At 73.5% G+C, this 112,756-nt stretch carries 104 protein-coding genes, 1 pseudogene and 1 CRISPR repeat array (1 of these 106 cut by a window edge); of the genes and pseudogenes, 42 read left to right on the plus strand and 63 right to left on the minus strand.

Annotated elements, in window-relative coordinates:
• The first annotated feature begins 58 nt into the window (after positions 1-58).
• The 4 genes from OM98_RS14700 to OM98_RS03770 all read left to right on the plus strand — a co-directional run bounded on the left by OM98_RS14700 (position 59) and on the right by OM98_RS03770 (position 4,216).
• Positions 59-379: a hypothetical protein gene (locus OM98_RS14700; protein ID WP_139017563.1), complete on the plus strand. Its 321-nt coding sequence runs from the start codon at positions 59-61 to the stop codon at positions 377-379.
• A 74-nt stretch (positions 380-453) separates the two neighbouring features.
• A complete protein-coding gene (locus tag OM98_RS03760; protein WP_010533243.1) occupies positions 454-1,446 on the plus strand; it encodes a LacI family DNA-binding transcriptional regulator in 993 nt (330 codons plus the stop codon).
• A 77-nt stretch (positions 1,447-1,523) separates the two neighbouring features.
• Complete coding sequence (gene uxaC, locus OM98_RS03765; RefSeq protein WP_010533244.1) at positions 1,524-2,951, plus strand: glucuronate isomerase; 1,428 nt, start codon at positions 1,524-1,526, stop codon at positions 2,949-2,951.
• The gene (locus OM98_RS03770; RefSeq protein ID WP_010533245.1) at positions 2,948-4,216 is read left to right on the plus strand and encodes a mannitol dehydrogenase family protein; all 1,269 of its coding nucleotides are present in this window, start codon (positions 2,948-2,950) and stop codon (positions 4,214-4,216) included. Before uxaC ends, OM98_RS03770 begins: the two co-directional genes overlap by 4 nt.
• 199 nt (positions 4,217-4,415) lie before the next feature.
• On the opposite strand, the gene OM98_RS03775 is transcribed toward OM98_RS03770, so the two are convergent.
• The 10 genes from OM98_RS03775 to OM98_RS03820 form a co-directional block, all read right to left on the minus strand.
• Positions 4,416-7,334 carry an FAD-binding and (Fe-S)-binding domain-containing protein gene (locus tag OM98_RS03775; RefSeq protein WP_033194957.1) on the minus strand — a complete coding sequence of 973 codons (2,919 nt, stop codon included), beginning with the start codon at positions 7,332-7,334 and terminating at the stop codon, positions 4,416-4,418.
• Positions 7,331-8,296 carry an N-acetylglucosamine kinase gene (locus OM98_RS03780; RefSeq protein WP_010533247.1) on the minus strand — a complete coding sequence of 322 codons (966 nt, stop codon included), beginning with the start codon at positions 8,294-8,296 and terminating at the stop codon, positions 7,331-7,333. The genes OM98_RS03775 and OM98_RS03780 overlap by 4 nt, the downstream gene beginning before the upstream one ends.
• On the minus strand, positions 8,293-9,204 hold the full coding sequence (locus OM98_RS03785; protein ID WP_010533248.1) for an N-acetylmuramic acid 6-phosphate etherase: 912 nt from the start codon (positions 9,202-9,204) through the stop codon (positions 8,293-8,295). The genes OM98_RS03780 and OM98_RS03785 overlap by 4 nt, the downstream gene beginning before the upstream one ends.
• Positions 9,205-9,206: 2 nt before the next feature.
• Positions 9,207-10,712, minus strand: coding sequence for a sodium:solute symporter (locus OM98_RS03790; RefSeq protein ID WP_010533249.1), 1,506 nt, complete (start codon positions 10,710-10,712; stop codon positions 9,207-9,209).
• A 1-nt stretch (position 10,713) separates the two neighbouring features.
• Positions 10,714-11,910, minus strand: coding sequence for an anhydro-N-acetylmuramic acid kinase (locus tag OM98_RS03795; RefSeq protein WP_010533250.1), 1,197 nt, complete (start codon positions 11,908-11,910; stop codon positions 10,714-10,716).
• The gene (locus OM98_RS03800; protein WP_010533251.1) at positions 11,907-12,629 is read right to left on the minus strand and encodes a GntR family transcriptional regulator; all 723 of its coding nucleotides are present in this window, start codon (positions 12,627-12,629) and stop codon (positions 11,907-11,909) included. Before OM98_RS03800 ends, OM98_RS03795 begins: the two co-directional genes overlap by 4 nt.
• 204 nt (positions 12,630-12,833) lie before the next feature.
• A complete protein-coding gene (locus OM98_RS03805; protein WP_010533252.1) occupies positions 12,834-14,321 on the minus strand; it encodes a gluconokinase in 1,488 nt (495 codons plus the stop codon).
• A 339-nt stretch (positions 14,322-14,660) separates the two neighbouring features.
• On the minus strand, positions 14,661-15,896 hold the full coding sequence (locus OM98_RS03810; RefSeq protein WP_010533253.1) for a Dyp-type peroxidase: 1,236 nt from the start codon (positions 15,894-15,896) through the stop codon (positions 14,661-14,663).
• A complete protein-coding gene (locus OM98_RS03815; RefSeq protein ID WP_010533254.1) occupies positions 15,893-16,570 on the minus strand; it encodes a copper chaperone PCu(A)C in 678 nt (225 codons plus the stop codon). The genes OM98_RS03810 and OM98_RS03815 overlap by 4 nt, the downstream gene beginning before the upstream one ends.
• A 283-nt stretch (positions 16,571-16,853) precedes the next feature.
• A complete protein-coding gene (locus tag OM98_RS03820; RefSeq protein WP_010533255.1) occupies positions 16,854-17,513 on the minus strand; it encodes a hypothetical protein in 660 nt (219 codons plus the stop codon).
• A 52-nt stretch (positions 17,514-17,565) separates the two neighbouring features.
• Here OM98_RS03820 and OM98_RS03825 point away from each other — a divergent pair, with 52 nt between their 5' ends.
• On the plus strand, positions 17,566-17,886 hold the full coding sequence (locus OM98_RS03825) for a DUF1905 domain-containing protein (RefSeq protein ID WP_050812636.1): 321 nt from the start codon (positions 17,566-17,568) through the stop codon (positions 17,884-17,886).
• Between the two features lie 60 nt (positions 17,887-17,946).
• Complete coding sequence (locus tag OM98_RS03830) at positions 17,947-18,855, plus strand: TolB family protein (protein WP_010533257.1); 909 nt, start codon at positions 17,947-17,949, stop codon at positions 18,853-18,855.
• 69 nt (positions 18,856-18,924) lie between these two features.
• Here OM98_RS03830 and OM98_RS03835 read toward each other — a convergent pair whose 3' ends face one another.
• The 3 genes from OM98_RS03835 to OM98_RS14450 form a co-directional block, all read right to left on the minus strand.
• Positions 18,925-19,479, minus strand: a complete 555-nt coding sequence (locus tag OM98_RS03835) for an SRPBCC family protein (RefSeq protein WP_010533258.1) — start codon at positions 19,477-19,479, stop codon at positions 18,925-18,927.
• Between the two features lie 277 nt (positions 19,480-19,756).
• Positions 19,757-20,086, minus strand: coding sequence for a LysR family transcriptional regulator (locus tag OM98_RS14705; RefSeq protein ID WP_010533259.1), 330 nt, complete (start codon positions 20,084-20,086; stop codon positions 19,757-19,759).
• Positions 20,087-20,972: 886 nt separating this feature from the next.
• On the minus strand, positions 20,973-21,230 hold the full coding sequence (locus OM98_RS14450; RefSeq protein WP_010533261.1) for a VOC family protein: 258 nt from the start codon (positions 21,228-21,230) through the stop codon (positions 20,973-20,975).
• Between the two features lie 176 nt (positions 21,231-21,406).
• On the opposite strand from OM98_RS14450, the gene OM98_RS03855 reads away from it, so the two are divergent.
• Entirely contained in the window at positions 21,407-21,898 is a 492-nt protein-coding gene (locus tag OM98_RS03855; RefSeq protein WP_010533262.1) for a MarR family winged helix-turn-helix transcriptional regulator, read from the plus strand.
• Between the two features lie 24 nt (positions 21,899-21,922).
• Here the strand turns inward: OM98_RS03855 and OM98_RS03860 are convergent, their stop codons facing one another.
• From OM98_RS03860 to OM98_RS03895, 8 genes are all read right to left on the minus strand, one after another.
• Positions 21,923-25,423, minus strand: coding sequence for a S41 family peptidase (locus OM98_RS03860; RefSeq protein WP_010533263.1), 3,501 nt, complete (start codon positions 25,421-25,423; stop codon positions 21,923-21,925).
• Positions 25,424-25,512: 89 nt separating this feature from the next.
• Positions 25,513-26,121, minus strand: coding sequence for a hypothetical protein (locus OM98_RS03865; RefSeq protein WP_139017564.1), 609 nt, complete (start codon positions 26,119-26,121; stop codon positions 25,513-25,515).
• Positions 26,122-26,270: 149 nt separating this feature from the next.
• Positions 26,271-27,086, minus strand: coding sequence for a hypothetical protein (locus OM98_RS03870; protein ID WP_010533265.1), 816 nt, complete (start codon positions 27,084-27,086; stop codon positions 26,271-26,273).
• Positions 27,087-27,334: 248 nt separating this feature from the next.
• Positions 27,335-28,405 carry an LLM class flavin-dependent oxidoreductase gene (locus tag OM98_RS03875; RefSeq protein ID WP_010533266.1) on the minus strand — a complete coding sequence of 357 codons (1,071 nt, stop codon included), beginning with the start codon at positions 28,403-28,405 and terminating at the stop codon, positions 27,335-27,337.
• Positions 28,406-28,517: 112 nt separating this feature from the next.
• A complete protein-coding gene (locus OM98_RS03880; RefSeq protein WP_010533267.1) occupies positions 28,518-28,958 on the minus strand; it encodes a VOC family protein in 441 nt (146 codons plus the stop codon).
• A gap of 261 nt (positions 28,959-29,219) precedes the next feature.
• On the minus strand, positions 29,220-30,071 hold the full coding sequence (locus OM98_RS03885; RefSeq protein ID WP_010533268.1) for a type IV toxin-antitoxin system AbiEi family antitoxin domain-containing protein: 852 nt from the start codon (positions 30,069-30,071) through the stop codon (positions 29,220-29,222).
• A gap of 356 nt (positions 30,072-30,427) precedes the next feature.
• Entirely contained in the window at positions 30,428-30,949 is a 522-nt protein-coding gene (locus OM98_RS03890; protein WP_010533269.1) for a ferritin, read from the minus strand.
• A gap of 154 nt (positions 30,950-31,103) precedes the next feature.
• Positions 31,104-31,526, minus strand: a complete 423-nt coding sequence (locus OM98_RS03895) for a DUF1801 domain-containing protein (protein ID WP_010533270.1) — start codon at positions 31,524-31,526, stop codon at positions 31,104-31,106.
• Between the two features lie 47 nt (positions 31,527-31,573).
• Here OM98_RS03895 and OM98_RS03900 point away from each other — a divergent pair, with 47 nt between their 5' ends.
• From OM98_RS03900 to OM98_RS03920, 5 genes are all read left to right on the plus strand, one after another.
• Positions 31,574-32,338 (plus strand): glycerophosphodiester phosphodiesterase, encoded by a 765-nt coding sequence (locus OM98_RS03900; protein ID WP_033194959.1) that lies wholly within the window; start codon positions 31,574-31,576, stop codon positions 32,336-32,338.
• A 119-nt stretch (positions 32,339-32,457) separates the two neighbouring features.
• On the plus strand, positions 32,458-33,174 hold the full coding sequence (locus OM98_RS03905; protein WP_010533272.1) for a glycerophosphodiester phosphodiesterase: 717 nt from the start codon (positions 32,458-32,460) through the stop codon (positions 33,172-33,174).
• A 175-nt stretch (positions 33,175-33,349) separates the two neighbouring features.
• Complete coding sequence (locus tag OM98_RS03910) at positions 33,350-33,742, plus strand: hypothetical protein (protein WP_010533273.1); 393 nt, start codon at positions 33,350-33,352, stop codon at positions 33,740-33,742.
• Positions 33,743-33,752: 10 nt separating this feature from the next.
• Entirely contained in the window at positions 33,753-33,962 is a 210-nt protein-coding gene (locus tag OM98_RS03915; protein WP_010533274.1) for a helix-turn-helix transcriptional regulator, read from the plus strand.
• Positions 33,963-34,017: 55 nt separating this feature from the next.
• Positions 34,018-34,677, plus strand: a complete 660-nt coding sequence (locus tag OM98_RS03920; RefSeq protein WP_010533275.1) for a TetR/AcrR family transcriptional regulator — start codon at positions 34,018-34,020, stop codon at positions 34,675-34,677.
• Positions 34,678-34,741: 64 nt separating this feature from the next.
• Here the strand turns inward: OM98_RS03920 and OM98_RS16405 are convergent, their stop codons facing one another.
• From OM98_RS16405 to OM98_RS03930, 3 genes are all read right to left on the minus strand, one after another.
• On the minus strand, positions 34,742-35,005 hold the full coding sequence (locus OM98_RS16405; protein WP_342626421.1) for a hypothetical protein: 264 nt from the start codon (positions 35,003-35,005) through the stop codon (positions 34,742-34,744).
• Positions 34,957-36,015, minus strand: a complete 1,059-nt coding sequence (locus OM98_RS14455) for an MFS transporter (RefSeq protein ID WP_342626422.1) — start codon at positions 36,013-36,015, stop codon at positions 34,957-34,959. Before OM98_RS14455 ends, OM98_RS16405 begins: the two co-directional genes overlap by 49 nt.
• A gap of 93 nt (positions 36,016-36,108) precedes the next feature.
• Complete coding sequence (locus tag OM98_RS03930; protein WP_010533276.1) at positions 36,109-36,336, minus strand: hypothetical protein; 228 nt, start codon at positions 36,334-36,336, stop codon at positions 36,109-36,111.
• Positions 36,337-36,631: 295 nt separating this feature from the next.
• Here OM98_RS03930 and gdhA point away from each other — a divergent pair, with 295 nt between their 5' ends.
• Positions 36,632-37,975, plus strand: coding sequence for an NADP-specific glutamate dehydrogenase (gene gdhA, locus OM98_RS03935; RefSeq protein WP_010533277.1), 1,344 nt, complete (start codon positions 36,632-36,634; stop codon positions 37,973-37,975).
• Positions 37,976-37,988: 13 nt separating this feature from the next.
• Here the strand turns inward: gdhA and OM98_RS03940 are convergent, their stop codons facing one another.
• Positions 37,989-38,465, minus strand: a complete 477-nt coding sequence (locus tag OM98_RS03940) for a hypothetical protein (protein WP_139017566.1) — start codon at positions 38,463-38,465, stop codon at positions 37,989-37,991.
• Positions 38,466-38,579: 114 nt separating this feature from the next.
• Here OM98_RS03940 and OM98_RS03945 point away from each other — a divergent pair, with 114 nt between their 5' ends.
• Positions 38,580-39,842 (plus strand): hypothetical protein, encoded by a 1,263-nt coding sequence (locus OM98_RS03945; RefSeq protein WP_010533279.1) that lies wholly within the window; start codon positions 38,580-38,582, stop codon positions 39,840-39,842.
• A gap of 49 nt (positions 39,843-39,891) precedes the next feature.
• On the opposite strand, the gene OM98_RS03950 is transcribed toward OM98_RS03945, so the two are convergent.
• A complete protein-coding gene (locus OM98_RS03950; RefSeq protein WP_029362677.1) occupies positions 39,892-40,422 on the minus strand; it encodes a DUF421 domain-containing protein in 531 nt (176 codons plus the stop codon).
• A 96-nt stretch (positions 40,423-40,518) separates the two neighbouring features.
• Here OM98_RS03950 and OM98_RS03955 point away from each other — a divergent pair, with 96 nt between their 5' ends.
• Positions 40,519-41,127 carry a YdcF family protein gene (locus tag OM98_RS03955; protein ID WP_010533281.1) on the plus strand — a complete coding sequence of 203 codons (609 nt, stop codon included), beginning with the start codon at positions 40,519-40,521 and terminating at the stop codon, positions 41,125-41,127.
• Positions 41,128-41,152: 25 nt separating this feature from the next.
• Here OM98_RS03955 and OM98_RS03960 read toward each other — a convergent pair whose 3' ends face one another.
• Both OM98_RS03960 and OM98_RS03965 read right to left on the minus strand, forming a co-directional pair.
• Positions 41,153-41,734 carry an HIT family protein gene (locus tag OM98_RS03960; protein WP_050812611.1) on the minus strand — a complete coding sequence of 194 codons (582 nt, stop codon included), beginning with the start codon at positions 41,732-41,734 and terminating at the stop codon, positions 41,153-41,155.
• A complete protein-coding gene (locus OM98_RS03965) occupies positions 41,731-42,090 on the minus strand; it encodes a nuclear transport factor 2-like protein (RefSeq protein WP_010533283.1) in 360 nt (119 codons plus the stop codon). The genes OM98_RS03960 and OM98_RS03965 overlap by 4 nt, the downstream gene beginning before the upstream one ends.
• A 72-nt stretch (positions 42,091-42,162) precedes the next feature.
• Here OM98_RS03965 and OM98_RS03970 point away from each other — a divergent pair, with 72 nt between their 5' ends.
• On the plus strand, positions 42,163-42,765 hold the full coding sequence (locus OM98_RS03970) for a TetR/AcrR family transcriptional regulator (RefSeq protein ID WP_010533284.1): 603 nt from the start codon (positions 42,163-42,165) through the stop codon (positions 42,763-42,765).
• Between the two features lie 582 nt (positions 42,766-43,347).
• Here OM98_RS03970 and OM98_RS03980 read toward each other — a convergent pair.
• The gene (locus OM98_RS03980) at positions 43,348-43,788 is read right to left on the minus strand and encodes a pyrimidine dimer DNA glycosylase/endonuclease V (protein ID WP_010533287.1); all 441 of its coding nucleotides are present in this window, start codon (positions 43,786-43,788) and stop codon (positions 43,348-43,350) included.
• Between the two features lie 63 nt (positions 43,789-43,851).
• On the opposite strand from OM98_RS03980, the gene OM98_RS03985 reads away from it, so the two are divergent.
• On the plus strand, positions 43,852-45,150 hold the full coding sequence (locus tag OM98_RS03985) for a CoA transferase (RefSeq protein WP_010533288.1): 1,299 nt from the start codon (positions 43,852-43,854) through the stop codon (positions 45,148-45,150).
• Between the two features lie 3 nt (positions 45,151-45,153).
• Here the strand turns inward: OM98_RS03985 and OM98_RS03990 are convergent, their stop codons facing one another.
• The 6 genes from OM98_RS03990 to OM98_RS04015 form a co-directional block, all read right to left on the minus strand.
• Complete coding sequence (locus tag OM98_RS03990; protein WP_010533289.1) at positions 45,154-45,942, minus strand: fructosamine kinase family protein; 789 nt, start codon at positions 45,940-45,942, stop codon at positions 45,154-45,156.
• Positions 45,943-46,059: 117 nt separating this feature from the next.
• A complete protein-coding gene (locus OM98_RS03995) occupies positions 46,060-47,298 on the minus strand; it encodes a phosphotransferase family protein (protein WP_010533290.1) in 1,239 nt (412 codons plus the stop codon).
• 55 nt (positions 47,299-47,353) lie between these two features.
• Positions 47,354-48,139: an SDR family oxidoreductase gene (locus OM98_RS04000; protein WP_010533291.1), complete on the minus strand. Its 786-nt coding sequence runs from the start codon at positions 48,137-48,139 to the stop codon at positions 47,354-47,356.
• Positions 48,140-48,208: 69 nt separating this feature from the next.
• A complete protein-coding gene (locus OM98_RS14715; protein WP_029362678.1) occupies positions 48,209-48,952 on the minus strand; it encodes a DUF5979 domain-containing protein in 744 nt (247 codons plus the stop codon).
• A gap of 310 nt (positions 48,953-49,262) precedes the next feature.
• Positions 49,263-49,850, minus strand: coding sequence for a cysteine hydrolase family protein (locus OM98_RS04010; protein WP_010533292.1), 588 nt, complete (start codon positions 49,848-49,850; stop codon positions 49,263-49,265).
• Entirely contained in the window at positions 49,847-51,376 is a 1,530-nt protein-coding gene (locus OM98_RS04015) for a purine-cytosine permease family protein (RefSeq protein ID WP_010533293.1), read from the minus strand. The genes OM98_RS04010 and OM98_RS04015 overlap by 4 nt, the downstream gene beginning before the upstream one ends.
• 246 nt (positions 51,377-51,622) lie before the next feature.
• On the opposite strand from OM98_RS04015, the gene OM98_RS04020 reads away from it, so the two are divergent.
• The 8 genes from OM98_RS04020 (at position 51,623) to OM98_RS04055 (ending at position 59,178) form a co-directional block, all read left to right on the plus strand.
• A complete protein-coding gene (locus OM98_RS04020; protein ID WP_010533294.1) occupies positions 51,623-52,327 on the plus strand; it encodes a fasciclin domain-containing protein in 705 nt (234 codons plus the stop codon).
• An 89-nt stretch (positions 52,328-52,416) separates the two neighbouring features.
• Positions 52,417-53,055 carry an ECF RNA polymerase sigma factor SigK gene (gene sigK, locus OM98_RS04025; RefSeq protein WP_010533295.1) on the plus strand — a complete coding sequence of 213 codons (639 nt, stop codon included), beginning with the start codon at positions 52,417-52,419 and terminating at the stop codon, positions 53,053-53,055.
• On the plus strand, positions 53,052-53,894 hold the full coding sequence (locus tag OM98_RS04030) for an anti-sigma factor (RefSeq protein WP_010533296.1): 843 nt from the start codon (positions 53,052-53,054) through the stop codon (positions 53,892-53,894). The genes sigK and OM98_RS04030 overlap by 4 nt, the downstream gene beginning before the upstream one ends.
• Entirely contained in the window at positions 53,891-55,456 is a 1,566-nt protein-coding gene (locus tag OM98_RS04035) for a molybdopterin-dependent oxidoreductase (protein ID WP_010533297.1), read from the plus strand. Before OM98_RS04030 ends, OM98_RS04035 begins: the two co-directional genes overlap by 4 nt.
• Positions 55,457-55,604: 148 nt before the next feature.
• A complete protein-coding gene (locus OM98_RS04040) occupies positions 55,605-56,396 on the plus strand; it encodes a CHRD domain-containing protein (RefSeq protein ID WP_010533298.1) in 792 nt (263 codons plus the stop codon).
• Positions 56,397-56,426: 30 nt separating this feature from the next.
• Positions 56,427-57,158: a class F sortase gene (locus tag OM98_RS04045; RefSeq protein ID WP_010533299.1), complete on the plus strand. Its 732-nt coding sequence runs from the start codon at positions 56,427-56,429 to the stop codon at positions 57,156-57,158.
• A 116-nt stretch (positions 57,159-57,274) separates the two neighbouring features.
• A complete protein-coding gene (locus OM98_RS04050; RefSeq protein WP_010533300.1) occupies positions 57,275-58,357 on the plus strand; it encodes an FUSC family protein in 1,083 nt (360 codons plus the stop codon).
• Between the two features lie 20 nt (positions 58,358-58,377).
• The gene (locus tag OM98_RS04055; protein WP_010533301.1) at positions 58,378-59,178 is read left to right on the plus strand and encodes a class I SAM-dependent methyltransferase; all 801 of its coding nucleotides are present in this window, start codon (positions 58,378-58,380) and stop codon (positions 59,176-59,178) included.
• 800 nt (positions 59,179-59,978) lie between these two features.
• Here OM98_RS04055 and OM98_RS04065 read toward each other — a convergent pair.
• A complete protein-coding gene (locus OM98_RS04065) occupies positions 59,979-60,356 on the minus strand; it encodes an ATP-binding cassette domain-containing protein (RefSeq protein ID WP_425358394.1) in 378 nt (125 codons plus the stop codon).
• Positions 60,242-60,580: an ATP-binding cassette domain-containing protein gene (locus tag OM98_RS16465; RefSeq protein ID WP_425358393.1), complete on the minus strand. Its 339-nt coding sequence runs from the start codon at positions 60,578-60,580 to the stop codon at positions 60,242-60,244. The genes OM98_RS04065 and OM98_RS16465 overlap by 115 nt, the downstream gene beginning before the upstream one ends.
• Positions 60,581-60,723: 143 nt before the next feature.
• On the opposite strand from OM98_RS16465, the gene OM98_RS04070 reads away from it, so the two are divergent.
• On the plus strand, positions 60,724-61,143 hold the full coding sequence (locus OM98_RS04070) for a hypothetical protein (protein WP_010533304.1): 420 nt from the start codon (positions 60,724-60,726) through the stop codon (positions 61,141-61,143).
• A gap of 61 nt (positions 61,144-61,204) precedes the next feature.
• On the opposite strand, the gene OM98_RS04075 is transcribed toward OM98_RS04070, so the two are convergent.
• Together OM98_RS04075 and OM98_RS04080 are read right to left on the minus strand one after the other, a co-directional pair.
• A complete protein-coding gene (locus OM98_RS04075) occupies positions 61,205-62,479 on the minus strand; it encodes an RNA polymerase sigma factor (protein WP_010533305.1) in 1,275 nt (424 codons plus the stop codon).
• Between the two features lie 24 nt (positions 62,480-62,503).
• Positions 62,504-62,854, minus strand: coding sequence for a YciI family protein (locus tag OM98_RS04080; protein ID WP_010533306.1), 351 nt, complete (start codon positions 62,852-62,854; stop codon positions 62,504-62,506).
• A 249-nt stretch (positions 62,855-63,103) separates the two neighbouring features.
• Here OM98_RS04080 and OM98_RS04085 point away from each other — a divergent pair, with 249 nt between their 5' ends.
• From OM98_RS04085 to OM98_RS04100, 4 genes are read left to right on the plus strand one after another with little or no spacing between them, the layout of a single operon-like run.
• The gene (locus tag OM98_RS04085) at positions 63,104-64,120 is read left to right on the plus strand and encodes a siderophore ABC transporter substrate-binding protein (protein ID WP_010533307.1); all 1,017 of its coding nucleotides are present in this window, start codon (positions 63,104-63,106) and stop codon (positions 64,118-64,120) included.
• A 10-nt stretch (positions 64,121-64,130) separates the two neighbouring features.
• Positions 64,131-65,132, plus strand: a complete 1,002-nt coding sequence (locus OM98_RS04090) for an ABC transporter permease (protein ID WP_010533308.1) — start codon at positions 64,131-64,133, stop codon at positions 65,130-65,132.
• 5 nt (positions 65,133-65,137) lie between these two features.
• Positions 65,138-66,223: an iron chelate uptake ABC transporter family permease subunit gene (locus tag OM98_RS04095; protein ID WP_010533309.1), complete on the plus strand. Its 1,086-nt coding sequence runs from the start codon at positions 65,138-65,140 to the stop codon at positions 66,221-66,223.
• The gene (locus OM98_RS04100; protein WP_010533310.1) at positions 66,220-66,975 is read left to right on the plus strand and encodes an iron ABC transporter ATP-binding protein; all 756 of its coding nucleotides are present in this window, start codon (positions 66,220-66,222) and stop codon (positions 66,973-66,975) included. Before OM98_RS04095 ends, OM98_RS04100 begins: the two co-directional genes overlap by 4 nt.
• A gap of 139 nt (positions 66,976-67,114) precedes the next feature.
• On the opposite strand, the gene OM98_RS04105 is transcribed toward OM98_RS04100, so the two are convergent.
• The gene (locus OM98_RS04105; protein ID WP_010533311.1) at positions 67,115-67,954 is read right to left on the minus strand and encodes an aldo/keto reductase; all 840 of its coding nucleotides are present in this window, start codon (positions 67,952-67,954) and stop codon (positions 67,115-67,117) included.
• 121 nt (positions 67,955-68,075) lie between these two features.
• Between OM98_RS04105 and OM98_RS04110 the strand changes: the two genes are divergently transcribed.
• From OM98_RS04110 to OM98_RS04160, 11 genes are all read left to right on the plus strand, one after another.
• On the plus strand, positions 68,076-69,638 hold the full coding sequence (locus tag OM98_RS04110) for an LssY C-terminal domain-containing protein (RefSeq protein WP_033194809.1): 1,563 nt from the start codon (positions 68,076-68,078) through the stop codon (positions 69,636-69,638).
• 42 nt (positions 69,639-69,680) lie between these two features.
• Positions 69,681-71,132 (plus strand): APC family permease, encoded by a 1,452-nt coding sequence (locus tag OM98_RS04115; RefSeq protein WP_010533313.1) that lies wholly within the window; start codon positions 69,681-69,683, stop codon positions 71,130-71,132.
• Between the two features lie 66 nt (positions 71,133-71,198).
• Positions 71,199-71,612, plus strand: coding sequence for a universal stress protein (locus tag OM98_RS04120; protein WP_010533314.1), 414 nt, complete (start codon positions 71,199-71,201; stop codon positions 71,610-71,612).
• 210 nt (positions 71,613-71,822) lie between these two features.
• Complete coding sequence (locus tag OM98_RS04125) at positions 71,823-74,417, plus strand: alkaline phosphatase PhoX (protein WP_010533315.1); 2,595 nt, start codon at positions 71,823-71,825, stop codon at positions 74,415-74,417.
• Positions 74,418-74,668: 251 nt separating this feature from the next.
• Positions 74,669-77,710, plus strand: a complete 3,042-nt coding sequence (locus OM98_RS04130; protein WP_010533316.1) for a DUF4040 family protein — start codon at positions 74,669-74,671, stop codon at positions 77,708-77,710.
• A complete protein-coding gene (locus OM98_RS04135; RefSeq protein WP_010533317.1) occupies positions 77,707-78,036 on the plus strand; it encodes a sodium:proton antiporter in 330 nt (109 codons plus the stop codon). The genes OM98_RS04130 and OM98_RS04135 overlap by 4 nt, the downstream gene beginning before the upstream one ends.
• On the plus strand, positions 78,036-79,580 hold the full coding sequence (locus OM98_RS04140; RefSeq protein WP_010533318.1) for a proton-conducting transporter transmembrane domain-containing protein: 1,545 nt from the start codon (positions 78,036-78,038) through the stop codon (positions 79,578-79,580). Before OM98_RS04135 ends, OM98_RS04140 begins: the two co-directional genes overlap by 1 nt.
• Complete coding sequence (locus OM98_RS15015; protein WP_010533319.1) at positions 79,577-80,098, plus strand: Na+/H+ antiporter subunit E; 522 nt, start codon at positions 79,577-79,579, stop codon at positions 80,096-80,098. Before OM98_RS04140 ends, OM98_RS15015 begins: the two co-directional genes overlap by 4 nt.
• Positions 80,095-80,355, plus strand: coding sequence for a monovalent cation/H+ antiporter complex subunit F (locus OM98_RS04150; RefSeq protein WP_010533320.1), 261 nt, complete (start codon positions 80,095-80,097; stop codon positions 80,353-80,355). The genes OM98_RS15015 and OM98_RS04150 overlap by 4 nt, the downstream gene beginning before the upstream one ends.
• Positions 80,352-80,741 carry a cation:proton antiporter gene (locus tag OM98_RS04155; protein ID WP_010533321.1) on the plus strand — a complete coding sequence of 130 codons (390 nt, stop codon included), beginning with the start codon at positions 80,352-80,354 and terminating at the stop codon, positions 80,739-80,741. Before OM98_RS04150 ends, OM98_RS04155 begins: the two co-directional genes overlap by 4 nt.
• Before the next feature lie 488 nt (positions 80,742-81,229).
• Positions 81,230-82,129, plus strand: coding sequence for a PhzF family phenazine biosynthesis protein (locus OM98_RS04160; protein ID WP_010533322.1), 900 nt, complete (start codon positions 81,230-81,232; stop codon positions 82,127-82,129).
• Between the two features lie 16 nt (positions 82,130-82,145).
• On the opposite strand, the gene OM98_RS04165 is transcribed toward OM98_RS04160, so the two are convergent.
• On the minus strand, positions 82,146-83,087 hold the full coding sequence (locus OM98_RS04165; RefSeq protein ID WP_010533323.1) for an alpha/beta fold hydrolase: 942 nt from the start codon (positions 83,085-83,087) through the stop codon (positions 82,146-82,148).
• 200 nt (positions 83,088-83,287) lie between these two features.
• On the opposite strand from OM98_RS04165, the gene OM98_RS04170 reads away from it, so the two are divergent.
• Positions 83,288-83,764 (plus strand): DoxX family protein, encoded by a 477-nt coding sequence (locus OM98_RS04170; protein ID WP_010533324.1) that lies wholly within the window; start codon positions 83,288-83,290, stop codon positions 83,762-83,764.
• A 105-nt stretch (positions 83,765-83,869) separates the two neighbouring features.
• Here the strand turns inward: OM98_RS04170 and OM98_RS04175 are convergent, their stop codons facing one another.
• The 22 genes and pseudogenes from OM98_RS04175 to OM98_RS04275 form a co-directional block, all read right to left on the minus strand.
• The gene (locus OM98_RS04175; protein ID WP_010533325.1) at positions 83,870-85,639 is read right to left on the minus strand and encodes an ATP-binding protein; all 1,770 of its coding nucleotides are present in this window, start codon (positions 85,637-85,639) and stop codon (positions 83,870-83,872) included.
• Positions 85,640-86,156: 517 nt separating this feature from the next.
• Positions 86,157-89,486: a CRISPR direct-repeat array (repeat unit 27 nt; unit sequence GGCTCATCCCCGCTGCGCGGGGAGCAC).
• A 100-nt stretch (positions 89,487-89,586) separates the two neighbouring features.
• The gene (gene cas2e, locus OM98_RS04180) at positions 89,587-89,931 is read right to left on the minus strand and encodes a type I-E CRISPR-associated endoribonuclease Cas2e (RefSeq protein ID WP_010533328.1); all 345 of its coding nucleotides are present in this window, start codon (positions 89,929-89,931) and stop codon (positions 89,587-89,589) included.
• Positions 89,928-90,869, minus strand: coding sequence for a type I-E CRISPR-associated endonuclease Cas1e (gene cas1e, locus OM98_RS04185; RefSeq protein WP_029362680.1), 942 nt, complete (start codon positions 90,867-90,869; stop codon positions 89,928-89,930). The genes cas2e and cas1e overlap by 4 nt, the downstream gene beginning before the upstream one ends.
• A gap of 1 nt (position 90,870) precedes the next feature.
• A complete protein-coding gene (gene cas6e, locus OM98_RS04190; RefSeq protein ID WP_010533330.1) occupies positions 90,871-91,569 on the minus strand; it encodes a type I-E CRISPR-associated protein Cas6/Cse3/CasE in 699 nt (232 codons plus the stop codon).
• On the minus strand, positions 91,566-92,282 hold the full coding sequence (cas5e, locus tag OM98_RS04195; RefSeq protein WP_010533331.1) for a type I-E CRISPR-associated protein Cas5/CasD: 717 nt from the start codon (positions 92,280-92,282) through the stop codon (positions 91,566-91,568). Before cas5e ends, cas6e begins: the two co-directional genes overlap by 4 nt.
• A complete protein-coding gene (gene cas7e, locus OM98_RS04200; RefSeq protein WP_010533332.1) occupies positions 92,279-93,436 on the minus strand; it encodes a type I-E CRISPR-associated protein Cas7/Cse4/CasC in 1,158 nt (385 codons plus the stop codon). Before cas7e ends, cas5e begins: the two co-directional genes overlap by 4 nt.
• Positions 93,437-93,489: 53 nt before the next feature.
• The gene (gene casB / locus OM98_RS04205) at positions 93,490-94,245 is read right to left on the minus strand and encodes a type I-E CRISPR-associated protein Cse2/CasB (protein ID WP_010533333.1); all 756 of its coding nucleotides are present in this window, start codon (positions 94,243-94,245) and stop codon (positions 93,490-93,492) included.
• Positions 94,246-94,249: 4 nt separating this feature from the next.
• Entirely contained in the window at positions 94,250-95,980 is a 1,731-nt protein-coding gene (gene casA, locus OM98_RS04210; protein WP_010533334.1) for a type I-E CRISPR-associated protein Cse1/CasA, read from the minus strand.
• A 128-nt stretch (positions 95,981-96,108) separates the two neighbouring features.
• Complete coding sequence (locus OM98_RS04215; protein WP_010533335.1) at positions 96,109-98,961, minus strand: CRISPR-associated helicase/endonuclease Cas3; 2,853 nt, start codon at positions 98,959-98,961, stop codon at positions 96,109-96,111.
• A 78-nt stretch (positions 98,962-99,039) separates the two neighbouring features.
• Positions 99,040-99,621, minus strand: coding sequence for a hypothetical protein (locus OM98_RS04220; protein ID WP_010533336.1), 582 nt, complete (start codon positions 99,619-99,621; stop codon positions 99,040-99,042).
• 203 nt (positions 99,622-99,824) lie between these two features.
• Positions 99,825-100,799, minus strand: a complete 975-nt coding sequence (locus OM98_RS04225; protein WP_010533337.1) for a hypothetical protein — start codon at positions 100,797-100,799, stop codon at positions 99,825-99,827.
• 7 nt (positions 100,800-100,806) lie between these two features.
• The gene (locus OM98_RS04230) at positions 100,807-102,024 is read right to left on the minus strand and encodes a sensor histidine kinase (protein ID WP_010533338.1); all 1,218 of its coding nucleotides are present in this window, start codon (positions 102,022-102,024) and stop codon (positions 100,807-100,809) included.
• A complete protein-coding gene (locus OM98_RS04235) occupies positions 102,021-102,662 on the minus strand; it encodes a LuxR C-terminal-related transcriptional regulator (RefSeq protein WP_010533339.1) in 642 nt (213 codons plus the stop codon). Before OM98_RS04235 ends, OM98_RS04230 begins: the two co-directional genes overlap by 4 nt.
• A 291-nt stretch (positions 102,663-102,953) precedes the next feature.
• Complete coding sequence (locus OM98_RS04240; protein WP_010533340.1) at positions 102,954-103,544, minus strand: helix-turn-helix domain-containing protein; 591 nt, start codon at positions 103,542-103,544, stop codon at positions 102,954-102,956.
• Positions 103,545-103,781: 237 nt separating this feature from the next.
• Positions 103,782-107,636: a WD40 repeat domain-containing protein gene (locus OM98_RS15780; RefSeq protein WP_010533341.1), complete on the minus strand. Its 3,855-nt coding sequence runs from the start codon at positions 107,634-107,636 to the stop codon at positions 103,782-103,784.
• A 182-nt stretch (positions 107,637-107,818) separates the two neighbouring features.
• Positions 107,819-108,319 carry a glutathione peroxidase gene (locus OM98_RS15785; protein ID WP_010533342.1) on the minus strand — a complete coding sequence of 167 codons (501 nt, stop codon included), beginning with the start codon at positions 108,317-108,319 and terminating at the stop codon, positions 107,819-107,821.
• Between the two features lie 31 nt (positions 108,320-108,350).
• On the minus strand, positions 108,351-108,587 hold the full coding sequence (locus tag OM98_RS16115) for a hypothetical protein (RefSeq protein ID WP_010533343.1): 237 nt from the start codon (positions 108,585-108,587) through the stop codon (positions 108,351-108,353).
• A 56-nt stretch (positions 108,588-108,643) separates the two neighbouring features.
• A pseudogene (locus OM98_RS16120) lies at positions 108,644-108,907 on the minus strand (SDR family NAD(P)-dependent oxidoreductase); the annotation flags it as partial.
• Between the two features lie 57 nt (positions 108,908-108,964).
• On the minus strand, positions 108,965-110,605 hold the full coding sequence (locus tag OM98_RS04260) for a cation:proton antiporter (RefSeq protein ID WP_010533344.1): 1,641 nt from the start codon (positions 110,603-110,605) through the stop codon (positions 108,965-108,967).
• A gap of 144 nt (positions 110,606-110,749) precedes the next feature.
• Entirely contained in the window at positions 110,750-111,241 is a 492-nt protein-coding gene (locus OM98_RS04265; protein ID WP_010533345.1) for a lamin tail domain-containing protein, read from the minus strand.
• A gap of 153 nt (positions 111,242-111,394) precedes the next feature.
• On the minus strand, positions 111,395-111,580 hold the full coding sequence (locus OM98_RS04270) for a hypothetical protein (protein WP_010533346.1): 186 nt from the start codon (positions 111,578-111,580) through the stop codon (positions 111,395-111,397).
• Between the two features lie 26 nt (positions 111,581-111,606).
• Positions 111,607-112,756, minus strand: the 3' portion of a protein-coding gene (locus OM98_RS04275) for an ABC transporter ATP-binding protein (protein WP_010533347.1). The gene runs 668 nt beyond the window's last position; only the last 1,150 of its 1,818 coding nucleotides appear in the window; its start codon lies off the right edge, out of view; the stop codon is at positions 111,607-111,609.

Below are 112,756 nucleotides of genomic sequence, written 5' to 3' on the forward strand. Positions count from 1 at the left end.
CCCGAGCACGGCCAGGCATCCCCGCGCGCGGGCCCGCGTGCGCGGCAGCCTCGACACCGTGCGCGGCGACCCGGCCGCGCGGGTGGCCGTGCTCGCCGTCCTCACCGCCCAGGCGATGATGGTCACGGTGATGACCATGACCCCCGTGCATCTGGACCACCACGGCGAGGGCATCACGATCATCGGCCTCGTCGTCCTCGTCGCCTCCCTCGCCGTCGGGGCGCTCGGCCAGGGCTCGACCGGTCTGGTGATGCTCGCCCTGCTCCTGCTGGGCGGACCGGTGATGGCGCTGCTCGGCTTCGCCGGGCTGAACCTGCTGGCGCTGTCGCTGATGATCCCGCTGGCCCTCCTCACCGTTCGCACCCGCCTGCCGCGCTGAGCTGGTCCGTCACCGCCCCGCGATACCCTGAGCGGGGCGCCGCGGCAGGCGCCCCGAGAGCGAGGAGGCTGCAGGTGGACCAGGAGCGGGTGACGATCTACGACGTCGCGAAGGCCGCCGGGGTGGCCCCCTCCACCGTCTCCCGCGCCTTCTCCCGGCCCGGCCGCGTCAGCGCCGCCACCCACGCCGCCGTGATGGCCGCCGCCAAGGACCTCGGCTACCGCACCGAGGCCCCCGCCTCCCAGGAGCGCGTCGAACGGCACGGCCGCCTCGGCATCGAGGTCCCCGACCTCACCAACCCCTATTTCGCCGAGCTGGTCTCCGGGATGCAGGAGGCCGCCCAGGAGCACGGCTACCTGCTGCTCCTGCTGGACAGCGTCGAGGACGAGGAGCAGGAGCGGTCCAGCCTCGAGAGCGCCCTCAACGTGGTCGACGGGCTCGTCCTCTCCGGCAGCCGCATCGCCGACTCCACCCTCAACCACCTGGCCAAACGCATCCCCCTGATGGTGCTGAACCGCCGCGTGGCCGGCCTGGACTCCGTGACCCCCGACTACGAGCACGGCATGACGCAGGCGATGAGCCACCTCGTCGACTCCGGCGTCCGCAGCCTCACCTACGTCGCCGGGCCCGTGAACTCCTGGTCCGACGGGGAGCGCTGGCGCGCCGCCCGCGCGCTCGCCCGCACCCACGGCCTGTCCATCACCCGGCACGGCCCCTTCGCCCCCACCGCCGTCGGCGGCGAGCAGGCCTACGCCCAGATCGGCCAGCTCCCCGACGCCGTGATCTGCTACAACGACCTCATCGCGCTCGGCTTCATGGTCTCCGCCCTGCGCGACGGGGTCTCCGTGCCCGGTCGGCTGGCCGTCGTCGGCCACGACGACATCCCCCTGTCCCGCTTCGTCGGCAGCGGCCTGACCACCCTGGTCACCCCCAAGCGCGCACAGGGTCACGCCGCCGTCGACCGCCTGGTGCGGCGCATCGAGGCCCCCTCCTCGCACCGCACCCCCGTCGAGGGCGCCCTGCCGGTGCGGCTGGTGCCGCGCGGCTCCACCATCGCCCGTCCCTGACCCCCGCGCCGCCCCGGGACGTCGGCAACCCCTGACAACCGCCTGCCGCGCCGGATCGTCGCACCCATGATGAGGGCATGAGCAATGAGGCCTATGTCCCGCGCCCGGACCGTCTGCTGCCCGCCGAGCCGGCGACGCGCGAGATCGCCCGCACCCTGTACGAGCGCATGCGGGACCAGCCGATCGTCTCCCCCCACGGTCACGTCGATCCGCGGCTGCTGCTGGACGACGAGCCCTTCCGCGACCCCACCTCGCTGTTCATCACCCCAGACCACTACGTGAACCGGCTCATGGTGGCCCGCGGCGTGGACCTCGCCGACCTCGGCGTCGGCCGGGGCCCGCTGGGCGAGGCCGACTCCCGGAAGGCCTGGCGGCTGCTCGCCGAGCACTGGCACGCCTACGCCGGCACCCCCTCGCGCTACTGGATGGAGCACGAGTTCCACGAGGTCTTCGGGCTGGACACGGTGCTCTCCCCGGCCACCGCCGACGCGATGTACGACCAGATCGCCGCGAAGCTCGCCGAGCCCGCCTTCCGGCCCCGCGCCCTGTTCGAGCAGTTCCGCATCCAGGTGCTGGCCACCACCGACGACCCCGTCGACGACCTCGTCGCCCACGACGCCCTGGCCGCTGACCCCGACGTCACCGGCCGCGTGATCCCCACCTTCCGGCCCGACAAGTACCTCGAGGCCGGCCGCGAGGACTTCCGTGAGCTCACCGAGGCGCTCGGCGCCGCCGCCGGCGTGGACACCGGCGACTACTCCGGCTTCACCGAGGCCATGCGCGCCCGCCGCCTGTACTTCCGCGAGCACGGCGCCGTCTCCACCGACCACGCCCACCGCGACGTCGGCACCCGGCGCCTCAGCGAGGCCGAGGCGAGCCGCCTGTACGCCGAGGCCCGCGACGGCCGCATCGACGTGCTCGGCGCGACCGCGCTGCGCCGCCACCTGCTGGCCGACCAGGCCCGCATGGCCGCCGACGACGGCCTGGTGATGACCATCCACCCCGCCGTGCACCGCAACCACCACCGCGGCATGTTCGAGCGCTTCGGCGCCGACGTCGGCTTCGACATCCCCCACACCGTGGACTACGTCGACGGCATCGCCCCGATGCTCAACGACGTCGGCATGGACCCCGGCTTCCGCACCGTCCTGTTCACCATCGACGAGACCGTGTTCTCCCGCGAGATCGCGCCGCTGGCCGGCGTGTACCCCTCCGTGTACGCGGGCGCGCCCTGGTGGTTCATCGACGCCCCCGACGCGATCCTGCGCTACCGCCGCGCGGTCTCCGAGACCATCGGCTACTCCCGGACCAGCGGATTCATCGACGACACCCGCGCCTTCTGCTCCATCCCCGCCCGGCACGACATGGCCCGCCGCATGGACGCCCATCATCTCGCGGGCCTGGTCGCCGAGCACCGGATGCGGATCGAGGACGCCGCCGCGATCGCGGACACCCTGCCCGATCAGCAGCCCCGCGAGGTCTTCAAGCTGGAGGAGGGCCGATGAGCGTCGCGCAGCCCGAGGGGCGCCTGGTCCACCTGGGCATCGGCAACTTCGCCCGCGCCCACACCCTGCTGGCCACCCAGCGCGCCAGCGGCTGGAGCGTCGTCGCGTTCACCGGCCGCTCCGCCGCGATGGCCGAGGCCCTCACCGCGCAGGACGGCCGCTACGGCCTCATCGTGCGCGGACCCGAGGACGACGAGGTCGAGGTCATCGACGTGATCGAGGCCGTGCACCCCGCCTCCGAGGTCGAGGAGCTGGTGGCCCTGCTGGCCGACCCGCTGACCGCCGTCGTCACCCTCACCATCACCGAGAAGGGCTACACCGCCGGCTCCGACCCGGCCGTCTCCGTGCCCGCCCGCCTCGCCGCCGGCCTGCGCGCCCGCCGCGAGGCCGGCGTGGAGGAGCCCCTCGCGCTCGTCTCCTGCGACAACCTCACCGGCAACGGCGTGGTGCTGCGCGAGGCCGTGCTCGCCGCCGCCGACGAGGACACCCGGGCCTGGGCGGCGGACCACGTGGACGTCATCTCCACCATGGTCGACCGCATCACCCCCGCCGCGGGCGAGGGCGCCGCCGAGCTGGTCCGCGAGCGCACCGGCCTGGACGACACCGTCCCCGTGGTCACCGAGCCCTTCAGCGAATGGGTCATCGAGGACGCCTTCCGCGGCCGCCGCCCCGAATGGGAGAAGGCCGGCGCCCAGCTGGTCGAGGACGTCGGCGTGCACGAGCTGCGCAAGCTCCGCCTGCTGAACGGCGCCCACACCCTGATGGCCTACGCCGGGCAGGTGGCCGGCTGCGAGCGGGTGGACGAGGCCATCGCCCATCCCGAGGTCCGGGCGCTGGTGGAGGCCCTGTGGTCCGAGGCCCGCTCCACCCTGCCACTGCCCGCGGACGAGCTCGACGCCTACACCGCGGCCCTCGAGGAGCGCTTCCGCAACCCGCGCCTGGCCGACCACCTGATCCGCATCGCCGCCGACGGCACCGTGAAGCTGCCCGTGCGCGCCCTGCCGGTGATCGCCGAGCGTGGAGGCCCCGCGCAGGCGCCCGGGGAGGTCGCGGCCGTCGCCGCCTGGACCGCCTGGGTCACCGACCGGGTCCGCGGCGGGCACGAGGTCGCCGACCCCCGGGCCGAGGACATCGCCGCCGCGGCCGCGGAGGGCACGGCGGACCGGGACCGGGTGGTCGCGCTGCTGGGCCTGCTCGGCGTCGGGGCCGGGGACCCCCTGGTCGAGGCCGTCCTCGCCGAGGAGCCCCGCCTGCCCCGGCCCTGAGCTGGGCCATACCGACAGGCCACGCATCCTCCCGGCTCGACAACCCGGCCCGTGCTCGGCCCCGGCACTCTGCCGGCCCCGTTCGCCCTTGCCCCGGGACTCGCCGACCCTGCCGATGGGGGGACGGCTCGGGATCGACGGGCGCGGGCCGGGTCGGGGCGGGGTGCGGGGGTGCTGGCGAGGGATGGAGAGATCCAGGTCAGGGGACGAGGACCTGGGCGGCCAGTTCGAGGAGGTGGCGGTAGTCCTTCCCGGTGGCACGGGTCAGGGCGATCTCGCAGGCCCGGTTGCAGGAGGCGTGCTCGGCGGCGTCGATCGCGGCGACCTCGGCGGCCTCCGCGCGGGTGGCGGCGGCGGTCAGCTCGGGGTGGAGCATCCCGCGGTCGCCGGCGAAGCCGCAGCAGCCCCAGTCCTGCGGGATCTCCACCTGGACCGCGACCGCGCGGGCCAGGGTCTCCAGCTCGCCGCCGAGGCCTCCCCGGGTGGAGGAGCAGGTGGGGTGCAGGACCAGGGACGGCACCTTCCGTGAGGGCTCCGGCTCCAGGCGGGGCAGCACCTCCCGCGTCACCAGCGCGACCGCGTCGATCACCGTCGCCGCCCGCGGATCGCCCCGCTCCTGGGCCTGCCGCATGATGCCGGCGACACCCTCCGTGCAGGAGCTGGCGTCGACCACCACCGGCAGCGGCTCCGCCCCGGGCCCCGCGGGCTGGGCGGCCGCGACCGCGTCGAGCACCCGCTCTGCCATCGCCTCGTGACCGGCGGCGAAACCCTTCGAGGACCAGGGGGTGCCGCAGCACAGGGAGTCGATGCCCTCCGGCACCCGCAGGGACACGCCCGCCGCCGCGCACAGCTCGGCCACCGCGGACTGCGCGCCCGGTGACCCGGCGGCCGGGGCGAACATGGCGCCCTGGCAGCTCGGCAGGAAGATCGCGGCCGGGATCGTGCCCGTTCCGGACGTCGGTGCAGGGGCGCGGTCGGAGGCGGCCCGGTCTGCTCCTGCGACCGAGCCGCTCGCGGCCTGCCGCGCGAGGGTGCTGCGGCGGGTGCCGCCGCCCGGCAGGTCCTCGCTCCACAGCGGGATCGTGTCGGCGCCCAGCAGCGTCCGCGCGGCGCGGTTCGGCGCGGTCACCGCGGCGGAGGGCAGGCGCGAGGCCACGTCGAGGGCGCGCCCGGCGGCGGCCGTGGCGGGGCCCCAGTGCCTCGCCGCACCCGTCCAGGCGGCGACCTCCAGGCGGTGGTGGTCCTGGCCGCGCAGGCGTTTGACCAGGGCGCCCGTGTCGATGCCGACCGGGCAGGCGGTCTGGCACATGCCGTCGGCCGCGCAGGTCTCCAGGCTCGCGTAGCGCTGCTGCGTATCGAGCTCTGCCACCAGGGCCTCGTCCCCCTCGGCGGCGGCGCGGGCGCGGGCGCGGCGGGCCACGATCCGCTGCCGCGGGGTGAGGGTGAGGTCGCGGCTGGGGCACACCGGCTCGCAGTAGCCGCACTCCACGCAGCGGTCCACCTCCTCCTCCACCCGGTCCACGGGCTTCAGGTCGCGCAGATGGGCCTCGGGGTCGCGGGTGAGCACCACCCCCGGGTTCAGCACCCCGGCGGGATCGAAGGCGTCCTTGATCGCCCACAGCATCCGCACCAGGGCGGGGGAGTACTGGCGGTCGATGAAGGGGGCCATCGCGCGGCCGGTGCCGTGCTCGGCCTTGAGGTTGCCGTCGTGGCGCAGCACCAGCTCCACCAGGTCCTCGGTGAAGGCCTCGAGTCGGGCGAGGGCCGCCGGGTCCTCGGTGCGCTCGGTGAGCATGAAGTGCAGGTTGCCGTCCTTGGCATGGCCGAAGATCACCGCGTCCTCGTAGCCGTGCTCCGCCAGCAGCGCGGCCAGGTCGCGGCAGGCGGCGGCCAGGTTCTCCACCGGCACCACCACGTCCTCCAGCAGCGCCGTCGTCCCGGCCGGGCGCGCCCCCGCCACCGTCGCGTACAGGCCCTTGCGCACCGCCCACAGCGCCGCCCGCGCGGCCGGGTCGCGGGTGAGCTCCGCGGAGCCGGCGGCGGTGGGCACGGTGGCGAGCACCGGTGCGGCCTCCCGCATCCGCTGATCCAGGTCGGCGGCGTCCTGCCCGCGGTACTCGACGAGCAGGGCGGCATGGCCGTCCAGCGCGAAGCCGGTCAGCGCCTGCGGGACCTGCGGGGCGCGGCGGGCGACCGCGAGGGAGGTGGCGTCCATCAGCTCCAGGGCGCTGGCGCCGCTGGCGACCAGGTCGGGCAGGGCGCGGGCGGCCTCGTCCACGCCGGCCAGCACCAGCAGACCGGTGGCGGCGTGGGCGGGGGCGGGCACCGTGCGCAGCACCGCCTCGGCGACGAAGCCGAGGGTGCCTTCGGAGCCGATCAGCAGCCGGGCCAGCAGATGCGGGAGCTCGTCGACCTCCAGCAGGGCGTCCAGGGCGTAGCCCATCGTGTTCTTCATGGCGAAGCGGCGCCCGATCTCGGCGCGCACGGCGGGGTCCTCCCGCGCCCGGTCCCGCAGGTCGTGCAGGGTGGCCAGCAGCTCCGGCTCCCGGTCCGCCAGCAGCGCCTCCGCGCCGGGATCGGCGGTGTCCACGACGGTGCCGGAGGCCAGCACCATCGTCATCGACTCCAGGGTGCGGGCGGCGTTGGCGGTGATGCCCGCGGCCATGCCGGAGGAGTTGTTCGCGATGACGCCGCCGACGGTGGCCGCGGCCTCGCTGGCCGGGTCCGGGCCGAGTGCCCGGCCGTGGCGGGCCAGGCGGGCGTTCACGGAGCGCAGCGTCGCGCCCGGCTGCACGCGCACCCGGGCGCCGTCGTCCAGCACCTCGGTCCGGCGGAAGCCGCGGCGGGTGTCGATCAGCAGGCCGGTGCCGGAGGCCTGCCCGGAGAGGCTGGTGCCGCCGGAGCGGAAGGTCACCGGCACGCCGTGACGGCGGGCGGCCCGCAGCACCGCCGCCATCTGCGCCGTGTCCTCCACCTGCACCACGAGCTGCGGGATCAGCAGGTAGTGGGAGGCGTCGTGGGCGCGGGCATGGCGGTCCAGCGCCCGGGAGGAGACCTGGTCCTCGCCGAGCACCCGGCGCAGCTCCGCCACCAGGGCGGCGGGGGCGTCCTCGCTCATGCCCACAGCATGCCCTCCTGCGGCGCGACGCGCACGGCGTGGGCGAGGCGGGCCAGGTGCAGCGCCCCGTCCAGCGGGGTCCCGGCCGCGGTGCGCACCTCGATCCCGGCGTCGCGGTCGCGGATCCGCTCGGCGAAGGCCACGGTCAGGGGGCTCGGCGTGCGGGCGAGGCCGCCGGAGAGGACGACGGTGCGCGGCAGCCCGGCGCCGAGGGCGGCGATCACGCTGGCGGCGGCCTCCTGCCCGGCGGCGCGTGCCAGTTCGACGGCCGCCGCATCGCCGGCCCGGGAGAGGTCGAGGACATCCTGCGCGAAGGAGGCGAGCACCCCGGCCCGGTCGGGACGCGGGTAGATCAGGGCGGGCCAGTCGGGGGCCTCGCCGACGCGGACCCGGGCCGCGGCCAGCAGCGCGGCCCCCGCGGGATCGAGGCCGTCGACGGTGCGCAGCGCCCGCTCCAGGCCGTGCCGCCCCAGCCAGGCGCCCCCGCCGCGGTCGCCGAGCAGGTGGCCCCAGCCGTCCACCCGCCGCCAGGGCGCGTGGGGCTGCGCCGCGGGTCCGGGATGACCGATGGCGATGGCCCCGGTGCCGAGCACGACGACGGCGCCGCCCTCCCCGGCCAGGGCCCCGAGGTGCGCGGTGACCGCGTCGGCAGCGAGCACCACCGGTGCGCCCAGCCGCTCCCGCACCGCCGCCACCAGAGCGGACGGGTCCCGCAGCAGGGAGGAGGCGCCCGTCGCGCCCAGGCCCACGGCCGCCACCTGCCCGATCCGCTCGGGCCAGGCGCGGGAGACCCGGTCCAGCAGCTCCTCGACGACCGCGGGCAGGGAGGTGCCGTCCGCGCCGAGCGCCACGCCCGGGCCGGAGACCTCGACGCGCTCGCCGGAGCCGGCCTCGAACCCGGCGAGGGCGGCCCGGCTGCCGGTGCCGCCCACGTCGATCCCGAGCAGCAGGGGCTCGGTCACGGCCCGGTCCCCGCCGCGACCGCGTCCCGCACCGAGCCGTCGTGCGCCGACAGCAGCCGGGCGGCCTCGGCGGGGTCGCGGCCCGTCAGCTCGGCGACGATGGCGGACTTCAGGTCCCCGTCGCTGGCCTCGAGCCGGGCACGGGCGTCCTCCGCCGCGATGCCGAGGGCCTCGGCGAGGATCCGCACGGTGCGTTCGCGCAGCTTCGCGTTGGTGGCGACCACCGAGACCATGAGGTTCTGCCAGGTGCGGCCCAGCGCGATCATGGTGGCGGTGGAGAAGCCGTTCAGCGCCAGCTTCTGCGCGGTGCCGGCCTTCAGCCGGGTGGAGCCGGTGACCACCTCGGGGCCGGTGTCCAGCAGCACGTGGATGTCGGCGATCCCGGCCAGGGACGCCGCCGGGTTGCTGGAGATCAGCGCCGTCACGGCCCCGGCCGCGCCGGCCGCTTCCAGCGCCCCGCCCACGTAGGGGGTGGAGCCGCTGGCGGCGATGCCGATCACGACGTCGTCGGGGCCGAGCCCGGCCACCACGGCCCGGCCCTCCCCGGCCGAGTCCTCGGCGTCCTCGACGGCGCTGACCAGCGCCGCGGAGCCGCCCGCGATGTGCCCGACGACGCGGCCGGGCTCCAGGTGGAAGGTGGGCAGCAGCTCGCTGGCGTCCAGCACCCCGAGCCGCCCCGAGGTGCCGGCGCCGACGTAGTGCACGGTGCCGCCGCGGCGCATCCGCTCCGCGGCCGCGTCCACCAGCTCGGCGAGCTGCGGCAGCGCCGCCTCGACGGCGTCGACGGCCACGCGGGACTCCGCGGTGAGCAGCGCCAGGCGCTCCCGGGTGCTCATGGCGTCGAGCTCGGCGCTGGCGTCCAGGCGCCGCTCGGTGGGCGGCAGGGCGCGGTCGGGGGTGTCCGGCATGGTCAGCGCACGCTCCCCTCGGCGGTCACGGGCACCTCGGCGGAGGGCCGCGGCGGGTGGGTGAGGGACAGCAGGCCGCCCACGGCGAGCGTGACCAGCACGCCCATCAGCGGGTACCACTGCCAGGCCACCCACACCTCGCCGGTCACGTACTTCTCCATCACGAAGAAGAAGGCGTTCACGGCGACGGCGAGCACGAAGGCCACGTTGGCGTCGCGGGCGCCGGCCCGCGTGTTGATGATCCCGAAGAGGAAGGCGCCGAGCAGACCGCCGTAGGTGATGCCGGCGACGCCCAGGGCGAGCACCACGATGTTGCCCTCGTCGGAGCGGAAGAACATCGCCGGGGCGATGAAGGCCAGACCCCAGCCGATGGTCGCCCAGCGGCCGTAGCGCAGGCCCTGCTCGTCGGACAGCGGGGTGCGGCGCAGACGGCCGATGACGTCGGTGACGGTCGAGGAGGACAGCGCCGACAGCGAGGAGGACAGGGTGGACATGGCGGCGGCGAGGATGCCCGCCAGCAGCAGCCCGGAGATGCCCGCGGGCAGGCCCTCGAGGATGAAGCGGGGGAAGATCTCGTCGTCGCGGGTGAGGGCGAGGTCCGCCGGGGTGGCCTGGTCGTAGTAGCCCCACAGGGCGAGGCCGACCAGCAGGAAGATCGCGAACTGCACGAAGACCAGCACGCCGGACCAGATCAGGGCCTTCTGCGCCTCCAGGCGGGTGCGGCAGGTCAGCAGGCGCTGCACGACGAGCTGATCGGAACCGTGGGAGGCCATCGCGAAGACGGCGCCGCCGATCAGGGAGGGGATCAGCCCGTTCGAGGCGCTGATCGGGTTGCCCTCCAGCACGAACATGCGGGTCTTGCCGGCCTCGGCGGCGTCGGTCAGCCAGCCGAAGCCGTCGGTGGAGGCCACCACGATGATGGTCAGCAGGCCGCCGGCGACGTAGAGGCACATCTGCGCCACGTCCACCCAGACCACGGCGGTGATGCCGCCGATGAAGGTGTACAGGATGGTGACGACGGCGAGCACCACGATGATCACGAAGTAGGAGGCGTGCAGCCCCATCCCGTCGAGGATGATCTTCACCGGGATCGCGGCGGCCAGCACCCGGATGCCGTCGGCCAGCAGCCGGGTGAACAGGAAGGTCACGCCCGCGGTGGTCTGGGTGCTGCGGCCGAAGCGCTTGCCCAGGTAGGCGTAGGCGGTGACCATCTCCCCGTCGTAGTAGCGCGGCAGCATCACCAGCGCCACGACGATGCGGCCGAGGATGTAGCCGAGGCCCAGCTGCAGGTAGGAGACGTCCCCGACGTAGCTCATGACGGGGATGCCGATGACGGTCAGGGCGCTGGTCTCGGTGGCGACCACGGAGAGGCTGACCGCCCACCAGGGCAGGTCGCGCCCGCCCAGGAAGTAGTCGGTCAGGCCCTTCTGGCGACCGCTGAGGCGCAGGCCCAGCCAGGCGGTCGCGGCCAGGTAGGCCACGATGACCAGCAGGTCGATGGTGTGCATGTCAGGACTCCTCGGTGGGGGGCGGGGTGTCGTGCAGGAGCAGGCGGCGCGGGGGCCGGGGCAGGGGATCGGGCAGACGCAGCGGCGCGGCGCCGGGGCTGAGGCGTCCGGCGATCGTGCTGCGGGCGGCGCCGGTGACGGACGGCAGGGAGCCGGGCAGGCCGTGCCAGGACAGCCAGCCCAGCAGCGCCATCAGGCAGGCCTCCTTGGCGCCCTCGGGCAGGCCGAGCGCCTCGTCGGTGGTGCGCAGGGGCACCCCGGGGCCGAGCTCGCGGGCCAGCATCCCCATCAGGGTGGGGTTGCGGGTGCCGCCGCCGGCCGCGATCACCGCGGTCACGCCGTGGGCACGGCAGGCATCGGCGATGGTGCGGGCGGTCAGCGCGGTGAGGGTCGCGATCACCTCGTGGCCGCTCAGATGCGGATGGCGCCGGAGATACCCGTCCAGGTAGGAGGCGTGCAGCTGCTCCTTGCCGGTGGACTTCGGGGCGGGCCGCGCGTAGTAGGGGTCGGCCAGCAGGTCCGCGAGCAGCCCCGCGTCGACGTCCCCGGCGGCGGCGAGGCGGCCGTCCCGGTCGCAGCCCTCCCGGCCCTCGGTGAGGCGGTGGGCCATCAGGTCGATCAGGGCGTTCGCGGGGCCGGTGTCGAAGGCCAGCGGCGCGCGGCCCGCCGCGAGCACGGTGATGTTCGCGATCCCGCCCAGGTTCAGCAGCGCCGTGGGGGCCTCGGGCTCCCCGAGCAGCAGGTGGTCCAGCATCGAGACCAGGGGAGCGCCCTGGCCGCCGGCGACCACGTCCCGGGAGCGGACGTCGCTCAGCACGGGCACCCCGGTGCGCTCGGCGATCCAGGCGGGCTGGCCGAGCTGCAGCGTCGCCGTGACGCGGCCGTCCTCGACGTCGTGCCGCACCGTCTGGCCATGGAAGACGATCAGGTCCGCCGCCGCGCCGGTCTCGGCGAGGACCTGCTCGACAGCCTCCGCGGCGGCGTGGCCGAGGCGGGCGTCGACGCTGCTGACCAGGGACAGCGGCACGTCCTCGGGGGTGAGCAGGCGCAGGATGTCGGCGCGCAGGGCGGGCTCGAAGGGCACCTCGCGGGAGGCCGGCAGGCGCAGGGCCAGGTCCTCGCCGGCGGGGTCGAGCTCGACCAGGGCCACGTCCAGGGCGTCGGCGGAGGTGCCGGTCATGAGGCCGACGATGATCACGGGGTCTCCTCGGATCGGGGGGCGGGGATGTCCAGCTCGGCGCGGATCGTGTACCGGTCGCCGCGGTAGACGGAGCGCACGAACTCGACGTACCGGCCCCCGGCATCGGTGGACGTGCGCTCGAACTGCAGGGCGGGGGAGTGGACGGGGACACCGAGGTCCCGTGCCTCCTGCACGTCCAGCACGGTCGGCTCGATGGTCTGGACCGCGTGGGCGATGCGGATGCCGTGGCGCTCGGCGAGCAGCGCATAGAAGGAGCGGTCCTCGAGGTCGGTGGCCTCCAGGTCCGGCAGCAGGGAGCGGGGCACCGTCAGCTCCTCCAGCGCCAGCGGCTCCCCGTCGGCCAGGCGGAGGCGGGTCATGGTGATGACCTCGGCGTCCTCGGTCAGGTGGAGCTGGCGGGCGATGCGGGCGCCGGCGGGGGAGACCTCGAAGGTGAGGGTGCGGGAGCCGGGGGTGAGGCCGCGGGCGCGCATGTCCTCGGTGAAGGAGGTGGCCAGCAGCGGCTGGTCCAGCTTGGGATGGGTGGCGAAGACTCCGGCGCCGTGGCGGCGGCGGACGGCCCCGCGGGCCACCAGGTCGTCGAGGGCGCGGCGCAGGGTCATGCGGGAGACGCCGAGCTCCTGGGCGAGCTCGCGTTCGGGCGGCAGCTGCTCGCCGGCGCTCATGTGCTCGAGCCGGTCCAGCAAGCCGTCGCGGATCGCGTGGTACTTGGTCACGGCCCCATTGAGCCACGTCACAGGGAGCAGATCAAGACCACTGGACTAACTTTTGGTCTCGATCCTGGTCTCGATCCTGGTCACGGCCGGGTCTCGGACGTGGTTCGGGGCGTGGTCCGGGGCGCGGAGTGGGCCGGGATGCCCGTCGCCGCCGCCCGTCCCGGGGGACGGTCGACGGCGACGAGCGGGAGCAGCCGGGCGGGCTCAGGCGAGGTCGGCGAGGGCCTCGAAGCGGACCAGGCGCTCGCGGTAGTGCTCGGTGTGCGCCGCGACCGGCTCGATGGTGCGCTGCACCGGCGCCTCGGCCGGCTCCGCCTCGGGGGCGGCCTGCTCGAGGGCCAGCACGGCCGCGCCGCGCATGGTGGAGCGGGAGATCGCGACGTGGTCGATGGGCGCGCCGAGGGCATCGGCCAGCAGGTGCAGCCAGGCGGGGATCGCCTCGGTCATGCCGCCCGAGAGCACGATCCGCTCCGGCTCCCCGCCGGCCTCGCGGAGCTGGTCGGCGATGCGCAGGAAGGACAGCGCCACGCCCTCCATCGCCCCGCGGAACATCTCCTCCGCGGTGGTGGAGGCGCCGACGTTCGCGAACAGGGCCCGGGCGCCGCCGCGCCACTTGGTGCCGCGCTCGCCGGAGAGGAAGGGCACCACCAGCGGCGTGCCCGCCGAGGGCGGGGCGGAGAACAGGGCGGTGGTGTCGGTCGCCGCGATGTCCTCGGGGATGGCGAGCTGGTGGCGGGACCAGTCCAGCACCCGCCCGCAGTCGCTCATCGCCGAGCCGACCAGGGTGCGACGGGCGTCGACCCGGTACGCCCACAGGCCGGACGGCAGGCGCGTGATCTCCGTGTCCAGCAGCTGCCGGATCGCGCCCGAGGTGGCGGTGGAGATGCCCCAGGTGCCCGCGCCCAGCGCGCCGACGCCGAGGTTCGCGGCCAGGCCGTCGCCGATCACGGGCACCCACACGGCGTCCGCGAGCTGCGGGAACTCGGCGGCCAGGGGGGAACCGGCCACGGGCAGGGCGCGGTCGGGGTCCAGCGGCTCGCCGAGCGCCTCCGCCTCGACGCCCGCGGCCTCCAGCAGCTCGGGCACGTACTCGCCGGTGCGGCGGTCGATCATCCCCGCCCAGGCGGCCGAGGCGGTGCCGAGCGCTGCGGTGCCCAGCAGGCGGTGCGCCGCGTACTCGCCCAGTGCCATGTAGCGGGCGGCGCGACCCGCGATCTCCGGGTGCTCCTCGCGCAGCCAGGCCAGGCGGGGCGTGGTGTACGAGGAGTGGAGGCGGGAGCCGGTGCGCTCGTGCAGGGCGTCCTCGTCCAGCCGCTCCCGCAGCGCCGCCACCTGGGCGTGGCAGCGGGTGTCCGCGTAGGTGATGCAGGGGGTCAGGGCGTCCCCGGCGGCGTCCACGGCCACCAGGGAGGAGGCGAAGGTGTCCACGCCGATCGCCGCGATGGGGCCGGGGATCGGCTCGCCCAGCACCACCCCGAGGGCGGTGCGGATCTCGGCCACGACCTGGTCGGCGTCGATGGTGCTGGTGCCGTCGTCGGCCACGGTGAAGGAGTGCAGGACCTTGTGCTTCGCGCCGCCGACCTCGCGGGCGCCCGCGTCGTAGACCGCGGCGCGGGTGCCGCCGGAGCCCACGTCGATGCCGACCACGAAGGGTCCCTGGGCGTCCTCGGGGGCGATGTTGAAGCGGGGCATCCGGGCTCCTCCTGGGGGTGGCTGGGCGGCGCCCGCCCGGGCATCCCTGCCGGGGGCGCGTCGGCCCCACCAGCATAGGGATCGCGGCCGGGCCGGGTCTGGGGCGGTCCACCAGTTGCCACCCGGGGGCACGGGCCGCCGGGCCCGGCCGCTCCCGCGCATACCCGCCTGCTGCCGGGCCCGCCCGTCGCCCGTGCTCCCGCCGGGCCCGCTCTCGCCATCCGCCCGCTGCGCCGCCGGCCTGTCCATGAGATGGACTCAGGAGGACACTCGCGCGTCTCGTGCAGGCGACTGTCTCCCTGAGTCCACCTCATGGACAGGCCTCGGGGCGGTCGGAGCTCAATCCAGCACGGACTGCCCCAGGTACTCGCCCTCGGCGCAGCCCGGCGGGATCGCGAAGACGGCCGAGCCGATCGGGGTGAGCCATTGGTTCAGCAGGTCCAGCTCGGCCAGGCGCCGCTGGATCGGCAGGAACTGCCCCTCCAGGTCCGCCTGGAAGGAGACGAACACCTGCCCCGACTCGGAGATCGCGTCCGCGCCCGCGGGCGGCGGCACGTCGTAGGAGTAGGGGCGGCGGTAGATCTCCTGGTGCTCGCCCTCGTCCACGCCGCGTGCGCGCCGCATGTGCGAGAACTCGGGGATCACCGAGAGCCCGTTCTCCGAGACGGCCTCGAAGTCGGGCTGGTCGCTCTCCGCGGTGCCGGTCAGCGGCGCCCCGACGTCCAGGGTGCGACCGGAGGCCTGCTCACGGGCCACCCGGTCCACCTCGTCCCAGCCGTCGAGGTCCATCCGGATGCGGCGCAGCACCATCGAGGTGCCGCCTGCGAAGGGCCCCTCGTCGATCCAGACCACCCGGGAGAAGTGCTCGCTGCCCGGCTCGGGGTTGGCGCTGCCGTCCACCTGGCCGAACAGGTTGCGCTGGGTGCTGCCGGGCCGGGTGACGCCGTGGGCGCGACGGACCCCGTGCTGCACCCAGCGCACGGTGGTGAAGGCGCGGGTGTCCTTCAGCAGCATCCGCGCCGCGTGGGCGACGGTGAGCGGGTCCTCGGCCGCGACCTGCAGCATCAGGTCCCCGCCGGTGAACTCCTCGGCCAGGTCGTCGATCTCGAAGGCCGGCAGCGGGGCCAGCCAGGCCGGCGCCTCCCGCTCGGCCCGCCGCATCAGCCCGGGTCCGAAGCCGACGGTGAGGGTGAGCCGGGCCGGACGTGCGGCGAGCTCCGGCTCGGTGTCGGCGAGGGCCGGCTCGCCCTGGGTGAGACGCGCGGCGTCGTCGGTGAGCAGGCGCAGCATCCGCAGCACGCCCTCGCGGTCCACCCCCTCGCGCAGATCCAGGCCGAGGAAGGTGGCGGCGGCGGGCGCCGGGGTCTCGACCCCGGCCTGGTGGACGCCGTGGAAGGGGACGGTGTCGCCGCCGATCAGCGGGTCGGCCGCCGCGGCGGGGGTGGACCGGAGCGCCCGGTCCACCCCCACCGAGGCCGCCCCCACGCCCAGGGCGCCGACGCCCGCGGTGCCGGCCAGCAGCAGCCGGCGCCGCCCGGGGTCGGTCGATCGCTCGGAACGGGGGGAGCGGGTCACTCGCCCTCGGCCTCCTCCGTGCTCTCGTCGTCCATGCCCTCGTGGTCCATGACCTCCATGCCGCCGACGTCGGAGCCCATGCCCTCCATCTCCTCCGTCTCCTCGGAGGAGTAGTTCTCCTCGGCGCCCGCGTAGTCCTTCACGGTGGCGGTGACGGGCACCTCGGTGCCGTCCTCGAACAGGAGCGTCAGCTCGACCTCGGCGCCGGGCTCGAGCGGCTCGACCAGGGACATGAACATGAGGTGGTTCCCGCCGGGCTCGAGCACCAGCTCGCCGCCCGCGGGGAGCGGGAAGCCGCCCTCCTTCTCCGACATGCTCATGCCGCCGGAGCCGTCGGACGAGGTCTCGTGCAGCTGCACCTCCGGGGAGGCCTCGGTCTGCACGCCGTTCAGGGTGAGGTCGGTGTCGGTGCCGTTGACGACGGTGCCGAAGGCGGCGGTCATGCCTTCCTCGGCGGCCTTCACCCAGGGATCGGTGACGGTGACCTGCCCGGTGGCGGCGCCGCCGTCGGAGGCCGTGGTGTCGGTGGTGTCCTCGTCGGAGCCGCCCGCGCAGGCGGCCAGGGGGAGCGCGAGCATCCCGACCAGGGCGGCCCGGCGCGGCAGCCGGGCGGAGCGGGACCAGGGGAAGGCCGAGGAGGGACGGGCGGAATGGGAACGGGTGATGCGGGACATGCGGGGTCCTTTCGGTGGGCTCACCGGGGCGCGTTCCCGTCCCGTGACGACGGGGCGCGGGGCCTCGGGTTCCGGACGCCGCGCGGCCGCGAGGCGACGCGCGACGCCGCGCCGGACAGCGGTGCCACGACGGGATGCGGAGGCCTCGACGGGTCGTCAGGGGCGCTCGGGCCCGGGACGGGGCAGGGACGAGCGTGGTTTACGGTGCGGTGAGCGGGGATGATCAGGGCGTGCCGATGCACGGCACGGTCTCGTGCCGCCGCGGGGCGGTCACGGGCAGGGGTCAGATCACCCGGGCCGGAGGACCCCGCAGGGCGTACGGGGTGAGCACGGCCCGCCGCAGGTGCGGCAGGGCCGGCAGCAGCGCCGGCGGGGCCGTGCGGGGCGGAGCCGTCGGGGCAGGGGAGAGGTCGGTCGGGACCCGACGGGCGAGGAAGCGCCAGAGCCGGGCCGTGAGGGCGGCGCCGCGCAGCAGCAGGGTCTCCCCGCGATGCAGCAGCACGGTCGTGACCAGCGCGGCCATCACGTGCCAGAGGGCCATCTGCACCGAGCCGTGGCCGACGTGCACCGCCGTCGCGGCCGCCTCGTGGGTGAGGGCGTGGCCGCCGGAGGACCCGGCCGTCGCGAGGTGGCCACCGTGACCCAGGTGGGAGCCGGGCGGGTCGACCATGGTCACGGCCCCGTCCCCGGCGGTGCCGAGCACGAACAGACCGTGGAACAGCGCCTGCGAGCCCAGCACCGCGGCGCCCATGCGGGGCAGCCCGAAGCGGGTGCCGGCCAGCACCGTGCACAGCGCCACGGAGAGCCACCAGGGCACCAGCAGACCGAGCGCGGTGGGCACCTCGCCGCCGCCGATCAGGTGACCGCCGAGCGCCACCGTGGTGGCGAGGGTTGCCGCGAGCGCGCCGCGCAGCAGGCGCAGCGGGTCGCGGGCAGAGGTCATGCCTCCATTGTGCCGCGCCCGGACGGGGCGGTACAGCGACGGGGCCCGGGCCCTGCGAGCGACGCCACCCCATCCTCGGGGCACGTATCTCCGCTTCGCCGCCACGGCGATCTCCTGGCGCGGGCCGGCACCCTTCGTCTTCGTGCCGGTGCCGCCGGAGGAGGCCGACGCTATCGCCGCCCTCGTCCCGCGCCTGACCTACGGCTGGGGCGTCATCCCGACCACTGTGCTGATCGGCGGCACCACCTTCACCACCTCGCTGTTCCCCCGCGACGGCGGCTACCTGGTGCCCGTGAAGGCCGCGGTGCAGCGGGCCGAGCAGCTGGGACCCGGCGACGAGGTCACCGTCGAGCTGCACCTCGAGGAGAGCTGAGGGCACCCCCGTTCACGGCCGCCTCGTGACCGCGGCCGGGCGCTTTGGCAGACTCGCGGCATGACGACGACGCCCCGCCGCCCCGGCCGGTCCCTCGCCCCCGGCCAGCTGTGCCGCATCCGGATCCGGGACCGCGCCAGCGGCCGGGTGCGCACCGTGCACGAGACCGCCGAGCGGCTGTTCGAGGCGCCGAACTGGTCGCCGGACGGCCGCCTGCTGCTCAACGGCGAGGGTCGGCTGTGGTGGCTGCCCGTCACCGGCGGGGAACCCGCCCCGATCGATGCACCGGGCCTGCCGCCCGTGAACAACGACCACGTGCTCGCCCCGGACGGCGTCACGGTCTTCGCGACCGGCACCGACGGCCACCTCTGGCGCCTGCCCGCCACCGGCGGCGAGGCCGTGCAGGTCACGGGCGACGACGGCGGGCGCCACTACCTCCACGGCATCCGCCCCGACGGGCAGCGCCTGGCCTACGTGCACCTCGTGCCCGGCGCCGGGAAGCCCCTCTCGGCCCGCATCCGCACCTGCGCCCCCGACGGCGGCGACGTGCGGGAGGTGCCCACCGAGCCCGGCCCGGCCGACGGCCCCGCCTGGACCGCCGACGGCTCCGCCCTACTGGTCAACACCGAGGCCTTCTCCACCACGCCGGGGCACGCGCAGATCGCCCGGATGCGGGAGGACGGCACCGGGCGGGTGCAGCTCACCCACGACGAGCGGGTCAACTGGTTCGCCCACGACGCCCCCACCGGCGACGCGGTGCTGTACCTCAGCTACCCGCCCGGCACCGAGGGGCACCCCGCCGACCTCGAGGTGGAGCTGCGCCTGGTCGAGGACGAGCGCTGGGACTCGCCGCGCACCCTGGTCACCCTGCACGGCGGCCAGGGCACCATCAACGTGCCCTGCTGGGCGCCCGACGGCTCGGCCTTCGCCTACGTCGACTACCCGAACGTGGCCGCCGCCGGCGACTGAGGGGATCCGGCCGGTCCTGGCCCAGGGCCGGGGGCCGTTCGCGCTGTCCTGCGCTCGGCTCCCTCCCGTTCAGCCCTCGGAGCCGGGGGCGGGCCCGTCGGCGTGGCCGAACTCGACGGCGTACCGGGCGCGCAGCTCCTCCCAGCCGTGCTCCATCGCGTCCATGCCCACGATCCGCTCCTGGTCGAGGCCGGAGAGCTGGGCGTCGAGCACCGCCAGGCACACCTGCCAGCCGGCCGCGTAGTACTGCGCCTGCTCGATCTCGGGCAGCACGGTCTGCATCACCAGGCGGCCCTCCTCGATCACCCAGCCCACGGTCGCGTCCGCCCAGCGGTGGGTGAGCGCGTGGGTGCCGGCCACCTCCAGCACGTCCGCGGTGACCGGGTCCTCCTCCGGGTGCTCGCGGGACAGCGCCGGACCCTCCGAGGTGAGCGGACGGTCGGGCACCACGGGGGACCAGCGGGCCAGCACCTCGGGGTCGGTGACGGCCTGCCAGAGCTGCTCCTCGCTGCCGGCGAGATCGACCTCCAGCAGCAGGGCGTCCTCGGTGAGGGTGGCCCGCACGGGCAGCTCGCGGATGCGGGTGTCGATGTCGGGGACGGCGGGATCGGTCGGTGTGCTCATGGATCCTCCTGTGCAGCCGTGTCGGCGCTGGGGTGTCGGCGTCTGGGGACGATCCTGCCAAAGGGCTCCGACAGGGGACGGGACCTGGCGGGGACGAGCCCGGTGGCATCCGGCCGGGGCGAGCGGTCCGTCGCGAGGTCCGCCGCAGGGGGCGTCTCGCGGCGGCGGGTCACAGCACGGTGATGCCCTCGACCTTCTCGGCTTCTTCGGCCGCGATCGCGTGCAGGCGCTGGACCATGACCCGCGCCGCCGGGTTGTCGAGCAGATCGACCGCCTCTCAGTCGTCGCCGACGCTGACGGCCAGGTCGTCGGTGACCACGATGTCCCCGCGCTTGTCGAGCTCGTTGATGGAGCAGTCGCGGTGGACCAGGGAGAGCGCGAGATCAGGGAAGCGCTTGCGCACCTCCTGGGAGATGCGCGGCACCCAGGTGGCCGCCACCGAGCTGGCGTAGGCGAAGGCGAGAGAGCCGGTGCGACCGGCGCGCAGCTCCCCGGCGAGACGACCCACCTCGTCGAGGGCGTCCAGGGCGGTGCCGACGGCGGTGGCCGGCTCGCGCCCGGCGGGGGCGACCTCGATGCCGCGGCCGGACTTCTCCATCAGGGTCACCCCGGTCTCCTAGCGCAGCGAGCTGAGGTGCTGACAGACGGCGGAGGGCGTGCACCCCAAGGGCTTCGGCGCTCAGGCGGATGCTGCCGGTCTCCACCACGGAACGCAGCACGCGGAGCTTCGTCGGATCGAGCATGGCCCCGCCCTAGGCCGAACAGTGCGACTGAACAATGGGGAAGAAACGTTCGCTTGTCCTTCCGGATGGGCGGGGGCAGCAGAGAAGCATGTTCACCGACGACACCGCCTGCATCCTTCTCACCCTCATCCAGCTCCTCGCCCTGATCGTGCTGATCGCGGGCGGCTCGGTGGCCCTCGGGGCCCTGGGCCGGTACCTGCTCGGCCGCATCGACACCCGACCCGCCGGGGCCCCCGATCGCGCCGCGGAGGTCGCCCCGCAGCCGGCGCGACGCCCCGTGCCCGTGCTGGCCCGCTCCTCCCGCAGCGCTCGCAGGTGGACCGCGGCCCAGGAGCGCAGCGGACGCCACGCCTCCGCCCGCTGGGCCATATCGCCCGGCCCGTACCGCAGCCGGATCTCCTGCTTCAGGCGCCCCTCGTGCACCGGCAGGAGATCCGACGCGTTCGCGCCGCGGATCACCACCAGCTCCGCCGCGAAGGGGCCGATCCCCAGGACCGTGCGCACCCGGGCCAGGGCCGCGGCGGGATCGAGGACACGCAGGATCGCAGCCCCGGGAAGGCCGCCTGGGCCTCGCCGATCACCGGATGGCGCTCGCCGATGCCGGGCCAGGAGGTGCCGTGCAGGTCGAGGGAGAGGAAGCGGGCCACCTGCGAAGCTGCGCGAGGTCGCGAGGGACCATGGGCCGCGTACCTCGTGCTCGATGGTGAGCGATGCGGGGGTCTCACCGGGCGGGTTCCGCATCGTGCGGGGTCAGCACGTAGCCCTCGGGCCCCACGAAGGAGAAGTGGCGACCGAAGGGGGGTCGGCGGGTTCCACAACGATCTCGATGCCCGCCGCGACCATGCGTCCGTGCAGTGCATCCGCATCGGGCACGGCGATCCAGATCGAGACGCCGGCGCCGGGGCGCGGGGTGGCGGTGGCCGGATCGAGGCCGGGGAGAGGTCGGCGCACGGCCATGGGGATCGGCGTGGTGTCGAAGACGATCGCGCCGGGCCGGTCCATCGCCATCCGGGGGAGGTCGAGGTGCTCCTCGAGGAAAGTGGCGGCGGCCTAGGGGTCGTGGACCTGGCGGGCAAGGGAATCGGGGCCGAGGGACGTCATGGGTGTTCCTTGGTGATGACGGGCGTCAAATATCAGGAATTTGATATGCAGGCAGCACCCGCGGGGTATGTCGAGATATTGACATGGATGTGCCGCGAGAGGACCCCGCCAGCACCGCCGACACCACTCCGCCGCTGACCCGACGGGTGGGGTACGTGCTCAAGCAGGCCCTCGGCCTGATGCGCGCCCGTATGGATGAGGACCTGCGCCCGCACGGCCTCACCGTTCCCCAGTACGCTTGTCTGGAGCTGCTGCACGGCCCCGCGGATGAGTCGCCCCTCGAGCTCACCAACGCCGAGCTCGCCCGCGGCGCCTTCGTCTCCGCGCAGTCCATGAACCAGGTGGTGAAGACGCTGCATGACCGCGGCCTGGTGGAGCGGCCGGCGGAATCCGTGAGCGGACGTCGCCAGCCGGTCCGCCTCACCGCCGCAGGTCGCGCGGCCGTCACGGCCGCGCAGGGCGAGGTACGGGCCATCGAGAAGCGCATGCTCGCGCCGCTCACCGCCGCGGAGGGCGAGGCGACGGTCGCGGCACTCACCGCGATGGTCGCCGCACTGCACGAGCGTCCGGACTGACGCGCGAGAGGCTCGCCTCCCGGATCAGGCCCCGAAGCGGGGCGCGGGCAGCTCCGGTGCCGTCGCCGCCGGGTGCTCCTCCAGCAGCGCCAGGGCCTCCTCCACCCCGCGGGCCAGCTGGGGATCCTCTCCGGCCACCCAGGCGTTCGGAGGCAGCGGCACCTCGATGTCGGGCTCCACGCCGTAGTTCTCGATCGCCCAGTCCTGGCCCTCGAACCAGCTCGCGTACTTCGGCTGGGTGACGCCGGTGCCGTCCACCAGGTCGAAGCGGCCGTCGATGCCGATCACGCCGCCCCAGGTGCGGGTGCCCACCACGGGACCGATCCGCATCGCCTGCGAGACCGCGTTCACGATGTCGCCGTCGGAGCCGGCCTCCTGGTTCGTCACCAGCACCACTGCGCCGCGCGGGGCGAAGGAGGGGTAGGTGCCGGGCCGCTCGTTCCGCGGGAAGTCCCAGGACAGCACGCGCCGGGCCAGCCGGTCGGTGACCAGCTGCGAGGTGTGGCCGCCGCTGTTGTAGCGCACGTCCACCACGATGCCCTCCTTCGTGGAGGCCTCGCGCAGGTCACGGTGCATCTGTGCCCAGCCGCTGGAGACCATGTCGGGGATGTGCAGGTAGCCCAGGCGCCCGTCGGACAGCTCTGCGACGGCCTCGCGCCGCGAGGCCACCCATGCCTGGTAGCGCAGCTGGGTGTCATCGCCCAGCGGCGTCACCACCACGCGGCGCTCCGCCCCGTCCCGTCTCAGCAGCAGCTCGGTGGGCTTGTGCGCGGAGCCCACAAGCAGCGGACCCACGCCCTCGGCGCCGACCTCGCGGCCGTCGATCCGCACGATCACGTCGCCGACCTCGGCGGCCACCCCGGGCGCCAGCAGCGGGGAGCGGGCACCCGGGTCCGAGGAGTCCCCGGGCAGGATCCGGGTGATCGCCCAGCCCTGCGCGGCTGGCTCCAGCTCGGCCCCGAGGTAGGCGGTCAGCATCGGCGGGTCCGCCTGATAGGGCGGGCCCATCACGTAGGCGTGGGAGGTGCCGAGCTCGCCCATGACCTCCCACATCAGGTCCTGGAAGTCGTCCTCGGTGACCACCCGGGCGATCACCGGGTCGTACCAGGAGGTCATCGCGTGCCAGTCCTGGCCATCCATGTCGGCCCGCCAGTACTGCTGCGCCATGATCCGGTAGTTGTCCCAGAGCATCCCGCGGCGCTCGGCCACCGGGTCCACCGTCAGCCGCAGCCGGGAGGTGTCGATGACGATCCGTGCCGGGTCCTCCTCCTCCGCCTTGCGCGTGGCCGGGAGCTGCACGAAGGCCTCGGCCTGTCGGATCACCAGGGACTCGCCGTCGCCGGCGGCCCACAGCTCGGTGACGCCCTCGGCGAGCACCGTCAGCTTCCGGTCGGCGAGGCTCCAGTGCTCGAGCGTCGGGGCCGGGTCCTCGCCCTCCACCCCCGCGCGGGCGGCGCCGAGCTCGGTCGCCTGCGGGTGCCGCAGCCAGACGAAGCCGCCACTCACCGCGGTGAGGTGCGAGTAGGAGCCCGAGGGCACCGGGAAGGGCACCACTCGTGCCTCGACGTCCTCGAGGTCCACGACGGTCCGCGGGGCGACCTCGGCGGCATCGGCCCCGGCGGGGCTGCTCGCGCTGACCGGCGGGGCCGTGGCCGGCTCGGCAGCGCTCGCCTCCACGCTCGGGGTCTCCGCGGCATCCGTCCCAGTGGCGGTGTCGGCGGCGGGCTTCGCCGGATCGGCGGAGGCCGACCAGCCATCCGGGTGCGGGCCGAAGGGGTCCTCGGTGGTGCGCTGCAGCGGGATCAGGTGCGGCCGTTCGGCGTTGACGAAGCCCAGGTCGAAGACCATGTCGTCGTAGGCGGTCTCGAAGGTGCGCAGGGACAGCATCGCCAGGTGCTTGCCGTCGGCGCTGAAGGCGGGCTCGCTGTCCTGGTACTTCCCCGAGGTGAGCGCGCGGCCGGTGGGGTCGGCGTCCTGCACGTCGGAGATCATCAGCCGGCCCAGCGTCCACGAGTCCGGCTCGGTCCATACCAGGTAGCGGCCGTCCGGTGACCAGGCCAGGGAGCGGATCTCGCCGCCGTTGGAGCGGCCGAGCTCCCGGATGCCGTCCAGCCGCGGGGAGGTCGGCTCCGCGGCGCCGTCCTGCTCCCAGGCGGAGGCCGCGCTCGCCGGGGCGGCCTCCTGTGCCGCGGTGCGGCTGGGGTCCTCGACCCCGCGCAGGGTCACCAGGTGGACGGCGTTCTCGGAGGTCGAGACCGCGACGCGGGAGCCGTCGGGGGAGGGGGCGACGTGCAGGACCCGCCCGAGGGGGCCGAGATCCAGCTCGATCGGCTCCCCGGAGCCGTCCAGCCGCACCAGGGCGAGCCGGTCCGAGCCGACGCCGCCCTCGGTGCGGTCCGCCTGCGCGGCCTCGTCGCTGACCAGCAGGGCGTAGGGGCTGCGGCCGAGCGGCTGTGCCTCCCGCAGGCGCAGCCCGCAGCGGCCCGCGAGCAGGCGGGAGGGACCGCCGCGGTGGGTGAGCAGATGGGCGCTGCCGCGCCACTCCACCACGCTCGCCCGGGCGTCGTGCACGGGACGCATGGCCAGCAGGTTCGCGCTCGGGGAGGCGGGGCGCGGCAGCCGGGCGGCCCCGACGCCGTGGGTGCGCACCTCGATCTCGCGCGGCGCGGCCTCCAGGGAGTCCATCGCGAACAGGCGCCCGCGGGAGCCGAACACGATGGTCGTGCCGTCGGTCGCGGGCTCGCGCAGGTAGCCCTCCGCGGAGCTCAGCGCGGTGTGGGCGCGCAGGTCGGAGCCGTCCGCGGCCACCGACCACAGGTTCGCGCTCGCCCGGTCGGTGCGCGCAGCCCCCGCCCCGGGGGTGTCCGAGGCGAAGATCAGCCGGTCGCCGTACCAGGCGATGCGGATCTTCGAGGCCAGCAGCTCGTCCAGCAGCGGCTCCCAGGAACGCGCGGCGTGCTCGGCCGCCGGGGCGTCCAGCGCGACGGCCTGCCGGGAGATCCACAGCTTCACCGCGGTGCCGCCCTGGTAGTGCTTCCATCCGGCCTGGTCACGGCGCCACGGGGTGCTCACCACCGTGGTGCCGTCGGGGTGCATCGCGACCTCCCCCGAGCGGCCGAGCGGCAGCAGCTCCGCGGCGCCGTCCAGGTCCACCGCCCAGAGCTGGGCGTCCCGCGCCAGCGGGGCGCCATGGCTGGTGGTGGCGAGGACCCGCCCGTCGGGCAGCCAGCCGGAGACCTTCGTGGTGGGCTTGCCCCAGGTCGTGAGGCGGCGCGGCGGGACGGAGCCGTCGACCGTGGCGACCCAGATCTCCGGGCCGCCCGACGTGCGGGACATGAACGCGATGAGGGCGCCGTCGGGGGAGAAGCGCGGATGGGCGACGGGCGCACCCTCATCGGTGAGGCGCCAGGCGGTGCCGCCCGCCAGCGGGGCCAGCCAGACATCGTTCGCGGCGGTGAAGGTCACCAGGTCAGCGTGGACATCGGGGTGGCGGAGGTACGCGGCGTGCGCGGGGGTGTCGCTCATGGCCTCACCTTACGGCGGGGCACCGACGCACGAGGCGCGGGCGCGGGGACGCGGGGAATCCTGCGTGCGCGGGAAGGTCGGGGCCCGGCTCAGGCCAGGGCCTCGGCCACGACCTCCTCGCTGCGGCGCAGCACCAGGGCGAGCTCGCCGGCCGTGAGCGCCCCGGCGGTGTCGGCGGGATCCTGCCGCAGCGCGGAGGGGATCATCCCGGTCGCATCGAGCCAGCTCACCGCGGGATCGACGGCGTCCTCGGGCACGGTCGCGGCGACGCCGAGGGCCAGCAGCGAGGGACGCAGCAGATGCGTGAGCGCGGCGGCGCCCTCGGCGCGGGTGACCGCCCGCTCCGGGTGCACCGCGAAGTCCGCGTCCACCGTGAGCGCGCCGCGGCCGAGCAGCCAGAGCAGTGCCGCGCGGCGGTCGACGTCGTCGCCGAGGTCGACGGCCGGGTCCACGGCGGGGGCGGGCACCGCGGGGGACCCGGCGGCGCGATGCAGGGCACGCGCCAGGGCGCCGCGGTCCACGGTGTCCGCCGCGGCGGTCGTGCCGTCGAGCACCCCCGCCTCGGTCGCCCAGATCAGCGCCTCCTCGGCGCCGTCCAGGGCGGAGGTGCCGCCCACCAGGGTCGAGCGCAGCCGCGGCACCCCGATCGCTCCGAGCGGCACGGCGGTCACCGCGAGGGCGGCGGCCCCCAGCAGCACGGGCCGACGCGACGGCCCGGAGGGCTCCGGCGCGGCGGAGCGCGGAACCGCGGACCGGGCGGCCGTGGTCACCGGGGCGGCGGCGTGCGGGGCCGCGGGCCGGGGCGCGCCGGGTGCGCCGTGGCGCAGACGCGGCACCGGAGGACGTCTCACAGCCATCGCAGCGCCCCCATCCGTTCCACGATCGCGCAGCTCACGGCGAGATTGCCCCAGCCGTTCAGGTGGGTGCCGTCCGCGGCGACCAGCAGCGGCGGGGTCACGCCCTGCGCCAGCGCCTCGTGCGTCGAGGCCTGCTCCAGCAGATGCAGCGGGGCCAGGCTGTCCGCGGAGGCCAGCCCGTCCTCACTGGTCAGCAGGGCCTGCAGGTCCAGGAAGCGCTCGCCGTAGCGATCGGTCTGCTCCGCGTTGACCGTGGCCAGGGCCTCCCCGGTGTCCGAGCCGACGGGGTCGCGCTCGGTGGGCCACTGTCCCAGCACCAGGCTGTCCGTCGCCGGCGTGGGGGTCGACTCCCAGAGCCGCTGGACGTCGGCCAGCACCTGCTCCACCTCGCGGATGTTGTTCTTGCCCGTCCACAGGATCTGCCGCGCATCGTCGAGCCCGTCGGTGAGCGTCGAGGTCAGCGTGCCGTCGGCGAGTCGGGCGGAGGGGTCCTCGGGGGTGAAGCGCCAGGCGCCGTCGGCATCGTCGACCAGGCCGGTCACCGTGCCGAGCCGCGCCGGGAAGACCAGCGGGCCGACGGGGGACAGGCCGCCGTCGAGATCGAACAGCACGGCCCCCGTGCCGGTCGCGGGGGTCGTGAGCAGCGTGGCATGCGGCGTGTCCAGGCCGCGGGTGAGCATCGTGTGCCCGGAGCGGGTGGCCGCCACGCCGAAGGGATGCACGACGCCGTCGCCGCAGGCCAGCGCGAGGCGCTCATGGATCCGCACCGGCAGCGGGGAGTCGTCCTCGCCGCGGTGCGAGCTCATCGAGCTGGACCCCCACAGGGTCAGCGGACGGCTCGCGGCGGCGGGTGACAGCAGGTCCCGGAGTGCGGCGCTTCCCGTGTCGGCGACCGGTGAGGCCGGGACCAGAGCGGGCGTCGAGGGCACGGGGACCTTCCGGAGGAGCCGGGGACGAGAGGAGGGCGGGCGCCGGAGCGCCCGCCCTCACCGTAGGTCCTGGTCCCCGCCCTCCGGGAGAGGACGTGACCGGATCGGCCCCGTGCCGCCTCCGTTCAGGCGCTGATCGGGTCGCCCTGCACCGGGCCCTCGGTGTTCGGCCGCCAGCCCAGCGCCGGGGCGACGTGGGTCGCGAAGCTCTCCAGGATGTGCAGGTTCAACTCGACGCCGGCCTGCGAGGGGATGGTGAGCATCAGCGTGTCGGCGCTCTGCACCGCGGCGTCGGCACGCAGCTCCTCGATCAGCTGGTCCGGCTCGCCCACGAAGGTGCGGCCGAAGGTGGAGCGGTGCCCGTCGATGATGCCGATCTGGTCGGCGCCGTCGCCCGGACGCAGGCCGAACAGCCGCCGGTCCTGCTCCGTGATCACCGGGAACACGCTGCGGGAGACGGAGACGCGCGGGGCGCGGGTGTGCCCGGCATCCCGGAACGCCTCGCGGTAGCGGTCGATCTGCTCGGCCTGGAGGTCGGCGAAGGAGGCGCCGGTGGCCTCGGTGAGCAGGGTCGAGCTCATGAGGTTCAGGCCCTGCCGACCGACGTCCTCCGCGCTCTCCCGGGAGCCGGCGCCCCACCAGATGCGGGTGTCCAGGCCCGGGGACTGCGGCTCGATGTGCAGTCCGGCGCCGGGGGAGACGGGCGCGCCGTAGGGCTGCGCTGCCGCCCGGGCCATCGGCTCCCCGCGGATCGCGGCGAGGAACTGCGGGAACTTCTCGCGGGCGATGTCGGCGCCGCGCGGGTCGGTGCTGCCGGTGTAGCCGAAGGCCTCCCATCCGCGCTCGGCGGGCTCGGGGCTGCCGCGGGAGACGCCGAGCGCCACCCGGCCGTCGGCGATCAGGTCCAGCGCCGCGGCCTCCTCCGCCATGTAGAGCGGGTTCTCGTAGCGCATGTCGATGACGCCGGTGCCGACCTCGATGCGCTGCGTGCGGGCGGCGACCGCCGACAGCAGGGGCATCGGGGAGGCGGACTGGGTGGCGAAGTGGTGGACGCGGAAGTAGGCGCCGTTGACGCCGAGCTCGTCCGCGCCGACCGAGATGTCGAGGGCGTCGTGGAGCATCTGGCGCGCGCTGAGGCCGCCCTGCTCGGGGCGACCGCCGTAGTGACCGAAGCTGAGGAATCCGAAGGCTCGCATGATGGTCCCAACCCTAGCGATTGGTTGAATATTCCATAAATGGGTGTGTGGCGTGTCGCCAGGGCGCCAGGGCGCCTGGGCGGCGCGGGGGCCGCGTCGAGCGTGGGCGGGATCAGCCGTGCGCACCGGCCACGACGATCGCGAACAGCACGCCGAAGGGGTCCGTGACCTGCCCGTAGTGGTCTCCCCAGGGCGCCAGCTCGAAGGGCATCGCGAGGCGGCCTCCGGTGGAGGTCACCTTCTCGATCAGCGCCTTCGCCTCCTCGACCGAGTCCAGACCGATCAGGAACGAGTACACGTCCGAGCCCAGTGGCGGCAGCTCCTGCCCGGGGCTCGCGATCGAGTCGCCCCCGGCCAGGGTGAGCAGCCCGCCGGTGAGCACCCCGTGGGCCACGGCGCCGGGCGGCGGGGCGAAGGGGAAGCCGGAGAGGTCCGGGAACTCGTCGTAGGTCATCACCTCGAGCTCCCCGCCGAAGGTGTCCCGGTAATAGGCGAAGGCCTCGCCCGCGTTGCCGGGGAAGCTGATGTAGGGCGTGTTCTGCGGGGTGGCCATGCGGGACTCCTTGGGGTGACGGAACTCCCGGGGCGCCGCGCGCGGCACCCCGGCGCGGACGGCCGGGAGGTGCCCCCGCGCGCTCAGTCAAGCACGCCGCCCAGCCCCCGACCAGCCCATCCGTCCCACCCCGCGCGCCGCGCCGCCCGGATGCGCCCCCACGCCCCCATCCCTGTCCACGAGATGTACTCAGGTGGCATGTCGCGTGGATAGTGCACGCGGCATGTCACCTGAGTACATCCGGTGGACAGCGCCCGCGGCTCACCCTCGGCGTCGCGGCCTGCGATGGACACCGGCCCGGATCATCGCCAGAAGGGTGGCGAGGGTGTGGTCCCAGTCCAGCATCACCTGTTCCCAGGTCAGACGCACCACCGTGTACCCGAGACGGTGAGCCGTAAGGTCCCGCAGACGATCGCGGTGGAAGTCCTCGACCCCGGCGTGATGGGCGACGCTGTCGCACTCGATGATGAGGCGCTCGCCGACCAGCAGATCCACGCGCCCGATGCCCTCCACCCAGACCTGGGAGCGCATCCGGGCCCCGGCGCGAGTCAGTCCGCGCCGCACCCGGGTCTCCGTGCCCGACTCCGCGTCCCCTCGCAGCGGGAAGATCGAGGCTTGGCGCCGCTGGGAGAGCGAGGCCGTGGCGGCCTGCACGGCGGAGGCGTCGATGAGCTTCAGGTGCAGGCCCGATTCGAGGACGATCGCCGCCCCGTCGGCATCCAGGCAGTGCACCGCGTGTTCGAGGGCGAGCGGCAGCGGGAGCACCGGATGGGGATCCGGCCATCTCCGCAGGATCGGGGCATGCAGGACCACGTCGCATCCGGGCGCGATGTCGAGTCGCGCGCTGCGCAGGGCGGCGCGGTGGTCGCCGCGGGAGGTCGGGACCCAGAAGCCGTACAGGTTGAGTGCGTCGACGCAGGTCACCCGGTGGCCGTGCCGAAGTGCCCGGAGGACGGCGGCCGGGGTGTCGCCGGTGGCGTAGTAGCCCCGGCCCAGCGCGATGATCGTCCCCTCGGCGACCAGGCGCTCGATCGCGCGGCGCCCGTAGCCGGCATCCTCCAGTTCGCGACGGGTTCGGACGTGGACCTCGGGTCCCCGCGGTGGCGACATCATCGGACCAGCGTCGTGCTCCGTTGCGCGGGCCGTGGTGCCCGGGACCCCGGCGGTGGACGTGTGGACGGTGGGGAGGAATCGCGTGGCACCCGGTCGGGACCGCGTCCGCCCACCGCGAGGTCGTGTCCGTCGGATGTACTCGGGTGGCAGGCCGCGCGCCTATTCCACGCCACCTGTCATCTGAGTACATCTCGTGGACAGTGCCGGGGCGACTGGCGGGGGAGGACCGAGGGGGGTCGGGTCGGACGTGCGCGGGGGTCGGATCGGCCCGGGCACGCAGCGTGCGCGCCGCCGGACGCGCGGACGCCCGGGCACGGGGGGTGCCCGGGCGTCCGGTGGATCAGGAGGTCAGCGGGTCACTCGCCGTCGGCCTCGGTGGAGCCGGCGGGGCGCTCTCCCAGCTCGGCGTCCAGACGCAGCAGGCCGGAGCCGTCATCACCGATCAGCTTCACGCGGCCGATGATCTCGGAGACGGTGGCCTCCTCCTCGATCTGCTCGTCCACGAACCAGTTCAGCAGCGGGCGGGAGTCGTAGTCGCCCTCCTTGTCGGCCGCGCGGTACAGCTCGCGGATGGATTCGGAGACCTTCTCCTCGTGGGCCAGGGAGGCCTCGAAGATCTCGAGCACCGAGAGGCCGGCGGCCACGTGGGGCGCCTCGATGGTGCCGATGGCGGCGTGGTTGCCGCGGTCGGAGACGTGCTGGATGAACTTGTTGGCGTGGACGATCTCCTCGTCCGCCTGGTGGCGCAGCCAGGCGGCGATGCCGGTGAGGTCCTGCTCGTCGGCCTCGATGGCGAGCTGCCGGTAGGTGATCGAGGCGGCGAACTCGAGGGTGATCTGGTCCTGGAACTTCTTCTCAAGGGTGTCGGAGAGCTTCATGGAACCGACCATAGACCCTGGTCGTGCGCTTGTCAGCCGTGCCGAGCCTCACCTCATCGGTCCAGGTCACGTAGGGAAACCTCGCCTCACGCCGGAGCGAGGGGCGAGGCCCGCGGTCGATGTGTCACCAGGTCGGCGTCCGGACCTCGGCGGCTCAGCAGGTCCCGGTGCCGGCGGAGGCTTCCCAGGAGTGGGCGACGAGCTCGCGCAGCACGTCCTCGTCCACGTCCTTCAGGCCGTTCACGTACAGGCAGGCCACCGCGCGACGGTGCTTGCCCAGGCGCTCCAGCAGCTCGGCGGTGCGCGCGTTGTCCTGCAGCACGTGCAGCGAGAGCGCCGCCTTGCGGGGGCTGAAGCCGACCCGGGGCCAGGTGCCGCTGCTGCCGCCCGGGTTCTCGTACGCCGTCTCGCCGAAACCGATGATGCTGGGGCCCCACATCACGGGCCGCTCGCCGGTGACCTCGCCGAACAGCTCCAGCAGGCGGGCGCTCTCCTCGCGCCGGCGCGCGGTGGGCAGGGCGGCGCAGTAGGCGACGGGGTCCTCGTCGGTGGGCTGGGTCTTCGGGGCGTCGGCCATGGGCACAGGGTAGGCCGGGGCTTCGCGCGCTGGGTACAGTGCCGGACGTGCAGCCTCCCCGAGACCAGGACCCCCGCCCGCTCCTCGTCGGCCACCGCGGTGCGGCCGCCCTGGAGCCCGAGAACACGGTGCGCGCCGTGCGCCGCGGGATCGCCGAGGGCGCTGACCTGGTCGAGTTCGACGTGCACCTGAGCGCCGACGGGCAGGACGTGATCCTGCACGACCCCGAGCTGGACCGCACCGCCGCCCCGGCCTCCCCGCTGCGCCACGGACGGGTCGACGGCTACACCCGCACCGAGCTCGACACCGTGCTGCTGGAGCACGGCGAGCGCCTGCCCCGCCTGGCCCAGATGCTCGATGCGGCCCACCGACCGGACGGCGCCGCCGTGCCCGCCCTGGTCGAGGTGAAGGCCCCGGCCGCCGCCTCGCTGGTCGTCGCCGCGCTGCGCGAGCGCTTCCCCCGCCAGGCCTTCGCGGACCCCGGGACGTCTCCGGCATGGGTGATCTCCTTCCATCCCGCCGCGCTCGCCGCCGCCCGCGCCGAGGCCCCCGAGGTCCCGCGCATGCTCATCGCCCACGCCGCCGACGACGCCTTCTTCGCCGTCGCCGAGGAGCTGGAGGTGGCGCAGCTGTCCCTGCGCATCCGCGACTGCCGGCCCGAGGACGCCGCCCGCTGCCGCGAGGGCGGACGCCGGCTGAACCTGTGGACCGCCCGCACCGAGGAGCAGCTCGACCGGGCGCTGGACCTGGGCTGCGACACCCTCACCGTGGACGACCCCGCCTGGGCCCGCCGCCGCCTCGCCGGCGCCTGACGTCCCGGTCCTGCTCGCGCCCGACCCGACCGGCCACCGCCACGTCCGACCGCTGTCCGCTCCCTGTCCGCACTCCGTCCGCCCCGACGTCCCGCGTCCGTTCCCCTCAGGAGGTCCCCGTGACCAGCCCCCGCCCCTCCGTCGTCGGCCACCGCGGCGCCCCCGTGCACGCCCCCGAGAACACCCTGGCCGGGTTCCGTCGCGCCGAGCAGGACGGCGCGGCCTGGCTGGAGTGCGATGTGCACCTGAGCCGAGACGGGCAGGTGGTGGTGATGCACGACGAGAGCATCGACCGCACCGCCGCCGCGGACTCCGCGCGGCGCACCGGCGCGCTCGCCGCGCTGACCGCCGCCGAGCTGGCCGAGGTGCGCCTGGAGGCGGGGGAGCCGGTGCCGCTGCTCCCCGAGCTGCTGGCGGTCACGGGTGTGCCGCTGTTCATCGAGGTCAAGGCCCCGGCCGCCGCGACGGCGGTGGGGAAGCTGCTGGCCGCGCTGCCGACGAGCTCCCCGGCGGCCGCCTCCACCGTCATCTCCTTCCACCCGGAGGCGCTCGCGCAGGTGGTCCGCGACGCCCCCGGCACCCCCGTGTCCCTGCTGGTGGAGCAGATCGACGAGGCAGCCGTCGCCGCCGCGACCGAGCTGGGCGCGAGCGGCATCGGCCCGGGGATCGACGGGCTGTGCCTGGCAGCCGGCCGCGCCGTGCATGCCGCCGGGCTGCGCCTGAACCCCTGGACGGTGAACACGGCCGAGCAGCTCGCCGTGGCGCTGGCCTGCGAGGCCGACACCATCACCACCGACGACCCGGCCTGGCTGCACGCCCGCCTCGACGACCGCTGAGACCCCTGGCGGGTCCGGGCTCCCCGGTGTCGTCGTCCCGATCCGGTGTCAAGGAAGCTCAACATTATTTGTCAAGAACCCTTGACCCGTGTGTCAAGGACGCCATACATTGTGGGTGCCGGCATCGTCCACCCACCCGCCGGGATCTCCCGGCCCCACCATCGAGGTGAGTCCCATGGCACGCTCCGACCGCCGCACCACCCCCGCCGCCCGCCGCTACATGATCCGCTTCTTCCTCGGCATGGCGCTCTACATGCTGGCCCTGCCGCTCGCCCTGATCGTGCGCAACGCGGGGCAGCCCTCCTGGATCCCGCTGCTGATCACCCTGCCCAGCGTCGCCCTGATCACCTGGGCAGTGGTCGCCTACTTCCGCGAGGCCGACGAGTTCGAGCAGCGCAAGCTCGGCGAGTCCTTCACCACCGCCTTCGCGATCGGGGTGCCGATCCTGCTCAGCCTGGGTCTGTGGGAGGCCTTCGGTGGACCGCGCCTGAGCTGGATGTTCGCCTTCATCGTGATGATGGCGGCGTGGTTGTTCGGCACCTCCGTCGCCAATCTCCGGTACCGCTGAGGAGCCCGCGATGCGCAACGAGATCAAGGCCCTCCGCACCGAGCGGCGCTGGTCGCAGGCCGAGCTCGGCACCGCCCTCGGGGTCTCCCGGCAGACGGTGATCGCCATCGAGAACGGCCGCTACGACCCCTCCCTGCCGCTGGCCTTCAAACTGGCCGCCGTGTTCGGCGCCCCCATCGAGGAGCTGTTCCATCCCGATCCCGAGCAGGAGCAGCCCTGATCGGTCCGGGGCCCCGTCGCCCCACCGCTGATGCCCCGGCCGCTACGGTCGGGGCATGAGCATGCCCTCCGAGGAGCCGACCGTGGCCGCCGCCGAGGGCGGGGCCCGTGCCGCTCCGCGCCGTCGTCGCCACGACCCCGAGCGGCGCGACCGCATCGTCGCCGCCTGCCTGGACGTGATCGCCGAGCACGGGGTGGCGGGCACCTCCCACCGCCGGGTGGCTGCGGCGGCCGATGTGCCGCTGGGCTCGATGACCTACCACTTCGCCGGGATGGACGAGCTGCTGGAGGCGGCCTTCCGTCGCTTCGCCGAGGGCGCCGCCGCGAGCCTCGAGCGGCGCACGGCCGCCGCGCAGGGCCTCGAGGAGGCGCTGGCCGCCTTCGCGTCCAACATCGACGAGGACGTGTTCGGCACCGACCGCGACCTGGTGCTGTCCCTCGAGCTCCACACCCTCGCCGCCCGCCGGCCCGCCTTCCGCGAGATCACCAGCGCCTGGATGGACCGCACCCGCGCCTGCCTGGAGCCCTTCGTGGACGACACCGCGGCGACCCTGCTGGACGCGATGAACGAGGGGCTGACGATCCACCGCGCACTGCACGACCGCGAGCCCCGGCCGGGTCTGGCGCAGGAGGCGATCGCCCGTCTGGCCGCGCCCGCGACGACGCCGGGGTGCGGGAGCGAGCAGGCCGGCGGCCCGGAGCCGACGCCGGCCTGACCGTCCGTCCCCGTGCTCCCCGGGGATCGTCGGCCCACCCTCCGGGCGAGGGGTCGTGCCGGACTCAGCGGGTGGGGTCTGCCCGGGTGGCCGCAAGCACGGCCTCCTCGTCCGCCCCCACCGTGCGGCGCGGGCTCAGCATCCCCGCCAGCAGCACCACCATCAGCCCGGCCAAGGGCACCACCAGCAGGCCCACCCGCAGTCCGGCGGCATCGGCCACCGGGCCCACCAGCGGCGGGGAGAGCAGGAACCCGAGCCGCATCAGCCAGGAGACCACCGTCAGGCCGGTCCCGGCGGGCAGGCCGGGCAGGTCGTCGGCCTCCTGCATCGCGGCAGGCACCAGGCTCGCGGAGCAGAAGCCGGCCAGGGCGAAGCCGGCGATGGTGCCGGGCACGGTCGGCACCGCCAGGGCCAGTCCCATCCCGGCGGCGATGATCGCGCCCCCGTGCGGGCGACGGTGCGCTGGCCGAAGCGGTCGACCATCCCGTCGGCCAGCAGGCGGCCGAGGAACTGCGCACCCACCAGGGCGATGAAGCCGGTGGCGGCGAGGGTGGAGGGGGCACCGAGGTCGCGGGAGTGGTAGAGGGTGGCCCAGGAGTTGCCGGAGTTCTCCACCAGGGTGCCCCCGAGGGCGATCACGACGAGCGCGCCGAGGATGATCGCGGGACGGCGCACGGCGACGCCGAGGATGCGTCGGGTCGCGCGGGATCCGTCCGCGGGCGCGTGCTCCGTCCGCTCGGGAGCGGCGTCGTCCCCGTCGCGGCCGGGCAGGGCGGAGCGCAGCGCCACCAGGGCGACCACGGTGAACAGCAGTCCGGAGGCGGTGAGGTGCCAGCGCAGCGGCACCTCGAGGGCGATCGCGGCGGCCGCCATCACGCCGCCGGTCACCGCGCCCACGGACCACAGGGCGTGGAAGGAGTTGATGATCGAGCGGCCGTAGCGGCGCTGGACCCGCAGGCCGTGGGCGTTCTGGGCCACGTCGGTGATCGCGTCGCAGGCCCCGGCGAGCAGGAGGGCGAGGGCCAGGACGCCGGCGACCGGCGCCCTGGCGGCCAGCAGCAGCCCCAGGGCGGTCAGGGCGGTGCCGATCACGGAGGCCCGTGCCGAGCCCAGGCGACGGATCGCCGCCCCGGCGCCGAGGCCGGCCACGATGGCGCCGGCGGGGAAGCAGGCCAGCACGAGCCCGTAGGTGGCGTTGTCCAGGCCCAGCGCGGCCTTGATCTCGGGGTAGCGGGGCAGGAGGTTCGCCAGCAGGGCGCCGTTGGTCAGGAACATCGCGGCGACGGCGCCGCGGGCGCGACGCAGTTCGGGGGCGATGCCGGGGGTCGAGGAGGCCATGCGTACGTTCGTACGCAACGAGGGGTGCGAGAGGAAGGCGCGCGCGGGGAAGGGGTCGGTCCCTCGCTGCCCGCGGCCGCCGGGGCGCCGCCGTCAGCGGTCGTGGGGCGCGGGTGCCGTGGAGGGGTCGTCCGGCGACCCGACCCGCGCGCGCAGCACGAGGCGCCGGCGCAGCACCAGCACCGACACGGGCACCGCGAGGAAGATTGGGACCATCACGGCCCCGTGGACCTTGAACAGCAGGACCGGGTCCGGGCTGGCGAGCCCGGCCCAGTCCCACACCCCGTGCAGCACGATGGCCGCGAGCAGCCCGCCGACCACGGCCAGCAGCTGTCCGGCGGAGGTGGTCGCGAGCAGGACCAGCAGGGGCCAGGCCAGGGGGAGCCGCGACGGCGTCCGCGGGTGGATCGGTCACGGGCTGACCTCGTTGTCGTTCTCGTGGCCCTTCCCGACGCCATCGGGCGGGGCGACCCGTCGGGCAGGGGCGAGCTGAAGCTACCAGCGGTGCCCCCCGGGGCGGACGTGGACGCCCCTCCCGGTCACCGCCGGTCCTCCTTAGGCTGAGGTCCCGGCCGCGCCCCCGCGCGGCCCGCGCCACGTCCAGGAGGTCCCCCCGATGTTCGACTCGCCGCTGCAGGACACCTACGAGCAGGTCATGCGCCGCAATCCCGGGGAGCCCGAGTTCCACCAGGCCGTGCAGGAGGTCTTCGAGTCCCTCGCGGTGATCCAGGGTCGCCACCCGGAGTACGCCGAGCACAGCATCCTGCTGCGCCTGTGCGAGCCGGAGCGGCAGCTGATCTTCCGCGTGCCGTGGGTGGACGACGCCGGGAAGGTCCAGGTCAACCGTGGCTTCCGCGTGGAGTACAACTCGGCGCTCGGCCCCTACAAGGGCGGATTGCGCTTCCACCCCAGCGTGAACCTCGGCATCGTGAAGTTCCTCGGCTTCGAACAGATCTTCAAGAACTCCCTGACCGGGCTGCCCATCGGCGGCGGCAAGGGTGGGGCCGACTTCGACCCCCGCGGCCGAAGCGACGGCGAGGTGATGCGCTTCTGCCAGTCCTTCATGACCGAACTGCACCGCCACCTGGGGGAGTACACCGACGTGCCGGCGGGGGACATCGGCGTCGGCGCCCGCGAGATCGGCTACCTCTTCGGCCAGTACAAGCGCCTGACCAACCGCTACGAGGCCGGCGTGCTGACCGGCAAGGGGCTGGACTGGGGCGGCGCCCTGGTGCGCAAGGAGGCCACCGGCTACGGCGCCGCGATCTTCGCCGATGAGATGCTCCGCACCCGCGGTGCCTCCCTGGACGGGCGCCGGGTGGCGATCTCCGGCTCCGGAAATGTCGCGATCTACGCAGCCGAGAAGGTGCGTCAGCTCGGCGGGACGCCGGTCACGGCCTCGGACTCCTCCGGCTACGTGGTCGACGAGGACGGGCTGGACCTGGACCTGTTGCGGCAGATAAAGGAGGTCGAGCGCGGGCGGATCGGCGAGTACGCCGAGCGTCGCGGCGGGCGCGCCCGCTTCGTGGGCACCGGCAGCGTCTGGGAGGTGCCCGTCGACGTCGCGCTGCCCTGCGCCACCCAGAACGAGCTCGACGGGGCGGATGCGAAGACCCTGGTCGAGCACGGCGTGCTGGCCGTCGCCGAGGGCGCGAACATGCCCTCCACCCCGGAGGCCGTGGACCTCTTCGCCGAGGCCGGGGTCGCCTTCGGCCCGGGCAAGGCCGCCAACGCCGGGGGCGTGGCCGCGAGCGCGCTGGAGATGCAGCAGAACGCGAGCCGCGACGCCTGGACCTTCGAGCACAGCGAGGAGCGACTCACCCAGATCATGACCGGCATCCACGCCACCTGCGTCGAGACCGCCGCGGAGGTCGGCCGGCCCGGCGACTACGTGGTGGGCGCCAACGTGGCCGGCTTCCGCAAGGTCGCCGACGCGATGCTCGCCTTCGGGGTGATCTGAGCCCGGGGGTCGGTCACCCCGGCAGCACCTCCACCTCGATGACCACGTTCTCGACCGGGGCGTCCGGTCCCTGGTCGCAGTCGGGGTCGGACTTCGTGCGGTAGCAGTAGCGGACCTCGACGGTGCTGGTGCCCGGATCCAGCCCTTCGAGCTCCACGGCGAAGCGGGAGTCGCCCCCGGCGGCCCCTCCGTCGCGCGTCCGGCGTTCGCCGAAGACACTGCTGCCTCCGACCACCTCCGCGGCGAGGACGTCCCCGTCGCCGACGGCGATCACGTCCCAGGCGTCGCCGACGCCGGGACTGAACACGCCCAGGTCCACCTGGGCGGTCGCTCCGGAGGGCAGCTCGACCCGCTCCGTGCCTGCGGGCAGCAGCTCGGGGTCGAACATCGCGGGCCGTTCGCAGCCGCTCGCCGTCGCCGTCAACGCCGCGATCGCGAGAGCGCGCGGCAGCCAGCGAGCCCGGCGCGGTGTGATCTGGTCCCCCTGCATGGCGCCCCTTTCGCCCCGTCATCCCCCCGGATGCCCGGCAGTCTACGTCGCCGATGTGACGGCCGGCACGAGCGCGAATGAGAACCGTTCGCGTTTTGCTGATACCTTCCCGGCATGAACCTGATGAGAACCATTGTCACGAACCGTCGGGCGGCGGTCCTCGCCGGCGCCGGCCTCCTCGCCCTCAGCGCCTGCGTCCCCGCCACCACCGCCGTCAGCTCCGACGGCGAGGTGCTGGACCGGACGGAGATGCCCGGCTACCTGCGGCTGAACCCCGCCGGCGACGGCCGCACCGTGGTGGTCAGCGGCAATGACGCCTTCGCCATGTACGACACCGGCCTCGAGGCCATGGCCCACGGCGACCACTACCACTACTACGAGCAGTCGCCGCGGCTCACCGACCTCACCGTCGAGGCGCCCCTGCCCGGCCACGTCGTCCCCCATGGCGACCGCACCGCCCTGTTCGCCGACGGCACCGGCGAGATCACCCTGATCGACCCCGCGGGCCTCGCCGAGGGAGAGCTCGATGTGCTCGGGACGGAGACCGCCGACGACCCGCACCACGGCGTCGCCGTCCCGCTGTCCGACGGCGGACTGCTCACCACCCAGGGCACCGAGGAGGCCCGCAGCACCGTCCAGGTACGGGACGCCGAGGGGACCGTCGTCGCCGAGACCGACGACTGCCCGGGCGTGCACGGCGAGGCCACCGCCCAGCCCACCGAGAGCGGCGACGTCGTCACCCTGGGCTGCGAGAACGGCCCCGTCGTCTACCGCGACGGCGCGTTCCACAAGGTCGAGGTGCCCGAGGAGTACCAGCGCTCCGGCAACCAGAAGGGCAGCGAGGACTCCCCGATCGTGCTGACCGACTACAAGGTCGAGGAGGATCCCGCCGGCGACATCGAACGTCCCACCCGGATCGGCCTGCTGGACACCCGCGACGACTCGATGACCACCGTCGACCTCGGCGCCGAGTACTGGTTCCGCTCCCTGGACCGCGGGCCCGACGGCGAGGCACTGGTGCTGACCACCGACGGCGAGCTGAACATCCTGGACCCCGTGAGCGGGGAGATCCTGCACGAGGTGCCGGTCACCGAGGAGTGGACCGAGCCCGACGAGTGGCAGACGGCCGCACCCATGCTCGCCGTCGCCGACGGCACCGCCTTCGTCGTGGACCCCGACAGTCAGCATCTGACCATGGTCGACATCGCCACCGGCGAGGCCTCCCAGGAGATCGACCTGCCCGTCGTGCCCCACGAGATCCAGGTGACCAGCGGCACCGTCTCCGGCGAGTACGAGGTCTCCGGGGAGTCCCATTCCGAGGACGAGCACGCCTCGGACGAGGGCGGCGAGGACGGCCACGAGGGCCACGACCACTGATCGTCCGCCCCGGCGCGGCCCCGGACCCGAGGGTCCGGGGCCGCCGCGGTCAGTCCGAACGGCCCTCGGCGTAGCGGCTCACGCTCGAGCCGTCCCCGATCGCGTCCCGGGTGATCACCCCGAGGCTGCCCTCCCGCAGCAGCAGGATGGTGTGGATGTCCTCGAGCGAACCGTGGCCGGCGCCCCGGGCCGCCTCGTGCAGATCGGCCTCCACCAGGCGATGGCGCCGCAGCGCCCGCTCCACGGGCCGTCCCTCCTCGAACAGCACCACCGGCGGGTGGTCCACCAGCCCGCGCACCCGCGCCGAGCGCGCCCGGGCCCAGGCCAGCAGCCACTGCAGGAAGACCAGCAGCACGAGCACCCAGACCACCTGCACCAGGGAGACGGTGCCGGCGGTGATGGTGCGCCCGAACGCCGAGCCGAGGGTCACCGCGATGACGAAGTCCAGCGGCGTCATCTTCGACATCGTCCGCGGTCCCGTGATGCGCAGCAGCAGCACGAGGACCAGGTAGCCCGAGGTCGCCATCACCGCCCCGTGCACGATCGGGGTCCAGCCGTTCCAGATCATCGACATGTCCATCGCGACAGGGTGGCACGTCGGCGGGTGGGGTCCCGACGCGGGCGGCGGCGACGGACCGTCCGGTCCACGGCGACGACGGCCCCCTACCCTCGGGTCATGTCCTTCTGTCCCCGCACCGTGCCCTGGGCGGTCGCCGGCACGCTGGGTGTCCTGGTGCTCGGGGTGCTGGGTGCCTCCGAGCTGATCCATGCCCGCTCCAGCCGGCGCCGGTTGGGGGTCCCGCGCGGCACGCCGCCGGGACGCGAGGCCGTGGTGGTGCTCGGCTACCGCAACGAGGGCGAGCGGATCAACGCCGTCAACCGCTTCCGGGTGCGGGCCGCCCTGCGCACCCTGGACCCGGCCGCGGGGGAGAGCGTGCTGGTGTGCTGCGGCGGCGCCGTGGGCGGTCCGGTCCCCGAGGCCGAGCTGCTGGCCCGCCACGCCCGGGCGCTGGGCTATGAGGGGGAGTTCCTGCTGGAGGCGGAGAGCGCGAGCACCTGGGAGAACGTGCAGAACGCGATCCCGCTGATCGAGGACGCGGACTCGATCGCGATCGTCTCCAACCCGCTGCACGCCGAGAAGGCCCGGGCCTACCTCGCGCTGGCGCGTCCGGACCTCGCCGCCCGCCTGCGCCGCGCCGAGGAGTATCGCCCAGGGGAGCTGCTGTGGCTGAAGCCGCTGGCCACGGTGCTGGGGCTGGGCGACCTGGCCCGGCTGCCGCACTGACGGCGGTGCGGCGGCCGGGTGCGGCTCAGCCCGCCAAGGATCGACGCAGCCGCTCCTGCCAGTCCTCCGGCGCGCGATGCGTGGACCGGGACGAGGGCCAGGCCCGCAGCCCGTCCCCCTCCCAGCGCGGCACCAGGTGCAGGTGCAGGTGGGCGACCTCCTGTCCCGCGTCGGTCCCGCTGGAGTGCAGCAGGTTCACGCCGGTCGCGCCGAGCGCCTCCCGCATGCCCCGGGAGATCCGCTGGGCGAGCAGCATCGTCGCCGTCAGGTCCTCCGGGGACGCCTCGGGCATGCCGGAGATGTGCTGCTCGCTGGCCACGACCACGTGCCCGGGGGCCAGGGCGTCGGCGGCAAGGGGCTGCAGGGCGGCCGCGCGGGGCTCGCGCGCCACCCAGCAGCCCGCCGAGAGCTCGTCCAGCAGGCGGCAGAAGGAGCAGTCCGGCTCGCGCTCGGGCGCAGCGGGCGGCAGGGAGGTCGGGTCGGGCTCGGGCGCGCGCACCACCGGCTGCTGTCCGGTGCGAGGGCGCACGGAGCGCCGGCGCAGCACCCGCCGGATCGGGGCGGCCGAGGGGACCCCCACCCAGCCGCCGGGGGAGGGGGGCCTCATCCCTGGATCGGCGCAGCGACCGCCTCCTCGGTGCCGGCCCCGGCCATCGCCTCCAGGGCTCGCTGCAGCACCTGCAGGTCCTCCAGCGTCGCGACCTCGGTGACCTTGCCCCAGGCCAGGGTCATCAGCTGGATCATCGTGTTCTCGTGGCGGACGCCGCCGGGCAGCAGGCGCATCAGGCGCTGCCACCACAAGGTCATGGCCTCCCGGGAGGTGCGGTAGCCGCCCAGGGCGTGCTCCCCGTGGAGGCGATAGGCGAAGGACGGGGCCAGGGAATCGGCCATGACCTGGTAGTTCCCGTCGTTGATGCTGGCGAAGGTGTCCGGCACCCTCGGCCGCACGATCCGCTTGTACATCCGTATCCCCCTGCTCCCCGGGCCGTGTCGCCCGCCGCCGTCGGCTGCGAATACGTTACGCTGAGTCACATTATGACGCCCTCCGGTCGCCCGCGCAACTCCTCCATCGACGACCACCTCCTCCGCGCCGCCGCCGAGCTCGTCACCGAGCGCGGCTACGCGGGGATCACCGTCGAGGAGGTCGTCGCCCGCGCCGGCACCACCAAACCCGCCTTCTACCGGCGCTTCCGCGACCTCGCGGACCTGGTGCCGACGTTGCTGACCTCCCGCCACGGCACGGATGAGGACATCGACACCGGCAGCCTGATCGGCGACCTTGTCGAGGTGCAGCGCCGCCAGCGGCTGCTGTTCACCGACCCCGTGGTGGTGCGCGGGGTGTGCGGCTGGCTGGCCGCCATCGACGCCACCCCCGAGCGCGGTGAGCCCTTCCTCGCCGAGTACCTGGCGCCGCGTCGGGCCTTCACCGGCGTGATCCTGCAGCGCGCCGTCGACCGGGGCGAGATCGCGACGGGGGTCGACCCCGGCTGGATCGCCGACCTGCTCTCGGGGCCCTTCCTGATGCGCGCGATGCTGCCGGGGATGCCCCCGATCGACGACCGACTGGTGGTGCAGAGCGTCCACGCCGCCCTCGACACCCTCGGTTACTGGGGCGAGCGCCCCGGCCTGCCCGCCTGAGGCGGTTGCTGCGGTCGCTGCCATGGCGACCGTGGTGGTGTTCCACGCCCATCCCGACGACGAGCCCTTCACGACGGCCGGGTGGTCGGCACCGCAGATCCTTTGACCGACGTGGAGGTCTCCGCGTCTGCTGGCGCGCGACGGGCCGCCCTTGACGCCTACGACCCCGGCCTCGGCACCGCGGACCTCGCCGAACTGGTACGCGCCGCCGACCCCCGGGCCGCAGGCGACGGGGTGCTGTCGAGGGCGATCCACGAGACCGAGGGACGGCGCCCTCGTGGTGGCGGGTGACTGGCGCTCGAACCACGCCAACGGCCCCTCCGCGTTCACCCTCGCCTTCGCGGGCGACCGGGTCCCCCGCATGGTGGTTCGCGAGGGCTGAGCCCCGTTTCCCGGGCGAGCCGGGGTGGCCCCGGCTCGCCCGACCTTCGCTGGGTACTTTTCGTCGGCTCCCTTCCACCCAGGGAAGGGAGCCGACGAAAAGTGCCCCTGCACCTTGCCGCGGCGGGGACTTCCGTGCGTTCGCGAGCCACGTGTGGTTCGTGAGCGCAATGATCTCCGGCCGGTCGGAGTTCGGGCGGCTCAGCGGATCTCCCAGTCCTCCACGTCCCCGGGGATCGCGATGAGCTGCGGGTGTGCATCCGGGATGGTGCGCGGCGCGGGCAGACGTTCCAGCCAGTCGGGGGAGCGGCGCGCGCACTTGGCGCGCAGGTGCTCCAGCTCGTAGCCGAGCTGACCCTCGGTGACGGGGATCCGCGGCGGGGCCGGCAGCGGCTCGGGACGCAGGATGCGGGTGAGGTCGAAGCGGTAGCCGCGGGCCGTGGCCTCCGCGCGCAGCTCCAGCAGGTAGGCGCCGATCGCGTCCAGCGGCTCCGGCTGGGTGCGGAAGCGGCGCAGCTGCGGGTGGTTCGTGTAGCCCTTCGTGCCGCCGGCCAGCACCTTCTGGGCGAGCAGGGTCTCCCGCCAGCCCGCCAGCAGGGCGGCGCGGTCCAGCAGGGAGGGGTGCAGGCTCCACAGTCGCATCCCCCGATCCCAGCACATCCCGGCCCTTCGTGCTCACCGACGGCGCGTGGCAGGCTTCGGCCCATGACCGGATCCCGGATCCCCGCCTGGACCGGGCCGCTCGACGTCGAGGGCCTGGGGATGGACGCCGCCGCCGACGCCGCCGATGCGGTGCGCGCGCTCGCCGGGTCCCGGGGTGCCATCGTGCGCGTGGAGGCGGTGTCGACGCTGGTCGAGGCATCCTTCGCGGCGAGCGAGCAGCTGCAGGTGGACGGTCGGGCGGCCGAGCCGTGGGCACCCCTCTCGGGCTTCGCCCCAGCGGCCGACGGCTGGGTGCGCCTGCACGGCAACTACCCCCACCACGCCGCGGCCCTCCGCGCGGCGCTCGACCTCGACGGGGCCGCCGACGAGCGGGCCGCCCTCGCGGAGGCCTGCGCGGCACTTCCTGCGGAGACGGTGTGCGCGCGGGTGCAGGAACGAGGCGGGATCGCTGCCGTGGTCCGCGCCGAGGTGGAGTGGACCCGTCACGCCCAGGCGCTGGCGACGCGGGACGATCCGTGGCTTGCGGTCGAGCCGGGAGCGCCACGACCGACCCTCCCGCCCGTCCGGGATGTTCGCCGACCGCTGGACGGGGTGCGGGTGCTGGACCTGACCCGGGTGGTGGCCGGGCCGATGGGCACCCAGCTGCTGGGCTGCCTCGGCGCCGACGTGCTCCGGCTGGACCCGCCGCACCTGCCCGAGCAGCTCGACGCCTTCCTCGCCGCCGGGATGGGCAAGCGCTCGGCGGTCATCGACCTCCGCGGCCGCAGCCGGTCGCTCGAGTCCCTGGTGGCGGGCGCCGATGTGGTGGTGCTCGGCTACCGCCCCGGCTCCCTCGACCGCCACGGGCTGCAGCCCGAGATGCTGCGCGCCCGGCACCCGCACCTGGTGGTCGCGACGCTCTCCGCCTGGGGCGAGCACGGGCCCTGGGGCGCACGGGAGGGCTTCGACTCGATCGTGCAGGCCGCCACCGGCATCGCCGCCGTCTACTCCGGGGACGACGCACGGCCGGGCGCGCTGCCCGTGCAGGCCCTCGACCATGCCACCGGGCTGCGCCTGGCCGCCGGGATCCTGGATCTGCTGGCCTCCGGGCGCGGCGGTCGAGTGAAGGCGAACCTGGTCGGCGCGGCCCGTGACCTGCTGGCCCGGCCGCGGGGGGCGTCGGCTGCCACCGATGACAGCTGCGCCGAGGAGGGCGGTGCGCCGGCTCAGCGCCTGATGATCCCCACCCCGCACGGCCGGGTGCAGACCGTGCCACCCCCGCTGCTGCTCGACGGCGCCGCGCTCGACGCGCCGATCGGCGGCTACGGGGCGGCCGAGCCGCGATGGCTGCCGCGGGAGTGAGGCTCAGGCCCCCAACGCCCGCGCCCGGGTGATGACGGCGCGGGCCGCCGTGAGGGTGGGTCCGAGGTAGGCGGCGCCGAACAGCGCCACATGGGCCAGCAGTCCGTAGAGCTGGTGGGCGGGGACGTCCTCGCGCCAGTCCTCCGGCAGCGGGTGCGCCTCCCGGTACCCGGCGAGGATCGCGTCCAGGTGCGGGGCGCCGAAGAGGTCCAGCATCGCGAGGTCCTCCAGGCGGTGACCGCCGTGGGCGGCCGGGTCGATCAACACCCCACCGGTGTCCGTCCACAGCAGGTTCCCCGACCACAGGTCCCCGTGCACCCGCGACGGCGGCTCGGCGGGGCCGCCCGCGATGCCGTCGAAGGCGCCGCCCGCGATCGCATCGATCGCCGCCTCGAGCTCACGGGCGGCCTCGGCGTCGAGGGCGGGAAGCGCCCGATCCAGCAGCGGTCGCAGCCGGTCGCCCGCCCAGTACGGGGCGAAGGCCTCCCGGGGTGTCGCCTCCACGGGGAAGGGGTTATCGAGCGGGCCGAACCAGGCGGTGTCCGCGGGGGTCCAGCCGAAGCCCGGGCCGCCCGCGTCGTGCAGCGCGGCGAGGGATCGGCCCAGCTCACGGGCCTCCTCGGGGCCGGGGGAGGAGGGGGCGAGGTGCTCGAGCACCAGGCCGTCGCGGCGCTCCTCCAGCACCCGGACCACCGGGATCACCCCGGGCTCGGCCAGCCAGGCCAGCCCGGCGGCCTCGGCCGCGAAGAAGCCGGCGGGAGCGCCGCGGCGGGTCTTCTCGTAGGTCTCCATGCCTCCACCGTAGGCACCCTGTCCATCAGATGGAGCGAGAGCGACAGCGCCCTCCGTCTGGCGAAGCGGTGCCTCGCACGCTCCATCTGGTGGACGACACCCGTGCGAAGGGGTCCGTCAGTCCTCGATGCCGAGGTGGACGGAGAGGGTGGAGCGGAGCCGACCGAAGGCCTCACGGTTCCGCGCGGCCTGCGGGGAGGCGTCGTCCAGGCGGGTGGCCAGGTGCAGCAGCATCGCGGCGCGGTCATAGGCGGTCCAGGCGGCGATCCGCTCCTGCAGCGCGGCGATCTCGGTCACCGAGGCCGGCGCCTCCCGCCCGGCCTGCTCCGCCAGCTCCCGCCGGGCCTGCACGTACTCCTGGACGAACGCTTCCTGCTGTGCGGCATCCATCGGCACGAACCAGGGCCCGCCGTGCACGGCGCCGCCGAGGATCGCCAGGTCACGCGCCGGATCATCCCCCTGCGCCCATTCGAAGTCGATGAACTGCACCGTGAGCGGGTCGGGTCCGGTGCCGCGCCGCCACAGGATGTTCGTGGCGCAGAGGTCGCCGTGGGCGAGGACGAAGCCGTCCAGCGCACGGATCTGCGGCTCGATGCGCGCCACCTGCTCCCGGGCGGCGTCGAGGAAGGGCGCCAGACGATGCTCGGCGATCTCCGCCGCCGCGGCGTCCTCCCAGCCCGCGATGACCTCCTCCACCTCGTCCAGCAGCGAAGGCGGCCCCGCGGGCAGACTCCCCCAGGGCTCCTCGCCCAGGTGGACGGGGCCGCGGCCGGGGGCGGGCACCGTGTGCAGGCGGGCCAGCAGACGGGCGTGGGCGCGCAGATGGGCGCCGGTCCAGGTCTCGGGGGCGGCGGCGGTGCCGGGCACCTCGCTGGTCACCACCGCGGGTCGGCCCAGCGGGCTGGTCGCGGGATCGTCGTGCACGGCGATCGGCTCCGGCCCCACCTCGGGCGGGACCAGGGTGAGCGCCGCGACCTCGTGCGTCAGCGGCTGCGGCAGGGCGGAGGGGTCGACGTGCGGAACCCGCACCATCACGGGGGGATGCGCGGGCGGGCTGACCCGCCAGGCGGCGAAGGTCTCGCCGACCCCGGCCAGCGACACGCGCGCCTCCCCGCCGAGGGAGGTGGGCAGCGCGGACTTGTGCACCCCCGGCAGCCGGGGCGCGTCGCCGAGCGCGTCGCGGGGGAGCAGCAGGCTCCCCTCCCGCCAGGCCGCGGCGATCCGCGCGGCCATCGCCGGGGACGCAGCCTCCGGCAGCTCGGGACGGGACGGCGCGGGCACGGATGCCGCGGTGGTGGACTGCTCGGTCCCGGGCTCCCCGGACGAGGACTCCCCGGTCCTGGGCTTCCCGCTCATGGCGCCTCCCTTCCCGGCCGCGTGGCGCGGCTGATCCGATGCTACGCCGCGGGGCTCACACGGCGGGGGTGGCGAAGCCGCCGTTGGACAGCAGCAGCTGCCCGCGGATCCAGGAGCCCTGCGTGGAGAGGAGGAACCGCACCAGGTCCGCGACGGTGGAGGGTTCGCCGAGCTCCCCGCCGGGGGTGGCGGCGGCGCAGGCCTCCCGCACCTCCTCGTCCATCCATCCGGTGTCGATCGGGCCCGGGTTCACGATGTTGGTGCGGATGCCGCGGTCGGCCAGCTCGTGGGTGCCGGCCAGCACCAGCCGGTCCAGGGCCCCCTTGGTGGCGCCGTAGGGCAGGTTGTGGGTGGTGTGGTCGCTGGTCAGGGCGACGACGGCCCCGCCGGGGGTGTCGGTGCCGGGCACCACCTGCTCGGCGAAGGCGCGCAGCAGCAGCCAGGAGGCCCGCACGTTCACCGCGTAGTGCCGGTCGAAGCTCTCCACCGTGGTGTCCAGGATCGAGGAGTCCACGGATTCGCAGTGGCACATCACCAGCGCCCCGAGCGGACCGAGCTCCATCGTGGCCTGCTCCACCAGGGAGTTGGGCACGGACGGGTCGGCGAGGTCTCCCTCGACCAGCGCCACCCGGCGGCCCGTCGTCCGCAGCTCCGCGGCGAGCTGCTCCACGTCGGAGGACTCCTGGTTCACCCGCTGGTCGTAGGCGTCCAGGTGGGACAGCGCGAGGTCGTAGCCGTCCGCGGCGAGACCGCGGGCGATGGCCGCGCCGATCCCGCGGCGTCGACCGACCCCGGTGATCAGGGCGGTGCGGGGCGGGGCGGGCTGCTGCGATGCGCTCATGGCGCCGAGGGTAGGCGGGTTCCCCCGCGGTCGCCACGGAATATGCGGCCCGGCGGGGCGGTGGGACGGCTACGGAGCCGCCATGCGCGCCGCCCCGACCCCGGACATCTCCACCTCGCAGCTCTTCACGAGCGTGGGGATCTTCGCGCTGATGTCGATCTTCTGCATCGGCTGGACGTTCCTCGCGGTCCGCCTGCAGCGCCCCGTGCTGCCGGGGGCATAGCCGTCCTGCACCGAGTGGGTGACGACACAGACCGTTTTGTCCTCCGCCTCCTCGACGGGCACACCGAGGTTGCGCACCCGGTAGGCCTCGGTGAAGCCGGGTGGGGTGATCTCCCCGTCCACCGCGCTGAGCGTGCCCAGCGGCACGGCGTGGTCGACCGAGGGCACGACCAGCCCGTCCTCGTCCTCCGCACCGGGCTCGACATCCATCTGGGCGACGACCTCCTCGGAGGGGGTGTCCTCGGGGGAGAGGGAGACGGCATTGCCCTCGAGGTCGACGGGGGCGTCCGCCGTGGGGGCCTGGTGCTGCCAGATGATGCCCGCCCCGCCGATGACCACGGCGCCCATGAGGAGCAGGCCGATGCCGACCACCAGGGTGGACGGCTCGAAGCTCACGCCGGACCACTGGGCCCCCTCGACGGAGGGCGCCTCACCCTCGATGAAGCTCAGCTCGGCGCCCACGGGGAGCTCCTCGCCCGTCACCGCGGTGCCGTCGGCGGTGACGGTGCAGTCGCCGACGGTGGAGCCGTCGTCCGCGGTGATGGTGAAGGTGTCGGAGTTGCCCTGGAGGCCCTCGGGCAGGTCGATCACGAAGCCCGCGGGGGTGGTGGGGTTGTCCGGCAGGCTTTAGGAGCCGTCGATGCGGGCCGAGCACCAGCGCCAGCAGCAGCGTCATGAGGCGCACCGGGTGGCGGAGGGGAATGGGATGCATGTCGGGGTCCTGTCGCTCGGCTGCGACCGTGTCCTGACCCCGTCTGGCGCAGAACAGCAGGCGCAGCGACCGAAACGGATGAATCCGACATCCACCCCGCGGCGACACTGCCGCGCGAGGAAGAGGTGTGGTGGCCGAGTCGTGCAATTCCGGATAACTCGGGCGAAGAGGTGGCGCGCGGCCCCGCGCTCAGGGGGTCGGCGCGAGCACCTCGGCGCTGGTCACCAGGCGTACCTGCGGCGCGAACAGGCCCATCACCTGCAGCGCCGCCGCCCCGTCCTCCGTGGTGGAGGCGGCGCAGGCGTCGGTCACCACGTCGATGTGGGCTCCGGCGTCGGCGGCGGCCAGCACGGTGGAGATCACGCAGCAGTCCGTGGACACCCCGGCCACCAGCAGCCGTGGCGCCTGCCCGACGATGCCTGCCAGCGGCGTCCCCCACTTCCCGAAGGTCGGCAGGTCCACGGTGGGGCGGGAGGAGAGGCCTCGCGCCCCCGGCACCAGGTCGAAGCGGGCGTCGGTGGCGGGCACGTCCGCGTGCGGCCACGCCGCGAAGTAGTCGCCCCAGGAGGTGTCCCGGTCCGCCGTGGGCAGCCAGCGGGTGACCACCGTGCGCCCGGGGCCGACCGCCGCGGCGAGGCGGGCGGTGTGCTCCATCGCTTCCGGGAAGAAGGGGGAGCCCCAGGGGGAGTCGGCGTCCGCGAAGATGCGCTGCGGGTCGATGACCAGCAGCCAGGGGTCGCCTGCCCTGCTTGCTGCCCGCCCTTTCGTGCCGCTCATCGGCCGCTCCCGGGCAGGCCCTGCTCCTGGCGGCGGATGCGACCGCGGCGCGCCAGCAGGGTCACGACGAAGCCCAGCAGCAGGGCCAGCAGCACCCCGATGTTGGAGTAGGCCCAGTTGCCCTCCCAGTAGCCGCCGGAGGGGTCGGCCACGTGGGTGCCCAGTCCCAGCGGCTCCAGCAGATAGCCCTGCCAGCTGTTCCAGGGGGCCTCGGCCGCGGAGGAGTTCACCACCAGGCCCCAGCCGATCACCGAGGCGCCGATCATCGTGCCCACCGAGACCCCGTCCACGGCGCCGTAGCGGCCGGCGGGATCGAACAGCGCCGCCTCGTCGTAATCGGTGCGGCGGCTGAGGATGTCGGCGATGAGGATGCCCGCCCAGGCGGCGATCGGCACGCCCAGGGTGATCAGGAAGCTCTGGAAGGGGCCGATGAAGCTGGTGGCGAAGAAGGCCACCCAGATGGTGCCGACGGTGAGGATCACCCCGTCCACCGCCGCGGCGGCGGGCCGGGGGATGCGGATGCCGAGGCTCAGCAGCGTCAGGCCCGAGGAGTAGATGCCGAGCACGGCTCCCGAGACCAGGGTGAGCACGGCGACGATCCAGAAGGGGATCAGCGCCCACAGCGGCAGGATGGTGATCAGCGCACCGATCGGGTCGCCCCCGATCGCAGCGTTCAGCTCCGGGTCCGAGCCCGCCAGCAGCAGGCCGAACACGACCAGCACCACGGGCGCGGCGGCCCCGCCGACGGTGTTCCACAGCACGATCGCCCCGTCGGAGGCGCTGCGCCGCTGGTAGCGGGACCAGTCGGCGGCGATGTTGATCCACCCCAGGCCGAAGCCGGTCAGCACCATCACCAGGGCGCCGACCATCGCCTGCGGCGGTCCGGCGGGGGCGGCCATCACCGCGGCCAGGTCGATGTGGGGCACCGTCAGCACCATGAACAGGATGGTCATGGCGCCGGTGACCCAGGTCAGGACCGACTGCAGGCGCATGATCAGGTGGTAGCCCAGCACGCTCGCGGTGACGATCAGCGCGGCGATCAGCACCGCCGCGATCACGGTGACGGTCTGCCCGGAGGCGACGCCCAGGGTGTCGAACACGGTGGCCGTGGCGAGCACCGCGGAGATCGCCAGCACCGTCTCCCAGCCGATGGAGGTCAGCCAGGAGACGATCCCCGGCACCTTCTGCCCGTGCACGCCGAAGGCCGCGCGGGAGAGCACCATCGTGGGTGCGCTGCCGCGCTTGCCGGCGATCGCCACCAGGCCGCACAGCGCGAAGCTGATGGGGATCCCGATGAGCGCGACGATCGTGGCCTGCCAGAAGCTGATGCCGAAGCCCAGCAGGTAGGAGCCGTAGCTCATGCCGAACACGGAGAGGTTCGCGGCGATCCACGGCCACAGCAGGTCGTGGGGCCTCGCGGTGCGTTCCGACTCGGCGATGATCTCGATGCCGGCGGTCTCCACCAGACCCCCCGCGCGGGCGGTCGGGGCGGTGGGCGCGGTCGGGGCGGGGGACGAGGAGGTCATGGCAGCTCCGGAGGCCGAGGAGGGGACGACGGGGCACGGCTGGCAGGAGTCTGTCACGTCGTCCGTCGCGGGCCGCGGCGGAGGGCTCCGGAGATTCCCGGAAAAATGATCCCGCTCGGCACCAATCCGCTCCCCGCGGGTCTCCGAACCTCCAGCGCCCTGTGGGACGAGACGGGGCATCCGTCCTCGTCCCCGCGACCGAGAGCCGGCCGCGCCGCGCAGGGACGGAACCCGAAGGAGTGCGCCATGACCACCAGCACCACCCCCCGACGTTCGACACGCCGCATCCTCCCGGCCGTCGGAGCCCTCGCGGCCTCGATGGTCCTGTTCACCGCCTGCTCCGGCGGCATGGAGGAGGGCGGCACCGAGGAGTCCGAGCCCACCAGCACGGAGCAGAGCGAGGGCATGGCGTCCGACGGCGGCGGCGAGATGGCCGATCCGATGGCGAACCTCGTCGGCCCCGGCTGCGCCGACTACGCGGAGCAGGTGCCCGACGGCGCCGGATCCGTGGAGGGCATGGCCCAGGACCCGGTCTCCGTGGCCGCCTCGAACAACCCGATGCTCACCACCCTGACCGATGCGGTCACCGGTGAGCTCAACCCCGACGTGGACCTCGCCAGCACCCTGGACAGCGACGAGTTCACCGTCTTCGCGCCGGTCGACGAGGCCTTCGCGGAGATCCCCGAGGAGGACCTCACCGCGCTCGCCGAGGACTCGGAGGCCCTGACCAGCGTGCTCACCTACCACGTGGTGCCCGGCCAGGTGGCCCCCGACGAGATCGCCGGGACCCACACCACGGTGCAGGGCGAGGACGTCGAGGTGACCGGCGAGGGCGACGAGCTGATGGTCGGCGAGGCCTCCGTGATCTGCGGCGGCGTGCAGACGCAGAACGCTACGGTCTACCTGATCGACTCCGTGCTGATGCCGCCCTCGACCACCGAGGAGGGCTGAGCCGGACCGCACGGCCCATCCTGCCGCGGGCGGCGTCCCTCCCTCCCCGTCCGGACCCCGCCCGCGGTCCCTCCCCCCAGGAGCTGCGCATGCCCCCCGATCCTTCGCTGCCGACCCCGGACCCGCCCGGGCCGTCCCCGGATTCCCCGCCGGGCGGCCTCGCCGCGCCCGATCCCGGTGATCCCCCTGATCCCGCCGAGCTGCTGCGTCGCGTCGCCCTCGGCGACGAGGACGCCTTCGGTCGGCTCTACGACGCGGTCAGCATCCTGCTGTTCACGCTGATCCGCCGGGTGGTGCGCGATGCCGCGATGAGCGAGGAGGTGCTGCAGGAGGTGTTCGTCGAGATCTGGCGCCAGGCCACCCGCTTCGACGCCACGAGGGGCAGCGCGAAGGCATGGATGTGCACCATCGCCCACCGTCGCGCGGTGGACCTGGTGCGATCGGTCGAGGCCGGTCGCCGGCGCGAGCAGGAGGCGGGGCAGGCGCGGCTCGAGGAGCAGGTGGTGGACGTGCAGGAGGAGGGGATCCGACGGGTGGAGTCCCAGCGGGTGCAGACCGCGATGCGCTCCCTCACCGAACTCCAGCAGGACGCCATCCGCCTCGCCTACCTGGGGGGATACACCCACCGGGAGGTCGCTACCCTGCTGGACGTCCCCGTGGGGACGGCCAAGACACGTATCCGGGACGGCATGATCGTCCTGCGGGACCGATTGGGGGTGACCTCGTGAACGAGCAGCAGCACGGCATGACCGGCGCCTGGGCGCTGGACGCCCTGGACGAGGACGAGCGCGCCCTCGTGGAGGCCTACCTGGCCGAGGACCCGGAGGCGGCCGCCGAGGCCCACGGCTTCGTGGAGACCGCCGCCCAGATCGCCGAGGGCCTGGACCCCGTGGCCCCGCGACCCGCGGTGCGCGAGGCCCTGGTGGCCCGCATCGCCGAGACCCGTCAGCTCCCCCCGGAGCCGGCCCAAGACCCCGATCCCGTGCACGAGCCGGCCGGCGCCACGGAGCCCGCCCCGTCCGCGGGGGCCGAGCAGGCCCCCTCGGTGCCCCTGGAGCGCTACCGCCGCAGCGTCCGCCGCAGCCGCTGGTTCGCGCTGGCCGCCGGCGCGCTGCTGGCCACCACCGTGGCCGGGATGGGGATGTGGAGCACCGAGCGCGCCACCAGCGAGCAGGCACAGGCCACCATCGAGGCGCTGCAGTCCGCGCAGTCCGGCGACGCGCAGCAGCGCGAGGTGATGGAGACGATCATGGCCGCCGACGACGCCGCCCACCTCGAGGTCCCCAGCGACACCGGGGGCACGCTGGACGTCATGTACTCCGCCGAGGAGGGATCGATGCTGGTCACCGGCACCTCCCTGGAGGACCTGCCCGCCGGCCGCGCCTACCAGCTCTGGCTCATCGACGAGGGCGGCCACGCCCATCCCTCGGAGATGCTGCCCGCCGGGGACGGCACCGCCACCGTGCAGGGCGACATGGACGGCATCACCGGTCTGGGCCTCACGGTCGAGCCCGCCGGGGGCTCCCAGCAGCCCACCGGCGACGTGATCGCCCGGGGGTCGCTGTGACGGCCGCGCAGGCGCGGCGCGCGCCACGATGGTGGGCGGCGCTGGCCGGGGTCGTCGCCGGCGGCGCCCTGGTGGCCGTCGCCGAGCTGCTGGCCCTGCTGTTCGGCTCCGCCTCCGCACCCTTCGTGGCCGTGGGCGGCGCCTTCATCGACCTGATCCCACCGTGGGTGAAGGACCTGGCCATCGCCCTGTTCGGCACCTGGGACAAGGTGGCCCTGTTCGCCTCGATGGGCCTGGTCCACGCGGCGCTGACCGCGCTGATCGGCCTGCTCGGCCGTCGCCGCCCCGGGCTCGCCGCGGCCCTGCTCGGCGGGCTCGGCCTGGTCGCCGCCGTCGTCGTCCTCACCCGCGCCCAGAACTCGATCCCCGACGTGATGCCCACCCTGGTGGGCACCCTCGTGGCGGTGCCGCTGCTCGGCTGGCTGCTGCGGCGCCAGGAGCCGGCGGCGGACGGGGCGGATGCCGCAAGCGCGGCGGGGGCAGTCACCCCCCGCCGCGCCCTGCTGCCGCTGGCCGTCACCGCCGCCGCGGCCCTCGTGGTGGGCGGCGGCGCCCGCGCCCTCAACGCCTCGCGCGAGGCGGCGCGCGCCGTCGCGGAGACCTTCCGCATCCCCACCCCGGCCACCCGCGCCGCGGAGATCCCGGCGGAGGCGGCCGTCGACGTCGAGGGCATGCCGCCCTACCTCACCCCGAACGACGAGTTCTACCGCATCGACACCGCGCTCGCCGTGCCCCGCATCGACCCGGCCGACTGGTCCCTGCGCATCCACGGCCTCGTCGACCAGGAGCTCACTCTCAGCTTCGAGGAGCTGCTCGCCGAACCGGCCACCGAGGCCCACGTGACCCTGACCTGCGTCTCCAACAGCGTGGGCGGGGAGCTCGCCGGCAACGCCACCTGGATCGGGGTGCCCGTGCGCACCCTGCTGGAGCGCGCCGGCGTGCAGGACGGCGCCGACATGGTGCTCTCCCGGTCCCATGACGGTTTCACCGCCTCCACCCCGCTCGAGGCGCTGACCGACGACCGCGACTCCCTCCTGGCCGTCGCCATGAACGGCGAGCCGCTGCCTCGCGAGCACGGCTTCCCGGTGCGGATGGTCGTGCCCGGCCTGTACGGCTACGTCTCCGCCACCAAGTGGCTCACCGAGCTGAAGGTCACCCGCTTCGCCGACGACCGCGCCTACTGGAGCGACCGCGGCTGGTCCGAACGCGGCCCCATCAAGATCGCTTCCCGCGTGGACGTGCCCCGCGCCTTCGCCACCCTCACCCCCGACGCCGAGGACGCCGTCGTGCTCGGCGGCACCGCCTGGGCCCAGCAGCGCGGCATCGCCGCCGTCCAGGTCCGGATCGACGACGGCGACTGGCGCGAGGCCGAGCTCGGTGCCGAGGTCAGCATCGACACCTGGACCCAGTGGTCCCTGCGCTGGGAGGACCCCGCCCCCGGCGACCACACCGTCACCGTGCGCGCCGTCGACCGCGAGGGCGAGCAGCAGACCGAGGAGGAGGCCTCCCCGGCGCCCGACGGCGCCAGCGGCTGGCACTCCCTCCAGTTCACCGTGGAGTGAGCGGGCAGGCCCGGAGCAGGACGGCGCCGCGGACGACCTCGACGAGATCCGGATCGGCACCAATCCGGCCCGGGCCGGGTCCCGAACAGCCCCCGTCATCGTCCCCAGCGGCACTCTCTCGTCGCGCGGTGACCTGAATGGAGAGATCATGCGCACCACCACCGCGAAGAAGACAGCGAAGTCCCTCGCCATCCTGGCGGCAGCGACCACGGCCGTCGGCCTCGGCACGGCCGCCCCGGCCCTCGCCGAGGGCCACGACGGCGCCCACAGCTTCCAGGCGGAGCTGACCGAGCTGAACGACTCGGGCGCCTCCGGCACCGCATGGTTCACCCTCGAGGGCGACCAGCTCACCGTCGAAATGGAGACCGCCGGCCTGCTGGACGGCGCCCCCCATGCCCAGCACATCCACATCGGCGGCGCCGGCCAGTGCCCCGACCCCGACATGGAGGGCAGCGGCGTCGACGGCGCCATCCGCACCACCGACGCGATCGACGACTACGGCATGATCGGCGCCTCCCTGACGCTCGAGGGCGACACCTCGCCCGACAGCGGCCTGGCCGTGGACCGCTACCCGGCCACCGGCAGCGCCACCTACGAGCGGACCTTCACGGTCTCCCAGGACGTGGCGGACAGCCTCGAGGACGGCACCGGCGTGGTCGTGCTGCACGGCGTGGACCACAACGGCAGCGGCGAGTACGACGGCGAGCAGATGTCCGACCTGGACGACTCCCTGCCCAGCGAGGCCACCGACCCGGCGGCCTGCGGGGCGATCACCGCCAGCCAGATGGACGACATGCCCGAGGGCGGCGTGGAGACGGGCCAGGGCACGACCGCCGGCATCGAGCACGGCGGCATGCTGGCCGCGGGCGGCGCACTGACGGCCGCCGGCGTCGTCGGCCTGGGCGTGGCCCGTCGTCGCGCCGCGCGCGTCGAGAAGTGATCCGGACCCGCTGAGTCCCGGATCGCTCCGATGAGCTCCCCGCAGCCCGCTCGCGGCGGCCGCCGACCGGTGGCCGTCGTGGGCGGGCTGCTGCTCGTGATCGGCCTGGTGGTGCTGGGCGCGGTCGCGCTCGGCCAGCGGGCCGCCCCGCCCGAGGCGCCCCGCGCCACCGGGGCCGTCGCTCCCTCCGACCCGTCCGACGGCGGGCACGACGCCCCCGCGGCGACCCCGGCGCCCTCACCCGAGGGCACGGAGGGGGAGGGCGGGGGATCCGCGTCGCAGGGGACGGAGGACCAGGTCGCCGCGATGGATGCCTCCGAGCCGACCCGTGTCCGGGTGCCCGCGCACGGCATCGACGCCCCCGTCTTCCCGATCGCCCTCGCCGAGGACGGCACCCTGCCCGCCCCGAGCGGGGAGCGTGCCGACGACGCGGCCTGGTTCGAGGGCTCGCCGACCCCGGGCGAGGACGGACCCGCCGTGATCGAGGGGCACGTGACCTACTCGGGGGATCCCTCAGTGTTCTTCGACCTGGGGGCCGTGGAGCCGGGGGATCGGATCGAGGTGGACCGTGCCGACGGCTCCACCGCCGTCTTCGAGGTCCACGAGATCACCCGGGTCCCCAAGGACGAGTTCCCCACCTGGGCCGTGTACGGCAACACCGAGGGCCCCGAGCTGCGGATGATCACCTGCGGCGGAGAGGTCGACGAGGACGGGCGGCACCAGGACAACGTGCTGGTCCACGCGCACCTGGTGGACGCCTAAGCTGGTCGCCCGCCCCCCTCTCCGCGACCTCGGGTCGCGCCGTCCCCCCTCCGCGGCCTCGGGTCGCGCCGTCCCCCGCTGCCCGGGCGCCTCCGTGGCACCGCGGTAGGAGCCCCGTGACCCCGCCCGACGCCCCGCGCTCCGCCTGGTCCCGCGCCACGAGCCTGGGTCCGGCCCGCAGTGACCACGTCCCCGCCGCCCGCATCGCGCTGGGCCTGGCCCTGCCGCTCGCGGTGCTGCTCCTGACCGACCGCATCGAGTGGGCGCTCTACGTCGGCTTCGGCGCCTTCACCGGCATCTACTCCCGCGGGGAACCCACGCTGCTGCGATCCCACCGGCAGGCGCTGATGGGGCTCGTGCTCACCGCCTGCGTCACCCTCGGCTCGGTCCTCGCCCTGCTCGGCGAGGCCATCGGGGAGGGCGCCGAGTCCTGGCTGGCCCTCGTGATCGGTGCCCAGGTGGCCGGGGGAGTGGCCGTGATGGTGCGGGTTCGCGGCATCCGGCCGGCCGGGGCCCTGTTCCCGCTGTTCGCGCTCGCCGCCGTCTCCGCCGCCCCGCCGGTGGCGCCGATCCCGGTGGCCGCCCTGGTGGCCGGGACCGTCGCCGCCTTCTGTGTGCTGCTGGGCCTGCTGGGGCACTGGACGGGGGAGGCCCACCCCGGCGCCGAGAACCCGCCGCCGCCCGTCGTGCCCGGCCGCGAGCGGGCCGCCGAGTTCGCGCTGTACGCGGGGGTGGCGCTCGTGGCCGGCACGCTCGGCCTGCTCTCCGGCATCGCCAACCCGTACTGGGCGCAGATCGCGGCGATCGTGCCGCTGTCCGCCCCCGGTACGGCGGCCCGGGTGGAGCGCGGCCTGCACCGCGTGGTCGGCACCGCCGCCGGGGTGCTGGCCACCGCCTTCCTGCTGTCCTTCCCCGCCGAGCCCTGGCAGCTGGTGGTGTGGGTGGTGCTGCTGCAGTTCCTCACCGAGCTGTTCGTGCTGCGCCATTACGCCCTGGCCCTGCTGTTCATCACCCCCCTCGCCCTGCTGATGGTGCAGCTCGGCCACCCGCAGCCCGTCGGCCCGCTGCTGCAGGCCCGGGTGCTGGAGACCGTCATCGGCGTCGCCGTCGGCCTGGCCGCCGTGCTCGCCCGGGACCTCGCGACGCGTCGACGGGGACGCGCGGCCTCGCGGGCCGGACGGATCTCGCGGCCCGGCTGAGCCGCGCGTAGCGTCCCCGCATGACCGCCCGCTACACCCACGGCTACGGTGCCGCCGTGCTGGACAGCCACCGCGCCCGCACCGCCGCGAACTCCGCCGCCCACCTGCTGCCGCACCTGGAGCCCGGGATGCGGCTGCTCGACGTGGGCAGCGGAGCCGGCACCATCACCGCGGACCTCGCCCGGTTCGTCGGCCCCGCCCGCTGCACCGCGCTGGAGGTCTCCGAGCACGCCGCGGCCCTCACCCGTGCTGAACTGGACCGGCAGGGCCTCGCGGAGGTGACCGTGCTGGTCGGCGACGCACAGGCCCTCGACCTGCCCGACGACGCCGTCGACGTGGTGCACGCCCACCAGGTGCTGCAGCACCTCCCCCACCCCGTCGCCGCCCTCGCCGAGTTCCGCCGCGTCTGCCGGCCCGGCGGTCTCGTCGCCGTGCGCGACAGCGACTACGCCGGCTTCCGCTGGTTCCCCGAGGAGCCCGCCTGGGACCGCTGGCTGGACCTCTACCAGCAGGCCGCCGCGGCCAACAGCGGGCACCCCGACGCCGGGCGGCGGCTGCTGGCCTGGGCCCACGCCGCCGGCTTCGAGAACGTCGAGGCCACCTCCTCCACCTGGTGCCACGCCACCCCGCCGGCCCGCGAGGCCTGGGCCGCCACCTGGGCGGGCAGGCTCCGCGAGGGACCGTTCGGTGAGCAGCTCCGGGGGACGGGCTGGGCGGAGGCCGAGGAGGTCGAGGGGCTCGCCGCGGCGGTCACCGCCTGGGCCGCGGATCCCGACGGCTGGTTCTCCGTGCTGCACGGGGAGATCGTGGCCCGCGCCTGAGCCCTGCCGCCGAACCACGCCACGCCGTGGGGCTCATGCGGCGACCAGCCGCGCCACCACCCCGTGCGGGGCCGGCGCAGCGAGGCCAGCGCCGGCAGCGTCACCGCCGCGACGGTCACCGCCCCGGTGACCAGCACGATCCAGGCCAGGTCCCCCATCGGGGCGGGCCAGCCCGCCCGGGCGATCCCCGTCATCAGCACCGCGAGGCCGACCGCGGACATCACCGGCACCACCGAGCGGGCCAGACGGTCCCCGCGCGGCACCACCGTCTCCCGCGCCATCACCCAGGGCCCCGACCGCAGCGGCACCAGCGCCGTCCACCCCCGCGTCAACGCCCCGACGGTCCGGGGGGAGGCGATGGTCAGCGCCCAGCGGATCAGCAGGATGATGACCAGGTTGCCCTGCATCGCATTCGAGGCGCACTCCGTGCCGGTGCCGGGGATGATCGCCAGCTGTCCGATCCCCCCGGCGACGATCACCAGCAGCAGGATCCCGATCCCCAGCAGCCGCCGCCAGTGCCCGCTGCGGCCGCTCGACGGAGGCGTCGCGCGCAGCGCCTGCACCGGCGGGGTCCGGCTCGCGGCTCGCGACGAGCGCAGCCCCCGAGCAGCGCCACCACTACCGAGGCGAGCGTCGCCCCGAGGATCACCAGGGGATCCGCCACCGCCTCGGGAACCGGGAGCGAGGCGTTCTGGTCGTCGGCCAGGCACACCGGAGCCGGCCGCAGCAGCACCAGGGCCGCCACGGTGCCCAACACTGCCCCCACGAGGGTCACCGGGGCCGAGCTCATCCGCTCCATCTCACCCGCCGCGACCGCCGCCGACCCCGAGCGCCACACCAGCAGGCCCAGCAGGATCGAGGCGTGCATCGCCGCGAAGCCCAGCAGCACCCTGGCCCAGGCGGCCGTCCAGCAGGAACAGCACCCGGTCGCGGGCGGCGGAGACCCGGGGGTCGTGGGTGACGACCACCGCGCAGCGCCCCGGGTCGTGGGCCACCCGGCCGAGCTCGGCGAGGGCGCGCTCCCCGGGGGCCGTGTCCAGGGCGCCGGTGGGCTCGTCGGCGATCAGCACCCGCACCCTCTGGGCGAGGACCCGGGAGATCGCCACCCGCTGCTGCTCCCCGCCGGACATCGAGGGCGGCCGCTGGTCCCGCAGGGCAGCGATGCCCTTCGACTCCAGCGCCTCCTCGATCCGGGCGGCGTCCGGGCGGCCGCCTCGAGCCCCGCCGGGCAGGTGAGCAGGGTGGACTTGCCGGAGCCGCTCGGCCCCATCACGGCGCACATCTGCTCGGCCGGAACCGTCAGGTCCTTGCCGTGCAGGATCTCCACCGGGCGCTCACCCAGCGGGAAGGACGTGGTGAGGCCGCTCGCGCTGATCATCGCCGATCCTTGGGGAGTGCCCATATCCAGATGGTTGCGCGTCCCCGCGAACCGGACAAGTGACCCCGGTCATGGGTTCGGCGCTCTACCATTGCCCCGGGCAGTGACCGACGAGCGACCTCGACGACCTGCCCTGCACGACGATCCCCACCCCGGAAGGTCTCCCCATGAGCCTGTCCACCGCTGTCCTCCGCGCCGTCCCCGGCGCCTACATGCTCAACTCCGGCATCGGGAAGCTCGGCCTGCCCGCCGAGGCCGCCGCCGGCCTCCAGGCGATGGCCGCCAAGGGCGTGCCCGCCGTCGAGAAGTTGACCCCAGAGCAGTTCGGGAAGGCGCTGAGCTACGGCGAGATCGCCGTCGGCGGCGCCCTGCTGCTGCCGATCGTCCCCACCCGCGTGGCCGGCCTCGCCCTCGGCGCCTTCTCCGGCGGCCTGCTGGCCATGTACTTCCGGACCTCGGAGTTCACCGAGGCCGACGGCATCCGCCCCAGCCAGGAGGGCACCGCCGTCTCCAAGGACGTGTGGCTCGCCGCGATCGCGGCCGCCCTGCTGCTCGGCGCCGGGAAGAAGACCTCCACGGACGACTGATCCCGCCCGCCGCGGCCCCGGGCACCTCCCCGCGGAGGTCCCGGGGCCGTGTCGTCCGTGCTCAGTCGGCGTCGAGACGTCGCAGCCGGGCCTGGAGGAAGCGGCGGTCCGGCCCCTCCGGGGCCAGCTCCCGGGCGGCGGCCAGCACGGCCCGGGCCTCCTCCTCGCGCCCGAGCTCCGCGAGGGTGAGGCCCCGCGCCGCATGGAAGGGCACGTGCCGCTCCAGCTCCGCGATCCCCCTCAGCGCGTCCAGGGCGGCCAGTCCGCTCGCCGGCCCGTCGCGGCGTCCGAGCGCGATGGCCCGGTTCATCCGCACCACCGGGTCCTCGCCGAGGCCCAGCAGCAGGTCGTACAGAGCCACGACCTGCGCCCAGTCGGTGCCGGAGAGATCCGTGGCCTCCGCATGGACCGCCGCGATCGCCGCCTGGATCGTGAAGCGCCCCGCCCCGGGCATCGCCGCCGCCCGCTCGGCACGCCGGCTGCCCTCGGCCAGCAGCTCCCGGTCCCAGAGGCCGCGGTCCTGTTCCTCCAGCGAGACGGGCACGCCCTCGGCATCGACCCGGGCCGATGCTCGGGCCTCCGTGAGCAGCAGCAGCGCCAGCAGCCCCTCCGGCTCCGCGGCGCCCGGCAGCAGGCCCTGGGTGATCCGTGCCAGCCGGATCGCCTCCGCGGTGAGCTCGCGGCGGATCGGGGCGTCACCGTGGCTGGCCGCGTAGCCCTCGGTGAAGACCAGCGAGATCGCCGTCAGCACCAGCGGCAGGCGCCGCTCGCGCTCGGCCGGGTCCTCCGGCACCTCCAGTGGGATGCCGGCGCCGGCGATTCGCTTCTTGGCGCGGGTGAGGCGCGCCTGCACGGTCGGCAGGGGCAGCAGCAGCGCCTGCGCCACCTCCGCCGAGCTCAGCCCGCCCACGAAGCGCAGCATCAGGGCGATCCGGTCCGCCGGCGCGATCGCGGGGTGGCAGCAGCCCATCAGCATCGCCAGGCGGTCATCGGGCAGGTCGTCGGCGGCCAGGGCCGCGGCATCGGCCGGGTCGGGGGCACGATCCTGCTCGCGCAGGTGCAGCTCGGCCAGCCGCCGCGCCAGCCCGTCGTCCCTCCGCACCCGGTCCAGGGCGGCGTTGCGGGCCGTGGAGGTCAGCCAGGCCAGGGGGCTGCGGGGTACGCCGTCGCGCGGCCAGGTGCGCAGGGCCGAGACCATCGCGTCCTGCGCGGCGTCCTCTGCGAGGTCGAGGTCGCCGAAGCGGCGGACCAGCGTCGCCACCAGGCGGCTGAGCTCCTCCCGACGGACCCGGGCGAGCACGTCGCCCGGGTCCGGCGGGGGTTCCGGAACGGTCATCGCGGGAGCCCGGGCACCGGGTCCTCAGATGTCCAGCAGCGGACGCACCTCGACCCGGCCGCCGATCGCACCGGGGCAGCGGGCGGCCCAGCCCAGGGCCGCATCCAGGGTGTCCACCTCGATGACGATCGTGCCGCCGACGAACTCGCGGCTCTCCGCGTAGGGGCCGGCGGTGACCACGGCCTCCGCGTCCCGGGAGGCACGGGTGACGCTGGTGCCCTCCTCGGGGTCGGTGAGCGCGAAGCCCCCGCGCAGCACCCCCGCCTCCTCCAGGGCGGCGTCGAAGGCGATGAACTCCTCGACGCCCGGGGCGTCCTCGGTCTCCCCGCAGCGGTCGTCGGACAGGTTCCCCATCAGCAGCAGCACGTACTTCATGTCGACTCCTTCATCGGTGATCGCGTCCGCGCCGGGCGGCGGGACACCATCATGACGAACGGGGGAGGGCCGGATCGACAGCCGGGGGTGCGGATCCCGGCCCGGCCGTCCGCGGCGGCGCGGCCGGTCTCGGTCACGTCTCGATCCGCTAATAACGCGCCCTTGAAGTGGCGAAAAACGTCCAGGTGAGGCTAGCCTCAGTGGAGCCCGTCACGGGCTCCCCGAACCCCGTCTCACCGAAGGACCCCCATGACCGCGATCAGCCGCCGCCACCTCGGCGCCCTGTCCGCCGCCGGCACCGTTGGCCTGCTCCTCACCGCCTGCGGAGGCGATGACAGCTCGGAGACCACCGACGGCGCCGCGGGCGCCTCCGACGCCGGCGGCGGGTCCGGCACCGTCGAGGTCGAGGACAACGACGGCACCAAGACCGTCGTCGTGCCGCCCACCTCCGTCGTCGCCACCGACAACCGCACCTTCGAGACCCTCCAGGACTGGGGCGTGCAGCTCACCGCCGCCGCCCGCGCCCTGATGCCCTCGACCCTCGACTACGCCGACGACGAGTCGATCATCGACCTCGGCAACCACAACGAGCCCGACCTCGAGGCCGTCGTCGCCGCCGAGCCGGACCTCATCATCAACGGCCAGCGCTTCGCCCAGTACCAGGAGGACTTCGAGAGCCTCGCCCCCGAGGCGACCATCCTGAACCTCGACCCGCGCGAGGACCAGCCCTTCGCCGAGGAGCTCAAACGGCAGGTCTCCGTGCTCGGCCAGGTGTTCGACCAGGAGTCCGAGGCCGAGGAGCTCGGCGCGGGCCTGGACGCGTCGATGGAGCGCGTGACCTCCGCCTACAACGGCTCCGACACCGTCATGGGCGTCATCGTCTCCGGCGGCGAGATCGGCTACATCGCCCCCGGCGACGGCCGCACCCTGGGCTGGGCCTTCGACGCACTCGGCCTGGTCCCCGCCCTCGAGGTGGAGGACACCAGTGACGACCACCAGGGCGACGACATCTCCGTCGAGGCCATCGCCGAGTCCAACCCCACCTGGCTGCTGGTGATGGACCGCGACGCCGCCGTCATGGCCGACGACCCCTCCTACGAGGCCGCCTCCCAGGTGCTCGAGAACTCGGAGGCGCTGGCCTCGGTCACCGCGGTCACCGAGGGCAACATCGTCTACATGCCCGAGGACACCTACACCAACGAGTCCATCCAGACCTACACGGAGTTCTTCACCGACTTCGCGGACGCCCTCGAGGGCTCCTCCTGACCCGTCCTCGATGACGGGCTCCACCACCGCCACGACCGCGCCGGGCACGCCCCGGCGCGGTCGCGAGCGTCTGTTCGACCGCTGGCTCCTGCTGGGCATCCTCGGGGTCGCGCTGCTGCTCGCGGCCTCCCTGTTCACCGGGGTCTACGACATCTTCGGCGCCGACGACGGTGCCGAGATGTTCGCCATCACCCGCATCCCCCGCACCATCGCCCTGGTGCTGGCCGGCGGGGCGATGGCCATGTCCGGGCTGATCATGCAGCTGATGACGCAGAACCGCTTCGTCGAGCCCACCACCACCGGCACCACCGAATGGGCCGGGCTGGGCCTGATCCTGGTGATGATCGTGGCGCCCTCCTCCACCCTGCTCACCCGCATGGTGGTCGCGGTCGTCTTCGCCTTCGTCGGCACCCTGGTGTTCTTCGCCTTCCTGCGAAGGGTGACGCTGCGCAGCTCCCTGATCGTGCCGATCATCGGCATCATGCTCGGCGCCGTGGTCAGCTCGATCTCCACCTTCGTGGCCCTCCAGTTCGACGCCCTGCAGCTGCTGGGGGTGTGGTTCGCCGGCTCCTTCACCTCCGTGATCCGCGGGCAGTACGAGGTGCTCTGGGTGGTGGCGCTGGTGGGCCTCGCCGTGTTCCTGGTCGCCGACCGGCTCACCGTCGCGGGCCTGGGGGAGGACATCGCCACCAACGTCGGCGTGAACTACCAGCGGGTGCTGCTGATGGGCACCGGCCTGGTCGCCGTCGCCACCGGGGTGGTCACCGTGGTGGTCGGCAACCTGCCCTTCCTCGGCCTGATCGTGCCGAACATCGTCTCCCTGATCCGCGGTGACGACCTGCGCTCCAACCTGCCCTGGGTGTGCCTGCTCGGCATCGCCGTGGTCACCGTCTGCGACCTCATCGGGCGGCTGATCATCATGCCCTTCGAGGTCCCGGTGTCCCTGATCCTCGGCATCGTCGGCGCCGTCGTCTTCATCGCGCTGCTGCTGCGCACCCGGCAGGCGGCATGAGCGCCATGACCGACCGCACCGCCCCCGCGCTCGCGGACCCCGCGCCCCCAGTCGGCCCCGGCCGCTCTCGGACCCCCCGGGAGGAGCCCCGCAGCGGCTCCGGGGCCTTCGCCGATGCGCGGGCGCGGCGCCGCTACGTGATCGTGCTGATCGCCCTGGCCGTGGCCGCCGCCGGCTTCGGTGTCGGGATGCTGGCGATGGGCAACCCGATGCCGGTGGGCTCGCGCGGCTTCTGGCTGATCGCCGAGCTGCGCGTCACCTCCCTGATCGTGATGGTGATCTGCGCGTTCTGCCAGGCCACCGCCACGATCGCCTTCCAGACCGTCACCACCAACCGCATCATCACGCCCTCGATCATGGGCTTCGAGTCGCTGTACCGGGTGATCCAGACCGGCGCCGTCTATCTGCTGGGCGTGGCCGGGGTGGGCGCGCTGCAGGGCACCACCCAGTTCCTGCTGCAGGTCGCGGCGATGGTGGGGCTCTCGGTGCTGCTGTACGGCTGGCTGCTGCGCGGCAAGTATGCGAACCTGCAGGTGATGCTGCTGATCGGCATCATCATCGGCGGCGGCCTGGGCTCCGTCTCCGCCTTCATGCAGCGCCTGCTCACCCCCAGCGAGTTCGACGTGCTCACCGCCCGGCTGTTCGGCTCCATCTCCAACGCGGAGACCGAGTACATCCCCTACGCGATCGTGTTCTGCGTGCTCGCGGGCGGGGGCCTGTGGTGGAACGCCCGCACCCTGAACACGGTGGCGCTGGGCAAGGACATCTGCCTGAACCTCGGGGTGCGCCACGGCCGCCAGACCATCCTCACCCTGGTGATGGTGTCGGTCCTGATGGCCACCTCCACCGCCCTGATCGGGCCGATGACCTTCTTCGGCTTCCTGGTGGCGACGCTGACCTACCAGATCGCCGGCACCCACGACCACCGCCGCCTGTTCCCCCTCGGGGTGCTGGTGGGTTTCGTGGTGCTGGCCGGGGCCTATTTCGTCATGGACCACGTGTTCTACGCCCAGGGCGTCGTCTCGATCATCATCGAGCTGGTCGGCGGCACCGTGTTCCTCGTCGTCATCCTGCGGAAGGGCCGCCTGTGATCACCATCGACAAGGTCGCCAAGACCTACTCGGAGACCGTGAGGATCGGCCCGGTTGACCTGGAGATCCCCGCCGGGGGCGTCACCGCGCTGGTCGGCCCCAACGGCGCCGGCAAGTCCACGCTGCTGACCATGGTGGGACGGCTGCTCGGCATGGACGAGGGCACCGTGGAGGTCGCCGGCTACGACGTCGGCTCCACCGCCTCGAAGGACCTCGCCAAGATCCTCTCCGTGCTGCGGCAGGAGAACCATTTCATCACCCGCCTCACCGTGCGGCAGCTGGTGGGCTTCGGTCGCTTCCCCTACTCGCAGGGCCGCATCACCCGCGAGGACGAGCAGAAGATCAGCGAGGCCATCGACTTCCTGGGCCTGACCGAGCTGGAGGGGCGCTACCTCGACCAGCTCTCCGGCGGGCAGCGGCAGCGGGCCTACGTGGCGATGGTGCTGGCGCAGGACACCGAGTACGTGCTGCTGGACGAGCCGCTGAACAACCTCGACATGCGCCACAGCGTGCAGATGATGGGCCGCCTGCGCGACGCCGCCCGAGAGCTGGGTCGCACCATCGTGGTGGTGCTGCACGACATCAACTTCGCCGCCCACTACTCCGACCGCATCGTGGCGATGAAGGACGGCGGTGTGGTCGAGACCGGCCCGGTCGCGGAGATCATGACCGATGCGGTGCTCACCCGGGTGTTCGACACCCCGGTGCAGGTCATCGAGGGCCCGACCGGGCCCCTCGCCGTCTACTACTGAGCCCCACCCGGCCGCCTACTCGGGCTAGTAGCCCAGAAACCTGGCTGTGGTGGTAGGCAACCTGCACATGTGCAGGCTGCCCACCACCACAACCAGGTCTGTGCACGCGGGACCGGGGTGAGGGCCCGCGGGGATCAGCTCAGGACTGGCCGAAGGTGGCGGGGTCGGCGCCGCCGCGGCCGTCGGGACGGTCCAGCGCGTCGATCGCGGCGACCTCCTCGGCGGTCAGCTCGATCTCGGCCGCCTCCAGGTTCTCCACGATGCGGGAGGGGGTGACGGACTTGGGCAGCGCCACGATGCCGTGGGCGATGTGCCAGGCCAGCACCACCTGGGCGGGGGAGACGCCGCGCGCGGTGGCGATCGAGGTGATCGCGTCGTTCTCCAGCAGGTCGCTCTTTCCCTGGCCCAGCGGTCCCCAGGCCTCGGTGACGATGCCGTGCTCGGAGTGCAGCTCCCGCAGGGCGCGCTGCTGGAAGTAGGGGTGCAGCTCGATCTGGTGCACGGCCGGCGCCTCGCCGGTGGCCTCGATGATCTCGCGCAGCTGCTCGGCCGGGTAGTTCGAGACGCCGATGGACGTGGCGAGCCCGCGGTCGCGCAGCTCGATGAGGGTCTTCCAGGCCTCGAGGTACTGCCCCTGGGAGGGGACGGCCCAGTGCACGAGGTACAGGTCCACGTACTCCAGGCCCAGGCGCTCGAGGGAGCCCTCGAGGGCGGCCACGGCGTCGTCGTGGGCATGGGCGTCGTTCCACAGCTTGGTGGTCACGTACACCTGCTCACGGGGCAGGCCGGAGGCGCGCACGGCCTCGCCGACGCCCTCCTCGTTGCCGTAGATCTTCGCGGTGTCGACGTGGCGGTAGCCGGCGGTGAGGGCCTGGCCGGTGACGTCGGCGGCCTTGGCGGCGTCCACCTTGAACACGCCGTAGCCGAGCTGGGGGATCGTGCGGCCGTCGTTCAGGGGGAGCGGGGCGACGGGGGTCATGGCGGTGTCCTTCCGGTCGGGTGCGGTCGGGGCTCGGAGGGCGTCGGGATCGTTCCCGGCTCGCTCCGAGCGAGCGATCCTACGATGGCCCCATGTGCTCAGCCTGTGCAAGGGGATGGCGATGAACCCCGCCCGTTCGGCGCGGTTGGTCCCCCTTCGGCGAGCGATTCCCGAGGCCCCGCCCCGCTACGACCATGAGCAGGGCCACACCCCTGCCCCCGGCCGCTTCGAGCTGTACGCGCTGCTGGACACCCTGTTCATCATCGCGGGCCTGGTGGTCTCGATCTGGCTGGCCCTGCTCTACCTCATCGAGGGCTTCTCCCTGACCCCGGTGCGGCTGCTGTACCTGGTGGGCTTCTGGGTGCTGCTGACCTACATCACCCTGCCGCGGCTGCACCAGCTGATGACCTGGATCTACCTGCCGGACTACTTCTTCGGCCGCACCCGCACCACCGAGGGCGTGCTCTCGGACCCGGTGAACCTGGCGCTGGACGGCGACGAGGAGGACATCCACGTGGCGATGCGCCGCGCCGGCTGGGTGCTCGCCGAGGAGCGCACCCTCTCCTCGGCCTGGGACATGATCCGCTCCACGGTGCTGCGCCGCTCCTACCCCTCCGCGCCCGTCTCCGACCTGTACCTGATGGACCGCCGCCACGACTTCACCTACCAGCAGGAGGTGGGCGGCACCACCGCCAAGCGCCACCACGTGCGCTTCTGGAAGATGCCCCCGGACTTCGTGCTGCCCGGCGGCTACCGGGCCGACTGGCTGGCCGCCGGCACCTACGACCGCGCCGTGGGCTTCTCCTTCTTCACCCTGCAGGTCACGCACCGCATCGACGAGAACACCGACGTGGAGCGGGACTACATCATCGACACGGTCCGCTACGCCGACCCCGGGGTGGGCGTCGAGGTGATCAAGGAGTTCTCCACCTCCTACCAGTCCCGCAACGGCCAGGGCGACCGCTTCACCACCGACGGGGACCTGCCGATCCTCGACGTCTCGGGCTGCAACGAGCGCTCCGACGGCGCCACCGCGCTGATGCTGCCGCGGCACCGCCCCACCGGCTCCAGCGTGATGACGGCCCGCGCCCACCGCGCCACCCAGTCGGCCCTCGCCGCGGCCCGCAGCCGCCGGGGGAAGGCCGCGGCGGCGGGAGCGGGCGGCTCGGCCGCCTTCGCCGAGGAGATCGCCGCGCAGTGGCAGGGCACCGTGGACGACGTGCACGAGGCCTTCGCGAGCGCCGCCGACCACCACCTGCCGCCGCCCACCATCGTGTTCACCGCCCTGCTGGTGGCGATCCAGACCGGGCTCGTGATCGCCCGCTGGGTGGGGGAGCTGCTGGGGGTGGACCTCTCGGGCCTCACCCCGGACGCCTCGCTGCTGTTCCCCGAGAACGTCTCCCTGGTGGTCTCGACCGTGTTCGTGCTGGCCCTGGTGGTGCTCGTGGCCGGGGTGTTCCGCCGCAGCCGCTGGTCGCGGATCGCCCTGATGGCCCTGTTCACCGTCGACGCCGCGACCCGTCTGCTGATCGCCACCGCCGGCTCGGGGGACGTGGCCCACGCCCTGCTGGTGGGGGCCGGGGCCTCGGCGCTCGGCGTGCTCGCGATCTCTTCCGACGCCTCTCGGCTGTGGGTGCAGACGCAGCGCCTGCCCACGCGGGTGATCGAGGGCACCCTGGGGTAGGCTCAGCGCACCTTTCCAGCGATCCGAGAGGATCCCCTCCCCATGAGCGAGAGCACCGGGACCTCCCCCGCGCCGGGCGCCGCCTCCGACAGCGACGGCCAGAACCCCGGCGGCGAGCTCAAGCAGGCGATCACGCCGAAGCTGCTGCTGCTGTTCATCGTCGGCGACATCCTCGGCACCGGCGTGTACGCCCTCACCGGCCGGGTGGCCGGCGAGGTGGGCGGCGCCGGCTGGCTGCCGATCATCCTGGCCTTCGCGGTCGCGATGGTGACCGCCCTGTCCTACCTGGAGATGGTCACCAAGTACCCGCGCGCCGGCGGCGCCGGGCACTACATCCACAAGGCCTTCGGGATGCACTTCCTGACCTTCATGGTGACCTTCGCGGTGCTCTCCTCCGGCATCACCTCCGCCTCGACCTCCTCCGTGTTCCTGGCGGAGAACGTGCTGGCCGCCTTCGGCCTCACCGAGAGCATGGGCGCCGACGCCGCCCGCCTGATCTCGACGATCATCGCCGTGTGCTTCGTGGTGCTGATCGCCTGCGTGAACATGTACGGCGTCAGCGAGTCCGTGAAGTTCAACGTGGTGCTCACCCTCATCGAGCTGACCGGCCTGGCGCTGGTGATCCTGGTGGGCTTCTGGGCCATCGGCCGCGGCGAGGCCGATTTCTCGCAGGTCATCCTGTTCGAGACCCCCGAGGACAAGGGCCTGTTCATGGCCGTCATCGGGGCGACCGCGCTGGCCTTCTTCTCGATGGTGGGCTTCGAGGACTCGGTGAACATGGCCGAGGAGGTCGTGGACCCGGTCAGGAACTTCCCGCGCGCCCTGATCACCGGCCTGTCGATCACCGGCGTGGTCTACGTGCTGGTCTCCGTGACCGCCGTGGCGATCGTGCCGATCGGGGACCTGCAGACCGCCACCACTCCGCTGCTGACCGTGGTCGAGGTGGGCGCCCCGAACCTGCCGATCGGCGAGATCTTCCCCTTCATCTCGATCTTCGCGGTGGCCAACACCGTGCTGATCAACATGATGATGGCCTCCCGCCTGCTGTACGGCATGTCCCGCCAGGGCGTGCTGCCGGGCTTCCTGCGCTACGTGCTGCCGGGCCGCCAGACCCCCTGGGCCGGCATCGTGTTCTCCACCGCGCTGGCGGTGGGCCTGATCCTCACGGTGCGCTTCGTGCTGAACGAGGAGACCATCGGTGCGCTCGGCTCCACCACCGCCCTGCTGCTGCTGGCCGTGTTCGGCCTGGTGAACATCGCGGTGCTGGTGCTGCGCAAGGACACCGTGCGCACCAAGCACTACCGCACCCCCACGGTGCTGCCGTACATCGGCGCGTTCACCACGCTGTTCCTGGTGGGCCCCTGGGCGCAGGAGACCCGCAACTACGTGATCGCGGGCGCGCTGCTCGGCATCGGCCTCGTGCTGTACATCTGCTCCTGGATCTACAACCGCGCGATCCGCTCCCGGCGCACCCGCTTCCACGACCTCGACTGAGCCCCGCGGGGCGGCGCCGTGGCCGCCCCCGGGGTCCCACCGCCCGCCGTCCAGACAGGGGAGACCATGCCCACCGTCCTGCTCGCCTACGTCCCCAGCGCCAGCAGCGAGGCCGCGCTCACCTTCGCGGTGGAGGATGCCCTGCGCCGCGACGCCGCCCTGGTGGTGCTCGCCTCCGACGCCGGCGCCGACCCCCGCAAGGCCCGCGGGGTCACCGACCCGCGGCCGCTCGCCGAGCGCCTCGCCGAGACCGGCCTCGAGCTGGACCTGCGCACGGTCCCGCGCCGCGACGACCCGGCCGACGACATCCTCGACGCGATCGACGAGATGCACCCGGACCTGGTGGTGCTCGGCATCCGCCGCCGCACCCCGATCGGCAAGTTCCTGCTGGGCTCCACCTCGCAGCGCGTGGTCATGGAGTCCACCGCCCCGGTGACCCTGGTCAAGCCCGCCTCGTTCCGGGCTCCCTCGCGCCCCTGAGCTGCACGATCCGGCGCTGAGGCGCCTCGCAGCGCGGCGTCACCGCCCCTCGCGGTGCGGCCGGATTGTCGGGCTCGTTCGCCCACTGTTCCCCTCGACGTTCACCCGGGCGACGCCCGCTGGTGATCGGGGCCTCATGATGCTGTCGCACTGTCATCTCGACCGTTCCGCCCTGGCGGCGCGGGCCCCGACGACAGCGAAGGAATCCCCGTGGCCCTCATCGACCTCCCCCTCCTCATGAAGGATCACGTGGCGGGCAAGCGCTCGCCCGTGACCTGCGCGCTGAAGTGCGGCAACCAGTGCCTCAGCCCCACCTGCAACACCAGCTCCAACGGATACTTCCGCGACGTGGTCTCCGCGGCACTGCGCCGCCGCACCCTGCTGGGCGGCACCGCCGCCGGCGCCCTGGCCCTCAGCGTGGCCGGCCCCGCGACCGCCGCGCCCGCCGCTCCGGGCGTCCCCGCGGCCCCGGCGCCCGCCGCCCCCGGCGGCAGCGCCCTCGATTTCACCGCGATCGACCCCGTGGACTGGGAGACCGACGAGTTCACCGTCCCCGAGGGCTTCGCCTGGCACCCGATCATCCGCTGGGGCGACAAGCTCTTCGCCGACGCCCCCGACTTCGACTGGGACGCCCAGAGCGCCGAGGCGCAGCGCGTGCAGTTCGGCTACAACAACGACTACACGGAGATCCAGGAGATCCCGGGCACCGACGGGCTCGGCGCCGTGATGTTCGTGAACCACGAGTACACCAACGAGAACATCATGCTGCCCGCCGGCACCGACCCCACGGCCGTCGCCGAGATCGGCCTGGCCGCGCACGGCTTCACCGTCGTCGACCTGGAGCGGGACTCCCGGGAGGAGCCCTACCGCTACGTGGTGGACGGCGAGCACAACCGCCGCTACCTCGACGACACCGCGTACGCCTTCACCGGCCCCGCCGCCGGCGACGAGCTGCTGCGGACCAGCCAGTTCCCCGAGGGCACCACCACCGAGGGCACCTTCGGCAACTGCTCCGGCGGCCTCACCCCCTGGGGCACCCTGCTCAGCGGCGAGGAGAACTTCCACGGCTACTTCCGCGGCGCCGGCACCAGCGAGGAGGATGCCCGCTACGGCCTGGTCGACGAGGCCACCGCCCGGGGCTGGGAGAACGTGGATCCGCGCTTCGACCTGCGCACCGAGGGCCTGGAGAACTCCGCCCACCACTTCGGCTGGATCGTCGAGGTGGACCCCTGGGACCCCGAGTCCACCCCGAGGAAGCACACCTCGCTGGGCCGCTTCAAGCACGAGGGCGCCAACGTGATCGTCGCCGAGGACGGCCGCGTGGTCGCCTACTCCGGCGACGACGAGCGCTTCGACTACCTCTACAAGTTCGTCTCCCGCGACACGTACATCGAGGGCGACCGCGAGCACAACAAGACCCTGCTCGAGCACGGCGACCTCTACGTCGCGAAGTTCACCGGGAACTCCCCGGCCGCCGAGATCGACGGCACCGGCGCCCTTCCCTCCGACGACGCCTTCGGCGGCTCCGGCGAGTGGCTGCCGCTGGTCGTGGACGGCGAGTCCCAGGTGGAGGGCTTCACCACCGCCGAGGTGCTGGTGCTGACCCGCCTCGCCGCCGACCAGGTGGGGCCCACCAAGATGGATCGCTGCGAGGACGTCGAGCCCTCCCTGGCCTCCCGCAAGGTGTACGTGGCCTGCACGAACAACTCCAACCGCGGCGTGGACGACTATGCGGGACCTGACGAGACCAACCCCCGCAGCCGCAACCGCGACGGCCACGTGGTGGAGATCGACGAGCAGGGCGACCAGACCTCCACCGGCTTCGCCTGGAACCTGCTGCTGGTCTGCGGCGACCCCGCCCAGAACGAGGCCACCTACTTCGGCGGCTTCCCCGCCGACCAGGTCTCCCCGATCTCCTGCCCCGACAACCTGGCCTTCGACTCGGTGGGCAACCTCTGGATCTCCACCGACGGCGCCCCCAGCAGCATCGGCTACAACGACGGCCTGTTCCGCGTGACCCTCGACGGGGACGAGCGCGGCCGGGTCGAGCAGTTCCTCTCCGTCCCCCGTGACGCCGAGACCTGCGGGCCCATCGTCCGCGACGCCGACCTCACCGCCTTCGTCTCCGTGCAGCACCCCGGCGAGGACGGCGAGTTCGACGCCCAGGTCTCCTTCTTCCCCGACTTCGACGGCACCGGCCCCCGCCCCACCGTGGTGCAGGTGCTGCCCGAGGCCGACGAGGAGGAGCCCTTCACCGACATGGGCCCCGGCGACGAGCACTACGAGGCGGTGCTCTGGGCCTACCGGGAGGGCATCGCGAAGGGCTACGACGACGGCACCTTCCGCCCCACCCAGGCGGTGAACCGCGATGCGATGGCGGCGTTCCTGCACCGCCTGGCGGGCTCGCCGGAGGTGACGATGCCCCGGACGCGCCCCTTCTCGGACGTGGTCGACGGCCAGGAGCACGAGGAGGCGATCATCTGGGCGTACCAGCAGGGCATCACGACCGGCTGGGCCGACCGCACCTTCCGGCCCACCGAGTCGATCACCCGCGACGCGATGGCCGCCTTCGTGTACCGCTACGCCGGCTCGCCCGAGGTGGAGACCCCCACCTCCCGGCCCTTCCCGGACGTGCCGGCCGGCAGCCAGTTCGCCCGCGAGATCGCCTGGCTGAAGGCCGAGGGGATCACCACCGGCTGGTCCGACGGCACCTACCGGCCGCTGTCCCCGATGAACCGCGACGCCACCGCGGCCTTCCTGTACCGGATGCGGGAGGAGCAGGGGATCACCTTCCGCAGCCGCTGAGGCGCCGTCGCCCCAGCCGTGTCCAGCCCGAACCAGCCCCTTCTGCGGGGCCGGCGAGGTGATCTCTCCCACGGGGGACGGCCGATCCGGCCGTCCCCCGCAGCCGTCCCGGACCCCTCGAGGCTTATTTCTCTCCGCGTGCGCCCGCGAGGCCCCACGAGGTCCAGCGCCGCCGGGACCGAGTTGGGGCGTTTCCGAGCACTCGCTAGAATCCCCGCCATGACCCGCCACGACACCACCGCCGGGCCGGGGTGCTGACGGTGTCGGTGCTGTGGACCCTGCTGATCCTCCTCGTGACGGTCGTGATCACCCCGGTCCTCGACCGCGCTCTCGGCCGCTCCGCCTGCTGGATCCTCGCCGCGCTCTACCTCGCCGCCGCCGGGGCCCTCGTCCCCGCCGCCGCCTCGGTGCTCTCCGGCGAGCCCGATCCCGCGACCACGCACTTCACGATCCCCTGGGCCGGCGCCTGGGGCGTCGACCTCGCGCTGCGCGCTGACGGCCTCGGCATCGTCTTCTCCATGATCGCGCTGGTCATCGGCGCGGTGGTGCTGGCCTACTCGGCCCGCTACCTCGAGCCGGGCCGCAACCTCAGCTTCTCGCTGGTGATGGCGCTGTTCACCCTGTCGATGGTCACCCTGGTGCTGGCCGACGACCTGGTGCTGCTGTTCATCGCCTGGGAGCTCACCTCGATCGCGTCCTTCCTGCTGATCGCGCGCTCCGGCGCCGCCGGGCAGGCCGCCTCGATGCGCACGCTGCTGATCACCTTCCTCGGCGGGCTGTCGCTGCTGACGGCCGTGGTGCTGATGGTGGCGCGGCTCGGCACCACCTCGGTCACCGAGGTGCTGGCCGCCGACGTGTGGGGCAGCGACCCCGGCTTCACCACCCTGGTGGCGCTGCTGGTGGCGGTCGCGGCCTGCACCAAGTCCGCGCAGTTCCCCTTCCACGTGTGGCTCCCGGACGCGATGGCCGCCATCACCCCGGTCTCCGCCTACCTGCACGCCGCGGCCGTGGTGAAGGCCGGCATCTTCCTGCTGCTGCGCTTCAGCCCCGCCTTCCACGACGTGCTCGCCTGGAACGTGCTGCTCATCGTCGCGGGCCTGATCACCGCCTTCGTCGGCGGATACCTGGCGCTCGCCCAGCCGGACCTGAAGAAGCTGATGGCCTACTCGACCGTCAGCCAGCTGGGCCTGATCGTCGCCGTGATCGGCGTGGGCAGCGAGTACGCCATCCAGGCCGCGATCCTGCACACCATCGCCCACGCCCTGTTCAAGTCCGGGCTGTTCATGATGGTGGGCGTGCTGGACCACGCCGTCCACACCCGCGAGCTGCGCCGCATGCCCGCGCTGTGGCGGGCGATGCCGGGCAGCTTCGTCGTCACCCTGCTGGGCTGCATGTCCATGGCCGGCCTGCCGCCGATGCTCGGCTTCGTCTCCAAGGAGTCGCTGTTCACCGGCGCCCTGGAGAACGAGGGGGCCGCCTGGGCGGGCTGGGCCGTCGCCCTCGGCCTGGCCGGCGCCAGCGTGTTGACCTTCGCCTACTGCGCGAAGATCGTGCTGGGCGCCTTCGTCGATGGCCGTGACGAGGAGTACCTGGCCCGCGTCGACGGCGAGGTCACCCGCAGCGGGCACGACGCCGCCGGGGCCACCGTCCGCGCCGAGGACGCCCACCGTCCCGAGGGCCTGTTCTTCTGGCCGGCCTCACTGCCGATCCTCGCCGGGCTGCCGCTGGCGATCTGGGTGGGCGTGCTGGACACCCCCGTCGGCGCCGCCATGCAGGCGGGCCTGGGGGAGGAGTTCCACCCCCACCTGGCCTTCTGGCACGGCCTCACCCCCGAGCTGGGCCTCACCGCGGGCGTGGTGCTGCTGGGCACCCTGGTGGCGCTCGGCCGCCGCCGAATCCTGCCCGTGCTCGAGAACCGCCCCTTCCCGGTGGACGGCGCGCGCGTGCTCACCGGCGTGGACCGGCTCGCCGAACGCATCGGCATCGCCCTGGTCCGCCCCAGCCGCACCGACGACCCCGTGAAGCACCTCGGCGCGATCCTGCTGGCCTTCGCCGCGGTCGTGCTGGGCTCCCTCGCGGTGCTGGCCGACCAGCTGCCCCCGCTGATGCCGGGCATGAACACCCTGATGGACCTCGTGATCCTGCTGCTGATGATCGTGGCCGTCGCCGTGGTCGTCCGCCAGCGCGGCCGCCTCGGCGCCGCCGTGGGCCTGTCGGCCGTGGGCGTGCTGGCCACCGTGCAGATCCTGGCGCTCGGCGCCCCCGACGTGGCGCTGACCCAGCTGCTGGTCGAGTCGCTGACGATCATCATCATCATGCTGGTCCTCCAGCGCCTGCCCCGTCGCTTCGACGCCCCCGATCCGCGCCGCCGCCGCGGCGCCGGGATCGTCGCCGGGATCATGGGCCTGACCGCCGGGGCCGGGGTGTTCCTGTTCATGGGCCGGCGCGGACGCAGCGACGTCGCCCAGTACTACATCGACAACGCCGAGGAGATCACCGGCGGGCACAACATCGTCAACGTGATCCTGGTGGAGTTCCGTGCGCTGGACACGCTCGGCGAGCTCTCCGTGCTCGGCATGGCCGGCGTCGCGATCGTCGCGGTGCTCTCCAGCGTCCGGTCGCTGTTCATCGACCCCGACGAGCGCTGCGCCGAGGACGACCCGCAGCCCGCGCTGCGCGAGGAGAGCACCTCCGCGCACCGCGCGATCGCCTCCGCCTGGGGCAACACCGCCGCCCTGCAGTTCATGGTGCGGGTGACCGCCCCGATCCTGGTGGCGATCTCGCTGATGCTGTTCTGGCGCGGCCACAACGCCCCCGGCGGCGGCTTCATCGCCGCCCTGGTGGGCTCCGCGATCGTCGCCCTGATCTACCTGTCCACCTCGCGCGACCGACAGATCGGCCCGCCCAAGCTGCCGCTGTTCCTCATCGGCGGGGGCATCATCACCGCCCTGGCCGCCGGCTTCCTCGGCTTCGCGAAGGACGGCTTCCTGGAGCCGCTGCACGGCTACCTGCTGGGCCAGCACCTCTCCACCGCCATGATCTTCGACCTCGGCGTGTACCTCGCGGTGCTCGGCCTGGTGATGGTCGCGGTGAACCTGCTCGGCGCGGGCGCCTCCACGGGCTCCAGCGAGCCGGGGGAGAGCACCCGTGAGCGCACCGACGAGGCGGTCGAGGGCGAGCTGCCCGGACCGCTGGACACCACCCGCGGGGAGCCCGCGCTCCGCCGCCGCGTCGGCGTGGGCACCGCGCACCTGACCACCGGCACCAAGCCGAAGGAGGCCGGGCGCCGATGATCCTCAGCCTGACCGTGGCCGTCCTGGTGGGCGGCGGGGTGTACCTGCTGCTGCAGCGCAGCATGGTGCGTGCCGTGTTCGGCATGACCCTGCTCAGCCACGCCGCGAACTTCGTGCTGCTCGCCGCCGGGGTCCCCGGCTGGCGCGCCGAGCCGCTGATCGGCGAGTCCGATCCCGCGGCGATGGCGGACCCGCTGCCGCAGGCCTTCGTGCTGACGGCCATCGTCATCACCATGGCGGTCACCATCTTCATGCTGACCCTGGCCGTGATCGGCCGCGACGACGACATGGCCTCCTATCCCGGGACGGGGGAGACGCGCGACTGATGAGCATCCCTGCCGTTCCCCCCACCCTGCTGCCACTGTTCGTGGTGCTGCCGCTGCTGGCCGCCGCCGTCCTGGTGGTCGTCCGCCGCCGCGCCGTCGAGACCACCGCCCTGATCGCCGTGCCGGCCCTGGTCGGCCTCGGCGCTATCTGGTTGCTGGTCGAGCACCGCGGCACCCCGGTGATCTCCCACGCCGTCGGCGGCTTCTCCGACGTGCTCGCGATCCCCTTCGTCTCGGACACCTTCAGCGCGCTGATGCTGCTGGTCACCGCCGTGTCGACGCTCGCCGCGAGCGTGTTCCTGATCCTCACCGGCGAATCCCGCTACCGCTTCGTGCCGCCGCTGGTGCTGCTGCTCAGCGGCGGCGTGAACGGCGCCCTGCTCACGGGCGACCTGTTCAACCTGTTCGTCTGGGTCGAGGTCATGCTGATGCCCTCCTACGCCCTGATCGCGGTGACGGGCACCTGGCGACGCCTCGGCATCGGTCGACTGTTCGTGCTGGTCAACCTGCTCACCTCGACGGTGCTGCTGATCGGCGTCGGCTTCGTCTACGGCACCGCCGGCACCGTGAACCTGGCCTCCCTGGCCGGGGCGGGCAGCGAGAACCCGCTGACCGCGGCGGCGCTCGGCGTGGTTCTGCTGGCACTGGCCGTGAAGGGCGCCGTGGTGCCCGTGCACTCCTGGCTGGCCCGCTCCTACCCGGCCACCTCCGCCGGCATCATGGCGCTGTTCTCCGCCCTGCACACGAAGGTTGCCCTCTACGCGATCTACCGGATCGTGGCGGTGGCCTTCGAGGACGGCATCCCCTTCCTGCCCGTCGTGGCGGTGATGGCGTTCGCGACGATCCTCATCGGCGCCTTCTCCACCACCGGCTCGATCCGCCTGCGCACCGCGATGAGCCACCAGATGGTCGTCGGCGTCGGTCACTTCCTGCTCGGCATCGTGCTGTTCACGCAGATGGCGATGGGCGCCGGCATCCTCTACCAGGTCCACTCGATCATCACCATGTCGGCCCTGGTGCTGATCATCGGCGCGATCGAGCAGACCTACGGCACCGGGCGCATGGACCACCTCTCGGGGCTGGCCCGTCGCGACCCCTGGGTGATGGTGATCCTCGCGCTGGGCATGTTCTCCCTGGTGGGCCTGCCGCCCACCTCCGGCACCTGGGGCAAGATCGGTCTGCTGCGGGCCTCCGCCGAGCAGGTCTCCGCCGGGGAGGCTCTGCTGGGCTGGGGCGCGATCCTCGCTGTCCTGCTGGCCTCGATCGGCTCCATGCTGGGCCTGCAGCGGGTGTGGCGCCGCGCGGCCTGGGGCGAGGACATGACTACCTACCGTCCCGATAACGCGGTCACCGGCCGCGGCGAGGAGCAGACGCTGCCGGACTCGGTGCGGGTCCCCGCCCGCCTGGCCGCCCCCGGCGCCGTGATGATGGCCCTGTCGCTGGCGATGTTCGTCGGCATTGGCGTCGTGCTGCCGACCACGGAGCTGGCCGCTACCGACCTGCTGGACGTGAACGCCTACGTGGAGGCGGTGATGGGCGGATGATGCGCCTCTGGTACGGGATCAGCTACATCGGCTGGATCCTGCTCGAGATCCTCAAGGGGTCCGTGCAGGTGGCCTGGGCGGCCTACCGTCCCGGCGTCCACTCCTCCCCGGCGATCGTGGAGTACCCGCTGCGCGCCACCACGGACGTCGAGATCATCGCGATGGCCTCCTCGATCACCATCACCCCGGGCACGCTGGTGGTGGGCACCGCCCACGGCACCCTCGAGCAGGGGCCGAGCCTGTTCGTGCACGTGCTGTTCGCCGAGTCCCGGGAGCAGGTCGTCGCCGACCTCGCCGAGATGGAGGAGCGCCTGCTGCGCGCCACCCGCGGCCGCGGGGGAGCGGATGCCGCCCTGCGGCTCCGTCGCCGCGGCAGCGGCGACGAGCGTTTCGCCGACACCCAGGCCGCCGACGCGGTGCGCGACCACGGGGTGCGCACCGGCCCGCGGTCCTCCCGGCCGGAGCCCCCCGGCGGGGTCCACCCCGACGACGCCCCCGAGCCCGAGGAGCGATCATGAGCATCGTGCTGTGGCTGACGGTCTGCCTGCTGGGCGCCACCATTTTGGTGGGCCTGCTGCGCATCGCCTCCGCCCCCGACCCCGCCAGCCGCGCCGTCGTCGGCGACCTGGTGTTCTTCTCCGGCGTGGGCTTGATCGTGCTGATCGGCCTGCTCAACGAGTCCGCGGCCGCCGTGGACGCCGCCCTGATCGCCGCGGTGCTGGGCATCCTCGCCACCGTGGCCCTGGCCCGCATCCTCACCCGGGGGCGCCGATGATCGCCGCCCTGATCGTGGACGTGCTGGCCTCCGTGCTGCTGCTGGGCGGGGCGTTCTGGATGCTCACCGCCGCGCTGTCGATGTTCCGGGCGCACGACGCCCTGGCGCGGATCAACGTGCTCTCCCCGGCCACGGGGCTGGGCCTGCCGATGATCGTGCTCGGCGCCTTCCTGCTGCACACGAAGGTCGAAGGCTTCGAGGTCGCGGTGCTGATCAAGACGATCCTCACGGTGGTCGCGCTGATCATCGTCTCCTCGATCGCCTCGAACGTGCTCTCCCGCGCGGCGTACATGTCGGGCTCCGCGGTGGACCCCCGCACGGCCCCGCAGGACCTCGCGCGCAGCCCCGAGGAGGGGGACCAGGTCCCGCTCACCGAGGAGCGCTGAGCGCCCCGTCGAGAGCGCTCCACCTCGCCCGGCCCACGCCGTCCGTGCAGGTCGTCGAGCCCGTGCGCTGGGCCTCCAAGTCGTGAACGCCCTCACCGGGGACGGAGACGGCCCCCTTGCCCGATACGAGGTCGTCTATGGTGGCCGTCTCCCGCTGCCCGATCGCGTGCCCCGAGAGTCCTGCTCGGACGCATGCGTCACGGCCTCACGCCATCCCCCAGGAGAACGATGACGGCCCCCACCGGTACGACCATCGCCAGCCCTGAGAACACCTGAAGCGCCCTGGGTTTCGTTCCGTGGTTAGACGGTCGCGGGCGCGGTCGTCGTCAGGTGCGTGTAGGCCGCTTCGACGCTCGCTGGGGTGCGGTAGCCGAGAGCTTCGTGAAGCCGGGCCGTGTTCCCTGCCCGCCCTGACCGCCTAACCCCTCAGCGAAGGACCGCTACACCACTTCCAGGGGCTTGACCACCGACAGTGCGAGGATGGCCGCATGCACAGCGTCGACCCCGTCTCCCGACCCTTCGCGCAGGTGGACGTGTTCGGCGCGTCCCCGTACCGCGGCAATCCGGTGGCGGTGGTGCTGGACGCCTACCGGCTGAGCGAGGAGCAGATGCAGGCCTTCGCCGCCTGGACCAACCTCTCCGAGACCACCTTCGTGCTGCAGCCGACCGTGCCCGGCGCCGACTACCGGCTGCGGATCTTCACCCCCACCGGGGAGCTGCCCTTCGCCGGGCACCCGACCCTCGGCACCGCTGCCGCCTGGTTGGCCGCGGGGGGAGTGCCCGGCGGGGAGCGCATCGTGCAGGAGTGCGCCGTCGGGCTGGTCGAGGTGCGCCGCGGCGGAGCCGCCCCCGAGGATGCCCGTGACGTGGAGACCCTCGCCTTCGCCGCCCCGCCCCTGCAGCGCAGCGGCCCCCTCGACGCCGAGCACCTCCAGCTCGCGGCCGCGGCCCTCGGAGTACCCGACCAGGCCGTGGTCGATCATGCCTGGGTGGACAACGGCCCCGGCTGGGCCGTCGTGGAGCTGGGCTCGGCCGCCGAGGTGGTGGCCCTCAAGCCCGACCTCGCCGCGATCCCCGGGAGGAAGATCGCCTCCCTCGGCGTCATCGGCCCCGACACCGGCTCCGACATGGCGTACGAGGTGCGGGCCTTCGTCGCTCCTGACCCCGCCACCGGCACCCCCGGCTACGAGGACCCCGTGACCGGCAGCCTCAACGCCGGCATCGCCCAGTGGATGCTCGAGCGCGGCCGTCTCACCCCGCCGTGGACCGCTCACCAGGGCACGCGGCTGGGCCGCGACGGGGCTGTGCGGGTAGATGTTGACGCAGAGGGCACCGTCTGGATCGGCGGCTGCGCCCGTGTCGCCATCCGGGGCATGATCGAGATCTGAGGGACCTCGGAAGCGCTCAGGCGTCGGGGGAGCAGGCCCGCCCGGCGAATCCGATGATCTCCGCGGCCACCTCGTCGCGGATCGGCGGCTCGTTGTGCACCTCGTGGCGGAAGCCCGGGTACACCCGCACCCGCACGTCCTCGTGTCCCCTCGCGATCAGGCGGTTGCCCACCGTGTACGCCCCGCTGCCGTAGCCGGCCACCGGGTCCTGGTCCCCGGCCAGGATCAGCACCGGCAGGTCCCCGGGCACCTGCGCGTACCAGTCGGCATCGTTGGCCTGGTCGTAGAGGGCGACGAAGCCCTGCAGGAAGCGCACCGACAGCGGCGCCCCGAAGCGGTTCAGCGGGTCCCGCGCGTGGTCGGCGACGACGTCCGGATCGGCCGCCACCCAGTCCGTCGGCCCGGCATCCGGCCCGAAGCGGTCCACGAAGCCGTCGAACACCGCGGCCATGTGATGCCCGGGCACCTCGGCCTCGGGGTCCGGCTCGGCGGCCAGCGCCGCGCGGTCCACCAGCTGCTCCATGCCGTGCATGTCCGCGGCGATCCCGCCGAGCACCAGCCCGGCCAGGGGCGGCTCGGCGCGGGCGGCCACGACCCGGGAGATCATCGAGCCCCAGGAGTGGCCGTAGACCACGGCCGGCAGGCCGGGATGCAGGGAGCGCACGTGCGCCAGCAGCGCCAGCTCGTCCTCGACCACCACCCGGTCGGCCTCCGCGCCGGCATCGCCCCAGGTGTCCTCCGCGGCCGCGGTGGCGCCGTGCCCGGCGTGGTCGTCGGCCGCCACCACGAAGCCCGCGTCGAGCAGGACGGTGATAAGGCGCAGATAGCGGCGGGAGTGCTCCCCGAGACCGTGCACGATCTGCACGATCCCGCGCGGTGTGACCACCGGGTCGTACACCCAGGCGCGGATCGCGTCGCGCCCGTTGGCGGAGGGAAGGGTGAACTCGTGCAGGGCCATCGCGGTGCTCCTCGTCGACGTCCGCGCGGCGGCTCCGATGCGACCGCGCGCCGCCTCCGATCGTAGGCGGCGGCGAGAGGTGGCTCCCTTCGGATGACGACGGATGGACGCGGACTGGCAGATAGCGGGTCCGTGGGCCACACTCGGGGCTTCGTCCGGGCGGGGCACCCCGCCCCGGCAGCAGTTCGAAGGAGCCCAGCATGTCCAGCACCACCACCGAGCACAGCACCGCCGCGACCGATCGCAGCACCGCCCGCCGCGCCGACCGGCGCACCGCCCCCGGAGGGGTCTCCGCGGGGCTGCTCGTCCTCCGCCTCGGCCTCGGCGTCGTCTTCCTCGCCCACGGCGCGCAGAAGGTGTTCGAGGCGGGCCTCGACGGCACCGCCGCCTCCTTCGCGGCGATGGGGGTGCCCTTCGCGGAGATCCTCGGCCCCGTGGTCGCGCTGCTCGAGCTGGTCGGCGGCGCGCTGCTGATCCTCGGCCTCGCCACCCGCGCGATCGCCCTCGCGCTCGCCGTGGACATGATCGTCGCGGCGCTGCTGGTGCACCTGGCCGCCGGGTTCTTCGCGGCCGACGGCGGCTACGAGCTCACGCTCGTGCTCGCCACCGGGGCCCTCGCCCTGGTGCTCGCCGGGCCGGGCCGCTTCGCGCTGGACGTGGTCTTCGGCCGGCGCTGAGCGATGCCCCGGGGGCTATCGCTCTAATCCATGAGTTCGCGGCCGCGCAGAATCGAGTCCCGCATGGGGCGAGGCGGAAGCGATCGCTGGGGTGCGATCCCGCCCTCACACCAAGCGGTACCTCGTTCCACGGTGCCCCTGGCCGCCGTCGACCTCGACCAGGTCATTCTCGATCAACGCCAGCAGGGCGCGGCGCACCTGCATGTATGAGAGCCCGGTGGCTACCTGCAGATCAGCATGCAGGGCAGGACCTCCGGACAGGACGTGGTGGACGGTCGGCACGTTCTTCCCCATCCGACGCAGCGCCGAGGCATCCGGCGCGGGGTGAGGTGCGCTGTTCGAGGACCTTTCCGCGAGCGGCGTCGGTTCTGCGCTCTGGTCGGCTCCGGCCGTCGCATCCGGTGTCCGGAACGGCACGTCGGCGTCGATATCCGCATCGAGCAGCCCCCGCTGGACCAGCGCCTTCACCTGACTGCGGGCGTCCTCCCAGGTGAGCGGCGAGAATTCCGCGCGGAGACGATCGACGTCCCACGGATCGCCGCGCCACGCCTTCAGCAGCACGTGCTTCTGCAGGTGAGTGAGTTTCACCGTGCCGGAGACTCGGGTCAGATGCTCTTGCTCCTCCTCGGAGAACGCGGACCCGCGCCAGAACGTGGCCGTGAACCGCACGCCGTTGTCCGTGAGCGTGGGCCGCCTGAGGTCCGCGTCCTGGGCCCGCCGGAGCATGGTCAGCACCCCGCCTCCCTCGCCCTCGATCACACGGCTGCCGTCCGGCAGGCGCAAATGCGTGGACAGCTGATACAGACGCTGGTTGACGGCGGCGCGGCGCGGCACGGGGCTCTCGATCTCCGACAGCGTCACCCCGCGCAGTCCCCCTGGACTGGTGATGACCAGAGCCTTCTCGGTCACGCGGATGTCGATCGAGCGTCCGGTCCCGAGAGTCTGCGGCCCGAGGTCGCGGTGCACGAGCGCGTTGGCCACGGCCTCGCGGACGGCGGCCAGCGGGATCTCGGGCTCGTCGCGCATGTGCCCGTCGTCTCCGTACACCTGGCGGGTCGTGAGGTTCTGCCGAACCCACGCCATGCACTCCTCCAGGAGATCCGTGACCGGCCCCTCGAAGTGCTGGAGATTCTGCGTGCGTGCCCTGCTCCCGTCGTCCGGGAGCTGCACGGCCGCCGTCACCTGCAGGGCCGGCAGCACCCCCTGCGGGTAGTTCCCCAGCGCGTAGAGGCCGGCCACCGTGCACTCGCCGGACGCCGTGACCGCGCCGAGCTGCCGAATGATCTCGGTGTCGGCGAGATCCCGCAGTCGGCGAGTCCGTCGCCGAGCTCGTGAGACCACCTGGCTGACCAACTCCACATCGAGGTCATCGGGGCCTGTCCCGGGCACGGGCTTGTCGTCGTAGAGCACGCTCTCGCTGTGATGAAGGGCCGCGACCTCGACCATCCGGAGATCGGCAGGCCCCATCACGAAGTCCCCGTCGGCCTGGCGCAGGAAGGCCCTTCCCTCGAATCTGGCCGGCTTGAGGCTCGGAGCGACGGGTTGGACCAGGGCGGCGACGATCTGCACGCCGTCGATGTCGAAGGTCCTCACCTCGACGTAGGGGGAGGGATTCACGGCCTCCCGGGAGACGTTGACCAGCGCTTGCGCCATGCCCGCGGGATCCGCCACACCGTTGAGGGAGAAGGCACCTGCCTCGTTGGCACCGAGGATCAGCAGCCCCTGATCGGGCATGTTGGCGAAGGCGCACAGCGTCTCGCCGATCTTCGCCGGGAGGCCGCCCGCGGCACGCTTGACCTCGACGTCCGTGCGATCGCCTCCGTGCACGCGCAGTTCATCGAGGACGGCGAGTACGCGGGAGGCTGTCAACTCCATACCGGAAACTTACAGAGTGTTTGCGCATATGTGCAACTGTGCGCATGTGTGGATAGGGGCAGCTCGCAGGCATGTAGAGGGCCTGAGCGTGGTCTCGTCGGCCGCCTCAGCCGTCAAGACTGTCAGAGTGTCGCTGTCCCGGTGCGCGCAGACTCACACTGCAGAACGCAAGTATCAGTCTGCGCCCGTCTCGGTGCCCCGGAGAGTCGCATCGCGGCTCTGCTGTCCATCACCGCGCAATAGCGATGACTGCTCGACCATCTTCCCTCCTCGCGTGCTCGGCGGTCAGCTCTCCGGTGTCGCTCGGAGCGCGCAACGTGGACAATCGATCACAACGACATCCTCGCCCTTCACCTTTTCCACGAGGACGGCGAGCGTACGCTGTTGATCGCCGGGGGCTCTCATCCCTGCTACGCGGGGAGCACCCCTGCCGTGCTTCCTTCTTCTGGGCGGCGGTCGGCTCTTCCCCGTTGCGCGGGAACACTGGATCGTCTACAGCACCGACTCCTTCGTGTCGGGCTCATTCCCGCTGCGCGGGGAGCACGGCCTGGACGGCACCCGCTCGGACGCCGAGCGGGGCACATCCCCGCTGCGCGGGGAGCACGACCCCGCCACCGGCGAATCGTGGAGCACCGAGGGCTCATCCCCGCTGCGCGGGGAGCACGAGGCGGAGGCGCCGCCCTCGAGGAGGGCACCATCGGCTCATCCCCGCTGCGCGGGGAGCACGCCGCGGCGAGCTTCACCGCGACCTTCTGCGCGGGCTCATCCCCGCTGCGCGGGGAGCACCGGGACCCAGCCTTCCGACGTTAGTACCGGATGGGGCTCATCCCCGCTGCGCGGGGAGCACGACGTTTAAGGGTGCCCGGGATACGACCGTGAAGGCTCATCCCCGCTGCGCGGGGAGCACACGTGACCTTCACGGCACCGATGATGCCGTGGCGGCTCATCCCCGCTGCGCGGGGAGCACGTGAGGTCACGCGAGTGCGCACTCTTCCCATGGGGCTCATCCCCGCTGCGCGGGGAGCACCGGTCGAACGAAAACGGCGAGGACGGGTCCGTGGGCTCATCCCCGCTGCGCGGGGAGCACTGCGTCGATCGACCGTTTATGGTGCGCCGATACGGCTCATCCCCGCTGCGCGGGGAGCACAGCACCGCCGCGAGGGAGTACGACTTGGGCGCGGGCTCATCCCCGCTGCGCGGGGAGCACTCACCCCACCCCGGGTGCAGGGGGGTGTCACCAGGCTCATCCCCGCTGCGCGGGGATCACCGCGCGGCCGCGGAGCAGAACGGATGGGACGTGGGCTCATCCCCGCTGCGCGGGGAGCACCGGGCCTGGCCCACGGAGGTCAGCCGCAGCGACGGCTCATCCCCGCTGCGCGGGGAGCACAGCACGCCGAGCACCGTGGCCTGCCCGCGGGACGGCTCATCCCCGCTGCGCGGGGAGCACGGTCAGTTCTCCTTCGGGTTCTCGGGGTGAGTCGGCTCATCCCCGCTGCGCGGGGAGCACGGGCCGCACCGTGCCTGGCGGCCCTCCGAGGTCGGCTCATCCCCGCTGCGCGGGGAGCACAAGGCTCAGGAGAGGCAGCCAACAGCCGCAATGGGCTCATCCCCGCTGCGCGGGGAGCACCGGGGGCCGCTTCTCGTTCTTCGCCTGGACGCGGGCTCATCCCCGCTGCGCGGGGAGCACACCCTCGCCGCGATCGCCCAGGCCATCGGCCTGGGCTCATCCCCGCTGCGCGGGGAGCACCGTGACTCCTACCGGAGCGCGGATACGTGGCCCGGCTCATCCCCGCTGCGCGGGGAGCACCAGACGCGGGTGATCCAGCCCGTGCTGACCTGGGGCTCATCCCCGCTGCGCGGGGAGCACTGGGACGCTCACCGGGTATCTGGCGCTCGACAGGGCTCATCCCCGCTGCGCGGGGAGCACGCCGTGGACTACCTGCGCGGCCCCGATGGCACGGGCTCATCCCCGCTGCGCGGGGAGCACCCCACCGGGGACGGCGGGGCACGCTACCCGTACGGCTCATCCCCGCTGCGCGGGGAGCACTCCACATCCGAGACGCCGACGCCCCAGGACGTGGGCTCATCCCCGCTGCGCGGGGAGCACGACGTGACGCCGGACAACGCGACGGACGCCGGGGGCTCATCCCCGCTGCGCGGGGAGCACGCCCGGCAGGTATGCGTTGTTCACGGCGTAATGGGCTCATCCCCGCTGCGCGGGGAGCACTTAGACAAAGCATCAACTATTCTCCACCAATCAGGCTCATCCCCGCTGCGCGGGGAGCACGCCCCCGATCCAGGGGTGCAGGCCCCAGACAGGGGCTCTTCCCCGCTGCGCGGGGAGCACTCCGCACGGGTGGAGGTGGATATCTTTTTGGTGGGCTCATCCCCGCTGCGCGGGGAGCACGCCGTGGACTACCTGCGCGGCCCCGATGGCACGGGCTCATCCCCGCTGCGCGGGGAGCACCCATTCGGCGTTGTCCTGGATCGCGTAGCCCCAGGCTCATCCCCGCTGCGCGGGGAGCACACCTCGGCTTCGGCATTATCACCGGCCGCTTCGGGCTCATCCCCGCTGCGCGGGGAGCACGCAGTACTCCCAGGCGACCAGATGTCCCGGCTGGGCTCATCCCCGCTGCGCGGGGAGCACACCATCCACCCGTTCGCGTACGCCTCCGCGGGGGGCTCATCCCCGCTGCGCGGGGAGCACTCGACCTCCGACGCGACGGCCCGCTCCAGGAACGGCTCATCCCCGCTGCGCGGGGAGCACAAGGTCACCGTCGAGGCCAACGCCGCGCTCGCCGGCTCATCCCCGCTGCGCGGGGAGCACAACTTCAGGCCGACCTCGGGGGTGATGACCGTGGGCTCATCCCCGCTGCGCGGGGAGCACGTGTCCATGTACCCGGCGGAGAAGCCCGCTGGGGGCTCATCCCCGCTGCGCGGGGAGCACTTCAGGCCGAGCCCCCACCACACGTTGCCGATGGGCTCATCCCCGCTGCGCGGGGAGCACAGCGCCTCGGTGGACCTGCCGGTGTCCGTGTCGGGCTCATCCCCGCTGCGCGGGGAGCACCTGTTCGGTGAGGGCGAGGACTACGAGACCACGGGCTCATCCCCGCTGCGCGGGGAGCACACCATGCCATCGTAGGCGAGAGCCCACTCCTGAGGCTCATCCCCGCTGCGCGGGGAGCACCTGTACGTCACCAACCGGATCGAGGCGGGGAAGGGCTCATCCCCGCTGCGCGGGGAGCACGCGAACCCGACCGCCCTCCTGAACTGGCGGCCCGGCTCATCCCCGCTGCGCGGGGAGCACAACGAAGCCGGCGACCATCGCGTCGTCGTGTCGGGCTCATCCCCGCTGCGCGGGGAGCACCCGATCAACCGCGAGGAGTACGGCGGCGTCGTGGGCTCATCCCCGCTGCGCGGGGAGCACCGGGCCGCTCAGATCGGCCGGAACAAGGACCGGGGCTCATCCCCGCTGCGCGGGGAGCACGCCCCCGCCCGGCATGGCGGGGGCGCTTCTTCGGGCTCATCCCCGCTGCGCGGGGAGCACGACGGTCGGTGGTGTCGTTGAGTGCGAGCACGGGGCTCATCCCCGCTGCGCGGGGAGCACGCGCGGACGTCGCGCGTCTCCGAGGTGCCCGCGGGCTCATCCCCGCTGCGCGGGGAGCACGACGCATGGCCCCCGGAGCACATGGCCCGCATCGGCTCATCCCCGCTGCGCGGGGAGCACCCGTCCGAGTCGTAGTCGGAGTCGTCCTCCAGGGGCTCATCCCCGCTGCGCGGGGAGCACAGGACGCCGGCCACGGCGAGCGCGCGCCGCCACGGCTCATCCCCGCTGCGCGGGGAGCACCCTTGCTGAGCAGGGCATTCGGAGCGAGCTCTGCCAGTTTGGATGCAGGTTTGGTGATGCTCTCATGAGTCACCGTGTGCTGGGAGCAGCACCGGAATTTTCAACGACGGCGACGGGACCTCTGCATGGCTCGGGCATTGCTCCACCCTGTGCGGCGCTGCGGGGGAGGGGCTTCCGAGGGTCGAAGCATAAGCGTCACGCCATCGGAGTCCACGGGTTCCCATTCGTGGCGGTGGACGCGATAGACGAGCCCCTGCTCGTTGTCCGCGGAGTACACGAGCAGGGCCCTGCCGTCCTTGCACAGCTCGACAGTCCGCGCCCAGAGGTCGTCCCGGACCCGGGCGGAGGGCCTGCCCACGAAGACACCGGGACTGATCTCCATCAGCCACTTCGTGAGGTCTCCGCGCAGACCTGCCGGGCAGGCGGTCAGGACCAGGGTCATCATGCCAGGAACTGCTCCTCGTCCCAGTTCGCCCCCGAGGGCACCGCCTGCAGGTCACTCCAGAGCAGGAGATCGCCGATCTCCGCATCGAGATCGTCGACCACGCCGAGCAGCGTGTGCACGTCGGCGACGACCCGGCGCAGCAGCTTCGTCTCGACGATGCGGTCCCTCACGGCCCGCCGAACCTCGCGCACCGGGTCCTCCGAGGCTGCGGCGAGCGTGTCGAAGGTGGCAGGGATGGAGACCTCCGCCTTGTACAGATCCGCGATGTCGTAGACGAACGCCCGATCCGTGCCGGAGTGGACCACGCCGAGGGCCGGGACGGCGCCCAGACTGCAGATCACGGCGTGGACCACTCCGTACAACGCAGCGTTGGCCGCGGTCAGGGTGCGATTCACGTCGTCCCCCGCCTCGAAGTCGTCCGGGGAGTAGGAACGTCGCGACCAGCGCACCCCTGTGCGCTCGGACTCGGCTGCGTACACACGCTTCATCCGGGCACCCTCGCGTCCGCGCAGCTGCGCCATCGACAGCGTGGCGAAGTCCTCCCCGGGGAAGCGCATCTCGTACATGCGGCGCGCGCAGTCGAGGCGGCGGCGCTGGTGGGAGACGATCGCCGCCTGTGCCTCCGCCATGCGGGAGGACTTCGCCAACGGTCGACCGTGCGCGTAGTAGCGCACGCCGATCTCCCCCACCCAGGCGACGGAGACCCCGCAGCCGCCGATCACCGACATCGCCCCATGGGTGATGCGTGTGCCGGGCCCGAGCATCAGCACGCCGAGCGCGGCAGCCGGGACATGGACGACGCCCCGCTGATCCGTCAGCGTCACGGCGTTCGCGGCGCGATGCACCACGCAGTGCTCCGCATACAGGAAGCTGATCCGATCAACGGCCCGTGTCAGCTCCCGTCGCTCCGGGGGTGGGGCTCCCGTCGGGCGCGCCATGTCAGCTCGTGGCCCGAGCGAGGGTGAGCAGACCGCATCCGTAGGCGCGGGCCCTGCCGATCCCCTGGGTGAGCGCGCGACGTAGCGCGTCGACGTCGGTGACGCGCAGGGAACCCTCGAAGGTCGCGGTGCGCAGGGTGACCGTCCCGGAACCGCGGCCCCGCTCCGTACGTCGGGAGAAGGAGAGGTCCTCCCGACGGGTCACGGCCAGGTCGGGCAGCTCGGCCCCGGAGCCGTCGTCGCCGCTCGGGGGCATGGTCCTCAGCTCGAATCCGCAGGACACCGCCTTGTCCATCAGCCACTCCTGCTGCTGCGCCACCGTGACATGGGGGACGACCTTTCCTCGGCGACCCCCGGCCGCGGGGAGACTCCGCACGGGGTTCGCCGTGAGCCGGAACGACCGTTCCAGGCCCGGTCGCAGGCTGTCCAGCAACGGGCCGTAGTCAGCGGTCCGCCCCGGACGACTCGGCCATCCGGCCTGGTCACCGACGACGTCGAGGTCCGGGGCCTCCGGGCCCACGATGTACAGCGTGAAGGCCTCCCCGAAGCGGTCCACGCGCCACAGCACGCGCGCGTCGTGCTCGGCCAGATCCGGAGGGAAGCAGGCACGCACGGCCGCATGCATCGCCTGCGGATTCGACAGCAGACGGCGCCCACCGCGCTTGTGGGGATTCACGGGGATCGAGGAGAAGGTGATCACGCCGAGACCACCTCCTCGAAGAAGGGGTCGGTGGCGGTGCTTCCCTCCGGGTTCTCCACCAGCGCCCCCTCCTCGTCGGCGACGACGGTGCGCCACCCGTACCGACGGTGCTCCTGGTCGAAGGAGATCGGGACATCCTGACGGGACTCGCCCCGCTCCCCGGGCTCACCGTCGCGGAAGATCGGCAGCCGTACCTCCCGGGGCCGCGTGCGGCGGTGAGCGCGGGAGGCCCGCCAGGGCGCGCCACGCAGGGCCTCCACGGGAGACAGGTCCACGATGCTCGATGCCGCATCCCCCACCAGGTCCGGATTCGCCGGGCAGGATCGCCTGCCCAGGTACAGGGGGAACCGCGGGGAGCGCAGCGCTTCCCGGATCCCCTCGACCAGGGCGCGGTCCTGAGCACCGATGGCGGCGAGGAACACCGCGTCGGACAGGTAGTACCGACTCACCAGCGACGTCCCCCCGCCGGTCTGCCAGCGTTCCGCGGTTTGGTAGTCCCGTGTCAGGGCACCGGGCTGATCCACCCTGACGGCGAAGCTCAGTGCGGCGAGGTCTTCGAGCGGATCCGTGCGGCGGCGCCCCTGGGCGGCCGCCACCAGGCCGAGCACCCCGGACTTCGTGGGCTGCGCGGCGGTGGCGCGGTCCAGGAAACGGCTGGCATCGCCCCAGGACTGCAGGGGACCGCGCAGCAGGAGCAGGAGACTGCTGCTCACGCCGTCGCCTCGGCATCGAGTGCGGCCCGGACCTGCTGGTCCAGCTCGGGCAGAGTGACCCGCTGGGCGATCGGCGCGAACGGCACCGGGAGCTCACCCAGCCCGACCACGAACCCTGCCCGGGGGACGAAGCCGTACTGGCTCTCCAACTGCTCGGCCTCCTCGGCGAGCCGACGCGCGGCCTCCTGGCGACGGCTCGCGCCGTCCCCGGTGCGTACCGGGTCCTCGAAGGCGTTGACCAGGGACAGCGACCGGGTGTCCCGGACCGCGATGTAGACGAGCTCGGGCACTGTGTTGTGCGCGTAGCTGTTCTGCTTCCCGGTGGGCAGGGAGGCGATGAACGAGCGCACGAAGGCGAGGGTCGCCTCGACGGCCGCCTGCTCATCACCCAGGTTCCGAACCAGCGAGGTGAGGTCGACAGTCGCGAAACGGTACAGGGTCGACGACATCATCTGCATCGTCCCGATCATCCCAGCGCCAGTCTCCTCGCGGTCCTCGACGATGTCGTCGACCGCGGTGTAGTAGTCGAACTCCGGCTCGGACTCGTGGACGCCGATCGCGTGGGCGACTTGCACGGCGGCGTCGACGTTGAAGTCGGAGGCGTCGGCGACCATCCGCCCGAACATCGCGATATCGATGCTGTGGCCGTCGTCCAGCAGGGACGCAGCGACCTTCTTGGTGGGCTTCGCGCCGTCCGTCTCGAGGAGGTGTCGGGCCGCGGAGTCGATCTGGCGGGGGCTGAGGAACAGCAGGTACCCGGTTTCTGGTCCGCGCACCTGCAGTTCCTCCTCGGCGCCGTCCTGCCCTGCCTCCGCGGGTGCCTTCGGGTCGGTGAGCTTGATACCGGCTCCGGCGAACAGGTTCCTGCTGGCCTGCTCTGCCCGTGGGCGGTCCCAGTCCTCGCCGGCCTCCTCCGCGAGGGCGAGGACACGATCCGTGACGAGGTCCGCCACCCGCTTGCTGCGGTAGCCGATGGCTCCGGCGCCGAGGGTGTCCTCGAAGTCCTTGCGGATGGCCCGCTTCCAGGACTGCGAGGAGACGCGATGCCGAGGTACACCGCCGAACACGGCGCTCTTGGGTGCGCCGGTGTCATCACGGTTGATGTTGCTGGGCGGCAGGGACTGCAGGGCGTGGATGTCGAGCACGAGGGACATGGAGGACCTTTCGAGAAAATGATCAGCGGAGGCTGGTGGACGGCGCGGGCAGGTTATTGAGGGGGGACGGCGACGGCGGCCCGGGGCGGTCTTGCCGTCGAGTCCGGTGCCGCCGCTGCGGCCGGTTCCGGGTACGAGGCGGTGGCGACGTCCCTACTCCACCGCAGCAGCACGCCCGACCGGCGGCTGCCCGAGAGGGTGCGCAGGTCTCGGGCGAAGCGCCCGTAGTCCAGGCCGATGGACTCCCCCCGCAGCAGGGTGATCAGAGTGCGGGCGTGCTGGAGACGTGACCGTTCGTCGCGGGCGGCCAGCATGGCATCGAAGCGGGGCTTCAAGGATCCGCTGCCGGAGCGTGCTCGCAGTATTCCGACGGCTTGGCCGAAGCTGCGCCCTGTCACGTGCGCGGGTACGGTCGCAGACTGCATGTGAAGGGCGAACAAGGTCATGGCGTGGTACGCGGCGCGTTCGGACGGGGAGGCGGCGTCCCCGCGGCCGAGAAGCTGCGGATCGAGGGCTGGTGAGAGGGAGTCCAGGACGTCCTGCAGGGTCAACGGGTGGCGCTCCGGGGTCGCACCGGCGCTGCGTCGGAGTATGGCCAGACGACCTCGGGCCTGCGACTGGGCGCGCTCGCCACGATGCCCGAGGTACGCGGACTGCAGCCCCGAGGCCGAAGAACCTACGGCGACGTCGAGCGGCGCATGACGCATCGGGGATCCCTCGGGCTCGGGCTGCTGTCCTGGGGTCTCGGTGGCTTGCGCCTCGGTCGGCGTGGCCTCCGCCGGGATGGGCGGCGTGTGGGTATCGGTCATCGGGTCAGCTCCTGGCGGGTTCGGGGGCGGAAGCGGTGTCGAGGGTGGGCAGGGGCGTTCCGGTGGCGGTCGTACCCGGCGACCTGACCCCGGAAGGCTCTGTACCGGCCAGCAGCGGTAGGGACGCCCGCAGGGCTCGGCGCAGCTGGTTGTAGACGGTCCCCGCCGTTACGAGCGTGGTCCGTTCGTTGCGGGTGACCTCACGGCCGATGAGCGCCTTCGGCCCCGCTCCTCGCAGGAGCACCTGTGCGCGGTCGAGGATCTGCTCGAGGACGTGCTGCTGCCAGGCGCAAGCCCGCGTATCCAGTGCGCTCTCGGGCAGGCTCCGCAGCCATGCCTGGAAGTCCGGTTCCAGGTCGGCAAGCAGGGTGTCCGTGGGCTCCGCGCGGAATGCGTACTCGCCTCCCGCGGCGACCAGCAGTTGTCCGGCGAAGGATCCGAGGTTGATCGCCGCGTCGAGCGTCTGCCGGGCGCAGGAGATGACCAACTGCCGCGCGCCGTCGTCCCGAGTGTCCAGCAGGGCGAGGGGGACACCGATCCGGGCGTCGACTGTCGTCGCCGCCGACGAAGCCTGGGGGCCGTAGGACGCGGAGGTGAGACGGATGTCGAGGAGCCCCGGGAGCCCCTCGAGATTCGCGGCACCGCTCGCGCCGAGCGTGGCGAGTGCGTCCAGCGTCTCCGGCCGTCGACCGCGGAAGCCTCCCTTGTCCGAGCTCGGGTCGCCCTGCAGAGAGATCAACGGCTCGAGGGACTTCCACATCATCCGGGAGGTGTCGTAGGGGCGGGGGTAGTACACGTCGGAGGTCTTCGTGGACTTGTTGGAGCTGTAGCGGTACGGGGTCATGGGGTCCCCGAAGACGTTCGCTCCGGCTTCGGGAATCCGGTCCCCATTGCTGACCAGGACCGACGTGATACGGCCGGCCTCAGGGAACAGGCGGATCCGCCGCGACTGCCAGGTGGCGAGATCTGCCGCGCCTCCGGGGACGGGAACGGGCCGCTCGGCCGCCGTGTCCGGCTCGCGCTCCCACACGGGCCGGTCTGCGGGGCCTCCGCCGAGGGTGCGTTCGGTGGTGTTCAGCACCAGGGTGCGCCGCAGGTCGGGACCGATCACGGTGGTGCCGCCGGTGAGCCCGGTCCATCCCTGTCCGATCGGGTAGCCCTTGCCTCCCTTGACCCTCGGGTCGCCGATGGCCCCGGATTTGATGCCCGAGTAGTCGAAGGCCTGGGTGTGGATGAGCCAGCGGGCCGCCTCGGCGTAGGAGAGCTCGAGCAGTCCCGCGCCGGCGCGAAGGGTGAAATAGTCGCTTTCCGCCTCGGGGATGATCCGCTGCACCTCCTGACGCGTGCCCTTCGTGGTGTCCAGGTCGGCCACCTGCATGAAAGGGGTGGTCGGGTGCAGCAGATCGAAGCGGTCCCGGCGACGCTCCAGGTACGCCAGCACCGCGGTGTCCGGGGCGCCGTCCAGGGCGGCGTACCAGACGTCCTCGCGCCACGCGTCCGGATCGGCGGTCTCCCCGGCGCGTACGTCGAGGGCGGGGCCATGGGCGCGCCAGAACACCGCCAGCAGCACGCGCAGCACCGCGTAGTCCTGCGTGGGGGAGTCACCGCGGATGTCCAGGACCGCGGTGCTTCCGTCGAACACCTGCTGCAGCGAGAGCTGCGCCTCGCTGCCGTCGGTGAGGCGCACGGCGATCCATGGCTCCGTGAGGAGGGAGAACGTGGGCACTGTGGTCATGGGTCTCCTCGATGAGATGTTCCGGCGACGCTAGACGATGGGGCGACAGTAGGGAAAGGGTCAGACAGACGAGAGCATGCGACGGCGTGTCGGCCATGATCCGAGTCCGGGCGGCGTGTCTCTGTTGGTCAGGCGGTCACGTCCCGCAGGCCCAACTCGTCGTCGTAACGGAGCGTTCGACCGGCCACGATGCAGGTCCCCTCGGTGTCGAGAGGCAGAGCCAGCTGTCCCCGGAGCAGACCGGAGTCCTGCCAACCGAGGGGGGTGGCCCGCTCTAGCTCGTCGAGTACCTGGTCCAGTCGGCTCTCGAAGCGCGTCAGGAACGCGGGCAGGCGCACAGTTGCTGCGGCCAGCTCCCGTGCGGTCTCCCGGGGCGGTGCCGCATCCGGGCTCCACTCGACGTCGGCAGCACCTTCGGTCAGCGGCCGATAGCCCCCGTTCTCCCCGAGCCGGATAGGGATCACCTCGACGGTCGGGTCGCTGTCGCGCACCTGAGCCAGGCCCTGCGCCTCCCCGGGCAGGGTGTCCACGTCGGAAGTCTGGACAGTGAACAGGGCGTCGAGCGTGGAGCTCCTCGCCGGGGCGGGGATCCGGTACGTCGCGGCGCGGCGTCGAGCCCGGTCCTGTGCTGCGGCCCGCTCCTGCTGGGCGCGCTGCCAGGCGTCCTCCCAGGTCCCGGGGATCGGGGGATCGTCGCCGTAGACGCGGTGGACCAGCGGGGCGATGTCGTCCGGCCGCCGGAGTCCGCAGTGCAGCGGGCCCTCGCGGAGGACGGCGAGAGTGGCGAGCAGAATCGCCGGTTCGTACACCGCGGTAGCCCCGACGTCGAACTCGGGAGGGTCCTCTCGCAGTACCGCACGCAGCAGCACCTGGGGCTCCCGGAGACCCTCGGGACGGTCCTCTCGTGGGCGTGGGTGCCGATGCAGGCGACCGATCCGCTGGATCACCAGGTCGATCGGGGCCAGATCGGTGACCAGCAGGTCGACGTCGATGTCGAGGCTCTGCTCGGCCACCTGGGTGGCGACGACGACCCGGAGGTCGGGACGCCCAAAGCCGCGGTGGGCATCGGGCCCGAGCGCGCTACGGAGGGCGGATTCCTTCGTTACCCGCGTGGAGGCCAGGAATGACGCATGGTGCAGCTCCACGGCACTCGGGAAGGCCTCGCGCAGTCCGAGGTAGGCCTCCTGTGCCCGGCGCACCGTGTTGCAGATGACCAACACGCAGCCGCCGGCCGCGGTCTCCTCCCGGAGCCGGTCAACAAGGGCTGCGGTGCTGTCGGGCATGACCTCCACGCGCGCGTGCAGGTCGGTCTCCCGCAGGTCGACGGGGTACTCGGAGACTCCGTTGGTGCCGACGGCCGTAACGAGCGGATACGCAGTGGACAGTGCGGGGAGGTCACCGTCCTGCAGTTCCTGCCGATAGGCCTGGACCAGCTCGTGCTTAGTGCCCTGCGGGAGCGTCGCCGAGAGCAGCACCACCGGCACCCGATACCTTGCCAGCCAGGCGAGAGCCGTGGCCAGGTACTCAGACATGTAGGCGTCGTACGCGTGCACCTCGTCGATGATCACGACTTTGCCCGCGAGCCCTAGGTGCCGCAACATCGAGTGGCGGGCCTGCAGCGCCATGAACAGCACCTGATCGACGGTTGCCACGCAGACGGTGGCCAGCACACCCTTCTTCCGCCCGGACAGCCACTGCGACGCGACGACCTCACCTCCGGTGGACAGCTCGGCGCCCCGCTCGTCGTCGGCGACGGAGCCGACGCCCCGGAAGCGAAGGTGCTCGAAGTCCTCGTTCAGCCGGTTCTTCGAATGGGCGAGGAACATGGAGGTGACCTGGGCGTCCCCGGCCTGCCGCATCCAGTTGAGGACACGGGTGAACAGCCCGTCTGCGGTCGCCATGGTCGGCGCGGCCACCAGCACCCCTCCACTGCCCGTTGCCGCCCCCAGAATCTCCGCCGCGGTGAGCGCCGCCTCGGTCTTGCCCTCCCCGGTCGGAGCCTCCACGACCATCAGGCCAGGGCCGTCGAGATCGGAGCAGGCCTGTGCCACCACCCGCTGGACCGGCCGGGCCCGATGCTCGGCGGGCCAGGTGAAGCGGTGTCGCAGATGGGAATCCAAGGCGTCGGCGCCCTGCGGCGGCGGGGCAGGAAGCCAGGGCGCGGTCAGGGCGACGGCCGCCATGCCCACCTGTGAACGGCAGTCCGCCTGCGCCGATGCCGTGCCGGAGCCGGTGAGCGGGAACGCCTCGGCGTTCGAGGCGATCCAGTCCGCCATGATCACCAGCCCGGTCAGCAGCGTCTGGTCCGAGGCGACCAGACGGGGCCCGAGCCGGGGCAGCACCGCCTCGATCCCGCTGAGCGCGGCGGCGTAGCCCAGCAGCTCCTCGCGGACCTGCCGCCACGGCTCGGCATCCTGCGCGATCGCCGTCTGCGCCGGGCCACGGAAAGCCGGGCGGGACGGTGACCCGTGATGGGCGTCGAGAACCCCCGCCAGAGCCTGCGCCGTCCCCGGGCGGACTTTCTGGGCGCGCAACCAGTGGCACGCGATCACCTGCGAGGCGAGCCCGTGGGGGAGGCGCTCCAGGAGCCTCTCCTGCACCGTCGGCGAGGTGGGGAGTCCTGCGCGGCGCAGCCGATCGGTGAACTGCTCGAAGCCCGCGCGTGCCTCGAGCTGCGTCTGGAACGTGACGGTCGCCTTCCCGAGGTCGTGCGCGGCCGCCAGCCACGTGACCAGCACACGAAGTTCCTGCTCGGCCAGGCCCGTGCCGCGCGAGAGCGTCTCCCGGACCGACCGGGGAACCCAGGAGTCCCACAACTGCCCAGCGACCTCTGCGGTGTCTTGCATGTGCTGCGGCAGGGCGAGCCAGGGTTCGTCCCCGGTCTCTCGGGCGCGGTCGTCGCCCGACTTCGCCCACAGCGCGCGCGCCGCGTCGGAGAGGTAGCCCGGGCTGCCCGTGATCGGTACGGTCGATCGTGCCATGTCGTCTCGTCTCGCCGTCGAGGATGGGAATGCCCAGTCTCCCCGAGGGATACGACGAACGACCGTGACGTCGCCGTTTTAAATCTCCGATCCCACGCCGTTGCCTGCGGCACCTCGGCAGTCGCACGTGGTCAGCAGGACCATCGCGGGGGAGTCCCGGTCCAGCAGCGACCGCAGCCGCTCGCCCGGGTCGGCGATCTCGCGGCGCTGCCAGGCCAGCAGCCGGGCGCTCTCGGCGCGGTCCAGCCGCACCACCGGGCGCAGGTGACCGCCGGCGCCGTGCTCCCGCGGGCGCGGCGCCGCCGGGGCGGTCTCGGCCCGGAAGGCCTGCCACCAGTGCTGCTCCCCGACGCCGCCGGGGGTGCCGGGCTCATCGGCCAGCTCGAGCGCCTGCACCAGGCGTCCGAACTCGCGGCGCATCCCCACCTGCGGCACGTACTGGGAGCTCAGCCAGCCCTGCAGGGTCGGCACGCGGATGTCGACCAGCCGCTCCAGCCGACGGTAGGACAGCCCGCGCTCCACGCGGGCCGCGTCCACGGCGGCGACGACCCCCTCGCGCCCGCGGCGGCGCGCCTCCTCGAAGCGTCGACGGCGCGGGGACAGCGCGCGGGTCGGCGCGGAGGGTGCGGCGCCGATCGGTGACGGGGCGGGGGTGGGCATCGGAGCTCCCGGGAGGACGTGGGCGACGGAGGCCGGGACGGCGCGCCGCCCCCACGGGCTCCCGGACGCGGCGCGGGACGCCGGACGGGCACGGGACGGCCTGTGGCTTCCGACCGTAGTGTCGGACCCCCGCGCCCGGTACTCCCGAGTTTCCGTACCCCCTTTTCCCCGGCCGCCCCGGCCGCGCCGGGCGCGGTGCAGGGTCAGCCGTGGTGCAGGGTGACGTCCTGCGAGGCCGAGACCAGGGTCATCCGAAAGGCCCCCGCCCGCCCGGAGAAGCGCACGGTGATCCGGTCGTCCGCGGTCGTGCGGAGCACCGGGGCGAGCCGTTCGGCGAGCGAGACCCGGGCCTCGGCGGCCGCCGCGGACTCCGGGGTGTCGTCCAGCAGCAGCACCTCCCGCCCCGCGCGTCGCGCCTCCTCCGCGGCGTCGGCCAGCGCGGGGCACCGCGCCAGGGCCGGCACCCGGATGCCGTCGCGCAGGGTCGCCTCCAGCACGCGCGCCTCCCGCCGCTGCTCGGCCCCGAGCGGCCCCGACGCGGCGATGGTCCCGAGCACCGGCACCACCCGGGCCAGCACGTCCTCCGCGACCCGCAGCTCGGCCCGGTCCGCCTCCGTGGCGGCGCTCGCGGCCACCTCGCGACGCCGGGCGGCCTCGCGGACCCGGTCGGTCCGCGCCCCCAGCAGCCCCAGCACGATCGCGACCACCGACGCCGCGGCGAGCAGCCCCACATGGGTGACCGACAGGGCGAGAGCGACCCCCGCGCCGGCCCCGTCGCGCCAGGCCCACAGCATCGTCATGACCAGCATCAGAGCCATGCCGATCCAGGCGGCGCCCACGCGTCCGCGCACCGTCAGCCCGATCAGCACCATCGTCACCGCCCCGAGGTGCCAGGTCGCGTACCCCATCGGCGGGTCCAGGGGCAACGGCGCGGAGACGACCAGGATCATCGCCAAGACCAGGGCCAGCACCGCGAGGGTGCGGGGCGCCGAGCAGCGGGGCCGCGCATCCAGGAGCAGCAGGAGGAGCGCGCCGCCGAGGCAGCCCAGACCCAGCACGGCGGGCACGGGCCCGAGGCCGGGCGGCCCCGGCAGGCCGAGCACGGCGTTGCCCAGCACGAACAGCGCGGCCAGGAGCCATGCCGCGGGCAGGCGACGGAAGGAGGCCAGGGGGCGCATCGTCGGCTCAGCCCTCCGGCGTCCAGGTGAGGGTGACCGTCGTGCCGCGGTCCGGCGCGGAGCGCACCTCCGCGCCCCCGCCGGGCAGGCGCCGCATCCCCGCCAGCACGCTCTCGGCCATGCCGAGGCGGTCCGCGCCGACCCGCGCGGGGTCGAAGCCGCGGCCGTCGTCCTCCAGCGCCAGACGCAGCTCGTCGCGGTCCGCCCGGACCCGCAGCCGACGGCTCGTGCCAGGACCGGCGTGGCGCAGGCTGTTGCGCAGGGCCTCGCCGAGGGCGGCCAGCACGGCGGTGCGCACCGCCGCGGGGACGACGAGATGGTCGTGCAGCTCGGCCTCCATCGTCGTCCCGGGATCGATGTCGGCCACCGTCTCCCGCACCCGCGCCAGCAGCTCCCGCGCGGGCACCCCCGGGCCGTCCCCCGTGGTCGGCGGGGACGCCGGGGAGGCCAGGTTCAGGGTGATCAGCGCGGAGCGGGCGCGACGGCGGGCGACGTCGCGCAGCGCCGGGTCCTCCCGGTCGGCGAGGTTCAGCACGCTGAGCACCTCGTCGTGCAGGAACTGGCGCGACCAGCGCCGGTCGTCGCGGGCCACCTGCCGGTGCGCCGCCTCCCGCAGCTCGGCGCGGGCCGTGGCGGTGGCCGCGTCCACCGTGCGGATCGCCTGCTGCGTCAGCATCACCAGGCCCACGATCACGGAGGACAGCACCACGCTCCAGGCGCCGTCGCGCAGCGCCGTGGGCCCGAGTCCCGGCGGGCCCGCCAGCACCCGGTCCAGGGTGATGGCCAGGCCGTTCAGCACCGACAGCGCCCAGGCGGTGCGCCCGTGCCCGGCGATCGCCATCGCCACCGCGGAGGAGGTGACCGCGAGGATCACCCACGGCGGGTCCAGGGAGACCAGCGGGGTGCGCAGTCCCAGCGGCAGCGTCCACAGCGTGAGCGTGCCAAGCACCCCGGCGACGGCCAGGACGCGCCGCAGCGCGCCCACTGGCGCCACCGGGGCGGCCAGGAGCACCCCGAGCGGGAGCAGATAGGTGACGGCCAGCGCCGCCATCGTCCAGGGGAGGTGGAAGTAGGGGAGCTGGCCCGGGATCAGCGGCACGTAGATCGAGGCGACGCCGAGCCCGCCCACGGCGTAGGCGACGGACAGGGCGCGGGTCGCGGTGGGAGCCAGCGGCCCGGGGTCGAGGTCGCGTCGGGGATCCGCCCGGCCGCCGGAACGGGTCACGGCAGACCGGGCTCGCCGAGCACGCCGTCTTCCAGGGCCCGTTTGTACAGGTCGACCTTGGTGCCGCTGTCCCTCCCCACCCGGGTGTACTTCGAGCGGATCTCCTTCACGTACTTGTCCACCGTGTGCACCGAGATGCCGAGGCGGTGGGCCACCGAGACGGTGGTGTGCCCGTCGGCGTACAGCGCCAGCACCTCCCGCTCCCGCGGGCTGAGCCCGGCGTCGCCGATCCGCTCGTCGGTGTCGATCGAGGCGGCGACCTCCGCGGAGAGCTGCGCGCGGCCCTCCAGCACCGCCCGCAGCGCCTCCACCAGGTCGCGGGTCGGCGCCGACTTGCGCACCACGGCCTCCGCGCCGCCGCGCACCGCGGACTGCAGCAGGTACCGGCTCTCCCCAGAGGTGTAGACGACGGTGGCGATGCCCGCCGCGGCCAGGGCCTGCAGGTTCTCCTCGGGCGAGGAGCCGACCTGCAGGCGCAGGTCCAGGATCGCGACCTCGGGCCGCTCGTCCTGGGCCAGCAGCTCCGCGACCGACGCGACCAGGCCTTGGAAGCGGGCGCCCGGCACCGCGGCCACCACCTCCGCCAGCACGGTGGACATGAAGGGGTGGTCGTCGATCGCCCCGATCGCGCGTGCCATGTCCGTCACCCCCTCGAGGCCCCGGCGCCGCTCCCGTGCGACGTCGGCGATGCCCGCGTCATCCCTGTGTGTCGGATCCTAGGCGCGCCCGGACCGCAGGGACAGGACCTCGGTGGAGTCCTCCCGCACGCATTGAGCCGAGCGGGGTCGGCGGGGTCTTCGCCGGCGGCCACGATCTGGGCGCTGGTCATCGGGTACGACCTGCTCGTGCTGCTCGCGGTGGCGGCGGGCTGCATCGTGCTCTGGCGCATCACGCGGTCATCCGGGCCGTCGGCGCGCCCGGCCCGAGCCTCAGCCCTCGTGGGGCGGAGCGCCGTCCTGCTCGGAGCAGTCGCAGGTGGTGAGGACCAGGACGGCACCGTTCTCCGGTTCCATCAGACGGCGCAGCCGCGCCCCCGGATCGGGGATCTCGTGGCGCTGCCAGGCCAGCAGTCGGGTGCTGTCCCGATGGTCCAGTCGCACCAGCGAACGCAGGTGATCCCGCGCGGCGGGGGCGGGCCGTGCGGGTCCCGGAGCCCCCGCGGGGCGCTCGTCGCGGAAGGCCTGCCACCAGTGCTGCTCGCCCACCCCGCCCGGCGTCGCGGGACCGTCGGCCAGCTCCAGCGCCCGGACCAGCCTCCCGAAGTCCTGGCGCATGCCGAGCTGCGGGATGTAGTGGCCGGTGAGCCAGCCCTGCAGGGTCGGCACCCGGATGTCGACCAGCCGTTCGAGCTTGCGGTAGGAGAGGCCCAGCTCGATCCGTGCCTCGCCCATGGTCGCGACGATCCCGGCCCTGCCCTCCCGCAGCGCCTCCTCGAAGCGGAGCCGACGGGGCGTGGGGGAGACGGGCAGGAGCGGGTCCTCCCCGCTGGGGCCGGTGGGGGGCAGGTCGAGCGCGGTCATGGGAACTCCCGGGGTCGGGCCGAGGGGGCGTGGACGGAGACGGCCGTCCGGCGGGGTTCCCTCCCGACCGCCCGAGGCCGTCCCCGTCACGCTAGGGCGCGGCCGGCCGTGCAGGGCCCCGGGCCACGGATCCGGATCGGGTCCGAACGGGTCGCGCGGGGGACCGCGGGGGTGTCGGAGCCCGGCACCGTGTTCGGTCCCGTTCGGAACGCCCCCGCACCGGAGCAATCGTGCAGCTCAGGAGCACATCGGCGCGTCATCCGGGAGGGACGGCGCGAGCTCCTGCCCCTCCTCGACGGTCAGCGGTTCGCCGACCTCGGAGCAGATCTGGCTGCGGGCCTCCGCGGGATCGAGGGTCCACCACCACAGATGCCCCGAGTAGGTGGAGGCCACCATCCGGGTGCCGTCGTCGAGGAACGTGGCGTCGGTGATCTCGCTGCGGATCGGCCCCTGCAGCCGCAGCTGCGAGCCGCTGATCGCGGTGCCGTCCTCGCTGATGTCGCGCACGTCCACGTGGCTGACGGCGGAGATCGCCATGCGGTCGCCCTCCGCCGTGAAGGACAGGCTGATCGGAGTGTCCGTCATCCCGGTGACGGTGCTCAGCCGGCTCGGCGCGGTCGGATCCGAGATGTCCATGATCCCGACCTCCAGGCTCTCGGTCGCATAGCCGAGCTGGCCGGGATGGCCCGGCCGCATCTCGATCCAGGTGGGGCGCTGCCCGCCCATGTCGATGCGGGCCAGCTCCTCGTCGGCCTCGAGATCCCAGACCAGCAGGTCCCAGGTGCCGTCCTCCACCACCAGCGTGTCCCGGTCGCGGAAGGTCATGGTGTTCCCTGCCAGCACCGGGATCCGGGCGAGCTCGGTGAGCCGCACATCTGCTCCGCCGGCGCCCGGGTCCTCGGCGACGTCGTAGACGACGACCTCGTCCGAGTCCTGGTCGCCGATGGCGAGCCGTGTCCCGTCGGCGGAGAACGTCGCATTGATCAGGAGGGCACCCGGGAGCGGGTCCACCCGGGTGGGGTCGCTGAGGCCCGTCTCGCCGACGCGCGAGACCTTCAGCCCCTCCCGGCCGCCGTAGGCGACGAACCGACCGTCGCTGGTCACGGCCAGCGCGTACCGGGTCTCATCGGTGGCCTCCGGCACCTCGAGGGGGACGACCGTGCCGTCCTCGCCGAGCCGATCCACCTGCAGCCGTCCGTCGCCGGAGCCCAGGGACCCGATCGCCGTGCGGCCGTGGGTGTCGGCGACCACCTCGAAGACGCGGCCGCGCTCCTCGGGCAGCAGGAACGTGTCATCGGGCCAGATGGTGATGGTGCCGTCGGCGGTGTTCGTGACCAGCGCCCCGTCGGCCTCCACCAGGGCGTCCGGCAGGGAGGGCAGCACCTGCACGTCGCTCGCCTCCCCCTCGAGGGTGAACAGGCGCAGGGTGTGGTCCGAGGCGACGGCGGCCAGCCGCCCGTCCTCGAGGAAGGCGGCGTCGTTGACCCAGGACTCGAAGCCCTCGGCGGTGGCGGTGACCTCCAGCTCACCGTCCTGCACGGTGCCGATCTCGACGGTGTGGTCACGGGTGGAGGCTGCGAAGCGGTCCCCCTCGGGGGAGAGCGAGACGTCGTTGAGCAGGGGCAGGGTGAGAGCGGGGCCCCAGGCCGTCTCGCCGAGGGGGTCCTCGAGCAGGGCGAGGGTGCCGTCCTCGCGGGAGGCGAGGACCGCCGCGCCGCGGGCGTCCAGCCCCAGCACCGGGGACGCCTCCCCGGACGCCTCCTGCGGCGGACCCTCGACAGAATCCAGGGCGACGGTCCGGTCGTCCTCGATCCGGAGACGGTGCAGGTGCCCGTCGCTGCCACCGAACAGGGCCCCGGAGCCGTCCGGCAGCACCACGGCCGCGTCCGTCGCCAGGGCCGTCTCCACGCATCCCAGCTCGACCGGCGCGGCCGTCACGTCCCAGACGCAGCCCTGTCCGCGCATCCCGGTGGCGTTCTCCCCGGCGACGGCGAGCAGGCGGCGATCCCCGGCCTCCACCAGGCTGAGCGCGTAGATGTCGGTGACCGCGGCGTCCATGCTGTGCAGCTCCCGGCCGGTGGCGGGGTCCAGCAGCCGCACGATGCCCTGCGCACCGCCGTGGGCGAGCAGCCCGTCGACGGCGGCCAGGCCCGCCGGGCCGGGGGCGGTGGTGATCCGCCGGGGCAGTGTGCCCGCGGTCAGGGAGAACAGGCGGGAGCGGGAGGTCGGGTTGTCGTCGATGCCGTGGGCGGCGATCGCGAGCTGCGCGGCCTCCGCGGGCATGGTCTCGGCCACCACCTCGGAGCGGTTGGCGATCTCCCCGGCCAGGGCCGTGCGCTCGGCCGAGCGCAGGGTGAGAGCGCTGAACGCCGCGGAGCCCGCGAGCACGAGGGCGATCACGGCGAGCGCGGAGGCCAGCACGCTGACGGTGCGGAAGCGGCGCGAGCTGCGACGCAGCGCCGTGTTCTCCGCCTCCGCCCGCCGCAGGCGCTCCTCCCGGGCCTCGCGTACGGCGGCGAGGAAGTCCCTTTCCAGGTGGGAGAGGTCCTCGTCCGGCAGGTCGGCATCCTCCGGGCGCTCCGCTGCCAGCACCAGGGCGGAGTCCGGTGCGGCGGCCAGCCCCTCCGGGCGTCCCGCCTCGTCCCAGAAAGTCGCGTACCGGGTGAGCATGCGCCGGGAGGCCGACCAGTCCTGCGCGGAGGCGATCCACTCGGCCAGCCGCGGCCAGGTGGTCAGCAGCAGGTCGTGGCCGATGGTGATGGTCTCGCGGTCCCGCTGCAGGAGGTGGGCGGCCAGGAAGGTCCGCAGCACCTCCTCGCGGGCGGGATCCTCCGGCACCGGGACGGTGCCCGCGGTGAGACGACGACGGGCCGGCTGGGAGTCGTCCAGGTGGAGCATCTCCCGCAGCGTCGGCCAGCAGGCCTCCCGGGCGGCGGGGGAGAGCTGCGCGTAGGCGGCCTCCGCGGCACGTTCCACGGAGCGGGCGACGCCGCCGGAGCGCTCGTAGTCCTCCAGGGTGATGCGGACGGCGTCCTCCCGCTGCTGCCAGAGCGTGCGCATCGTCTGGGAGAGCAGCGGCAGCGCCCCGGAGAGGCCCTCGGAGCCGCCCGCCTCGGCTCCCGCGTCCCGCAGGATCACCTCCGCCACGCCCGGGTCGAGGGCGATGCCCTGCGCCGCGGTGGGCTCCTGCAGGATCTCGAGGGCGTCCTCCCGGGTGATCGGGCCGATCACCACGTGCGCCGTCTCCAGGGCGGCCCGCAGTGCGGGGACATCGGTGGCGGGGGCGAGGGCGTCGGCCCGCAGCACCAGGATCAGCACCGTGCCGGAGGCCCCGGTCGCCGCCGCCGCGGCGATCCGGGCGAGCGTCCGCTCCCGTTCCGGCTCGGAACCGGACCAGAGCGCCTCCGCCTGGTCGAGCACGAGGACCCGCGGGCCGGTGCCCGCGGCCAGCTCGGCGAGGGCCTCCTCGACCTCCGGGCCCGGCTGCACCCGACGGGCCGGGATGCCCTCCCGCTCGTCGGCGACGCGGCGCACCGCAGCCGCCACCAGTGACGACTTGCCGACACCGGATCGTCCCGTGACCAGCAGCAGCGGGGAGCCGCGCCCGTCCAGGCGACGGCGCAGCCGGGCAGCCAGCTCGGCGACCTGGGCGTGCCGGCCCGGGAACAGGTGGGCGTCGCCGAGCTCGTAGGGGCGCATCCCGGGGTACGGCGGGGACTGCTCCGGGTCCGGGGCGGTCACGGGGGCCGGTGCGGAGCGGATCGCCCGCCACCAGTCCTCCCCGGTGACACCGCCGCGGGTGCCCTCGGGGTCCACCAGGTCCAGGGCCTCGACCAGGCGGAGGAAGTCGGCACGCATGCCGACCTGCGGGGCGGAGCGCCCCGTCAGCCAGCCCTGCAGGGTGGTGATCGGGACGCCCACCCGGCCGCTGAGGCGGCGGTAGGCGAGGCCGCCGTCGTCCTTCGCGGCCGTCAGGGCCGCGGCGACGCCCGCGCGGCCCTGCACCGCGGCCAGCCGCCAGCGTCGGTACCGCTCGGTAATGCCGTCGGCGTCCTCGCCGTTCGGAACGGGCTGCCGGGGCTCGGACGGCATGGGATCACTCCCGCGGTCGGGACGGTCAGGACGGGGGATCGCCGCCCGTCCGCGCGCTCGGGGTTCCCGAACAAGGACACACGGTGATGACCTGCACGATCATCATGCACCGGGGGAAACCGGGAATCTGCGACAGATGTCGTTCCGTGACCGTTCCGAAGCGTTCCGACCCTGGCCGGAGCTCAGCCGCGTGCCCCGAGCGCCTCCTCGACGGGCTCGGCCAGCGTCCCCGGCTCCACCTCGGAGGCATAGCGGGCGCGGACGGTGCCGTCGCGGCCGAGCAGGAACTTGGTGAAGTTCCAGCCGATGGGGGCGGCCTCGATCGGGCCGCCTACGCCCTCGTGCGCGCCGGTCAGCCACTGGTACAGCGGGTGGGCGCCCTCGCCGTTGACCTCGACTTTGGAGAACATCGGGAAGTCCACGCCGAAGCTGGTGGAGCAGAACTCGGCGATCTCGGCGTCGGTGCCGGGCTCCTGGTGGTTGAACTGGTCGCAGGGGAAGCCCAGCACGATCAGTCCCTCCTCGCGGTAGCGGGACTGCAGCTCCTGCAGCCCGTCGTACTGGGGGGTGAAGCCGCACTTGCTGGCGGTGTTCACGATCAGCACCACCTGGCCGACGTAGCGGCCCAGGTCGGTGTCCGAGCCGTCGATCGCGGTGGCGGTGAAGTCGGCGAGAGTCGTCATGGGGCCATTGTGGCCGGGATCGGCGGGGGAGTCAGCCCCGCTCGGCAGCGCTACCCGCATCGAATCGCGGGTCGCGGGCGCAGTCGGCCCGGCGCTGCTCCAGCACCGCGGCCACCCGCCCCGGGGCGTCCTCCCCGACCAGCAGACGCAGCGGGCCCTCGGGGGCGTCGACGTGGGCGAGGATCGCGGCCGCCGCCTCGGCGGGGGAGATGCCGCCGCCGGTGGCGCCCTCTGCCGCCTGCCAGGGCACGGTGAGGGAGCCGAACATCTGCTCCCGCCGGTCGAGGAGATCTGCAGGATGTGGCCGGAGCCCTGCCCCCGCATCGCGGGCAGCACGGCGCGGCTGAGTCGCAGCGGGGCCAGCAGGTCCGTCTCGACGATGTCGAGCGCCTGGTCCTCGTCGGCCTCCTCGATCGCGCCGATCAGCCCGTAGCCGGCGTTGTTGACCAGCACGTCGATCCGGCCGTGCAGGTGGACGACGTCGGCCACCAGCGCTTCGACGGCCTCGGTCTCGCGCACGGCGAGCGGGAGGGCGCGGCCGAGGCCGCGTCCGGCGCCGGTGATCAGCCAGGTGCGGGGAGAGGTCATGCCCCCATTCGTGCCGGGTGGGCCGGTGGGCGGCGAAGAGTTCTCCGGGGCAGGTGCTCAGCGCCCGCCCCGCACCCGCGGCGGGGAGGCCAGCATCATCAGGTCGAGCTGCCGCAGCACCTGGTCGGCGGCCTCGGGATCCACGCCGCGTTCGGAGCGGGCCTGCAGCACCTCGCCGCGGGCCGCGTCCAGGCCCACCGTCTGCGCCGTCGCCATCAGCTCCCGGCCCTTGGCGCGCCGCTCCACCTTCTCCTCGACCTTCCGCCGCAGCTCCGGGTCCGGCTGCTGCCCCTCGGGGGTGAGCGCCGCCATCGCCCGGGTGGCCGTGTCCAGCTCCCGGTTCAGCCCCGAGAACCGCCCCTTGAGCGCGGCGAGCTCCCGGTCCGAGAGCTCCTCGGACTCCTCGAAGCGCTCCCGGATCGCCTCCATCGCCGCGGCCCGCGCGCGCAGCGACAGCTCCTGCACCTCGGCCTCCGCGATCGAGCCGTCGTCCTGGCGGCCCAGCAGCTTCAGCAGCCGGCCCAGCCCCAGCCCGGGCGGCACGAGCGTCACCAGCAGCACCGTGCAGGCGACGACCACCACCAGGTTCCGGTAGGAGGCATCGGCCCCGGTCACGCTCGAGGATGGCACCGCCAGCGCCAGCGCCAGGGTGGCCAGGCCCCGCATGCCGCACCAGGTCAGCACGACCGAGTCGCGCCAGCCCAGCACCTCCCCGGCGTCCAGTCGGGCGACGGGGCGGATCACCAGCATCGCGACGACGCGGATCCCGATCACGAGCACGCAGATCAGGGCGGCGACGGGCAGGTAGTCGAGCACGCCCCAGCCCTCCTCGACGACTACCTCGCGCAGCTGCATCCCCAGCAGGCCGAAGGCGATGCCCGTGACCAGCAGGGTCGCCACGTCCCAGAAAGTGGCGCGGGAGATCCGGGCCTCGGAGTCCTCCGCGCGGGCCCGGCGCTTGGTCTCCAGCGCGGTGACCACCACCGCGATCACCCCGGAGGCGCGCAGCTCCTCCGCGAGGATGTACGCGGCGAAGGGGACGACCACGCTCATCGCGGTGCGGGCGGCCGTGGAGGTCAGCACCCGCCCCGTCACCCGGTACAGGAAGCCCAGCAGGAAGCCGATGGCCACGGCGATCACGGCGCCGATGACGAAGTCCGCCGCGATGCCCAGGCCCAGCGTCCCGGTGCCTGTCAGCGCGGAGAGGGCGGCGCTGAACAGCACGATCGCCACCGCATCGTTGAACAGGCCCTCGGTCTGCAGCATCGACAGCAGGCGCCGCGGCATCTTCGCGGGCCCCGCGACGGCCTCCACCGCCACCGGGTCCGGCGGCGCCACCATCGCCCCCAGCATCAGCGCCAGCGGCACCGCGATCCCGGGCACCAGCAGGAGGGTCGCGCCCGCGACGGCGCCCGCCGTGACCGCCGTGAGGCACACGGCGAGGACCAGCAGCGTCGGCCAGCGGGTGACGAACACCGACCAGTCCGTGCGCTGCGCGGTGGCGAACAGCAGCGGCGGCAGGAACAGCGGCAGGATCAGCTCGTGGTCGATCTCCAGCGTGGGCAGCCAGGGGATGCAGGCGATCCCGGCGCTGGCCAGCAGCATCAGGATCGGGTACGGCAGCTTCCAGCGCTCGCCGAGGGCGACGCAGGCGACGGTGACGGCCATCAGGCCGATCACCATGACCAGGGTTTCCACGGACGAGCTCCTCGGGCGGACTCGGGCCCCACACGGGCGGGAGCCGGACCGGTCCACCGTAGACCCGTCGCCCGGGCGCCGTGCAGGACCCGCTCAGCGCGTGCGCTCGCTCAGCGGGTCCGCCGACTCAGCGGGCCCGCCGACTCAGCAGGTCTGGGTGGTCTTGCCCGTGCCGCGCGTGATGGTGCAGGTTTCCAGGCGCTTGCCCTTGGCGTCGTAGATCCGCGCCGTGTCCCCGGTGTTGTTCCAGATGTAGCTGGACTTGCCCCAGTAGCGGGTGGTGGAGGAGGACGAACCCTTGCCGGAGCGGATGGTGAGGGTCTTCCCGGGCTTCAGGGTCACGCCCTTCGGGAAGGTGTACTTCTGCGGGCCGTTGTCGCGGATGACGTAGCCCGAGAGGTTCAGGGTCCTGCTGCCGGTGTTCCTGAGCTGGATGTACTCCTGCGTGTACCCCGAGTTGGTGGGCTTGTCGCTGCCCTTCGGCTCGAAGTGGACCTTCACGATGTCCAGCGGCTTCGTCACCGCGGCCTCGGCGGGCGGGGCGGCGGCGAGCATCGTCCCGGCGAGCACAACGGCCGCGCCGAGCGCGAGGGTGCGGGAGAGGAATCGGGCAGGGGAGAGCGGGGTCGCGACCATGAGGGGCCTTCACGGGGAGAGGAGGGCCGGGGCGGGCGTCCTCGCCCGCTCACCGTGGCACCGCCCGACGGCGATGACGAGCGGATCGTAGCAGCGCACGGCGCGATTCCGGGCCGTGTCGCCGCGAGGTCGAACCCGCGGTGCTCGGGGGCGTCAGGTGCCGTCCGGGCCGGAGGAGGGAGGATCGACCTCCCGCCCGGCCTCCCGGCTGCCGCGGGCGGCCCCGGCGCGGGCCGCGCGGTACACGCCGAACAGCACCGCGGCCACGACCAGCAGGATCAGCAGTGCCCCGCCGATCAGGACGATGGGCTCCCAGCCCGCGAGTCCGAAGAACGACATATCGGCAGGCTACGCCGTGACCGTGCTCAGAGAGACTCCTGCCAGGCCTCGTACAGCGCGGCGAAGCGGCCGCCCTCCTCGATCAGCTCGCGGGGGGAGCCGTCCTCGACCACGCGGCCGTCGTGCACCACCAGCACCCGGTCCGCGATCATCACGGTGGACAGGCGGTGGGCGATGATCAGCGAGGTCCGCTCGCCGAGCAGGCTGGTCAGGCCCTTCTGCACCATCCGCTCGGAAGGGATGTCCAGCGAGCTGGTGGCCTCGTCGAGGATCAGCACCCGCGGGTCCGCGAGGAACGCCCGGGCGAAGGAGATCAGCTGCCGCTGCCCGGCGGAGACGCGACCGCCGCGCTTGTTCACGTCGGTGTCGTAGCCCTCGGGGAGCTGCTCGATGAAGGCGTCGGCGCCGATGGCCCGGGCCGCGGCCTCGACCTCCTCGCGGGTGGCGTCGGGCTTGCCGAGGGCGATGTTCTCCGCGACGGTGCCGGAGAACAGGTAGGCCTCCTGGGTGACCATCACGATGTTGCGGCTGAGGTCGGCCATCGAGATGTCCCGCAGGTCCACCCCGTCCAGAGTCACCCTGCCCTCGGTGGCGTCGTAGAAGCGGGAGATCAGCTTCGCGATCGTGGACTTCCCCGCGCCCGTCTGCCCCACCAGGGCCACGGTCTGCCCGGCGGGCACGTGCAGGTCCAGCGGGGCCAGCACCTCGGGACCGTCGGCGCTGTAGCGGAAGGCGACCTGTTCGAAGTCGACGTCGCCGCGGGCGGCCGGCAGCGGGGTGGGCTGCTCGGGCTCGGCGACGTGCGGCTCCTGCGCCAGCAGATCGGCGATCTTCTCCAGCGCGGCCACGGCGGACTGGAAGGCGTTGTAGAAGTTGGCGATCTGGTCGATGGGCTGGAAGAAGCGCCGGGCGTAGATCACCAGGGCGGTCAGCACGCCCACCTGCAGGTCGCCGGAGAGCACGCGGAAGCCGCCCACCAGCAGCACCAGCGCCACGGTGATGTTCGCCAGCACCCGCAGGGAGGGCTGGTAGATGCCGAACACCTGGATGGAGCGCAGGCTCGCGTCCCGGTAGTCCATCGCGAGCTCGTCGAAGGCGGCGCGGTTGCGGGCCTGCTTGCGGAAGGCCTGGACGGCGCGGATGCCCGACATCGCCTCGACGAAGTGGACGATGAGC

The sequence above is a fragment of the Brachybacterium squillarum M-6-3 genome, from assembly GCF_000225825.1.
GTDB lineage: Bacteria > Actinomycetota > Actinomycetes > Actinomycetales > Dermabacteraceae > Brachybacterium > Brachybacterium squillarum.

Excerpts from the sequence above, each read along its gene's own strand:
- OM98_RS03815 (WP_010533254.1), bottom strand. The coding sequence starts at position 16,570 with ATGTCCCGCATCACCCGTTCCCATTCCGCCCGTCCCTCCTCGGCCTTC.
- cas2e (WP_010533328.1), bottom strand. The coding sequence starts at position 89,931 with ATGATGACCCTGGTCCTGACCGCCTGCCCGGCAGGTCTGCGCGGAGAC.
- OM98_RS04085 (WP_010533307.1), top strand. The coding sequence starts at position 63,104 with ATGACCGCGATCAGCCGCCGCCACCTCGGCGCCCTGTCCGCCGCCGGC.
- OM98_RS03790 (WP_010533249.1), bottom strand. The coding sequence starts at position 10,712 with ATGCACACCATCGACCTGCTGGTCATCGTGGCCTACCTGGCCGCGACC.
- OM98_RS04160 (WP_010533322.1), top strand. The coding sequence starts at position 81,230 with ATGCACAGCGTCGACCCCGTCTCCCGACCCTTCGCGCAGGTGGACGTG.
- OM98_RS04165 (WP_010533323.1), bottom strand. The coding sequence starts at position 83,087 with ATGGCCCTGCACGAGTTCACCCTTCCCTCCGCCAACGGGCGCGACGCG.
- OM98_RS04105 (WP_010533311.1), bottom strand. The coding sequence starts at position 67,954 with ATGACCCCCGTCGCCCCGCTCCCCCTGAACGACGGCCGCACGATCCCC.
- uxaC (WP_010533244.1), top strand. The coding sequence starts at position 1,524 with ATGAGCAATGAGGCCTATGTCCCGCGCCCGGACCGTCTGCTGCCCGCC.
- OM98_RS04080 (WP_010533306.1), bottom strand. The coding sequence starts at position 62,854 with ATGAAGTACGTGCTGCTGCTGATGGGGAACCTGTCCGACGACCGCTGC.
- OM98_RS03875 (WP_010533266.1), bottom strand. The coding sequence starts at position 28,405 with ATGCGAGCCTTCGGATTCCTCAGCTTCGGTCACTACGGCGGTCGCCCC.
- OM98_RS03895 (WP_010533270.1), bottom strand. The coding sequence starts at position 31,526 with ATGGCCGACGCCCCGAAGACCCAGCCCACCGACGAGGACCCCGTCGCC.
- OM98_RS03860 (WP_010533263.1), bottom strand. The coding sequence starts at position 25,423 with ATGAGCGACACCCCCGCGCACGCCGCGTACCTCCGCCACCCCGATGTC.
- OM98_RS03950 (WP_029362677.1), bottom strand. The coding sequence starts at position 40,422 with ATGGACATGTCGATGATCTGGAACGGCTGGACCCCGATCGTGCACGGG.
- OM98_RS04225 (WP_010533337.1), bottom strand. The coding sequence starts at position 100,799 with ATGCGCCCCCTGGCCTCCTTCCGTCGCCTGCCCGCGGCATGGCTCCTG.
- OM98_RS03955 (WP_010533281.1), top strand. The coding sequence starts at position 40,519 with ATGTCCTTCTGTCCCCGCACCGTGCCCTGGGCGGTCGCCGGCACGCTG.
- OM98_RS03995 (WP_010533290.1), bottom strand. The coding sequence starts at position 47,298 with ATGAGCGGGAAGCCCAGGACCGGGGAGTCCTCGTCCGGGGAGCCCGGG.
- OM98_RS04020 (WP_010533294.1), top strand. The coding sequence starts at position 51,623 with ATGACCACCAGCACCACCCCCCGACGTTCGACACGCCGCATCCTCCCG.
- OM98_RS04265 (WP_010533345.1), bottom strand. The coding sequence starts at position 111,241 with ATGGTCGCGACCCCGCTCTCCCCTGCCCGATTCCTCTCCCGCACCCTC.
- OM98_RS03770 (WP_010533245.1), top strand. The coding sequence starts at position 2,948 with ATGAGCGTCGCGCAGCCCGAGGGGCGCCTGGTCCACCTGGGCATCGGC.
- OM98_RS04110 (WP_033194809.1), top strand. The coding sequence starts at position 68,076 with ATGAACCCCGCCCGTTCGGCGCGGTTGGTCCCCCTTCGGCGAGCGATT.
- OM98_RS04270 (WP_010533346.1), bottom strand. The coding sequence starts at position 111,580 with ATGTCGTTCTTCGGACTCGCGGGCTGGGAGCCCATCGTCCTGATCGGC.
- OM98_RS04040 (WP_010533298.1), top strand. The coding sequence starts at position 55,605 with ATGCGCACCACCACCGCGAAGAAGACAGCGAAGTCCCTCGCCATCCTG.
- gdhA (WP_010533277.1), top strand. The coding sequence starts at position 36,632 with ATGTTCGACTCGCCGCTGCAGGACACCTACGAGCAGGTCATGCGCCGC.
- OM98_RS03870 (WP_010533265.1), bottom strand. The coding sequence starts at position 27,086 with ATGAGCTCGCACCGCGGCGAGGACGACTCCCCGCTGCCGGTGCGGATC.
- OM98_RS04220 (WP_010533336.1), bottom strand. The coding sequence starts at position 99,621 with ATGCCCACCCCCGCCCCGTCACCGATCGGCGCCGCACCCTCCGCGCCG.
- OM98_RS16405 (WP_342626421.1), bottom strand. The coding sequence starts at position 35,005 with ATGCAGGAGGCCGACGACCTGCCCGGCCTGCCCGCCGGGACCGGCCTG.
- OM98_RS14450 (WP_010533261.1), bottom strand. The coding sequence starts at position 21,230 with ATGGCGATGGACCGGCCCGGCGCGATCGTCTTCGACACCACGCCGATC.
- OM98_RS03920 (WP_010533275.1), top strand. The coding sequence starts at position 34,018 with ATGAGCATGCCCTCCGAGGAGCCGACCGTGGCCGCCGCCGAGGGCGGG.
- OM98_RS03915 (WP_010533274.1), top strand. The coding sequence starts at position 33,753 with ATGCGCAACGAGATCAAGGCCCTCCGCACCGAGCGGCGCTGGTCGCAG.
- OM98_RS04045 (WP_010533299.1), top strand. The coding sequence starts at position 56,427 with ATGAGCTCCCCGCAGCCCGCTCGCGGCGGCCGCCGACCGGTGGCCGTC.
- OM98_RS03785 (WP_010533248.1), bottom strand. The coding sequence starts at position 9,204 with ATGCCGGACACCCCCGACCGCGCCCTGCCGCCCACCGAGCGGCGCCTG.
- OM98_RS16115 (WP_010533343.1), bottom strand. The coding sequence starts at position 108,587 with ATGTTCGGCTCCCTCACCGTGCCCTGGCAGGCGGCAGAGGGCGCCACC.
- OM98_RS03970 (WP_010533284.1), top strand. The coding sequence starts at position 42,163 with ATGACGCCCTCCGGTCGCCCGCGCAACTCCTCCATCGACGACCACCTC.
- OM98_RS03945 (WP_010533279.1), top strand. The coding sequence starts at position 38,580 with ATGAACCTGATGAGAACCATTGTCACGAACCGTCGGGCGGCGGTCCTC.
- OM98_RS04115 (WP_010533313.1), top strand. The coding sequence starts at position 69,681 with ATGAGCGAGAGCACCGGGACCTCCCCCGCGCCGGGCGCCGCCTCCGAC.
- OM98_RS04095 (WP_010533309.1), top strand. The coding sequence starts at position 65,138 with ATGACCGACCGCACCGCCCCCGCGCTCGCGGACCCCGCGCCCCCAGTC.
- OM98_RS04175 (WP_010533325.1), bottom strand. The coding sequence starts at position 85,639 with ATGGAGTTGACAGCCTCCCGCGTACTCGCCGTCCTCGATGAACTGCGC.
- OM98_RS03990 (WP_010533289.1), bottom strand. The coding sequence starts at position 45,942 with ATGGAGACCTACGAGAAGACCCGCCGCGGCGCTCCCGCCGGCTTCTTC.
- casB (WP_010533333.1), bottom strand. The coding sequence starts at position 94,245 with ATGACCGATACCCACACGCCGCCCATCCCGGCGGAGGCCACGCCGACC.
- OM98_RS04140 (WP_010533318.1), top strand. The coding sequence starts at position 78,036 with ATGAGCATCCCTGCCGTTCCCCCCACCCTGCTGCCACTGTTCGTGGTG.
- OM98_RS04015 (WP_010533293.1), bottom strand. The coding sequence starts at position 51,376 with ATGACCTCCTCGTCCCCCGCCCCGACCGCGCCCACCGCCCCGACCGCC.
- OM98_RS15785 (WP_010533342.1), bottom strand. The coding sequence starts at position 108,319 with ATGACGACTCTCGCCGACTTCACCGCCACCGCGATCGACGGCTCGGAC.
- OM98_RS15015 (WP_010533319.1), top strand. The coding sequence starts at position 79,577 with ATGATGCGCCTCTGGTACGGGATCAGCTACATCGGCTGGATCCTGCTC.
- OM98_RS03980 (WP_010533287.1), bottom strand. The coding sequence starts at position 43,788 with ATGCGACTGTGGAGCCTGCACCCCTCCCTGCTGGACCGCGCCGCCCTG.
- OM98_RS04155 (WP_010533321.1), top strand. The coding sequence starts at position 80,352 with ATGATCGCCGCCCTGATCGTGGACGTGCTGGCCTCCGTGCTGCTGCTG.
- OM98_RS03820 (WP_010533255.1), bottom strand. The coding sequence starts at position 17,513 with ATGACCTCTGCCCGCGACCCGCTGCGCCTGCTGCGCGGCGCGCTCGCG.
- OM98_RS04135 (WP_010533317.1), top strand. The coding sequence starts at position 77,707 with ATGATCCTCAGCCTGACCGTGGCCGTCCTGGTGGGCGGCGGGGTGTAC.
- OM98_RS03985 (WP_010533288.1), top strand. The coding sequence starts at position 43,852 with ATGACCGGATCCCGGATCCCCGCCTGGACCGGGCCGCTCGACGTCGAG.
- casA (WP_010533334.1), bottom strand. The coding sequence starts at position 95,980 with ATGACCACAGTGCCCACGTTCTCCCTCCTCACGGAGCCATGGATCGCC.
- OM98_RS03835 (WP_010533258.1), bottom strand. The coding sequence starts at position 19,479 with ATGAGCACACCGACCGATCCCGCCGTCCCCGACATCGACACCCGCATC.
- OM98_RS03805 (WP_010533252.1), bottom strand. The coding sequence starts at position 14,321 with ATGCCCCGCTTCAACATCGCCCCCGAGGACGCCCAGGGACCCTTCGTG.
- OM98_RS04010 (WP_010533292.1), bottom strand. The coding sequence starts at position 49,850 with ATGAGCGGCACGAAAGGGCGGGCAGCAAGCAGGGCAGGCGACCCCTGG.
- OM98_RS16465 (WP_425358393.1), bottom strand. The coding sequence starts at position 60,580 with ATGGGCACTCCCCAAGGATCGGCGATGATCAGCGCGAGCGGCCTCACC.
- OM98_RS03940 (WP_139017566.1), bottom strand. The coding sequence starts at position 38,465 with ATGCAGGGGGACCAGATCACACCGCGCCGGGCTCGCTGGCTGCCGCGC.
- OM98_RS04120 (WP_010533314.1), top strand. The coding sequence starts at position 71,199 with ATGCCCACCGTCCTGCTCGCCTACGTCCCCAGCGCCAGCAGCGAGGCC.
- OM98_RS03910 (WP_010533273.1), top strand. The coding sequence starts at position 33,350 with ATGGCACGCTCCGACCGCCGCACCACCCCCGCCGCCCGCCGCTACATG.
- OM98_RS03830 (WP_010533257.1), top strand. The coding sequence starts at position 17,947 with ATGACGACGACGCCCCGCCGCCCCGGCCGGTCCCTCGCCCCCGGCCAG.
- OM98_RS04000 (WP_010533291.1), bottom strand. The coding sequence starts at position 48,139 with ATGAGCGCATCGCAGCAGCCCGCCCCGCCCCGCACCGCCCTGATCACC.
- OM98_RS03960 (WP_050812611.1), bottom strand. The coding sequence starts at position 41,734 with ATGAGGCCCCCCTCCCCCGGCGGCTGGGTGGGGGTCCCCTCGGCCGCC.
- OM98_RS03885 (WP_010533268.1), bottom strand. The coding sequence starts at position 30,071 with ATGATGTCGCCACCGCGGGGACCCGAGGTCCACGTCCGAACCCGTCGC.
- OM98_RS04075 (WP_010533305.1), bottom strand. The coding sequence starts at position 62,479 with ATGACCGTTCCGGAACCCCCGCCGGACCCGGGCGACGTGCTCGCCCGG.
- OM98_RS04215 (WP_010533335.1), bottom strand. The coding sequence starts at position 98,961 with ATGGCACGATCGACCGTACCGATCACGGGCAGCCCGGGCTACCTCTCC.
- cas1e (WP_029362680.1), bottom strand. The coding sequence starts at position 90,869 with ATGGCGCGCCCGACGGGAGCCCCACCCCCGGAGCGACGGGAGCTGACA.
- OM98_RS04070 (WP_010533304.1), top strand. The coding sequence starts at position 60,724 with ATGAGCCTGTCCACCGCTGTCCTCCGCGCCGTCCCCGGCGCCTACATG.
- OM98_RS04090 (WP_010533308.1), top strand. The coding sequence starts at position 64,131 with ATGACGGGCTCCACCACCGCCACGACCGCGCCGGGCACGCCCCGGCGC.
- OM98_RS15780 (WP_010533341.1), bottom strand. The coding sequence starts at position 107,636 with ATGCCGTCCGAGCCCCGGCAGCCCGTTCCGAACGGCGAGGACGCCGAC.
- OM98_RS04235 (WP_010533339.1), bottom strand. The coding sequence starts at position 102,662 with ATGGCACGCGCGATCGGGGCGATCGACGACCACCCCTTCATGTCCACC.
- OM98_RS04055 (WP_010533301.1), top strand. The coding sequence starts at position 58,378 with ATGACCGCCCGCTACACCCACGGCTACGGTGCCGCCGTGCTGGACAGC.
- OM98_RS14455 (WP_342626422.1), bottom strand. The coding sequence starts at position 36,015 with ATGGCCTCCTCGACCCCCGGCATCGCCCCCGAACTGCGTCGCGCCCGC.
- OM98_RS03965 (WP_010533283.1), bottom strand. The coding sequence starts at position 42,090 with ATGTACAAGCGGATCGTGCGGCCGAGGGTGCCGGACACCTTCGCCAGC.
- OM98_RS04240 (WP_010533340.1), bottom strand. The coding sequence starts at position 103,544 with ATGACCGCGCTCGACCTGCCCCCCACCGGCCCCAGCGGGGAGGACCCG.
- OM98_RS03855 (WP_010533262.1), top strand. The coding sequence starts at position 21,407 with ATGGATGTGCCGCGAGAGGACCCCGCCAGCACCGCCGACACCACTCCG.
- OM98_RS03890 (WP_010533269.1), bottom strand. The coding sequence starts at position 30,949 with ATGAAGCTCTCCGACACCCTTGAGAAGAAGTTCCAGGACCAGATCACC.
- OM98_RS04170 (WP_010533324.1), top strand. The coding sequence starts at position 83,288 with ATGTCCAGCACCACCACCGAGCACAGCACCGCCGCGACCGATCGCAGC.
- OM98_RS04150 (WP_010533320.1), top strand. The coding sequence starts at position 80,095 with ATGAGCATCGTGCTGTGGCTGACGGTCTGCCTGCTGGGCGCCACCATT.
- OM98_RS03880 (WP_010533267.1), bottom strand. The coding sequence starts at position 28,958 with ATGGCCACCCCGCAGAACACGCCCTACATCAGCTTCCCCGGCAACGCG.
- sigK (WP_010533295.1), top strand. The coding sequence starts at position 52,417 with ATGCCCCCCGATCCTTCGCTGCCGACCCCGGACCCGCCCGGGCCGTCC.
- cas7e (WP_010533332.1), bottom strand. The coding sequence starts at position 93,436 with ATGTCCCTCGTGCTCGACATCCACGCCCTGCAGTCCCTGCCGCCCAGC.
- OM98_RS03775 (WP_033194957.1), bottom strand. The coding sequence starts at position 7,334 with ATGAGCGAGGACGCCCCCGCCGCCCTGGTGGCGGAGCTGCGCCGGGTG.